Source organism: Sphingomonas yunnanensis, assembly GCF_019898765.1.
Lineage (GTDB): Bacteria > Pseudomonadota > Alphaproteobacteria > Sphingomonadales > Sphingomonadaceae > Sphingomonas > Sphingomonas yunnanensis.
Genome location: NZ_JAIOKB010000002.1, coordinates 170040 through 282982 on the forward strand (window position 1 = coordinate 170040; position 112943 = coordinate 282982).

Annotated in this window: 104 protein-coding genes (2 of these 104 cut by a window edge); 42 read left to right on the plus strand and 62 right to left on the minus strand. The window is 71.2% G+C overall.

The features are described 5' to 3' along the window. On the minus strand, window positions 1-236 hold the 5' end (the start) of the coding sequence (locus K7957_RS06975) for a TauD/TfdA family dioxygenase (RefSeq protein ID WP_223011272.1). Its footprint begins 760 nt before the window's first position; only the first 236 of its 996 coding nucleotides appear in the window; the start codon lies at window positions 234-236; the stop codon falls past the left edge of the window. Between the two features lie 46 nt (window positions 237-282). Between K7957_RS06975 and K7957_RS06980 the strand changes: the two genes are divergently transcribed. Then, window positions 283-1233, plus strand: a complete 951-nt coding sequence (locus K7957_RS06980; RefSeq protein ID WP_223011273.1) for a hypothetical protein — start codon at window positions 283-285, stop codon at window positions 1231-1233. Between the two features lie 140 nt (window positions 1234-1373). Here the strand turns inward: K7957_RS06980 and K7957_RS06985 are convergent, their stop codons facing one another. Further along, window positions 1374-2792: a glutamate ligase domain-containing protein gene (locus tag K7957_RS06985; protein WP_223011274.1), complete on the minus strand. Its 1419-nt coding sequence runs from the start codon at window positions 2790-2792 to the stop codon at window positions 1374-1376. Window positions 2793-2844: 52 nt separating this feature from the next. Between K7957_RS06985 and K7957_RS06990 the strand changes: the two genes are divergently transcribed. Further along, window positions 2845-3660 (plus strand): LD-carboxypeptidase, encoded by an 816-nt coding sequence (locus K7957_RS06990; protein WP_223011275.1) that lies wholly within the window; start codon window positions 2845-2847, stop codon window positions 3658-3660. 288 nt (window positions 3661-3948) lie between these two features. Here K7957_RS06990 and groL read toward each other — a convergent pair whose 3' ends face one another. The 3 genes from groL to K7957_RS07005 all read right to left on the minus strand — a co-directional run bounded on the left by groL (window position 3949) and on the right by K7957_RS07005 (window position 7516). Continuing rightward, the gene (groL, locus tag K7957_RS06995) at window positions 3949-5592 is read right to left on the minus strand and encodes a chaperonin GroEL (RefSeq protein ID WP_223011276.1); all 1644 of its coding nucleotides are present in this window, start codon (window positions 5590-5592) and stop codon (window positions 3949-3951) included. A gap of 55 nt (window positions 5593-5647) precedes the next feature. Next, window positions 5648-5935 carry a co-chaperone GroES gene (gene groES / locus K7957_RS07000; RefSeq protein ID WP_132909544.1) on the minus strand — a complete coding sequence of 96 codons (288 nt, stop codon included), beginning with the start codon at window positions 5933-5935 and terminating at the stop codon, window positions 5648-5650. A 129-nt stretch (window positions 5936-6064) separates the two neighbouring features. Further along, on the minus strand, window positions 6065-7516 hold the full coding sequence (locus tag K7957_RS07005) for an MATE family efflux transporter (protein ID WP_343228334.1): 1452 nt from the start codon (window positions 7514-7516) through the stop codon (window positions 6065-6067). A 346-nt stretch (window positions 7517-7862) separates the two neighbouring features. Here K7957_RS07005 and sppA point away from each other — a divergent pair, with 346 nt between their 5' ends. From sppA to K7957_RS07040, 7 genes are all read left to right on the plus strand, one after another. Further along, complete coding sequence (sppA, locus tag K7957_RS07010; protein WP_223011277.1) at window positions 7863-9740, plus strand: signal peptide peptidase SppA; 1878 nt, start codon at window positions 7863-7865, stop codon at window positions 9738-9740. Continuing rightward, the gene (locus tag K7957_RS07015) at window positions 9740-10321 is read left to right on the plus strand and encodes a GNAT family N-acetyltransferase (RefSeq protein WP_223011278.1); all 582 of its coding nucleotides are present in this window, start codon (window positions 9740-9742) and stop codon (window positions 10319-10321) included. Before sppA ends, K7957_RS07015 begins: the two co-directional genes overlap by 1 nt. Before the next feature lie 482 nt (window positions 10322-10803). Next, window positions 10804-11232: a DUF805 domain-containing protein gene (locus K7957_RS07020; protein WP_223011279.1), complete on the plus strand. Its 429-nt coding sequence runs from the start codon at window positions 10804-10806 to the stop codon at window positions 11230-11232. Between the two features lie 275 nt (window positions 11233-11507). Continuing rightward, entirely contained in the window at window positions 11508-13850 is a 2343-nt protein-coding gene (locus K7957_RS20530; protein WP_223011280.1) for a TonB-dependent receptor, read from the plus strand. Between the two features lie 80 nt (window positions 13851-13930). Continuing rightward, entirely contained in the window at window positions 13931-15979 is a 2049-nt protein-coding gene (locus tag K7957_RS07030; protein WP_223011281.1) for a carbon starvation CstA family protein, read from the plus strand. Then, window positions 15976-16158 carry a YbdD/YjiX family protein gene (locus K7957_RS07035; RefSeq protein ID WP_223011282.1) on the plus strand — a complete coding sequence of 61 codons (183 nt, stop codon included), beginning with the start codon at window positions 15976-15978 and terminating at the stop codon, window positions 16156-16158. Before K7957_RS07030 ends, K7957_RS07035 begins: the two co-directional genes overlap by 4 nt. A 148-nt stretch (window positions 16159-16306) precedes the next feature. After that, window positions 16307-16612 carry a helix-turn-helix domain-containing protein gene (locus tag K7957_RS07040; protein WP_223011283.1) on the plus strand — a complete coding sequence of 102 codons (306 nt, stop codon included), beginning with the start codon at window positions 16307-16309 and terminating at the stop codon, window positions 16610-16612. A gap of 209 nt (window positions 16613-16821) precedes the next feature. Here the strand turns inward: K7957_RS07040 and K7957_RS07045 are convergent, their stop codons facing one another. The 5 genes from K7957_RS07045 to K7957_RS07065 all read right to left on the minus strand — a co-directional run bounded on the left by K7957_RS07045 (window position 16822) and on the right by K7957_RS07065 (window position 23887). Next, a complete protein-coding gene (locus K7957_RS07045; protein WP_223011284.1) occupies window positions 16822-18219 on the minus strand; it encodes a Gfo/Idh/MocA family protein in 1398 nt (465 codons plus the stop codon). A gap of 337 nt (window positions 18220-18556) precedes the next feature. After that, the gene (locus K7957_RS07050; RefSeq protein ID WP_223011285.1) at window positions 18557-21019 is read right to left on the minus strand and encodes a TonB-dependent receptor; all 2463 of its coding nucleotides are present in this window, start codon (window positions 21017-21019) and stop codon (window positions 18557-18559) included. Window positions 21020-21284: 265 nt separating this feature from the next. Further along, entirely contained in the window at window positions 21285-22304 is a 1020-nt protein-coding gene (locus tag K7957_RS07055; protein ID WP_223011286.1) for an SMP-30/gluconolactonase/LRE family protein, read from the minus strand. Then, window positions 22301-23395: a Gfo/Idh/MocA family protein gene (locus K7957_RS07060; protein ID WP_246616829.1), complete on the minus strand. Its 1095-nt coding sequence runs from the start codon at window positions 23393-23395 to the stop codon at window positions 22301-22303. The genes K7957_RS07055 and K7957_RS07060 overlap by 4 nt, the downstream gene beginning before the upstream one ends. Before the next feature lie 57 nt (window positions 23396-23452). Next, window positions 23453-23887: a winged helix-turn-helix transcriptional regulator gene (locus K7957_RS07065; protein WP_223011287.1), complete on the minus strand. Its 435-nt coding sequence runs from the start codon at window positions 23885-23887 to the stop codon at window positions 23453-23455. A gap of 55 nt (window positions 23888-23942) precedes the next feature. Here K7957_RS07065 and K7957_RS07070 point away from each other — a divergent pair, with 55 nt between their 5' ends. Then, complete coding sequence (locus K7957_RS07070) at window positions 23943-24551, plus strand: NAD(P)-dependent oxidoreductase (RefSeq protein ID WP_223011288.1); 609 nt, start codon at window positions 23943-23945, stop codon at window positions 24549-24551. Window positions 24552-24759: 208 nt separating this feature from the next. Here K7957_RS07070 and K7957_RS07075 read toward each other — a convergent pair whose 3' ends face one another. The 4 genes from K7957_RS07075 to K7957_RS07090 all read right to left on the minus strand — a co-directional run bounded on the left by K7957_RS07075 (window position 24760) and on the right by K7957_RS07090 (window position 31064). Further along, on the minus strand, window positions 24760-25065 hold the full coding sequence (locus tag K7957_RS07075; protein WP_223011289.1) for a DUF6496 domain-containing protein: 306 nt from the start codon (window positions 25063-25065) through the stop codon (window positions 24760-24762). 91 nt (window positions 25066-25156) lie between these two features. Then, the gene (locus K7957_RS07080; protein ID WP_223011290.1) at window positions 25157-26341 is read right to left on the minus strand and encodes an acyl-CoA dehydrogenase; all 1185 of its coding nucleotides are present in this window, start codon (window positions 26339-26341) and stop codon (window positions 25157-25159) included. Between the two features lie 7 nt (window positions 26342-26348). Next, window positions 26349-28226 (minus strand): PAS domain-containing sensor histidine kinase, encoded by a 1878-nt coding sequence (locus tag K7957_RS07085; protein WP_223011291.1) that lies wholly within the window; start codon window positions 28224-28226, stop codon window positions 26349-26351. A gap of 291 nt (window positions 28227-28517) precedes the next feature. Further along, window positions 28518-31064 carry a TonB-dependent receptor gene (locus K7957_RS07090; protein ID WP_343228335.1) on the minus strand — a complete coding sequence of 849 codons (2547 nt, stop codon included), beginning with the start codon at window positions 31062-31064 and terminating at the stop codon, window positions 28518-28520. Between the two features lie 432 nt (window positions 31065-31496). Between K7957_RS07090 and K7957_RS07095 the strand changes: the two genes are divergently transcribed. Further along, the gene (locus K7957_RS07095) at window positions 31497-32204 is read left to right on the plus strand and encodes a phosphatase PAP2 family protein (protein ID WP_246616830.1); all 708 of its coding nucleotides are present in this window, start codon (window positions 31497-31499) and stop codon (window positions 32202-32204) included. Window positions 32205-32334: 130 nt separating this feature from the next. Here K7957_RS07095 and K7957_RS07100 read toward each other — a convergent pair whose 3' ends face one another. Continuing rightward, window positions 32335-33168, minus strand: a complete 834-nt coding sequence (locus K7957_RS07100; protein WP_223011292.1) for an HpcH/HpaI aldolase/citrate lyase family protein — start codon at window positions 33166-33168, stop codon at window positions 32335-32337. Beyond that, window positions 33165-34175 (minus strand): UDP-glucose 4-epimerase GalE, encoded by a 1011-nt coding sequence (gene galE / locus K7957_RS07105; RefSeq protein WP_223011293.1) that lies wholly within the window; start codon window positions 34173-34175, stop codon window positions 33165-33167. The genes K7957_RS07100 and galE overlap by 4 nt, the downstream gene beginning before the upstream one ends. A gap of 67 nt (window positions 34176-34242) precedes the next feature. Between galE and msrA the strand changes: the two genes are divergently transcribed. After that, window positions 34243-34788: a peptide-methionine (S)-S-oxide reductase MsrA gene (gene msrA, locus K7957_RS07110; protein WP_223011294.1), complete on the plus strand. Its 546-nt coding sequence runs from the start codon at window positions 34243-34245 to the stop codon at window positions 34786-34788. A 262-nt stretch (window positions 34789-35050) separates the two neighbouring features. On the opposite strand, the gene K7957_RS07115 is transcribed toward msrA, so the two are convergent. After that, window positions 35051-35977, minus strand: a complete 927-nt coding sequence (locus tag K7957_RS07115) for an L-threonylcarbamoyladenylate synthase (RefSeq protein ID WP_223011295.1) — start codon at window positions 35975-35977, stop codon at window positions 35051-35053. Between the two features lie 36 nt (window positions 35978-36013). Between K7957_RS07115 and K7957_RS07120 the strand changes: the two genes are divergently transcribed. After that, window positions 36014-37696, plus strand: coding sequence for an acyl-CoA dehydrogenase family protein (locus tag K7957_RS07120; RefSeq protein ID WP_223011296.1), 1683 nt, complete (start codon window positions 36014-36016; stop codon window positions 37694-37696). Between the two features lie 306 nt (window positions 37697-38002). On the opposite strand, the gene K7957_RS07125 is transcribed toward K7957_RS07120, so the two are convergent. Genes K7957_RS07125 through K7957_RS07140 form a run of 4 tightly spaced genes read right to left on the minus strand, consistent with a single transcriptional unit; the run spans window position 38003 to window position 41195 of the window. Beyond that, entirely contained in the window at window positions 38003-38491 is a 489-nt protein-coding gene (locus K7957_RS07125; protein ID WP_223011297.1) for a hypothetical protein, read from the minus strand. Window positions 38492-38504: 13 nt separating this feature from the next. Then, on the minus strand, window positions 38505-38861 hold the full coding sequence (locus K7957_RS07130) for a GntR family transcriptional regulator (RefSeq protein WP_183921807.1): 357 nt from the start codon (window positions 38859-38861) through the stop codon (window positions 38505-38507). A gap of 49 nt (window positions 38862-38910) precedes the next feature. Beyond that, a complete protein-coding gene (locus K7957_RS07135) occupies window positions 38911-39627 on the minus strand; it encodes a SapC family protein (protein ID WP_223011298.1) in 717 nt (238 codons plus the stop codon). After that, window positions 39624-41195: a tryptophan halogenase family protein gene (locus K7957_RS07140; protein WP_223011299.1), complete on the minus strand. Its 1572-nt coding sequence runs from the start codon at window positions 41193-41195 to the stop codon at window positions 39624-39626. Before K7957_RS07140 ends, K7957_RS07135 begins: the two co-directional genes overlap by 4 nt. Before the next feature lie 141 nt (window positions 41196-41336). On the opposite strand from K7957_RS07140, the gene K7957_RS07145 reads away from it, so the two are divergent. Further along, window positions 41337-44183, plus strand: coding sequence for a TonB-dependent receptor (locus K7957_RS07145; protein WP_223011300.1), 2847 nt, complete (start codon window positions 41337-41339; stop codon window positions 44181-44183). 55 nt (window positions 44184-44238) lie between these two features. Here the strand turns inward: K7957_RS07145 and pgi are convergent, their stop codons facing one another. After that, complete coding sequence (gene pgi, locus K7957_RS07150) at window positions 44239-45732, minus strand: glucose-6-phosphate isomerase (RefSeq protein WP_223011301.1); 1494 nt, start codon at window positions 45730-45732, stop codon at window positions 44239-44241. Window positions 45733-45833: 101 nt separating this feature from the next. Here pgi and lepB point away from each other — a divergent pair, with 101 nt between their 5' ends. The 3 genes from lepB (at window position 45834) to K7957_RS07165 (ending at window position 47955) form a co-directional block, all read left to right on the plus strand. Continuing rightward, window positions 45834-46649, plus strand: coding sequence for a signal peptidase I (gene lepB / locus K7957_RS07155; protein WP_223011302.1), 816 nt, complete (start codon window positions 45834-45836; stop codon window positions 46647-46649). Beyond that, the gene (rnc, locus tag K7957_RS07160; RefSeq protein WP_246616831.1) at window positions 46646-47365 is read left to right on the plus strand and encodes a ribonuclease III; all 720 of its coding nucleotides are present in this window, start codon (window positions 46646-46648) and stop codon (window positions 47363-47365) included. The genes lepB and rnc overlap by 4 nt, the downstream gene beginning before the upstream one ends. Window positions 47366-47628: 263 nt before the next feature. After that, window positions 47629-47955, plus strand: coding sequence for an HNH endonuclease (locus tag K7957_RS07165; protein ID WP_343228336.1), 327 nt, complete (start codon window positions 47629-47631; stop codon window positions 47953-47955). Window positions 47956-47960: 5 nt separating this feature from the next. Here the strand turns inward: K7957_RS07165 and K7957_RS07170 are convergent, their stop codons facing one another. The 3 genes from K7957_RS07170 to K7957_RS07180 all read right to left on the minus strand — a co-directional run bounded on the left by K7957_RS07170 (window position 47961) and on the right by K7957_RS07180 (window position 52256). Beyond that, window positions 47961-49262, minus strand: a complete 1302-nt coding sequence (locus K7957_RS07170; protein ID WP_223011304.1) for an Nramp family divalent metal transporter — start codon at window positions 49260-49262, stop codon at window positions 47961-47963. Window positions 49263-49539: 277 nt separating this feature from the next. Next, window positions 49540-50796: an amidohydrolase family protein gene (locus K7957_RS07175; RefSeq protein WP_223011769.1), complete on the minus strand. Its 1257-nt coding sequence runs from the start codon at window positions 50794-50796 to the stop codon at window positions 49540-49542. A 38-nt stretch (window positions 50797-50834) separates the two neighbouring features. Beyond that, on the minus strand, window positions 50835-52256 hold the full coding sequence (locus K7957_RS07180) for an amidohydrolase (protein WP_223011305.1): 1422 nt from the start codon (window positions 52254-52256) through the stop codon (window positions 50835-50837). A gap of 225 nt (window positions 52257-52481) precedes the next feature. Here K7957_RS07180 and K7957_RS07185 point away from each other — a divergent pair, with 225 nt between their 5' ends. Together K7957_RS07185 and K7957_RS07190 are read left to right on the plus strand one after the other, a co-directional pair. Next, a complete protein-coding gene (locus tag K7957_RS07185; RefSeq protein ID WP_223011306.1) occupies window positions 52482-52991 on the plus strand; it encodes a Ros/MucR family transcriptional regulator in 510 nt (169 codons plus the stop codon). Window positions 52992-53019: 28 nt separating this feature from the next. After that, window positions 53020-53871 carry an oxygenase MpaB family protein gene (locus tag K7957_RS07190; protein ID WP_343228337.1) on the plus strand — a complete coding sequence of 284 codons (852 nt, stop codon included), beginning with the start codon at window positions 53020-53022 and terminating at the stop codon, window positions 53869-53871. A gap of 34 nt (window positions 53872-53905) precedes the next feature. On the opposite strand, the gene K7957_RS07195 is transcribed toward K7957_RS07190, so the two are convergent. The 10 genes from K7957_RS07195 to K7957_RS07240 all read right to left on the minus strand — a co-directional run bounded on the left by K7957_RS07195 (window position 53906) and on the right by K7957_RS07240 (window position 65345). Then, window positions 53906-57706, minus strand: a complete 3801-nt coding sequence (locus tag K7957_RS07195; protein ID WP_223011307.1) for a TonB-dependent receptor — start codon at window positions 57704-57706, stop codon at window positions 53906-53908. A 212-nt stretch (window positions 57707-57918) separates the two neighbouring features. Further along, the gene (pal, locus tag K7957_RS07200) at window positions 57919-58437 is read right to left on the minus strand and encodes a peptidoglycan-associated lipoprotein Pal (RefSeq protein WP_223011308.1); all 519 of its coding nucleotides are present in this window, start codon (window positions 58435-58437) and stop codon (window positions 57919-57921) included. Window positions 58438-58491: 54 nt separating this feature from the next. Further along, the gene (gene tolB, locus K7957_RS07205) at window positions 58492-59898 is read right to left on the minus strand and encodes a Tol-Pal system beta propeller repeat protein TolB (RefSeq protein ID WP_343228363.1); all 1407 of its coding nucleotides are present in this window, start codon (window positions 59896-59898) and stop codon (window positions 58492-58494) included. A 230-nt stretch (window positions 59899-60128) separates the two neighbouring features. Beyond that, entirely contained in the window at window positions 60129-61103 is a 975-nt protein-coding gene (locus K7957_RS07210) for a cell envelope biogenesis protein TolA (RefSeq protein WP_223011309.1), read from the minus strand. Between the two features lie 7 nt (window positions 61104-61110). Then, a complete protein-coding gene (tolR, locus tag K7957_RS07215; RefSeq protein WP_223011310.1) occupies window positions 61111-61551 on the minus strand; it encodes a protein TolR in 441 nt (146 codons plus the stop codon). Window positions 61552-61563: 12 nt separating this feature from the next. Then, window positions 61564-62256 (minus strand): protein TolQ, encoded by a 693-nt coding sequence (tolQ, locus tag K7957_RS07220; RefSeq protein ID WP_223011311.1) that lies wholly within the window; start codon window positions 62254-62256, stop codon window positions 61564-61566. Next, window positions 62253-62753, minus strand: a complete 501-nt coding sequence (locus tag K7957_RS07225) for a YbgC/FadM family acyl-CoA thioesterase (protein ID WP_223011312.1) — start codon at window positions 62751-62753, stop codon at window positions 62253-62255. The genes tolQ and K7957_RS07225 overlap by 4 nt, the downstream gene beginning before the upstream one ends. Window positions 62754-62844: 91 nt before the next feature. After that, the gene (gene fghA, locus K7957_RS07230; RefSeq protein WP_223011313.1) at window positions 62845-63681 is read right to left on the minus strand and encodes an S-formylglutathione hydrolase; all 837 of its coding nucleotides are present in this window, start codon (window positions 63679-63681) and stop codon (window positions 62845-62847) included. Window positions 63682-63696: 15 nt separating this feature from the next. Further along, on the minus strand, window positions 63697-64080 hold the full coding sequence (locus tag K7957_RS07235; protein ID WP_223011314.1) for a VOC family protein: 384 nt from the start codon (window positions 64078-64080) through the stop codon (window positions 63697-63699). 158 nt (window positions 64081-64238) lie between these two features. Continuing rightward, window positions 64239-65345, minus strand: a complete 1107-nt coding sequence (locus K7957_RS07240; protein ID WP_223011315.1) for an S-(hydroxymethyl)glutathione dehydrogenase/class III alcohol dehydrogenase — start codon at window positions 65343-65345, stop codon at window positions 64239-64241. A gap of 111 nt (window positions 65346-65456) precedes the next feature. On the opposite strand from K7957_RS07240, the gene K7957_RS07245 reads away from it, so the two are divergent. Beyond that, complete coding sequence (locus tag K7957_RS07245; RefSeq protein ID WP_223011316.1) at window positions 65457-66602, plus strand: CaiB/BaiF CoA transferase family protein; 1146 nt, start codon at window positions 65457-65459, stop codon at window positions 66600-66602. A gap of 160 nt (window positions 66603-66762) precedes the next feature. Here K7957_RS07245 and K7957_RS07250 read toward each other — a convergent pair whose 3' ends face one another. The 13 genes from K7957_RS07250 to K7957_RS07310 all read right to left on the minus strand — a co-directional run bounded on the left by K7957_RS07250 (window position 66763) and on the right by K7957_RS07310 (window position 76193). Then, window positions 66763-66975, minus strand: a complete 213-nt coding sequence (locus K7957_RS07250) for a hypothetical protein (protein WP_183921815.1) — start codon at window positions 66973-66975, stop codon at window positions 66763-66765. Continuing rightward, on the minus strand, window positions 66972-67184 hold the full coding sequence (locus tag K7957_RS07255; RefSeq protein WP_223011317.1) for a hypothetical protein: 213 nt from the start codon (window positions 67182-67184) through the stop codon (window positions 66972-66974). The genes K7957_RS07250 and K7957_RS07255 overlap by 4 nt, the downstream gene beginning before the upstream one ends. 165 nt (window positions 67185-67349) lie before the next feature. Continuing rightward, complete coding sequence (locus K7957_RS07260) at window positions 67350-68249, minus strand: flagellin N-terminal helical domain-containing protein (protein WP_223011318.1); 900 nt, start codon at window positions 68247-68249, stop codon at window positions 67350-67352. Between the two features lie 6 nt (window positions 68250-68255). Then, window positions 68256-69593: a flagellar hook-associated protein FlgK gene (gene flgK, locus K7957_RS07265; RefSeq protein WP_223011319.1), complete on the minus strand. Its 1338-nt coding sequence runs from the start codon at window positions 69591-69593 to the stop codon at window positions 68256-68258. Continuing rightward, complete coding sequence (locus K7957_RS07270) at window positions 69590-69931, minus strand: rod-binding protein (RefSeq protein WP_223011320.1); 342 nt, start codon at window positions 69929-69931, stop codon at window positions 69590-69592. Before K7957_RS07270 ends, flgK begins: the two co-directional genes overlap by 4 nt. Then, a complete protein-coding gene (locus tag K7957_RS07275; RefSeq protein ID WP_223011321.1) occupies window positions 69931-71031 on the minus strand; it encodes a flagellar basal body P-ring protein FlgI in 1101 nt (366 codons plus the stop codon). The genes K7957_RS07270 and K7957_RS07275 overlap by 1 nt, the downstream gene beginning before the upstream one ends. After that, a complete protein-coding gene (locus tag K7957_RS07280; RefSeq protein ID WP_223011322.1) occupies window positions 71031-71774 on the minus strand; it encodes a flagellar basal body L-ring protein FlgH in 744 nt (247 codons plus the stop codon). Before K7957_RS07280 ends, K7957_RS07275 begins: the two co-directional genes overlap by 1 nt. Window positions 71775-71782: 8 nt before the next feature. Then, window positions 71783-72574, minus strand: a complete 792-nt coding sequence (gene flgG, locus K7957_RS07285; RefSeq protein WP_223011323.1) for a flagellar basal-body rod protein FlgG — start codon at window positions 72572-72574, stop codon at window positions 71783-71785. A 14-nt stretch (window positions 72575-72588) separates the two neighbouring features. Continuing rightward, a complete protein-coding gene (locus tag K7957_RS07290) occupies window positions 72589-73341 on the minus strand; it encodes a flagellar basal body rod protein FlgF (protein WP_219756063.1) in 753 nt (250 codons plus the stop codon). Between the two features lie 32 nt (window positions 73342-73373). Then, window positions 73374-74654, minus strand: coding sequence for a flagellar hook protein FlgE (locus K7957_RS07295; RefSeq protein ID WP_223011324.1), 1281 nt, complete (start codon window positions 74652-74654; stop codon window positions 73374-73376). A 42-nt stretch (window positions 74655-74696) separates the two neighbouring features. Next, window positions 74697-75419: a flagellar hook assembly protein FlgD gene (locus K7957_RS07300; RefSeq protein WP_223011325.1), complete on the minus strand. Its 723-nt coding sequence runs from the start codon at window positions 75417-75419 to the stop codon at window positions 74697-74699. Window positions 75420-75421: 2 nt separating this feature from the next. Beyond that, window positions 75422-75832, minus strand: coding sequence for a flagellar basal body rod protein FlgC (flgC, locus tag K7957_RS07305; RefSeq protein ID WP_223011326.1), 411 nt, complete (start codon window positions 75830-75832; stop codon window positions 75422-75424). Between the two features lie 4 nt (window positions 75833-75836). Next, window positions 75837-76193: a flagellar basal body rod protein FlgB gene (locus tag K7957_RS07310; RefSeq protein WP_223011327.1), complete on the minus strand. Its 357-nt coding sequence runs from the start codon at window positions 76191-76193 to the stop codon at window positions 75837-75839. Between the two features lie 591 nt (window positions 76194-76784). Here K7957_RS07310 and K7957_RS07315 point away from each other — a divergent pair. The 9 genes from K7957_RS07315 to K7957_RS07355 all read left to right on the plus strand — a co-directional run bounded on the left by K7957_RS07315 (window position 76785) and on the right by K7957_RS07355 (window position 83287). Continuing rightward, complete coding sequence (locus K7957_RS07315; protein WP_223011328.1) at window positions 76785-77510, plus strand: motility protein A; 726 nt, start codon at window positions 76785-76787, stop codon at window positions 77508-77510. Beyond that, window positions 77507-78028, plus strand: coding sequence for a flagellar motor protein MotB (locus tag K7957_RS07320; RefSeq protein WP_246616832.1), 522 nt, complete (start codon window positions 77507-77509; stop codon window positions 78026-78028). The genes K7957_RS07315 and K7957_RS07320 overlap by 4 nt, the downstream gene beginning before the upstream one ends. Further along, complete coding sequence (locus K7957_RS07325) at window positions 78025-78540, plus strand: flagella basal body P-ring formation protein FlgA (RefSeq protein ID WP_223011329.1); 516 nt, start codon at window positions 78025-78027, stop codon at window positions 78538-78540. Before K7957_RS07320 ends, K7957_RS07325 begins: the two co-directional genes overlap by 4 nt. A gap of 78 nt (window positions 78541-78618) precedes the next feature. Next, the gene (gene flgM / locus K7957_RS07330) at window positions 78619-78915 is read left to right on the plus strand and encodes a flagellar biosynthesis anti-sigma factor FlgM (protein WP_223011330.1); all 297 of its coding nucleotides are present in this window, start codon (window positions 78619-78621) and stop codon (window positions 78913-78915) included. After that, window positions 78902-79213: a flagellar protein FlgN gene (locus K7957_RS07335; protein WP_223011331.1), complete on the plus strand. Its 312-nt coding sequence runs from the start codon at window positions 78902-78904 to the stop codon at window positions 79211-79213. Before flgM ends, K7957_RS07335 begins: the two co-directional genes overlap by 14 nt. A gap of 149 nt (window positions 79214-79362) precedes the next feature. Then, window positions 79363-80229 (plus strand): lytic transglycosylase domain-containing protein, encoded by an 867-nt coding sequence (locus tag K7957_RS07340; protein WP_223011332.1) that lies wholly within the window; start codon window positions 79363-79365, stop codon window positions 80227-80229. Window positions 80230-80233: 4 nt separating this feature from the next. Further along, entirely contained in the window at window positions 80234-82297 is a 2064-nt protein-coding gene (gene flhA / locus K7957_RS07345) for a flagellar biosynthesis protein FlhA (protein ID WP_223011333.1), read from the plus strand. Continuing rightward, complete coding sequence (locus K7957_RS07350; protein WP_223011334.1) at window positions 82294-83073, plus strand: sigma-70 family RNA polymerase sigma factor; 780 nt, start codon at window positions 82294-82296, stop codon at window positions 83071-83073. Before flhA ends, K7957_RS07350 begins: the two co-directional genes overlap by 4 nt. A 61-nt stretch (window positions 83074-83134) precedes the next feature. Continuing rightward, window positions 83135-83287, plus strand: a complete 153-nt coding sequence (locus K7957_RS07355) for a hypothetical protein (protein WP_223011335.1) — start codon at window positions 83135-83137, stop codon at window positions 83285-83287. Between the two features lie 193 nt (window positions 83288-83480). On the opposite strand, the gene K7957_RS07360 is transcribed toward K7957_RS07355, so the two are convergent. Both K7957_RS07360 and K7957_RS07365 read right to left on the minus strand, forming a co-directional pair. Continuing rightward, window positions 83481-84305 carry a flagellin N-terminal helical domain-containing protein gene (locus tag K7957_RS07360; RefSeq protein WP_223011336.1) on the minus strand — a complete coding sequence of 275 codons (825 nt, stop codon included), beginning with the start codon at window positions 84303-84305 and terminating at the stop codon, window positions 83481-83483. 385 nt (window positions 84306-84690) lie between these two features. Further along, window positions 84691-85518 (minus strand): flagellin N-terminal helical domain-containing protein, encoded by an 828-nt coding sequence (locus K7957_RS07365; protein ID WP_223011337.1) that lies wholly within the window; start codon window positions 85516-85518, stop codon window positions 84691-84693. 279 nt (window positions 85519-85797) lie between these two features. On the opposite strand from K7957_RS07365, the gene K7957_RS07370 reads away from it, so the two are divergent. Genes K7957_RS07370 through K7957_RS07400 form a run of 7 tightly spaced genes read left to right on the plus strand, consistent with a single transcriptional unit; the run spans window position 85798 to window position 92655 of the window. Continuing rightward, window positions 85798-87069, plus strand: a complete 1272-nt coding sequence (locus tag K7957_RS07370; protein ID WP_223011338.1) for a sigma-54 interaction domain-containing protein — start codon at window positions 85798-85800, stop codon at window positions 87067-87069. Continuing rightward, window positions 87066-87419 carry a flagellar hook-basal body complex protein FliE gene (gene fliE, locus K7957_RS07375; RefSeq protein WP_223011339.1) on the plus strand — a complete coding sequence of 118 codons (354 nt, stop codon included), beginning with the start codon at window positions 87066-87068 and terminating at the stop codon, window positions 87417-87419. Before K7957_RS07370 ends, fliE begins: the two co-directional genes overlap by 4 nt. A gap of 1 nt (window position 87420) precedes the next feature. Further along, a complete protein-coding gene (fliF, locus tag K7957_RS07380; protein ID WP_223011340.1) occupies window positions 87421-89163 on the plus strand; it encodes a flagellar basal-body MS-ring/collar protein FliF in 1743 nt (580 codons plus the stop codon). Next, window positions 89160-90188 (plus strand): flagellar motor switch protein FliG, encoded by a 1029-nt coding sequence (fliG, locus tag K7957_RS07385; protein WP_343228338.1) that lies wholly within the window; start codon window positions 89160-89162, stop codon window positions 90186-90188. Before fliF ends, fliG begins: the two co-directional genes overlap by 4 nt. Further along, entirely contained in the window at window positions 90181-90927 is a 747-nt protein-coding gene (locus K7957_RS07390; protein WP_223011341.1) for a FliH/SctL family protein, read from the plus strand. Before fliG ends, K7957_RS07390 begins: the two co-directional genes overlap by 8 nt. Beyond that, window positions 90921-92252, plus strand: coding sequence for a FliI/YscN family ATPase (locus K7957_RS07395; protein ID WP_223011342.1), 1332 nt, complete (start codon window positions 90921-90923; stop codon window positions 92250-92252). Before K7957_RS07390 ends, K7957_RS07395 begins: the two co-directional genes overlap by 7 nt. After that, entirely contained in the window at window positions 92245-92655 is a 411-nt protein-coding gene (locus tag K7957_RS07400) for a hypothetical protein (protein ID WP_223011343.1), read from the plus strand. Before K7957_RS07395 ends, K7957_RS07400 begins: the two co-directional genes overlap by 8 nt. A 145-nt stretch (window positions 92656-92800) precedes the next feature. Here the strand turns inward: K7957_RS07400 and K7957_RS20345 are convergent, their stop codons facing one another. The 4 genes from K7957_RS20345 to K7957_RS07420 form a co-directional block, all read right to left on the minus strand. After that, window positions 92801-93016 carry a hypothetical protein gene (locus K7957_RS20345; RefSeq protein ID WP_246616833.1) on the minus strand — a complete coding sequence of 72 codons (216 nt, stop codon included), beginning with the start codon at window positions 93014-93016 and terminating at the stop codon, window positions 92801-92803. A 327-nt stretch (window positions 93017-93343) separates the two neighbouring features. Continuing rightward, window positions 93344-93748: a hypothetical protein gene (locus tag K7957_RS07410; protein WP_223011344.1), complete on the minus strand. Its 405-nt coding sequence runs from the start codon at window positions 93746-93748 to the stop codon at window positions 93344-93346. Window positions 93749-93759: 11 nt separating this feature from the next. Beyond that, window positions 93760-94824 carry a hypothetical protein gene (locus K7957_RS07415; RefSeq protein ID WP_223011345.1) on the minus strand — a complete coding sequence of 355 codons (1065 nt, stop codon included), beginning with the start codon at window positions 94822-94824 and terminating at the stop codon, window positions 93760-93762. A gap of 310 nt (window positions 94825-95134) precedes the next feature. Further along, a complete protein-coding gene (locus tag K7957_RS07420) occupies window positions 95135-95761 on the minus strand; it encodes a retropepsin-like aspartic protease family protein (protein WP_223011346.1) in 627 nt (208 codons plus the stop codon). Between the two features lie 254 nt (window positions 95762-96015). Here K7957_RS07420 and thrS point away from each other — a divergent pair, with 254 nt between their 5' ends. The 6 genes from thrS (at window position 96016) to K7957_RS07450 (ending at window position 103438) form a co-directional block, all read left to right on the plus strand. Next, entirely contained in the window at window positions 96016-98001 is a 1986-nt protein-coding gene (thrS, locus tag K7957_RS07425) for a threonine--tRNA ligase (protein ID WP_223011774.1), read from the plus strand. 304 nt (window positions 98002-98305) lie between these two features. After that, window positions 98306-98893: a Uma2 family endonuclease gene (locus K7957_RS07430; RefSeq protein ID WP_223011347.1), complete on the plus strand. Its 588-nt coding sequence runs from the start codon at window positions 98306-98308 to the stop codon at window positions 98891-98893. A 107-nt stretch (window positions 98894-99000) separates the two neighbouring features. Beyond that, window positions 99001-99345 carry a hypothetical protein gene (locus K7957_RS07435; protein ID WP_223011348.1) on the plus strand — a complete coding sequence of 115 codons (345 nt, stop codon included), beginning with the start codon at window positions 99001-99003 and terminating at the stop codon, window positions 99343-99345. Between the two features lie 83 nt (window positions 99346-99428). After that, window positions 99429-99962, plus strand: a complete 534-nt coding sequence (infC, locus tag K7957_RS07440; protein WP_183921845.1) for a translation initiation factor IF-3 — start codon at window positions 99429-99431, stop codon at window positions 99960-99962. A gap of 210 nt (window positions 99963-100172) precedes the next feature. After that, window positions 100173-103001 carry a TonB-dependent receptor gene (locus tag K7957_RS07445; RefSeq protein ID WP_223011349.1) on the plus strand — a complete coding sequence of 943 codons (2829 nt, stop codon included), beginning with the start codon at window positions 100173-100175 and terminating at the stop codon, window positions 102999-103001. Window positions 103002-103228: 227 nt separating this feature from the next. Beyond that, window positions 103229-103438, plus strand: a complete 210-nt coding sequence (locus K7957_RS07450) for a hypothetical protein (protein WP_223011350.1) — start codon at window positions 103229-103231, stop codon at window positions 103436-103438. A 557-nt stretch (window positions 103439-103995) separates the two neighbouring features. On the opposite strand, the gene K7957_RS07455 is transcribed toward K7957_RS07450, so the two are convergent. The 8 genes from K7957_RS07455 to K7957_RS07490 all read right to left on the minus strand — a co-directional run. Next, window positions 103996-105117 carry an OmpA family protein gene (locus K7957_RS07455; RefSeq protein WP_223011351.1) on the minus strand — a complete coding sequence of 374 codons (1122 nt, stop codon included), beginning with the start codon at window positions 105115-105117 and terminating at the stop codon, window positions 103996-103998. A gap of 120 nt (window positions 105118-105237) precedes the next feature. Further along, entirely contained in the window at window positions 105238-105738 is a 501-nt protein-coding gene (locus tag K7957_RS07460; RefSeq protein ID WP_223011352.1) for a DUF2793 domain-containing protein, read from the minus strand. A 537-nt stretch (window positions 105739-106275) separates the two neighbouring features. Beyond that, a complete protein-coding gene (locus tag K7957_RS07465; RefSeq protein ID WP_223011353.1) occupies window positions 106276-108369 on the minus strand; it encodes a GTA baseplate fiber-binding domain-containing protein in 2094 nt (697 codons plus the stop codon). Window positions 108370-108655: 286 nt separating this feature from the next. Further along, window positions 108656-109177 (minus strand): peptidoglycan endopeptidase, encoded by a 522-nt coding sequence (locus K7957_RS07470; protein WP_246616834.1) that lies wholly within the window; start codon window positions 109175-109177, stop codon window positions 108656-108658. 119 nt (window positions 109178-109296) lie between these two features. After that, entirely contained in the window at window positions 109297-110100 is an 804-nt protein-coding gene (locus K7957_RS07475) for a DUF2163 domain-containing protein (protein WP_223011354.1), read from the minus strand. Further along, window positions 110097-112376, minus strand: a complete 2280-nt coding sequence (locus K7957_RS07480) for a DUF2460 domain-containing protein (protein WP_223011355.1) — start codon at window positions 112374-112376, stop codon at window positions 110097-110099. The genes K7957_RS07475 and K7957_RS07480 overlap by 4 nt, the downstream gene beginning before the upstream one ends. Next, complete coding sequence (locus K7957_RS07485) at window positions 112376-112924, minus strand: tail tape measure protein (protein ID WP_223011356.1); 549 nt, start codon at window positions 112922-112924, stop codon at window positions 112376-112378. Before K7957_RS07485 ends, K7957_RS07480 begins: the two co-directional genes overlap by 1 nt. Next, a protein-coding gene (locus K7957_RS07490; protein WP_223011357.1) for a phage tail assembly chaperone crosses the window boundary here: on the minus strand, window positions 112917-112943 show its 3' end. It continues 192 nt past the right edge of the window; the window shows 27 of its 219 coding nt (coding positions 193-219); its start codon lies off the right edge, out of view — the gene reads right to left on this strand; it ends in the stop codon at window positions 112917-112919. Before K7957_RS07490 ends, K7957_RS07485 begins: the two co-directional genes overlap by 8 nt.

Here is a 112943-nt window from a genome sequence, read left to right on the forward strand (position 1 = left end):
TCGATCGGCCGCCGCCCCGGGCTCTCGTTGACCACGGCGGTGCGACAGAAGCGTTTGGCGAAGCTGCGGAACGAGTCGACGTCGGCGCCGAAGCCGCGGAACAGCAGCGCGCCGTGCGTGCGATACAGGTCGATCACCTGGGCGCGATCGAGCGCGGCGAGCCGCTCGGCGCCCTCGGCCTCGGCCTCGATCAGGACATGGGGGCGGCCCGGCCCCGGCAGCGTGACATGCGGCATGGCTCCGTGGATTAGCGGGGAGAGCCTGCCCGCGCTATAGCGCGCCATGGCCCTGACGCTCGCCGACCTCTACGCCTCCCCCGACCATTACCTCCAGCGCTTCGAGCGCGACGCGGCGGTGTTCGTGCCGATGGACCGCGCCGCCTATCACCGCTCGATCTTCCTCGACGCGCGGATCGCACCCGCGGCGCCGCAGGAGATGCGGCTGCCGGTGGCGATGCTGCGCGATCCCCCGGCGCCGCGCGGGACCGCCTGGATCTTCCACGTCGCGCATTGCGGCTCGACGCTGCTGGCGCGCGCGCTCGACTCGCTCGAGGGTTCGCTGGTGCTGCGCGAGCCGCAGGCGCTGCGCCAGACCGCGCTCGCGCCCGATGCGGCGCGGCTGGCGCTGGTCGGCGCGATGCTGGGACGGCGCTACCGCGACGACGCGCCGACGCTGGTGAAGGCCAACGTGCCGGTCAATTTCCTGCTGCCCGCGCTGGCGGCGGCGCAGCCCGAGGCGCGCGCCATCCTTCTGTATCTGCCGCTGCGCGACTATGCGCTCGCGATCCTGCGCAGCGAGTCGCACCGCGCCTGGCTGCGTCGCGTGACGACCGATTTGGCGCCGCACCTCGGCGACCTGGCGGGCGCGCCCGACGCGGTCCGCGCGGCGCGGCTGTGGTCGGCGCAGATGACGCGCTTCGCCGCCGCGCTGGTGGCGTGGCCGACCGCGCGCTCGCTCGACGCCGAGCGCTTCTTCGCCGCGCCGACGGCGGTGCTGAGGGCGGCGGCGCGACAGCTGGCGCTGCCGCTGACGGAGGCGTGGCTGGAGGAGGTGGCGGCGGGCGAGCTGTTCGCGACCTATTCGAAGAACCCGGCGCAGGCGTTCGACAATGCGGCGCGGGTGGCGCGTCGGGCGGCGCTGGAGCGCGAGCTGGCGGAGGAGCTGGCGCTGGCGGAGGCGAGCGCGGGCGCCCTGGCGGACGCGCGTGCGGTGGAGGCGGCGGCGCTGGGGTGAGGGTAGATCCTCCCCGGCACGGGGAGGTGGACCAGCCGAAGGCTGGTGGAGGGGGGCTTCCACAGGCGCTGCGCTACGTGGAGAGCCCCCTCCACCACCGTCTTCGCCGGCAGTCCCCCTCCCCGCCATGCGGGGAGGATCTAGGCCTCGCCCCCGCCCAGCATCGCCACCATCTCCGCCGCGAGCAGCGACAGCGTGTCGTCGCGCGCGCCCATGACCACGATCCGGTCATCCGGCCGCGCCACCGCGACGCAGTGCGCCGCCGCGCTCGCGCGATCGGGGATATGGATCGCCTGCCGCCCCGCGACGCCCACGTCGCGCACCACGTCGGCGCTGGTCACCTCGCGCGTCACCGTCCCGCCCTGGTAGACGGGATCGGCCAGCACCAGCAGGTCGTCCGCCGCCAGCCGCCCGGCGAACATCGCCGCCAGCTCGGCACGCATCACCTTGAGCGGGCCGTAGCCGTGCGGCTGGAACAGCACGATCAGCCGGCCGGGGAAGGCGTGGAGCGTGTCGAGCGTCGCGGCGATCTTGTCGGGATTGTGCCCGAAGTCGTCGATCACCGTCACGCCCGCGGCGCTGCCGACGAGGTCGAAGCGGCGGCGCAGGCCCTCGAAGCGCTCGACCCCCGCGACCGCGGCATCGAGCGACACGCCCGCCGCCAGCGCCGCACCGACCGCCGCCAGCGCGTTGGCGACGTTGTGCCGCCCCGGCACCTGAAGCGCCACCGCGCGGCGCTCGCCGCGTTGGTGGAGCGTGAAGCGCGCGGCGAACGGCGCCTCCTCGACCTCGTCGGCGTACAGGTCGGCGCCCGCGTCGTGCAGCGAGAAGCGAGTCACCCGCGCGGGCGGCAGGCGCAGCGCCAGCGTGGCGGCGTCGGCATTGTCGGCGTTGACCACCGCGTGATGCGCCTTGGCGAGGAAGTCGCCGAAGAGCAGGTTGAGCTCGTCGAGCGACTTGTGGTCGAGGCTGACGTTGTTGAGCACCGCCACGCGCGGCGCGTAGAGCGCGATCGAGCCGTCGCTCTCGTCGACCTCGCTGACATAGGCGTCGCCCTGCCCCACCAGCGCGCTGGCGAAGGGCCGATCGGCGCGCGCGACATGCTTCATCACCGCGCCGTTCATCACTGTCGGGTCGCGCCCGGCCGCGCCGAGGATCGCGGCGATCATGCCGGTCACGGTCGACTTGCCGCTCGTCCCCGCCACGCCGATCGGCAGCGCGCTGGCGTTGAACAGCCGCGCGTTGAGCTCGGCGCGCGACAGCCGCTGGCAGCCGAGCCGCGCCGCCGCGACCATGTCCGCCACCGTCTCCTCCACCGCCGCCGAGGCGACCACGATCTGCTCGCGCGCGGTGACCCCGCTGCCGTCCTGCGCGAAGAGGTCGATGCCGAGCGCGCGCAGCGAGTCGAACTTGGCGGGCACGCGGCCCTGGTCGAGCCCGCGGTCGCTGCCGGCGACGGTCGCGCCGCGCCCGCGCAGGATCATCGCGAGCGGCATCATCCCCGATCCGCCGATACCCACCAGGAAGAAACGCTGGTCCGCCACGTTGCCGTCATGCATGGCGCCGGGCTATCCGCCTTCACCGGGCGGGTGGCAAGCGGGAGTGTGCGCGATGCGGATCGGAGTGCTGGCGGCGAGCAGCGTCGCCAACCCGGACGTGATCGCGCCCGTCTCGGCCTTCGCCGCGCTCGCCTTCCCCGAGATCGACCTCGTCTTCCACCCGCAATGCTACGCGCACGAGGGGCATTTCGCGGGATCGGACGCGGTGCGCGCCGCCGCCTTCCTCGAATATGCCAACGATCCCGCCTTCGACGGCATCTGGTTCCTGCGCGGCGGCTATGGCTCGAACCGGCTGCTCGCCACGATCATGCCGCGGCTGGGCGAGGCGGCGCGACGCAAGACCTATCTCGGCTATTCCGACGTCGGCTTCCTGCTCGGCGCGCTCTACGCGCGGCGGATCGGCCACCCGGTGCACGGGCCGATGGCGAGCGACATCCGGCGGACGAACGGCGACGCGACCGTGGCGCGCGCGCTCGGCTGGTTCGCGCGGCGCGACCGCGCCGGGCTCGAGCCGGGGCTCGACGGCCGCCCCGCGGCGGCGTTCAACCTCTCGATCCTCGCCGCGCTGGTGGGCACGCCCTATCTCCCCGACCTCGCCGACCACGTGCTGATCGTCGAGGAGGTGTCCGAGGCGCTGTACGCGATCGACCGGATGCTGTTCACGCTCGGCAACGCCACCCAGCTGCGCAGCCTGGCGGGCGTGCGGCTCGGCGCGGTGACCGCGGTGAAGGAGAACGACCCCGCATGGGGCGAGCCGCTCGACGCGATGATGACGCGCTGGTGCGGCGAGCTGGGGGTGCCGTATCTCGGCCGCGCCGAGGTGGGGCACACGCAGGCGAACCGGGTGGTGCCGTTCGGGGTGGCGTGAGGGGCGGTCATCGTTGATGCACCGCCTTTCCTCTTCCTGTTCCCCGGCGAAGGCCGGGGCCCAGGTGGGGGACGCGAGTGAGTCCCACCACCGCCTTCCCACCTGGACCCCGGCCTTCGCCGGGGAACACGTGATGCGGTGAAGCGCGGCGCCCTCATCCCCCCCGCCATACGACAACACCCGGACAGCGCGTGCTGCCCGGGTGTCGCTCGTCTCGTGCGAGACGGATCGGCGGACCGACCGTGACCGCCCCGCACCGGCCTGCGCCGGCGCGGGACCGTCAGCGGCTTAGAAGTCCATGCCGCCCATACCGCCCATGCCACCGCCGGCGGGCATGGCCGGGGCCTTGTCCTCGGGCAGCTCAGAGACGGTCGCCTCGGTGGTGATCAGCAGGCCCGCCACCGACGCGGCGTTCTGCAGCGCGGTGCGCACCACCTTGGTCGGGTCGATCACGCCGGCCGCCACAAGATTCTCGTAGGTGTCGGTCGCGGCGTTGAAGCCCATCGTGGTGTCGTTGCCGTCGAGCAGCTTGCCCGAGACGACCGCGCCATCATGGCCGGCGTTGCTGGCGATCTGGCGAACCAGCGCAGTCAGCGACTTGCGGACGATGTCCACGCCGCGGGTCTGGTCCTCATTGGCGCCCGTGAGCCCCTCGATCGCCTTGGTCGCGTACAGCAGCGCGGTGCCGCCGCCCGGGACGATGCCCTCTTCCACCGCGGCGCGGGTCGCGTGCAGCGCGTCGTCGACGCGATCCTTGCGCTCCTTCACCTCGACCTCGGTCGAACCGCCGACCTTGATCACCGCGACGCCGCCGGCCAGCTTGGCGAGGCGCTCCTGGAGCTTCTCGCGGTCGTAGTCCGAGGTGGTCACCTCGATCTGCTGGCGGATCGCCTCGGTGCGGCCCTTGATCGAGTCGGCATCACCCGCACCGTCGACGATGGTGGTGTTGTCCTTGTCGATCGACACGCGCTTGGCGGTGCCGAGCATGCCGAGCGTGACGGTCTCGAGCTTGATGCCGAGATCCTCGGAGATCACCTCGCCCTTGGTCAGGACCGCGATGTCCTCGAGCATCGCCTTGCGGCGGTCGCCGAAGCCCGGCGCCTTGACGGCCGCGACCTTCAGGCCGCCGCGCAGCTTGTTCACCACCAGCGTCGCGAGCGCCTCGCCCTCGATGTCCTCGGCGATGATCAGCAGCGGGCGACCCGACTGGACGACCGCTTCCAGGATCGGGAGCATCGCCTGCAGGTTCGACAGCTTCTTCTCGTGGATCAGGATGTACGGATCGGTGAGCTCGACCGACATCTTCTCCGGGTTGGTGATGAAGTAGGGCGACAGATAGCCGCGGTCGAACTGCATGCCCTCGACGACGTCCAGCTCGAACTCGAGGCCCTTGGCCTCCTCGACGGTGATGACGCCTTCCTTGCCGACCTTCTCCATCGCCTCGGCGATCTTCTCGCCGACCTCGCGGTCGCCGTTGGCGGAGATGATGCCGACCTGGGCGACTTCCTGCGAGCCCGAGACGGGCTTGGAGCGCGCCTTGATGTCCTCGACGACCTTGGCGACCGCGAGGTCGATGCCGCGCTTCAGGTCCATCGGGTTCATGCCGGCCGCGACCGACTTCATGCCCTCGCGCACGATCGCCTGGGCGAGCACGGTCGCAGTGGTCGTGCCGTCACCGGCGATGTCGTTGGTCTTCGAGGCCACTTCGCGCACCATCTGCGCGCCCATGTTCTCGAACTTGTCCTTGAGCTCGATCTCCTTGGCGACGGTGACGCCGTCCTTGGTGATGCGCGGTGCGCCGAAGCTCTTGTCGATCACGACGTTGCGGCCCTTCGGCCCCAGCGTGACCTTCACCGCGTCGGCGAGGATGTCGACGCCGCGCAGGATGCGCTCGCGCGCGTCGCGGCCGAATTTCACGTCCTTGGCTGCCATGTGGCTACCCTTTCAGATGAACGAATGTTGATAAGGTTGAGGGTGCGGGACGATCTCAGGCGATGACGCCGAGAATGTCCGACTCCTTCATGATCAGCAGGTCCTCGCCGTTGACCTTGACCTCGGTGCCCGACCACTTGCCGAACAGGATGCGGTCGCCCGCCTTGACGTCGAGCGGGGTGACCTTGCCGTCCTCGGCCTTCACGCCGGTGCCGGCGGCGACGACCTCGCCCTCCTGCGGCTTCTCCTTGGCGGTGTCCGGGATGATGATCCCGCCGGCCGTCTTCTCTTCCGCCTCAACGCGGCGGACGAGAACGCGGTCGTGCAACGGACGAAAGTTCATTGCTCTTACCTCTCTGAAGGCATGTGACAGATTTTTGGCACTCCCCTGGGGCGAGTGCCAGCGCCCCGCATATGTGGGGCGTGCCCGCGGCGGTCAACCGGGGCCGCACGATTTTTCGGGAACCGTGCGTCAGGCCGTGGGTGCGGCCGGGTCGGGCAGCAGGCCGAGCCGCTCGCGCGCGCACCAGCGCCAGATCAACAGCGCCGAGACGACGCCGAGCCCCGCGGCAAGACCCCACCAGATACCGATCGCGCCCCAGCCGACGGTGAAGCCGAGCCAGGCGGCGATGCCGAACCCGATCCCCCAATAGCCGAACAGCTGGATCATCATCGGCACCCGCGTGTCCTGCACCCCGCGCAGCACCCCCGCCGCGACCGCCTGCGCGCCGTCTACCAGCTGGAACACCGCGGCGACGCCGAGCAGCTTCACCGCGAGCGCGGCCACCGCCACCTCGTGCGCAGGGTCGACATAGGCGCGGACCAGCAGCCCAGGTACCGCCCAGAGGATCGAGGCGCTGACGACCATCACCGCGATCCCCGACACGATCGCGACCCCGCCGGCGCGACCGACCCAGCGCGGGTCGGCCGCGCCATAAGCGAGCCCGACGCGGATCGTCGCCGCCTGCGCCAGCCCGAAGGGAACCTGGAAGGCCGCGGCGGCGATGTTGAGCGCGACCGCATGCGCGTCGATCGCGGTGACCGAGATCAGCCCCATCAGCAGCGCGGCGCCGCCGAACAGCCCGCCCTCCGCCATCCACCCGAGCGCGATCGGGGTGCCGAGCTTCGCGATCTCGATCAGGCGCGGCCACTCGGTCCGCCACCACTTGCCGAACAAATGGAAGCGGCGCAGCCGGCGGTCGGTCGACAGGATCACCGCGTAGCTCGCCGCGGTGGCGAGCGAGGTGAGCACGCTCGCGATCGCGGCGCCCTCCAGGCCGAGCGCGGGGAAGCCGGCGTTGCCGAACACGAGGCAATAGTTGGTGGCGACCGCGACGCCGAGCGCGAGCAAGGTCACCACCAGCGCCCAGCCCGGCCGCCCCAGCGCGGCGGCGGTGAGCCGCATCAGCGCCGCCGCCACCGCGAACGGCGCGGCGAGCGACAGCAGCCGGCAGAAACCGCCCGCGCGCGCCGCCACCGCGGCGTCCTGCCCGGCGACGCGCAGGATCGGCTCGGCGAGGTTGAGCAGCGCGATCACCACCAGCGAGCCCGCCGCGGCGAGCCACAGCGCCATGCGGAACGAGCGGCGCACCTGGCGCACCGCACCGATGCGGCGGCCGAGCGCGGCGGCGATCAGCGGCTCGGCGGCGCCGACCAGACCGACCAACGCGAAGGCGAGCAGGTTGAACAGGAACACGCCCAGCGTCGCGGCCGCGAACTCGACTGGACCGAGCCGCGCCACGAACACGACGTCGACCGCGAACACCGCCATCTGGAGCAGGTTGGCTCCCACCAGCGGCCCGGCGAGCGCGGCGAGCGCGCGGAGCTCGCGCTGCCAGGTGGCGGGCGCTCGCTCGGTCAGCGGGTGGAGGGTGGCGGCGCCGTGCATCGCGCGTGCCGTAGAGGAGTTCGCGGCGCGGTGCACGCGGGGTATGGTGGGAGCGGTGCGACAGACGCCGGCGCGGCCCGCTGAGCAGAAGTCGAACGAGCACGCGGCGCCGTCGGAGGAAGTCTCGGCAGCCGATCCTTTTATAGCTGGCGCACGGGCCCGGCCGGGTCGGCGGCGTAGATTTTTCAAGGTGCTTCGGCGTGTCTCCGGCACCATGGGATCGCGGGCGGCGACATCTCGTCGCGGTGGCGCCCGCCCCTGCCCGTGCGCGACAGGCGCGATCGCGCGCCGGGCGTACCCCAAAGCGTATTGCTCACTTCATACACGCCGGGCTAGGCTGGCGGCAGCGGGAGTCCCTCCGCGAAGAAGATGGAACATCACGATGAAACTGGTGCGCGGCGCCTGGAAGCTGCTGGTGGGCATCAAGGACGCACTGGTCCTCGCGGCGATGCTGCTGTTCTTCGCTCTGCTGTTCGCGGCGCTCAACGCGCGCTCGCGCCCCGGCGCGATCAAGGACGGCGCGCTGCTGCTCGCGCTCGACGGTCCGATCGTCGAGCAGCCCGAGGAGATCCAGCCCACCGCGCTGCTCAGCGGCCAGCAGATCGGCAAGCAATATCGCCTGCGCGACCTGCTGCGCGCGATCGACTCGGCGGCCCAGGACGACCGCGTCAAGGCGATCGTGCTCGATCTCGACAAGTTCGGCGGCGGCTATCCCGCCTCGCTCGGCGAGGTGCAGGACGCGCTGCTGCGCGCGCGCAAGGCGGGCAAGCCGGTGCTGGCCTATGCCACCGCTTATACCGACGCGGGCTATCGCCTCGCCTCGGCGGCGAGCGAGATCTGGATGAACCCGCTGGGCGGCACGATCTTCGCCGGGCCGGGTGGCAGCCAGCTCTATTACAAGGGACTGCTCGACAAGATCGGGGTCAACGCGCACGTCTATCGCGTCGGCAAGTTCAAGTCGGCGGTGGAGCCCTATACCCGTACCGACCAGAGCCCGGAGGCCCGCGCCGCGAGCCAGGAGCTGTACGGCACGCTCTTCCAGCAGTGGCGCGAGTCGATCGCGACCGCGCGGCCCAAGGCGCAGGTGGCACCGTGGCTGGCGCAGCCGGCGCAGCTCGTCCAGCAGGCGCAGGGTGACGTGGCGCAGGCCAATGTCGCCACCGGGCTGGTCGACAAGCTGGGCGACCGCGTCGCCTTCGGCCGCCGCGTCGCGCAGCTCGCCGGCGGCGACGACGGCAAGCCCGCGGGCTGGTTCCGCACGATCAGATACCAGCCCTATGTCGATGCCGCACCGCTGCCCAAGACCGGGCAGATCGGCGTGCTCACCGTCGCGGGCGAGATCGTCGACGGCGAGGCGCAGCCCGGCCGGGCCGGCGGCGACACGATCGCCAAGCTGCTCTACCAGGGCATGATCGACAACAAGCTCAAGGCGCTGGTGCTGCGTGTCGATTCGCCGGGCGGCTCGGTGCTGGCGTCGGAGAAGATCCGGCTGGCGGTGATGGAGGCCAAGCGCCGCGGGTTGCCAATCGTGGTGTCGATGGGCGGGCTCGCCGCCTCTGGCGGCTATTGGGTGTCGACCCCGGGCGACGTGATCTTCGCCGAGCCCGGCACGATCACCGGCTCGATCGGCATCTTCGGTATCATTCCCACGTTCGAGAACACGCTGAGCAAGATCGGGCTCTCGGCCGACGGGGTGAAGACCACGCCGCTGTCGGGCCAGCCCGACCTGCTCGCGGGCACCACGCCGCAGCTCGACGCGGTGGTGCAATCGGGCATCGAGCACGGCTATCGCGAGTTCCTGACGCGCGTGTCGCAGTCGCGCAAACTGCCGGTCGAGCGCGTCAACGAGATCGGCCAGGGCCGCGTCTGGGTCGGCGGCATCGCGCACCAGCTCAGGCTGGTCGACCGCTTCGGTGGGCTCGACGCCGCGGTGCGCGAGGCCGCGCGCCGCGCCAAGCTCGACCAGGACACGCCGCCGGTCGTGTATCTCGACAAGAAGCCGGGCTTCGCCGCGCAGATCGCGCAGCAGCTCGCCAGCCAGGAGGACGACGATGACGCGGGCGCCCCCGCCGACGCGATCGGCCAGCTGGCGTGGCAGCGCCAGCAGGGCTTCGCGGTCGCGCTCGGCGACGCGCAGCGGATGCTGACCGGCGCGACCGTGCGCGCGCAGTGCCTCGAGTGCGCCGGGCTCGGCCCGGTGCGCGCCAGCTCGGCGGACCGGACGTTGCTCCAGCTCGTGCTCGCCAAGGTGGGGCTCTGATGCCCCCCGGCCCGATCGCGATCCGCGCCGCCACCGCCGACGACGCCGCCGCGATCGCCGCGATCTACGCGCCCTATGTGCTGCAGGGCACGGTCTCGTTCGAGAGCGAGGCGCCCGACGCCGCGGCGATGCGCGAGCGGATCGAGGGGTCGGCGGGCTATTACCCCTGGCTGGTCGCGGTCTCGCGCGGCGAGGACGGCGGGGAGCGCGGGGTGCTCGCCTACGCTTATGCCACGCGCTTCCGCGACCGGCCGGCCTATCGCTACGTCGTCGAGACATCGATCTACGCCACCGGCGCGACCCAGCGCCAGGGTGTCGGCCGGCTATTGTACGAGGCGCTGGTCGACACGCTGCGCGCGCAGGGCTTCACCCAGGCGATCGGCGTGATCGCGCTGCCCAACGACGCCTCGATCACGCTGCACGAGGCGGTCGGCTTCCGCCGCGCCGGTGTGTACCGCGAGGTAGGCTACAAGCAGGGGCGCTGGATCGACGTCGGCCTGTGGCAATGCGCGCTCAACGAGTCGGCGATCCCGCCGGTCGAGCCGCGCGCCTTCCGCGACGTGGGCGTGCGGCGCGACTGAGCGGCGGCGCGGCTGGCAGCGTGCGTGAGGTGCCTCACGCGACGACTCCAGGTTGCGAGGAAGGTTGGTTCACGCGGCGGCGCCGTGACGCGGAGGTGTAGCGCGCGCGGCAGCGCACGCTCATCGTCCCAACGCTTGATAAGAGGCGCCGCCTCCGCGGCGGGGCGCAACCTCGCCGCGCCTCCGCGTGAACCAACCTTCCTCGCGTCCTCGCGTCCTCGCGTCACCTCACTTCTCAGAGGCTGATCCACCTCCTCTGCATCGTCGGCCTGCTCCGGCGAACGCCGGAGCCTAGGGTCACCAACATCACCGCCTGCCGCTCTGGGATCCCGCGTGCGCGGGAGCACGGTTCCGCTCTGATTGGATCAGCACTCGCCTGGCCGCCCGCCATAACGGGCCACTGCCCGGCTCGACTCCGCCACCCCGCTCCGCCCTCGCGCTACGATCCCCCTACGGCGCAGGCGCGTCGAGGGAGGCGAGCGATGGAGCATCTCACGCGGCCATGGCGGCTCTACGGCGAGCTCGCCGGGCGAGCGACGCGGCGCGAGCTCGCCGGCTTCGACCTCACCCTCCTGGCCGCGCTCGCGCTTGCCTGGCACGCGCCCGATCTCACGGCCCCCTGGCTCGGCGCGCTGAAGCTGCGCCCCGAGGCGGCGAGCGGCGGCGTGCTGCTCGCGGCGCTGGGCTTCGTGCTGTTGTTCGGCACCGCGCCGTGCGTCGCGGTCCACGCGCGCCGGCTGCACGATGCCGGCCATTCGGCTTGGTGGCTGCTTTTCCCGATCACCGCCCCGTTGCTGCTGCTGCCGGGCACGCGCGGTGCCAATCGCTACGGCGCCGACCCGCGCGGGCGGGAACGCCTCTCCGCTCCCTCGGAGGAGAGCGCGCCCGCGCCGCTACGCGCGGCGTGCTGAGCGAGAGGTCGCGGGCCGACTCGCGTGAGAACGACGATCAGACGTAAGAACATCATCCGAGTGCCCCGGCGGAGGCCCGGGCTCAGTACCGGAAGGGGTCGCGGTCAAGTCGCTGCAATTACCACCGGGGCCCCCGCCCCCGCCGGTGCACGAGATGTTCAAGGCCAGCGCTCGCCCGAGCAGAACGGGTTACCCAGACCGACGATCCGCCCGGCGCGGTCACCCGTGAGTCGCTGAGCCGACCTAGCTCTGCCCCCGCAACTGGGGTGTGGACCATGACCATCTTCTACCGTGACGAGGCCTTCCTCCTCTCGATCGTCGGCGCGCTGCTATGCGCCCCCGCCGCCGCACAGACGCAGCCGCCCGCGGGGGCTGTCGCGGGAGAGGCGGCCGACGCGACCGCCGCGCCCGCGCTCGGCGACGTCATCGTCACCGCGCAGCGCCGCCGCACCGACCTGCAGGAGACGCCGGTCGCGGTGTCGGTGCTCGACTCGACCGGGCTGCGCGACCGTCACGTCCAGTCGCTCGGCGACCTGCGCGACGGTGCGATCCCGTCGCTGCGGGTGGCGCCCTTCTACTCGCGCAACTCGGCGCTGATCGTGAACATCCGCGGCGTCGGCGTGCTGGGTGACAGCAACCAGCCCGCGCGCGACCAGGGCGTCGGCGTCTATGTCGACGGCGTCTATCTCGGCCGCGCGCAGGGGCTCGGCGCGGCGCTGTACGACGTCGCCAGCCTGGAGGTGCTCAAGGGGCCGCAGGGGACGCTGTTCGGCCGCAACACCGAGGGCGGCGCGGTCAACATCGTCACGCGCGCGCCGAGCGGCCAGCTCGGACTGCGCGCCGCCGCGGGGGTGGGCAGCGCCGGCGCCTACGGTGGCGAGGTGCACTTCGACTTGCCCTCGCTCGCCGGCGTGGCGGTGAAGCTCGACGGCATCGTCACCGCGCGCGGCGGGCTGGTGCGCGACCCGCTGACCGGCCAGACACCGTTCGACTTCTACGAGCGGCGCGGCGCGCACCTCGCGGCGCTGTGGCACCCGGCCGAAGGAGTGAGCGCCGATTACGCCTTCGACACCGCCCACGACGGTTCGTCGCCGCTCTATTACCAGACGGTCGCGGCGGGCTCGCTGCCGCGCGCGCCGGCGCAGCCCGTGGAGCAGCGGCGGGTCCGCGTCGCCAGCGTCGGCGTGCCCCAGCAGGACAGCGTCGGGCGCACCCACGGCCATCGCCTCACGCTCGGCTGGCAGGCGGCGCCGGGGCTGGAGCTCAAGTCGATCTCCGCACTGCGCATCATGGCCCAGTCGCAATATGATAACGGTTCGGCCAACAACTCGGCCTTCCACCCCGGCGGCGCCTTCGCGCGCTACAGCCTCGCCGATTTCGACCAGCGCCAGTGGAGCCAGGAGGTTCAGCTGATCGGCGAGGCGCCGCGGCTGCATTATCTCGCCGGCGCGCTCTATTATCGCGAGCGCGTCGCCGATCGGGCGCAGGCGTTCAACACGATGCGGTGGAACACGGCGGGCACCGCCGCCAGCGTGATCCCGCTGACGCTCGCGGCGCAGCCGATCGACCGTGCCAGCCGGATCACCACCGACAGCCTCGGCGCCTTCGGCCAGGCGACCTGGTCACCCGCGGTGGAGGACGACTGGCTCCACCTCACCGGCGGTCTGCGCTGGTCGCGCGACAGCAAGCGGGGCAACCTGTACCTCGTCAACAACAAGACGCCGAGCGTCAACGGCGTGGTCGCGCCGCGCGGGCTCGACGCGCGCTGGTCGCGGGTCGATCCGATGGTGACGATCGCCGCCGACGCCGGAACCGACCTCCACGCCTACGCCAGATGGAGCACCGGTTATCGCTCGGGCGGCGCCAACTCGCGCTCGCTCACCTACGCGCCGTTCGCGCCGGAGAGCGTCTCGGTCTGGGAGCTCGGCACCAAGAGCGAGTGGCTGGATCGCCGCGCCCGTCTCAACCTCGCGGTCTATGCCGGCGGCTACGCCGCGATCCAGATCGACTTCACCGCCAACTACCTGCAGCGCGACCAGGGCGGCCGGCTGCTGGAATCGACGCGCACCACCACCGAGACCTTCAACGCTCCCGGCCGGGGGCGGCTGCGCGGCGCCGAGGCCGAGCTGGCGGTGCTGCCGGCGGAGGGGCTGACGCTCAGCGGCGCCTATGCCCGCACCGACCTGCGTATCCCGCCCACCGCCAACCCCTTCCCGCAGACCAACGGCACGGTGGTGACCGCGCCGGTGCGGATCTACCCGGTGTACACGCCGCGCGACGCGATCAGCGGCGCGATCGACTATCATGCCGCGGTGCCCGGCGGCACACTGCGCGCGCACGTCGATGCCAGCGCCGACTCGGGCTTCTACGCCAATTACAACGACCCGGAGCGCGGGATGCGCCAGCCGCGCGGCGCGGCGGGCGTGGTGGTCAACGGCCGCGTCGCACTGACCGACGTCGCGGTCTCGCCCGGCGCCACGATCGAGCTGGCGCTGTGGAGCCGCAACCTGCTCGACGAGCAGCACCTGTTCTTCCGCCAGTACACCACCCTGCTGGGTACCGCGGGCTTCTTCAACGAGCGCCGCACGCTCGGGCTGGAACTGGGGCTGCGCTTCTGACGCGATGCCGCGCGATGCCCGTTGATCGGGCCCGCGGTCAGCGCGCATAGCGGCGGAAGAAGGACGAGGAGCGCGCGACGATGACCAGGCACCTACCGTGGATCCTGCTCGCGCTCGCCGGCGCCGCCTGCCTCGGCGTGGTCGCGTCGGTGCGCGGCGAGCCGGTCAACGCTTTGTGGATCGTCGCCGCGGCGCTCTGCGTGTACCTCGTCGCCTACCGTTACTACGCGCGCTACATCGCGCGCGTCGTCGTCGCGGTCGACCCGGCGCGCGCCACGCCCGCGGTGCGGCGCGCCGACGGGCTCGACTATGTCGCGACGGACCGGCGCGTGCTGTTCGGCCACCATTTCGCGGCGATCGCCGGCGCGGGGCCGCTGGTCGGCCCGGTGCTCGCCGCGCAGATGGGCTATCTGCCCGGCACCTTGTGGATTCTCGCCGGCGTGGTGCTCGCCGGCGCGGTGCAGGACTTCATGGTGCTGTTCATCTCGATGCGCCGCGACGGGCGCTCGCTCGGCGAGCTGATCCGGATGGAGATGGGCGCGGTGCCGGGCACGATCGCGCTGGTCGGCGCCTTCATGATCATGGTGATCATCCTCGCCGTGCTCGCGCTGATCGTGGTGCGCGCGCTGGCGGAAAGCCCCTGGGGGCTGTTCACCGTGGTCGCCACCGTGCCGCTGGCGATGGTGATGGGCGGCTACACGCGCTGGCTGCGACCGGGCGCGATCGGCGAGGTATCGGTGATCGGCGTCGTCGGGCTGGTCGCCGCGATCCTGCTCGGCCAGTCGGTCGCGGCGAGCGCGAGCCTCGCGCCGTGGTTCACGCTCACGCCGGTGGCGCTCTGCGTCGGGCTGATCGGCTATGGCGCGGTGGCGTCGCTGCTGCCGGTGTGGCTGCTGCTGGCGCCGCGCGACTATCTCTCCACCTTCCTCAAGATCGGCGCGATCGCGGCGCTGGCGATCGGCATCGTGCTGCTCGCGCCGCCGCTGCGCATGCCCGCGCTCACCGACTTCGCCGCAACCGGGCGCGGGCCGGTCTGGGCGGGGCCGCTGTTCCCCTTCCTGTTCATCACCATCGCCTGCGGCGCGGTGTCGGGCTTCCACGCGCTGATCGCGAGCGGCACCACGCCCAAGCTGATCGCGAGCGAGAGCGACGCCGCCTTCATCGGCTATGGCGCGATGCTGATGGAGAGCGCGGTGGCGATCATGGCGCTGGTGGCGGCGTGCATCCTCGATCCCGGCATCTATCTCGCGATGAACGCCCCCGCCGCGATCACCGCGGGCGATCCCGTCACCGCCGCCGCGGCGGTGAGCGCGATGGGCTTCCCCGTGGCGCCCGCGACACTGACCGAGACCGCGCGTCAGGTCGGCGAGACCACGATCATCAGCCGCGCCGGCGGCGCGCCGACGCTGGCGGTGGCGATGGCCGAGATCTTCTCGCACGCGATCGGCGGCCCCGCGATGAAGGCCTTCTGGTACCATTTCGCGATCCTGTTCGAGGCGCTGTTCATCCTCACCGCGGTGGACGCCGGAACGCGCGCGGGGCGCTTCATGCTGCACGACCTGCTCGCGCTGGCGGTGCCGCGCTTCAGGGACACACGCGGCTTCGCGCCCGGGCTGGTCGCCACGCTGCTGTGCGTCGGCGCCTGGGGCTTCTTCCTCTACCAGGGCGTGACCGACCCGCTCGGCGGGGTGAACACCTTGTGGCCGTTGTTCGGCATCTCCAACCAGATGCTCGCCGCGGTGGCGCTGCTGCTCGCGACGGTGGTGCTGTTCCGCATGAAGCGCGCGCGCTACGCCGCGGTGACGGTGGTGCCCGCGGCGTGGCTGGTGCTGTGCACCGGCACCGCGGGCGTGATGAAGCTGGCGCATCCCGATCCAGCGATCGGCTTCCTCGCGCACGCGCGCCGCTTCGCCGAGGCCGCGGCGCGCGGCGAGGTGCTCAAGCCCGCCAAGACGCTCGCCGAGATGCATCGGATCGTGCTCAACGACCGGATCGACGCGGGCCTGTGCGCGCTGTTCCTCGCGGTGGTGGCGGCGATCCTCGTCTATGCGGTGCGCGCCTGCCTCGCGGTGCGGCGGCTCGACCGGCCGAGCGTCAGCGAGATCCCGCCGTCCGGAGCGACCGCGTGAGCGCGCTCTGGCGGCGGCTGGCGCAGACGGCGCGGCTGATGGTCGGCCAGCCCGACTATGATGCCTATCGCCGCCATCTCGCCGAGCATCATCCCGAGCGCGAGGCGATGACTCGCGCGCAATTCTTCCGCGAGCGCGAGGCGGCGCGCTACCGCGGCGGCAGCGGGCGCTGCTGCTGAGCTGCGGCTCACCTGCCCTTCCCCCACCTGAACTTCACGTGAAATGGTGATTAATACCGCGTTGATCTGACCTATGGCACGGCTTAACTTGATGGCCGGCAATAGACGCGCCCCGAGGGGCCGTTCCGGTGCGGTGACAGGTGCTCGAATGAGTGTTCCGGACTGGCAGATCAGCGGCACGATGGCCGCGGCACAGCGCGACGCCATATTGGCGGCGCTGCTCGCCGCCGACAACAACCTGACCCATGCGGCGCAGCGGCTGCGCATCGGGCGGACGACGCTGTACCGCCTGATCAAGTCGTACGACATCATCATGACCGAGCGGCCGCCGCGCCGTCGCGTCGCCGCGACGGGGGCGCCGCGCGCGGTGAACGAGCATGATGGCGCGGCCCCGCGCGTCATCCTGGTGGACGGGGCCTGGTATCTCGTCCCTGGCGCGGCGCGGGCGTCGTGAAGGGGGCGAAGGGTCCTTCTTCCTGGACGATTGGCGCGGGGTTCCTCTCTGGGCTCCTGCGCAGGCAGGAGCCCAGAGCCTCGTGCACCATCACCTCTTGTTCTGCTCGGCTCTGGGTTCCGGCTTTCGCCGGAACACGATCACCTAACATGCCATCGGCCGCTGGCTGAGACCGCGAGGCCCGCTACACGGACCTCAGCGCATCCCCGTCAGATCGTCCACCCGCTCCGATAGTCGCGCGTCAGCAGCGTGTTCGCCTCGGCCGCGTCGGTGATCCGCGCGGCGGTGCCGTCGTAGCTGATCGGCCGCCCCGCGCGCAGCGCGACCATGCCGAGCAGCATCGTCTCGTTCAGCGTGGTGGCATAAGCGAACGGGCACGAGGCCTGCGTCTCGCCGCGGATCGCGGCGAGCCAGTTGCGCTCATGCCCCTGCAGCCCGCCCTCGATGCGCGGCAGCGTGCGCGGCACCGCCGCGGCGCGCTCGGCCGCGCCGGCGCCGAACACCACCGGCTTCTCGCCGTAGGTCTCGTGCATCAGCATGCCCTGGTCGCCGACGTAGAGCACGCCGCCCTCGGGCGACATCACCGCCTCGGCGGGCAGGTCGCGCGGGCTCGGCGGCATCAGCCCGCCGTCGTACCAGGTGAGCTTGACCGGCCCGCCCTTGGCGTTGCCGAACTCGAAGAAGGTCAGCCCCGCCAGCGGCCAGCTGCCCGGCTGCGCGGGCTGGTCGCGCGACGCCCAGCGCGAGTGGCGCGTCTCGACCCGCGTCGGCAGGCCGGGCTCGAGCGCCCAGACCGGGAAGTCGAGCAGGTGCGCGCCCATGTCGCCCAGCGCGCCGGTGCCGAACGGGGTCCAGCCGCGCCAGTTGAAGTGCGCGTAATCGGGATGGTAGCCCCAGTCGACCGAGGCCGGTCCGAGCCACAGGTCCCAGTCGAGGCTGGCGGGCTTGGCCACCGGCTCGGGGCGCGCGATGCCCTGCGGCCAGATCGGGCGGTTGGTCCAGGCATGGACCTCGCGGACGGTACCGATCGCGCCGCCGCGCAGGAGCTCGACCACGCGGCGGCCGTCGTCGCCCGAGTGGCCCTGGTTGCCCATCTGCGTGACGAGCTTGGGGTTCTTGCGCGCCAGCTCGGCCAGCATGCGGCTCTCCGCGACCGTATAGGTCAGCGGCTTCTGAACGTAGACGTGGAGCCCGCGCTCCATCGCCATCTTGGCCGCGACCGCGTGATGGTGGTCGGGGGTGGCGATCAGGACCGCCTCGATGTCCTTCCGCTTGTCGAACAGCTTGCGGTAATCGCTGAAATGCTCGGCCTTGTCATAGGCGGCGCGCAGCGCGACGCGGTCGGGGTTGGTGTTGCCGTCGCGGCCCAGCAGCGACTTGGCGACATGGTCGAAATCGACGTCGCAGGCGGCGACGATATTCTCGCCGGTCAGCCGCGAGGCGTTGGCGGCGCCCATGCCGCCCGCGCCAATCACCGCGATGTTGATCTTGTCGCCCGCCTTGCGCCGCCGCGCCGCCCGCGCCGCGCTTGGCAGCGCCCCCGCCATCGCCGTTGCCGCCGCGCCTGCCAGCCACGTGCGGCGGCTGATCCCCTCGCTGATCGTCATCGTCTCTCCTTCGCGTGCGTCGTTGCAGAGGCTTGCGCGCTCACCGCCCCCGTGTCGCGCGCCCTGCTAAGCTCCGGGGAGTCGCGCCATTCGAAAGCAATTATCTTATTGTATGCGTCACGTCAGGGAGCGGAGCAAGCCGATACGTTAGCGTCGCTGCCGTAAGCTGGGGGCGACGGATCAGTCCTCGCGGCAGACGGCTGCATCACCTCCCACCGTCATCCCGGACTTGTTCCGGGATCCACTCATCCGCAAGCACAGCGACGTCGGGATGAGCGGCACAGTGGATCCCGGAACAAGTCCGGCATGACGGAAGGAAGAAGGGTACCCGCCCCCCTCAGAAGCTCAGCGCCGCGCTGAAGCGCAGCGAGCGGCCGAGGATCGGGCGCGCCAGCACCGGCCCGGTGCCCTGCGAGCCGATGATGCGCGGGTTGCCCTCGGTCAGCCCGATCTCATTGGTGAGGTTGTTGCCCGTCACCTGGAGCCGGATCCGCTCCGCCACCTCCACCGACACGCCCGCGTCGAGCTGGTAGAAGCGCGGCAGCAGCTGCTGGTTCTCGGGGTCGGAGAAGCGGTCGCCGGTATATTGCAGCGTCGCGAACAGCGACGGGCGCAGGCTTCCCACCGGCAGCTCGTAGGACGGCGTCACGCGCCACATCCAGCGGGGCTGGCGCTGGACGCGGTTCCCGGTATTGTCGATCGCGCCGCCGCCGGTGAAGAAGTCCTGGTAGGTGCCGTCGAGGAAGGTCCCCGCCGCCGCCAGGCTGAAGCCCGCGAACGGCCGCAGCGCGCCCTCCAGCTCGACGCCGGTCGCCTTGGCGCCGCCGACCTGGCTCAGCGCGACATTGTTGATCAGCTGCGTCGTCGCCAGCCCGTCGAACTTGTTGTGGAACACGGTGGCGTAGAGGTTGAGCCACGGCATCGAGACCTTGAGCCCGCCCTCATAGGTGTCGACCTTGGCGACGATCGTCAGCCCCTCGCGCAGGTTGTCGAACTGCGGGAAGCTGTGGCCGCGGCTGTAGCGCGCGAACACGCCGACCTGCGAGGTGAAGTCGAAGTTGGCGCCCGCGGTCCACGACCAGCGCCCCTCGCGGAACGGGTCGAGCGCGCGGCGCTCACCGAACACGTTGACGGCATTGTCGTAGAGCGTGTTCGGATTGCCATCGAGGTTGACCTGGGTCGCCGCCGGGGTGCGCAGGTTACCGTCGACGATGTGCTTCTGATAGCGCAGGCCGCCGTCGACGCGCAGCTGTGAGGTGATCTGCAGCTCGTCGACCGCGTAGAAGGCGAGGTCCGATCCCTTGTAATAAGCGTCGACGAGGAAGCCGTCGCCGCTGGTGAAGCCGTTCTGCGTCGCGGTGCGCCCGCCGTTGAGCGTCAGGTTGAGCAGCCGCGCGCGCGGCTCGGCGGTGAGCAGCACCTGGTTGCCCAGCGCCCATTGGTCGCGCGTGGTGTAATCGGCGTAGTAGAAGCCGCCGGTCAGCTTGTTGCCGCCGACCTTCCACTCCAGCGCGGTGTCGGCGACGAAGGAGGTGATCTTCTTCTGCACGCTCCAGATGCCCGCGCGCATCACCTGCGTGTCCGCGCCCGAGGCGACCGCGCCCCCGCCGTTGACGTAGCTGAGCGCGGCGACCGTCGAGCCGGCGCCGCCGAGCGCGGTCGCGATGGCCGAGGCGGCGGTGGGCGGTCCGTCGGGGACGAGCCCGACCGTGTCGGCGCGACCGCCGAGATAGCTCATCCGCTCGCGCACGCGCAGGCCGTCCGCCACCTCATAGTCGAAGGTGATGCCGGTGTTGATCACGTCGGCGCCGCGGCCGTTCTCGAGGTTGACGGTGTTGCCCTGGACGTTGCGCGTCAGCCGCGTCTCGGGCCCGAGCAGGGTGCCGGTGCCCGCGTCGAAGCCCGGATAGGCGCTGATCTTGCGCCCGTCCTGGATCACCGGGATCGGCAGCAGCCACTGACCGCGATCGTTGAGGTAGCGCGCGTAGACCTCGACCGAGCCGCGCCCCTCGAAATCATGGTGGACGTTGGCGGTGACCTGGCCGCCCTTCTCGGCGCGGAAGCCGGGGTCGCGGATGCCGTTGCCCTGCGCGTAGAAGCCGCCGATCATGAAGCCGGTATTCTCGCCGAGCGGGCCCGACACCCAGGCGTCGCCGCGCGCCTCATCATAGTCGGTATAGGAGAATTTCGCGAGGCCGTGGAGCGCGCTGCCGCCCGTACGCGGCACGACGTTGACGGTCAGGCCGGGCTGGCCGTTGGAGAAGAGCGAGCCGGTGCCGCCGCGCACCGCCTCGACCCGCTGCACCGTCTCGTCGAGCCGGATCAGCTGCGAGTTCTCGAGGAACGACAGCGTCGAGGGCGGGAAGATCGGCACGCCGCCGAGCTGGAAGGTGACGAACTGCGCGTCGCCGCCGGAGGGATAGCCGCGCACGAAGATGTTGGCGCCGTTCTGCCCACCCGAGCTCTCCGCCATCACGCCGGGGACGGTGCGGAGCAGATCGGCGGTGCTGTTCGGCGCGGCGCGCTCGATCGCGTCGTCGCTGAGCGTGGTGACCGCGAAGGCGGCGTCCTGACGCCGCGTGCCGCCGCCCGCGGTGCCGACGACGATGATGTCGTCGCCGGTCGGCGCGGTCGTGTCGACGATGCCGGTGTCGGGCTGCGAGCGCTGCGCGGTGTCCTGGGCAGTGGTCTGGCTGGTGTCGGGCGCGATGTCGGACTGGGCGAGCGCGGGCGCGGCGAGCAGCGTCAGCGCGACGGTGGCGGCGCCGCTGAGCAGCCGCGTGGCGTGGGTGGACCGCATGCTTCTTCTCCCTCTGGTGCGGCGCTCGGGTGGCGCCGTTAACCGTAAATGTAAGGTGCGCACGGACTCGTGTCGACACGCGGCGGGCTGCGATGGATCGTTGATGTGGGATGGTTGCTTCTGCGCCACAGTGCGGAGGGCAAGCCCCTCGCCTTCAGGGGAGGGGTTGGGGTGGGGCGCTTCCGCGAGCGCCGCATGTGCGGCGAGGCCCCGCGCCGGCCCCCCTCCTCCGGAACCAGAGCGTGGGCAACCCGCGCGTGCCTTCTTACCCCACCAGCGCCACGCGGCAGATCCGGTCCGAAGCGGTGAGGAACAGGCTGCGGCCACCCTCGCCCACGCAAGCGTTGGCGATCGGCCTGCCGTTGCCGATGATACCGAGCGGCTCGCCCGCCGGGCTGAGCACGTGCATGCCGCCCGGCCCGCTGACGAACAGATGCCCCGCCGCGGCCACGTCCATGCCGTCGGGCGCGCCCGCCCAGCCCTTCGCCTTGTCCGCGCGCATGTCGCTGAACACGCGCGAGCCGGTCGGCGAGCCGCGCGCGTCGAGCGTATAGGCCCACACCAGCGGCGCGGCGTCGTCCGAGCAGGACAGGTACAGCGTCCGCTCATCGGGCGAGAGGCCGACGCCATTGGGAAAGCGCCGCGCACCGTCGAGCAGCGTGACCGTGCCGTCGGGATCGAGCCGGTAGAGCCCCATCACATCGAGCTCGCGCAGCCGCGAGTCGGGGCCGGCCGCGAAGCCGTAGGTCGGGTCGGTGAAATAGATCGCGCCCGAGCGCGCCACCACCACGTCGTTGGGGCTGTTGAAGCGCTTGCCGCGATAGCGGTCGGCCAGCACGGTCCGCTTCCTGGTGGCGAGATCGACGCGGACGATCGCGCGCGTGCCGCTGTCGGCGACGATCAGCCGGCCGCGGTGATCGAGCGCGAGCCCGTTGGCGCCGGCCTCGCGGATCGCGGGCGGGATCGGCGTCTGCAGGCCCGAGGGATCGAGGAACGGCCGCGCGCCGTCGCGGCGCGACCAGCGATGGACGACGTTGGCGGGCACGTCGGAGAAGAGCAGATACTCGCCCTTGGCGACCCACACCGGCCCCTCGGCCCAGCGATAGCCGGTGGCGAGCGTCTCGATCGTCGCGCCGCGCGGGATGATCCAGTCGAGCCGCGGGTCGAGCCGCAGCACCCCCATCGGCGGCGGCTCGGCCGCGCGCGCGGCGCCGGCGAGCAGCGCCCCCGCGCCCAGCCCGGCGCCCAGTCCCGCCAGCGCCGCGCGCCGGGTGAGCGCCGTCATACCAGCCGCACGCGCTGCCCTTCGCGCGCCGAGCGGTAGATCGCCTCGATCACGCGCAGGTCGGCCAGCCCCTCCTCGCCGCCGGTCAGCGGCTCCTTGTCGTCGAGGATGCACTCGGCGAGATGGTCGAGCTGTCCGGCGTGCTGCGCCTTGCCCGCGGGCGGGTCGCGCGGCTCGGTGCGGCCGTCGCGGTTGATGCGCATCTTCTGCCCCTCGTAGGAGGTGGCGGGCTCGAGCTCGATCCAGCCCTTGGTGCCGGTGACCCGATAGGCGTTGTGGTTCGAATTGTAGCTCGACACGCAGGTCGCCTCGATCCCCGAGGGGAAGCGCAGCAGGAAGGAGATCTTGTCCTCCACCGTGCGGAAGCGCGGGTCGGAGCGGTCGGTCGACTCGATCGCGCTGACCTCGATCGGGTTCTCGCCGGAGAGATAGCGCGCCGCGTTGAGGCTGTAGATGCCGATGTCCATCAGCGAGCCGCCGCCCGACAGCGGGCGGTCGAGCCGCCACTGGTTGGGCTGGATGGTGAAGCCGTGCTCCGAGGTGATGATCTGCGTCTTGCCGACGAAGCCGCTCTGCGCGAGCTGGATCGCCAGCACGTTGTGCGGCTGGAAGCGCGAGCGATAGCCGATCATCAGCTTGCGCTTGGCGGCGCGGCAGGCGTCGATCATCGTCTGGCATTCCGCCACCGAGACCGCCATCGGCTTCTCGCACATCACGTGCTTGCCCGCCTTGGCGGCGCGCACGACGTACTCGGCGTGCATCGCGTTGGGCAGGATGACGTAGACCACGTCGACGTCGGGATTGTCGCGGATCGTGTCGAAATTGGCGTAGCTGTAGCGGTGCGTCTTGGGAATGTTGTACTGCGCGCCGAACTTCTCGAGCTTGGCGGGCGTGCCGCTGACCAGTGCGACCAGGCGCGAGTGGTCGCACTCGGCGAACTTGGACATGATCAGCTCGGCGTAGCGGCCCAGCCCGACCACGGCATAGCCGATCTTGCGGTCGCGCGGGGGCGCGGCGCAGGCGCCGCTCGCGGCGACGGCGAGCCCCATCCCGAGCCCGGCGATGATGGTGCGACGGTCGGCCTCGCGCATGTCCCTCTCCCTGTCCCGTCGACGCTCTCGGCGTCGCGGATCAGAGGGGTAACAGCATCATTCGGGGAGCGCTACCATCTCGGCCGCGGCCTCGCCGCGCGCGTCGTAGCGCGCCTGCGCGGCGGCGACCGCGCCCATCCGCGTCTCCGCCCAGTCGATCATCTCGCGCAGCGCGCCGAGCAGCTCGCGCCCGAGCGGCGTGACCCGGTAGACCACCTTGATCGGCACGCTCGCCTCGACCTCCCGCGTCACCAGTCCGTCGCGCTCGAGTGAGCGCAGCGTCTGGCTCAGCATCTTCTGCGACACGCCCGCGATGCGGCGCTTGAGCTCGCTGAAGCGCCGCGACGAGTCGCCGAGCAGCAGCAGGATCAGCACGCTCCATTTGTCGCCGACGCGGTCGAGCAGGCGCCGCGTCGGGCAGTCGGCGGCATAGACGTCACCGCGCGCGGTATCGCCGAAGTAACCAGGTGAGATGGAAGTGCCGTCTTGCATGACGCCTCGTCCTAGCCAAGTAGGTCACCGTTGGAAACCACCCTCGGAGGGCGAGATGAAGGTAGCGGTGCTGGGTGCGAGCGGTCGCGCGGGCAAGGAGATCACGCGGGAGCTGGCGCGGCGCGGCCACGCGGTCACCGCGGTCGCGCGCCATCCGGAAACGATCCCCGCGGGCGACGGCGTCACCGAGGTGGCGGGTGACGCGCACGACGCCGACGCGCTGGCCGGGCTGATCCGCGGCCACGACGCGGTGATCAGCGCGCTCCACTTCGACGTCACCGCCGAGACGCTGCTGGGCGCGCTGCGCGCCGCCGGCGTGCCGCGGCTGCTCGTCACCGGGGGCGCGGCGAGCCTGCGCACCGCCGACGGCGGCCGGCTGATCGACTCGCCCGACTTCCCGGCGGCGTGGCGCGACATGGCGATGGGCGGCGTCCGCTTCCTCGACGCGCTGCGCGGGGTGGAGGACGTCGACTGGACCTTCTTCTCGCCCGCCGCGCTGATCGAGGAGGGACCGCGCACCGGGCAGTTCCGGCTCGGCACCGACGAGCTGGTGGTCGACGCGGAGGGGCAGAGCCGGATCAGCTTCGCCGACTATGCGATCGCGATGGTCGACGAGCTTGAACAGCACCGCCACCCGCGCGCGCGCTTCACCGCGGCCTATTGAGGGGCGGGCGGCGGGGTCACGGCTGTGGTGCCGGTAGGCGGTAACACCGCCGCACCCGCCCCCTTCCGTCATCCCGGACTCGTTCCGGGATCCACCGTCCCGCACATCCTCGCGCCGATGTTCTCACGGAAGGGTGGATCCCGGAACAAGTCCGGGATGACGGCGGTGGCAAGGGAGCGGGGAGAAAGCTCACGGCATCGCAGCCCTCTCAGCCCAGCGCCTTCTCCAGCTCCGCCTTGCTCATCCTTGAGCGGCCCGGCACGTCCGCCTTCTTCGCGCGCTCATACAATTCGGCCCTGCTCGGCCCGCGCTCGCGCCGCTCCGCCTCGCCCTTGCGGCGCTTGTTCTGCGCGGGGCTCTGCTGGTTCGACGCGCCCGCCTCGCTCAGGCCGATGGCGATCGCCTGCCGGCGGCTGGTGACCTTGTCCCCCGCGCTGGTCTCGAGCTCGCCCTCGGCGAACTCGTGCATCACCCGCTCCACCGTCTCCTGCTGCGCCTTGCTCTGCTTCGCCATCTCACACGCTCCTGCAGCGACGCGAGCGAGAACCGGGGCGAAGCGCGCGAGGTTCCCAATCCTCCCCGCCGTGCGAGGAGGAGCTGTTGGCTCAGAACGCCGCGATGCCGGTGATGGCGCGGCCGAGGATCAGCGCGTGGACGTCGTGCGCGCCCTCGTAGGTGTTGACCGTCTCGAGGTTCATCAGGTGGCGCATCACCTGATACTCGCCCGAGATGCCGTTGCCGCCGTGCATGTCGCGCGCCGCGCGCGCCACGTCGAGCGCCTTGCCGACGTTGTTGCGCTTGACCAGCGAGACCATCTCGGGCGCGAACCGGCCCTCGTCCATCAGCCGCCCCACGCGCAGGCTCGCCTGCAGCCCGAGCGCGATCTCGGTCTCCATGTCGGCCAGCTTCTTCTGGAACAGCTGGCGCCCGGCGAGCGGCGTGCCGAACTGCCTGCGGTCGAGCCCGTATTGCCGCGCCGCGTGGAAGCAATATTCCGCCGCGCCCAGCGCACCCCAGCTGATCCCGTAGCGCGCGCGGTTGAGACAGCCGAACGGTCCCTTCAGCCCCGCCACGTTGGGCAGCAAGGCGTCCTCGCCGACCTCGACCTCGTCCATCATCACCATGCCGGTGATCGAGGCGCGCAACGAGAGCTTGCCCTCGATCTTGGGCGTGGCGAGCCCCTTGGCGCCCTTCTCCAGCACGAAGCCGCGGATCGCGCCGTCGTGCGCGTCGCTCTTGGCCCAGATCACGAAGACATCCGCGATCGGGCTGTTCGAGATCCAGGTCTTGGCGCCCGAGAGGACGTAGCCGCCGTCGCTCTTGCGCGCGCGCGTCGTCATCCCGCCCGGGTCCGAGCCGGCGTCGGGCTCGGTCAGCCCGAAACAGCCGATCAGCTCGCCGCGCGCCAGCCCCGGCAGCCAGCGGTGGCGCTGCTCCTCCGAGCCGTACGCGTAGATCGGATACATCACGAGGCTCGACTGCACGCTCATCATCGAGCGATAGCCCGAGTCGATCCGCTCCACCTCGCGCGCCACCAGCCCGTAGGCGACGTAGGAGGCGCCGACGCCGCCATATTCCTCCGGGATGGTCGGGCCGAGCAGCCCCAGCGCGCCCATCTCGCGGAAGATCGCGGGATCGGTGTGCTCGTGCGCGAACGCCTCGACGATGCGCGGCGCGAGCTTGTCCTCGGCATAGGCGCGCGCGGTGTCGCGCACCATCCGCTCGTCCTCGCTCAGCTGATCGTCGAGCAGGAACGGGTCTGCCCAGTCGAACCGGCCCATCTGGGTCATAAGGTGATCAATCCTCTCCGACGTCGTGCCCGGCGCGGCCGGAATCTGCGCCAGCGTCTAGCGCAGCGCGGGGGTTTTCGCTCGCACTTTCGGCGTCGCGCCAGGCGGGCAGCGCGATCTCGCAGAAGACTCCGTCGTCGCGCAGCTCGAAGCGGGTCCGCGCGCCGAGCTGATAGGGCAGCGCCTGCTCGATCAGCTCGCGGCCATAGCCGCCGCCCGGCGCGGGTCTGTCGGCCACCGGATCGCGCCGGACGCCGGTCTCGTGCCAGCAGACGTGGAGCATCGGCACGCCGCCGCTCGGCGCCACCTGCCAGCTCAGCGCCAGCCGCCCGCCGCGTGACGACAGCGCGCCGTATTTCAGCGCGTTGGTGGCGAGTTCGTGGAGCGCGAGCGCGAAGGTCTGCACCGTGCTGGAGCGCAGCCGCACCCCCAGCGGCCCCGCCATGGTGACCTGTCCCGTGGCGAGCCAGTCGGTCCCGCCGAGCGAGTCGAGCTCGCTCAGTGCGAGCTCGTCGAAGGTGATGCGATCGCCCTCGCTGAGCCGCGCGAGCAGGCCGTTGACGCGTGCCAGCGCGCTCAGCCGATCGTCGAACCGAGCGGCGAAATCGTCGAGCGAGCCGCTGCGCGCGATCAGCTGGTTCGACAGGCCGCGCACCACGCCGAGCAGGTTGCGCGTGCGGTGCTGCAGCTCGGCGACGAGCACCTCGAGACGGTCCGAGCTCGCCTTGGCCGCGGTGGCATCCTCGCTGATGCCGCCGATGCGGTGGACCCGCCCGGCCGAGTCGGGGATCGGGAAGGCGGTGTCGCGGACCCAGCGCACCGCCCCATCGGCGCGGCGGACGCGGAACTCGGCGGTGACGGTCGTCCCGGCGCGCACTTGGCGCAGCGCGTCGAGCGCGCGGTGCCGGTCGACCGGGAGGATCAGCCGCACCAGCCGCCGCAGATCGTCATGGCCGTCGGCGCTGGCGAGCGTCAGGCCGTACAGCCGCTCGAAGGCCGGGCTGGCATATTCGGCCCGCAGGTCACGCGTGTCGCGCACCCACAGAGCGTCCGCCGACGCAGTGCCGAATTGGCGGAAGCGCGCCTCGCTCTCGCGCAGCGCCGCCTCCGCCCGCTTGCGCGCGGTGAGGTCGATCGTGACCACCAGCATGGTGCGCGCCCGGTCGCCGTAGCCGTCGAGCGGCGTGACGCTGCTGTTCGCCCAGACGGTGCTGCCGTCGGGGCGGCGGTAGAGCTTGTCGAGCGCGGCGGTGCGCCCGGTCGCCACCGCGGTCGCCACCACCGCGAGCGACGGCGCGAGATATTCCGGCTCGGTGACGTCGGCGATGCCGTGTTCTAGCAGATCGGCCTCGTCGCGGCCGAGCAGGCGACACAATTCCTGATTGACGCGCACGAAGCGCCCGTCCTGATCGACCTCGGAGAGGCCGACCGAGGCGGCCGAGAAGATCGCCCGCAGCCGCGCGTCGGTCGCCGCGCGTTGCGCGTCGCGGTGCCGCTCCGCCGTCACGTCGCGCTGCACGCCGATCCAGCCCTCGATCGCGCCGTCGGGGGCGCGGATCGGGTCGATCGTCCAGGCGACGACGTAGCGGACGCCGTCCTTGCGGTAGTTGACTGTCTCCCCGGCATAGCCGCGCCCGGCCAGCAGGGCCTCCTTGAGCGCCGCGAGCACCGCGCGGTCGGTCTCGGGGCCCTGGACGACCCGCGGGGTCGCTCCCAGCAGCTCGTGCTCGGCATAGCCGGTGAGCGCACACATCGCTCCGTTGACGAAGCGGATCACCGGCCCTGGGCGCTCGACCTCGGGCCCGGTGATGACGATCGCGTGCCCCGCCGCCGCGGCCGCGCGGCGGAACCAGCGTGCGTCCTCGTCGTGCGGCGATCCGGTCATGCCCCCGCTTACCGGGGCTTAGACCGCGCCGCCAGCGAGTTAACGGGCGTCGCGGTCTGCGGTACGCGGCGACATCTGCCTCGTCCGCATGACCGCACGCCTGACCGAGCGCGGCGCGCGGCCGCCCCCGTTACTGACGTCATCCAGGTTTCGTCTCAGGATCCACCGTGCCCCGTTCTCGCGCGGACGGCATGTCCGGCACCGTGGATCCCGAGACGAGTTCAGGATGACGGCAAGGGGAAAGGCGGGACGGGGGGATGACCGAGCGAGCGCAACGAACCGCGACGACACTCAGAACTTGGCGCCGAGCCGCAGCCCGATCGTGCGCGGGGTGATCGGCACGATATAGGGCCGCTGGTCGCACGCGCCGCACTGCTGGAAGCGTGAGATCTGCCCGCGCTCGTCCCACAGGTTCCGCACGAACAGCTCGAGCGTGTAGCGCGTCCACTCCGCCCCCGCCGCCAGGTTGCCGGTGGTGTAGCCCTCGATCCGCCCCAGTGCCGCGGCCTTGGCGAGCCGCAGGTCCGATGCCGCCGAACTCTGGTGCGACACCAGCGCCTGGAGGTACGCCTTCGCCGCGCCGATCGGCACGGTGTAGCGCGCGGTGCCGCCGATCTTGAAGCGCGGCGTCACCGGCAGGCGCGTGCCGCTCGGCGCGAGCACGTCGCTGCCGTCGCCGAGGCAGGTCACGGTCGCGCACAGGTCAGTCCGGGTCTTGGCGTCGCTATAGGCGCCCGAGGCGGTGAGCGAGAGCGGCCCGGCGTTGACGTTGGCATCCATCTCGATCCCGCGGATGCGCGCGTCCGGCCCGTTCTGGATCACGGTGAAGCTGTTCTCGCCCAGGAACGAGAATTGGAACTGGTCCCAATCCTGCTGGTACACCGCGCCGTTGATCCGCAGCCGCCCGTCGAGCCAGGTCGTCTTCCAGCCGAGCTCATAGTTGGTGAGGAAGTCGGCCGCATAATCGCCGACGTCGCCGCGCCGGTTGATCCCGCCCGGGCGGAAGCCCTTGGACCAGGTGGCGTAGAACAGCAGCAGGTCGGTCGGTTTCCAGGTCGCGTTGAAGCGGTAGGTCACGCCCTGGCCGTCGGCGCGCTTCGGCACCACCTTGCCGTTGTCCACCACGCCGAGGTTGGCACAGGGGATCCCGCCGACGTCCGCGGCGGTGAGGAAGGCGCTGGTGTCGCCGCCGTTGAGGTAAGCGTCGCGCAGCGTGCCGCCGCCCGCGAGATAGCAGCTCGCCACGCCGGTGCGCGAGCTGCCCGCGGCGTTGAACGGCGTCGCGGTATAGGGCCGGCCGTCGGCGGGATCGACGCCGGGGTTGCGGCCGAAGCCGAAGAAACCGACCAGCGAGTTGTCGTAGATGAAGGCGCGCCCACCCGCGGTCAGCGTCAGCCGCGGCGTGAGATCGTAGCTCGCCTCGCCGAACACCGCATAATCCTTGTCGACGCGGTGCTGGCGGGTGAGCCACAGCGTGCCCGTATAGCCGTTGACCGACACGTCCAGTCCCAGGTTGGGGATCTGATAGTCCTGGAAGATCAGGTTGCTCTGCCGCTGGTAGAAGCCGCCGGCGACGATCCGGAAGGGCTGGTCGGCGGGCGAGGCGACGCGCAGTTCCTGGCTGGTCTTCTTGAAATGGTCGCGCCCGACGACGCGCTGGCGCGGGTCGATCGTGTTCCCGGCGGCGTCCTGATAGTAGAAATAGCCCGCCAGCCCGCCGACCGACGAGTAGAGCGAGTCATAGGCCTCGGAATAGTCGGTATAGTCGGTCGACTGCTCGGCGCGGCGGTCGAGATAGGCGCCGGCATAGGTCACGTCCCAGTTGCCGAGCTGGCCCTCGATCGTCAGCGCCGCCTGGGCGAATCGGTCCTTGCGATATTCGGGGTAGAAATGCTGCACCTCGAGGTCGCCGACCTGGGGATCATAGGCGTAGCTGCCGTGGCTGCGCTGCTCCTGGTAGAGCAGGGTCGGCGTCGCGGTCCAATTGTCGTCGAGGTCGATCTTGAGCGCGGCGCGGCCGCCGTAGGTCTCGGTGTCGTTATAGTCCTTCTCGACGAATGCGTCGTTGGTGACGGTGATGCCGCCGGGCTGGGGCAGGAAGCTGCGGGTGCCCGGCACGTTGTCGATGAAACCGGCGTCGCGCTGGTAGAAGCCGACGACGCGCAGCGCCATGCGCTCGCTGAACGGGATGTTGAGCATCCCCTCGGTGGTGTAGCCGATCCCGCCCGAGCGGACGCTGTTCACCTCGCCGTCGACGCGACCGTAGAAGCCCGCGGTGTCGGGCTTGTTGGTGATGATGCGGATCGTCCCCGCCTCGCTCGACGCGCCGTAGAGCGTGCCCTGCGGACCGGCGAGGCTCTCGATGCGGGCGACGTCGTAGATATGGATGTCGAGCGTGCCGCCGATCGTGGTGACGGGCTGCTCGTCGAGATAGGTGCCGACCGAGGGCAGCGAGCCCGAGTGGTTGCCGTCGCCGCCCGAGGCGACGCCGCGCATGTAGACCGTGGTGACGCCGGGCTGCGACGACTGGAACGCCACCGACGGCAGCAGCTGGGTATATTCGTTGAAGTTCGAGACGTTGAGCTGATCCAGCCGGCGCGTGCCGATGGCCTGGATGCTGATCGGCACGTCCTGGATATTCTCGTCGCGCTTCTGCGCGGTGACGATGATGTCGCCGTCCGTCGTGCTGCTGTTCTGCGGCACGTCGGCCTGGGTGGTCTGGCCCGGGCTGGTCGGCGCGGCGGCGACCTGATCCGCCGCCGTAGCCTGCGCCATCGCCGGGGACGCGATCGCTGCCGACGCGAGAAGCTGCACCAGCATGCGACGCTTGAAGCTCACCACCACAATGCCCCCATTGTTTCTTATGTGTGACCGCCATGCTGCGCTGCGGTGGGGGGCCGCGTCAATCACGGCTGCGACGAGGTTCGACATTTTGTTGCCGCCCTCGAGGCGCAACGGCCGCATGGCGCGCGGTGTGCCCGGACGGAGCGACAGGAACGGTGGCGGCGTACAGGCGAGCAGACGTGCGCGCCCCGTCCCTTCCGTCATCCCTGCGGAGGCAGGGATCCAGACGCACGGACCGTCGAAAGGGCCGCTACGTCAGCGACTATGGATCCCCACCCCCGCGGGGATGACGGGCGGAGAGGGGTGACCGGTGACGGGCGCTCAACGGCACCCAGCCCCGCCCAGTCGCCGGACTCGGCGCGGTGCCCCCGGCGAATCTCCTCACCCAGACGCAGCGCCGACGCCGCTCGCTCGTTGTCGCCGACCATGCAGACGATGATCGACCGCGCCGTCCCCACCGAGGAACCGCGCGAGGCCCCGCCCGCCCCGCCCGTCCTGTGGATCGCGCTCGGCCTCGCCGGACTGGTCGGCGTGGCGCTGCTGGCGCTGCTGGTCTGGGGCGGCGCGCCGCTCGCCTGGGACCGCGCGATCATGCTCGCGCTGCGCGTCCCCGGCGACCCGGCGCAGCCGATCGGGCCGCGCTGGCTCCATGCCGCGCTGGTCGACGTCACCGCGCTGGGCAGCGGCACGGTGCTGACCCTGGTCGTGGCGGGGACGATCGGCCTGTTGCTGGTGCGGCGGCTGTGGCTCACCGCGGCGCTGGTCGCGGCGGCGACGATCAGCGGCTCGATCGTCGCGGCGCAGGCGAAGCACTGGGTCGGGCGGCCGCGACCCGAGCTGGTCGACCATCTCGTCCAGGTCACCGGGCTGAGCTTCCCTAGCGGTCACGCGACCAACAGCGCCCTGGTCTATCTCACGCTCGCCGGGCTGGTGGCGCAGGTCGCGGACGGGCGCGCGGTGCGCAGCTACATCTTCGCGGTCGCGATCCTGCTGACCGGGACGATCGGGGTGAGCCGCGTGTATCTCGGCGTGCACTGGCCGTCGGACGTGCTGGCGGGCTGGTGCGCCGGCACCGGCTGGGCGGCGCTGTGGTGGTGGCTCGGCGCGACGCTGCGGCGCTCGCTGGCGCACTAGCCGCTGATCCACCGACGCGCGCCCGTGCTCCGGCGAACGCCGGAGCCCAGGGCCACGAGCGGGACGAACGCGGCTCTAGGCCTCCTGCGTCCGCGGGAGCATCGCGACCCCAGGCGACAGGGACAGCGCGCTAGTCCCCTGGCGCCGCCGCGAGCAGCCGCCGCGCCGCCGCCAGATGCGGCGCGTCGACCATGCGGCCGTCGAGCTGGAGTGCGCCCGCGCCCGGGTTCGCCTCGAACAATGCGACGAGGCGCCGCGCCGCCGCCAGCTCGGTCTCGTCGGGCGTGAAGGCCGCGTTGATCACCGCCACCTGCGCGGGATGGATCGCCATCATGCCGGTGAAGCCGTCGCGCCGCCCGCGCGCGGCGTAAGCGGCGAGCCCGTCGAGGTCGCGGAAGTCGGGATAGACCGTCTCGATCGCGGGCACCCCTGCGGCGTGTGCGGCGAACAGCGCCAGCGCGCGCACCACCTTGTACGGGTCGGTATAGCCGCCGTCCGCCTCGCGCGCGCCGAGCGCGCCGATCGCGGCGGGCAGGTCCTCCGCGCCCCAGGTCAGTCCTGCCAGCCCGACGCCGTCATAGTCGCCCAGCGCGAAGACCGCGCGCGGCGTCTCGGTCGCGATCGGCAGCAAAGCATAGTCGCCCGGCAGCTTGTCGCGCAGCGCTGCCACGGTGGCGCGTCCCTCTGCCTTGGGGAGCACCACGCCGGTCAGCGGCGCGCCCGCCAGCGCGGCGGCGTCGGCGACGAACGCCTCCGTCCCGACCGGGTTGACCCGCACCAGCAGCGCCGGCCCACCCGACGCCCGCTCCACCATCGCGCGCACCGCGTCTCGCGCTGCCGGCTTGGCGGCGGGCGCGACCGAATCCTCCAGGTCGAGGATCAGCGCGTCGGCGCCGAGCCCGAGCGCTTTCTCCATCCGCTCGGGCCGGTCGCCCGGCACGAACAGGAGCGAGCGCCACGTCACCGCGCGCGTTCGGCGAGCCGGCGCTCCCACGCCAGCGCGTCGCGGACGATCCCTTCCAGGTCGTCGCGCTTCGGCGCCCAGTCGATCGTGCGCAGGATGGCGGCATTGTCCGCGACCAGCTCGGCCGGATCGCCCGCGCGGCGGCCTTCGAGGCGTCGCTCGATCGGGTGGTTGGTGACGCGGTCGACCGCGTCGAGCACCTCGAGCACCGAGAAGCCGCGGCCGTAGCCGCAGTTGAGCGTGTGGCTCTCGCCCGGCCGCTCGATCAGCAGCCCGAGCGCGGCGACATGCGCCTCGGCGAGGTCGCTGACGTGGATATAGTCGCGCACCCCGGTGCCGTCGCTGGTCGGGAAGTCGGTGCCGTAGACCGACACCGCCGCGCGCTTGCCCGTCGCCGCCTCGACCGCGATCTTGATCAGGTGGGTCGCGCCCACCGTCGACTGGCCGCTGCGCCCCTGCGGGTCCGCGCCGGCGACGTTGAAATAGCGCAGGCAGCAGTGGTTCATCGGGTGCGCCGCCGAGACGTCCTTGAGCATATGCTCGGTCATCAGCTTGGACATGCCGTAGGGATTGATCGGCACCTTCGGGTCGCCCTCGGCGACGGGGACCCGCTCGGGCGTGCCATAGGTCGCCGCGGTCGAGGAGAAGATGAAGTGCGGCACGCCCTCGGCCACCGCGCTCTCGATCAGGCTGCGCGTCGCCGCGGTGTTGTTACGATAATATTTGAGCGGATCGCTGACCGACTCGGGCACCACGACCGAGCCCGCGAAATGCATGATCGCGCGGACCTCGTGCTCGCGGATCACGTCCCGGACGCGCGCGTCCTCGACCGCGACGTTGACGAAGGCGGCGCGCGGGTCGACCGCCCAGTCGAAGCCGGTGACGAGATTGTCGACGACGACGACGTCATAGCCGGCGTCGAGCAGCGCGAGCACGGCGTGGCTGCCGATATAGCCGGCACCGCCGGTCACCATCACCTTGCCGTCGAGCGTCGCGTCCTGCGTCATGCCTGTCTCCTGTGCCGTTGCCGCGGCCTAGCGGCTTCCTACATGACACGTAAAGGAGACGCTTTTCATGACGGACTATGCGACGCTGGCGGGTGGCTGTTTCTGGTGCACCGAGGCGGTGTTCAAGGACGTGATCGGGGTCGAGAGTGTCGAGAGCGGCTATATCGGCGGCCACGTCCCCAACCCGACCTACAAGCAGGTGTGCGGCGGCGACACCGGCCACGCCGAGGCGATCCGGGTCGGCTTCGACCCCGCCCAGGTGAGCTACGCCGACCTGCTCGATATCTTCTTCGCGACGCACGACCCGACGCAGCTCAATCGCCAGGGCAACGACGTCGGCACGCAATATCGCTCCGCGATCTTCCCCGAGACGGTGATGCAGGAGGAACAGGCCAACCAGGCGATCGCGCGCGCGCAGGAGAATGTCCCGGGCAAGATCGTGACCACGATCGAGGAGTTCGGCGACTGGTACCCGGCCGAGGGCTACCACCAGGATTACTGGGAGACCTCGGGCCGCTCGAACCCCTATTGCATGGCGGTGATCCCGCCCAAGCTGCAGAAGCTGCGGAAGAGCTTCGCCGCGCGCAGCAGGGCGAGCGCGCCGGCGGCTTAGGGTAGCGGCGGCCTGGCGCTGACAGCGTGGCCGCGCGGCGACGTCTCCGGGATGGGACGGTCGTCGCGGGCGCCTGTCACCGATCCGATGGCCGAGCCCCTTCCGTCATCCCGGACTTGTTCCGGGATCCAGCCTTCCGCGTGAGCAACACCGTCTGAGTACGCGGAGCGCTGGATCCCGGACCAAGTCCGGGATGACGAACGAGGTGTGATAGCCGCTGTGCGCGAGGGCGCCGCGTCCGCAGGGACACGGCAGGTACCGCCTACCGCCGCGCCGCCCGCCGCAGCCGGTCGTTGATCGCCACGCCCACGCCCGCCTCGGGCACCGGCGCCACCGCGATCCGCGCCCGCGCGCTCGCGTCGGCGCGGTGGAGTGAGTCGAACAGCCGCGCCGCCGCCTCGACCGGGTCGCCCGCCGCGGAGAGCGTATCGTCGCCCGCCACCGCGCCGTAGCCGATCAGCCACTCGTCCACCTCCGGGGCAACCGCCTCCAGCCGCAGCGGCTTGCGCGGCGCGTAGTGGGTCGCGAGCTGGCCCGGCGCGCTGACGTGCGCGGTCGTGCCCGGCGCGACTGGCAGCACCTCGCCTAGCATCTCCGCGGTCACCGGGCCGGGGCGCAGGATCGTCCGCCCCGCCACGATCGTCGACTCTACTCCCGCGTGGGTCGCGCCGTCGTCGAGGATCAGTGGCACCGCCGCGCCGAGGCTCGCCGCGACATGCTCGGCGCGGGTCGGGCTGATCGCGTTGCTCGCATTCGCCGAGGGCGCCGCCAGCGGCGCACCGCTCGCTGCCAGCAATGAGCGAATCGCGCGGTGCGCCGGCACGCGGAGCGCGATCGTGTCGAGCCCCGCCGTGACCAGCGACGCCACCCCCGCTCCCGCGCGCAGCGGCAGCACCAGCGTCAGCGGCCCCGGCCAGAACCGCCCCGCCAGCGCCCGCGCGTCGCCGTCAAACACCGCCAGCGCCTCCGCCGCGTCGAGGTCGAGCACGTGGACGATCAGCGGGTTGAAGCTGGGCCGCCCTTTCGCGGCGTAGATCCGCGCCACCGCGCGCGAATCACGCGCGTCGGCGGCGAGGCCATAGACCGTCTCGGTCGGCACCGCGACGATCCCGCCGGCGCGGATCGCCGCCGCCGCCGCCGCGATCGCGGCCGTGCCGTAGCGTCGGATCTCGGGGAGTTGAGCGCTCATCGCGGCGGGTATAGCGAGGGCACACAGGAGAGAGAAATGACCTTCGCGCCCGCCATCGCCGACCAGCGCTTCGTGCTCGACCATGTCGTCAAACTCGACGAGATCGCGGCGCACGAGCGCTTCGCCGCCGCCAGCGCGGACACGGTCGAGGCGGTGCTCGAGGGCATCGGTGCGTTCGCGGAGGGCGAATGGGCGCCGCTCGCCACCGCGGGCGATCGGATCGGCGCGCGCTGGACCTCCGATGGCGTGGTGATGCCCGCGGGCTATCGCGCCGCCTACCAGGCCTATGTCGAGGGTGGCTGGGGCACGATCGGGGTCGACGAGCGCTGGGGCGGCCAGGGGCTGCCCTTCGTGATCCAGGCCGCGGTGCTGGAGACGCTCGGCACCGCCAACATGGGTTTCGCGCTCGCGCCGATCCTCACCGTCGGCGCGATCGAGGCACTGGCGCATCACGGCACGCCCGAGCAGCAGGCGACCTACCTGCCCCAGCTCGCCAGCGGCGCCTGGACCGGCACGATGAACCTGACCGAGCCGCAGGCGGGCAGCGACGTCGGCGCGCTGCGCACCACCGCCACGCCCATTGAGAAGGAGGGGGGCGACGGGACGTACCTGATCAGCGGCACCAAGATCTTCATCAGCTTCGGCGACCACGACCTCACCGACAATATCGTCCATCTCGTGCTCGCGCGCACCCCCGACGCGCCCGCGGGGACGCGGGGCATCTCGCTGTTCCTCGTGCCCAAGGTGCGGCTCGACGGCACGCCCAACGACGTGCGCGCGGTGTCGATCGAGCACAAGCTCGGGCTCCACGCCTCGCCCACCTGCGTGCTGTCGTTCGGCGACCATGGCGACTGCGTCGGCGAGCTGATCGGCCCGGAATATGGCGGGATGCGCGCGATGTTCACGATGATGAACAACGCGCGGCTCAACGTCGGCGTCCAGGGCGTGCAGGTGGCCGAGGGCGCGACGCAGAAGGCCGCGGCCTATGCGCGCGACCGCGTCCAGGGCGCGCGCGACGGCGCCCCCGCGGCGATCGTCGAGCATGCCGACGTGCGCCGCATGCTGCTGCGGATGAAGGCGCAGACCATGGCGGCGCGCGCGCTCGTCTATTACGCCTGCGGCCAGGTCGATCGCGCCACGCTCGGCGACGCCAAGGCGCGCGAGCGGCTCGAGATCATGACCCCGCTCGCCAAGGCGCACGCCACCGATCTCGGCAACGAGGTGGCGAGCCTGGGCGTGCAGGTCCACGGCGGGATGGGTTACGTCGAGGAGACCGGCGCGGCGCAGTTCTTCCGCGACGCGCGGATCACGCCGATCTACGAGGGGACGAACGGGATCCAGGCGGCCGACCTGGTCGGGCGCAAGCTCTCGCTCGCCAACGGCGGCGCCTTCGCCGACCTGATCGCGGACCTGCGCCGCGAAGCGCGCCACCCCGCGCTGGCGCGGCTGGTCGACGCCTGCGAGGCGGTCGGGCGGCGGCTCCAGGGGGCGAGCGCGGACGATCGCCAGGCGGCGAGCTATCCCTTCCTGACGATGCTGTCGGTCGCGTCGTGCGGCTGGCTGATGGAGCGCCAGGCGGCGGTTCCCGCGGCCGACGCGGTGAAGCGCGCGGCCTGCGCCTTCTACCTCGACCAGATCGTGCCCGAGGCGCTGGGGCTGGAAGCGGCCGCGAGCGCGAGCGCGGAGGTGCTGTACGCGCTGCCCGCGGGGGCGTTCTAGGCGAGAGGATGGTGGACGAGGGGCGGAGAGAATGAGCTCCGCCTCCTCCTGGCGTCACCCCGGCCACGCCGGGGTCCAGGTGGGACGGCCGTCGTGTGTCTCAATGACGTCCCCCGCCTGGGCCCCGGCGTCCGCCGGGCCGGCATGAGGAGAGCGTACCCAACGACCTCCTCCGCGTGCCCCGGCGAAGGCCGGGGGTCAGTTGGGGGCGCCGGTGAGACTCACCCGGCCTTCGCACCCTGGGCCACGACCTGTCCCGGGGAACGGACGTCGCCGCGCGGAGCACCTAGGCCCCAGGCAGCCCGCTCACTCCCCCGACGGGCACCCGCTCGCCGGGTTCGGCCCCGCGCCCTCGGGGTACCAGCGCGCCACCTTGCGGTCCTCGTCGTAGTAGCAGACCGCGCCCGAGCCGCCGTCGGGCGTCAGCGCGATCGTCCAATTGTGCGGCCCGCAATTGTGCGGCTCGCAGCCGTAGGAGAGCACGCGCCCGTCGACCTCAGCGATGGGCGTCGCGGTGACGTCGCTGTCGAGCACGCGCGCGCGCACTGCCGCGTCGGGCACCGCCGCCGCGGTCGCCGCGCGCACCGCGGGATCGGCGAGGAAGCTGCTGCCACCCTCCACCGCGTCGGTCGGATAGTGGCCGACGTAGCGCACCAGCGCCGCGACCGGCGTGGCGGCGACGCTGGGCGACGCGCTGGGCGCGGAGACAGGCGCCGTGTTGCCGGGCTGGTCGGGCTGCTGTTGGCAGGCGGCGAGCGCGGCGCAGGCCGCGAGGGAGATCAGGCGTCGCATCATGCGCGACAACGCCTCAGCCGGCGACTCGTTCGAGCAGGTCGGTCGCGTCGAGCCCGAGCAGGTCGATCCGCTCGCGGATGCGCGGCCATTGGTGCGCGACGAAATCCTCGCGCTCGGCGCGCCGCAGCCGCTCCGCCGCCCCCGCCAGCACGAACATACCGACGCCGCGGCGCACCTCGACATAGCCGTCGTCCTGGAAGCTCTGATAGGCCTTGGCGACGGTGAGCGGGTTGGCACCGTGCTCGGCCGCGAGCGCGCGCACCGAAGGAAGCTGGTCGCCCGCGGCATAGTCGCCGCGCAGGATCGCCGCGGCGATCGTGCCGCGTAGCCGGAGGTAGACCGGCGAGTCGTCGCTGCTGAGCGCTGCCATGCTGCGTTAATACACTATAGGACGTGGTTGTCGAGCCGCGGCGCGCGGGTCAGTCGCCCGGCGGCAGCTCGCCCGCGGCGATCCGGTCGCCCGGATGCGCCGCGTCGTGGAGCTGGCGCAGTCGTTCGAGCTGGTGGCGCGAGGCGGCGATCACCGCCGCCGCGGCGAGCGCCCGGTCACGGTGGAGCGCCACCACCGCCGCCTCGTCGAGTGCGGCGAGCGCCGCCTCGTCGATCGTGTAGAGCCCGTCGAGCGCGTGCTCGCGCGCGTTGGCGCGGCGCAGCACCAGTCGCCACGGCCGCAGCAGCCGGTGCCGCGCGAGCGCCCCCGCCAACGCGTGCGCCGCGGCGACGTCCGCGACTAGTCGCCGCAAGGCGTCGCGCAGCTCGCTCACCAACGACGTCGCCGCGCCGCGCTCGATCAGCGCCGCGCCGCGCGCGCCGAGCGACGCGTCGGCGGGATCGATCGCGAGCCCGGTGCCGCCCTCGGCGAGGCGGAAGGCGCCGAGCAGCACCGCCTGGGGCATGTAGGTGGCGTGGAAGCCGTCCCCGCCGGCGAAGAGGTTGTCGCCGCCCAGCGCCATCAGCGCGACGAGGTTGAAGCGGCCGGTGCCGGCGTCCTTGGCGAAGCACAGCGGCATGTCGCACGCCGCCAGCGCGATCTCGCCGCGCCCGAGCTGCGCGATCGCGCGCCCCCGCCCCGCCGCCGCCGCGTCGAAGCGCAGCGCACCGTGGCGCGCGGGATCGAGCGCGACCAGGCCGCTCACACCGCCTGCAACCCGTGCTCGCGCACCGCGCGGATCAGGTCGCGGTGGCGCGGCAGCCGCTGCATGGCATCGGCGCGCGCGCGCTCGGCGCGGGCGAGATGGCGTCGTGCCAGCGCGCTCTCGGGCGCGCCCGGGTCGATCGCGGCGTAATGCGCGTCGAACCGCATGCCGTGGAGCACATATTGGTAGCTCGGCCAGGAGAAGACCTCGCGCGCATGCTCGAAGTCCTGCGGCGCGGGAGGCTGCGTGCGCCACAGCTCGAGCCGCTCGGCCAGCCCGTCGGGCCAGGTCGCGGGCGAGGCATTGTCGCGCCAGAAGTCGGTGTCGGTGCGCTTGGTGATCGCATAGTGGAGCTTGAGGAACTCGATGATGCGCGCCCAATGGTGCGTGAAGGCGGCGTTGAACTGGCGCGCGGCGACGTGCATCGCGCCGCGCGTGCGCGGCAGCCGGTCGGCGATCGCGTCCATCGACGCCTCGATCAGCATCAGCGCCGAGGCCTCGAGCGGCTCGATGAACCCCGCCGACAGCCCGACCGCGACGACGTTGTTCTGCCAGAAGCGCTCGCGATGCCCGCCGTCGATGGTGATGCGGCGCGCGGTGAGCGAGTCGGCGGCGGGGCCGACATAGCGGCGCAGCGCGGCCTCGGCCTCGTCGTCGCCGATATGCGCGCTGCTGTAGACATGGCCGACGCCGCGGCGGGTCCACAGCCCGATGTCCCAGATCCACCCCGCCGCCTGCGCGGTGGAGACGGTGTGGCAGGTGATCGGCGCGTCCTCGCTGTCGTACGGCACCTGGAGCGCGATGGCGCGGTCGGCGAACAGCACGTCGCCGCAGCGGCGGAACGGGACCTCGTAGACCCCGCCGATCAGCAGAGCGGCGAAGCCGGTGCAGTCGACGAACAGGTCGCCCGCGATCGCGGCGCCGTCGGCGAGCACCAGCGCGGTGACGTCCCCGCCCTCGGCCTGCTCGACCCGCGCGACGTCGCCGAGGACGTGGCGTACGCCGAGCCGCTCGACCGCGTGCTCGCGCAGCAGCGTCGCGAACTTGCCCGCGTCGAGATGATAGGCGTAGTTCGCCTGGCCGACCCACTCGGGCGTGGTGATCGACTTGGGCGCGAGCCCGGCGTCGCACAGCGTCGCCTGGAAATCGACCCAGGTGGCGAAGTCCGCCGCCGCGGGCGCGTCCGACTGGGCGAGCCAGTGCGGCGCCAGGTCGAGCTCGGTCGCGCCCGCGGGCGGGTTGAGCGGGTGGTAATAGCCCTCGCCCGGCGAATCATCGGTCCAGCCGGCGAATCGCGCGCCCTGCTTGAACGCCGCGTCGCAGCCACGGACGAAGTCGGTCTCGGAGATGCCGATCTTCGCCAACGTGTTACGCATCGTCGGCCAGGTGCCCTCGCCGACCCCGACCGTCGGGATGCGCGCCGATTCCACCAGTGTCACCGCGACGCCGCTGCGCGTGCGCTGCGCCTGCGCGGCGAGTCGACAGGCCGCGATCCATCCCGCCGAGCCGCCGCCGACGACCACGACTTGGGTCACGGGCGCGTCATCATGTCGTTGATTCGCCGACATTATCCTTCTCACACCTCTCCGCTGCGACGTCTTGGCGCCGTTTATGTAATCGATCCCACTTGTATTTGTCCGATATATCCGTGAGACTGTTTTTCGGCAGCACACGCATAACAAGTGTGGCTGCGATAGGGGAGGATGACGGTGGCGACCAGCTTTCGGCAAGTGACGGCGCGTGCTTTTCTTTTCTCGGGCGGCATGGGAAGCGCGATCGGCGCGCTGATCGCCGCCACCCCGGTGCTGGCGCAGGCGGCGGCGCCCGCGGTCTCCGCTCCGCCCAGCCAGGCCGACGCCGACGGCACGTCGGGCGACATCGTCGTCACCGGCATCCGCGGCAGCATCGCTTCCTCCGCCGCGCAGAAGCGCGACGCGGTCGGCATCCTCGACGCGATCTCCTCGGAAGACCTCGGCAAGTTCCCCGACGCCAACGTGGCGGAGTCGCTCCAGCGCATCCCCGGTGTCGCGATCGACCGTACCAACGGCGAGGGTGCGCAGGTCAGCGTCCGCGGGCTCGGACCGGCGTTCAACACCGTGCTGTTCAACGGCCGCAGCTTCGCCAGCGACAATTACAACCGCGCCTTCTCGTTCGACCTGATCCCGGCCGAGCTGATCAGCGGCGCGCAGGTGTACAAGACCGCGCAGGCGCCGCTGCAGGGCGGCGGCATCGGCGCGACGATCAACGTGCAGACGCCGCGCCCGCTCGCGCTCAAGGGCTTCAAGGTCATCGCCACCGGCAAGGCCTTATACGAGAAGAACAGCGACAAGTTCACCCCGCAGGGCTTCGGGCTGATCAGCGACACCTTCGCCGACGGCAAGATCGGCCTGCTCGCCTCGGTGTCGTACCAGCGCCGCATCGCGCAGATCGCCTCGGTCAGCAACGACGGCTACCTGCCCAACAGCTCGGTCGGCCCGAACAGCAACCCGATCGCGACGGGCGTCTACGCGCCGCGCAACTTCGACGTGAACACCGCGCGCGACGACCGTACCCGCCTCGGCGCGACGGTGGTGGCACAATATCAGCCGACCGACGAGCTGACCTTCACGCTCGACGGCCTGTACAACAAGTTCAAGAGCGACTCGAAGACGCGCGCGCTCGGCGCCTGGTTCGAGCCCACCAGTTACACCGCCGCCACCGTCGACGAGAACCGCACGGTGACCTCGCTCACCACCAACGGCAACGCCGACTTCATCTCCTCGGGCGCACTGCGCGAGACGACGACCTGGGAGGGTGGCTTCAACGCCGAGTGGAACCCGGCCAACAACTTCAAGATGGTGATCGACGCGGCTTACTCGCGCGCCAAGAACGCGGGCGGCGGCGGTTCCTATTTCACCGTGATCGGCACGGCGACGCCCTATTCCTTCACCCAGGCCGAGGGGAACGGCATCCCCACGGTCAACGGCTTCGCGGACGGCGTGCTGACCAACCCGGCGCTCGGCCGCACCCATATCGCCGGGATCAACGGCAACGACGTCACCGAGAAGGTGCAGGAATATCGCTGGAACAACGAGTGGAAGCCGGCGTGGGGCGTGCTTCAGACGGTGCGCTTCGGCCTGATGAGCACGACGCGCGACAAGACCAACGTCGCGGTCACCTCGGGCGACGACGTCGGCTGCGTCTACTGCGGCTATCCGACGCTGGCGGACTCGTCGCTGCTGTCGCCCTTCACGGTGAAGGGGCTGGGCGCGCCGAGCGGCTCGGTGCCGACCACCTTCCTCACCTACGACGCGTTCAGATACCTCAACTTCCTCGCCAGCCCCGCGGCCACCTCGGCGCTGGACGCCAAGTACAATCTGGCGCCGGGCACGACGGCGGCGCGCTACGCCGCGACCAACGGCTATGCCGTCGCGCCGCAGCCGGGCACGCGCGTCAAGGAGACGGTGTGGGCGAGCTACGCCGACGTCGACTTCTCGGGCGAGCTCGGCAGCCTGCCGTGGCTGGTCAACGTCGGCGCGCGCTACGAATATACCGAGCTGACCTCGTCGGGCAGCCAGCGCCAGCTGGTCGATTTGACGCCGACCCAGGGCAACCCGCCGACCGACCCGACGATCTACGTCGGCGTGTTCGCCAGCCCGACCGGCACGCCGATCTCGCAGAAGTCGTCGTACAGCAACTTCCTGCCGGCGCTGAACGCGCGGCTCAACTTCACGCAGGAGCTGCAGGTCCGCTTCGCCGCCTACAAGACGCTGACTCGGCCCGCGATCGGTGACCTGGCGCCGAGCCTCGACATCGGTACGCTGCGCCCGGCGACGCTGACCGCGAGCGGCGGCAACCCGAGCCTCCGGCCTTACCAGGCGAAGAACCTCGATGTGTCGCTCGAATGGTATCCGACCCGCACGACCACGCTGTCGGCCGCGGTGTTCTACAAGAAGGTGGACGATTTCATCATCCAGCTGTTCGGCGACGAACTGTTCCCGATCCGCAACGCGGGCAACGCGCAGGGCGTCGGGCTGCCGGTCGGCGGGCTGATCGTCGACCAGAACACCGCGCGCTTCAGCGTGCGGCGCCCGCGCAACGCTACCTCGCTCGACATCAAGGGGCTCGAGCTCAACCTGGTGCACACGTTCGACTGGCTGCCGGGCGTGCTGAGCGGCTTCGGCCTCCAGGCCAACGCCACCTTCGTCAGCACCAACCGCGACTTCGACACCAGCCAGGTCGGCCAGTCGTTCGCCGCGGAGGGCATCGGCAACTCGCAGAATGCCACGGTCTTCTATGAGAAATATGGCGTCTCGGCGCGCATCGCCTACAACCGGCGCGAGCGCTTCCTGCGTGAGCTCGCCGGCGGCGCGGGCAACGAGCCGATCTTCGTGCGCGACTATGGCCAGTTCGACGGCAGCGTCGCGGTGAACGTCACGCCCTACGCCCAGGTGTTCCTGGAGGGCACCAACCTCTTCAACGCCAAATATTACACCACCGGCCGGTTCGACAACCAGCTGCTGCAATACCAGAACTTCGGCCCGCGCTACGACGCCGGCGTGCGCTTCTCGTTCTGATCACCGCGGTTCCGCGCCGGTCCTCGCGAGAGGGCCGGCGCGGGCCGCCTGGGGCTCACTCCCCGAAGGCGCGCTTGATCAGGTCAGCGGTGGAGGCGTCGAAGTCGCCGCCGCCCTTGGCCGCCGCCTTGGCCATCTCCTTGCCCAGCTCGACGCCGAACTGGTCGAACGAGTTGATCCCCAGCAGCACGCCGTTCACGAACACGCGATGCTCGTAGAAGGCGATCAGCGCGCCGAGCGTCCGCGCGTCGAGCCGCTCCAGCAGCAGGGTCGACGACGGACGGTCGCCGGGATAGCTGCGCGCCGGGTCGGCCGCGTTGGCGCGCCCGGTCATCAGCGCCGCTCCCTGCGCGAAGGCGTTGAGCAGCAGCTGGCGGTGGTGCTCGGGCGGCAAGGTGTCGCCCGCCTCGATCACCGCGAGGAACTCCACGGGTACGAGGTGCGTGCCCTGGTGGAGCAGCTGGAACACCGCGTGCTGCGCGTCGGTGCCCACCCCGCCCCAGGTGATCGGCGCGGTCGGGCGGCCGACCGGCTGACCCTCGACCGTCACGCCCTTGCCGTTCGATTCCATCTCGAGCTGCTGAAGATAGCTCGGCAGCAGCCGCAGCCGCTCGTCATAGGCGAAGGGCGCGCGCGTCTCGGCGTGCCGCACCTGGGTGTAATAGAGGTCGGCGAAAGCGGCGAGCGCGGGGGCGTTCTCGTGCAGCGCGGCGAGGCGGAAATGGCGGTCCATCTCGGCCGCGCCCTCGAGAAGCTCCTCGAACTGGTCCCAGCCGAGCGCGATCGCCGCGGGGAAGCCGATCGACGACCAGAGCGAGTAGCGCCCGCCGACCCCCTCGGAGAAGGGCAGGATGCGAGTCTCGTCGACACCCCACTCGACCGCCTTCTCGGGCGAGGCGGTCAGCGCGATCACGCGGCCGTACGGGTCCTCGACGCCGGCGCCGGTCATCCACTGGACGACGCTCTCGGCGTTCATCATCGTCTCGGTGGTGGTGAAGGTCTTGGAGGCGACCACCAGCAGCGTCGTCTCGGGGTCGAAGTCGTCGAACACGTCGTCCAGCGCCATGCCGTCGACGTTGGAGACGATCGCGACGTCGTAGCGGTCGCTGCCGCGGCCGAGCGCGTCGACCAGCAGGTGCGGCCCCAGCGCCGAGCCGCCGATGCCGACGTGGAGGATCGAGCGCACCGGGCCGAACGCCTCGGCCTCGATCGCGTCGATCAGCCCGCGCATCCGCGCGTGGTACGAGGCCGCGCGCGCGACGCTCTCGGCCTTGCCCTCGCCGCGCTCGGCGGTGTGCTCGACCGGGCGATCCTCGGTGACGTTGACGTTGGCGCCCGCGAACATCGCCTCGCGCTTGCCCGCGAGATCGACCGACTTGGCCAATGCCTCGAAGGCGGTGAGCGCCTCGGCGGTGAGGTGCGTCTTGGACCAGTCGAAGTGGATGCCGGCGACGTCGAGCGACAGCCGCTTCAATCGATCCGGGTCATTGGCGAAGAGCGTCTCGAGCCGCTCCTGCGGCAGCGCCTCGATGGTCGACCAGTCCGCCATGTCATCTGTCCTTCCGGCTGTCTCGTGTCGCGGCGCACAACGGGTCGGCGGCGCCAAGGCTCCGCTTGACGCGACGCGACGGTTGCGCGACGCGGTGCTTCATGGCCACCCCCATTGCCGCCGGCAAGCCCGCGCGTTCGGAAACCGCCGAGACGATCCGCTTCCTGCTGAAGCTGGCGCTGTTCGTCTTCGTGCTGCGCAGCTTCATCTTCTCGCCTTTCTCGATCCCGAGCGAGTCGATGCTGCCGCGGCTGCTGATCGGCGACTATCTGTTCGTCTCCAAGTGGAACTATGGCTACTCGCGCTGGTCGCTGCCGTGGGGCGTGCCGCTGATCCCGGGGCGGATCTTCGCGCACGATCCGACCCGCGGCGACACGGTGGTGTTCCGCTCGATGGGGCCGGACGACCATGACGTGATCAAGCGCGTGATCGGCCTGCCCGGCGACACCGTGCAGATGCGGAACGGCCAGCTGTTCCTCAACGGTCAGGCGATCCCGAAGCAGCGGGTCGCCGACTTCATCGTGCCGCTCTCCCCCAACTTCCCCGCCGAGAAGTGCGGCGCGCGCTTCCAGGACAGCGACGCGCAGGGCCAGCCGATCTGCCGCTACCCGCGCTTCCGCGAGACGCTGCCGGGCGGGCGCAGCTACACGGTGCTCGACCAGGAGAACATCCCCGTCGCCGACGACACCGACGTGTACAAGGTGCCCGCGGGCAACGTGTTCCTGATGGGCGACAATCGCGACGATTCGGCGGACAGCCGCTTCGCCCCGCCGGTCGGCATGGGCTATATCCCGATGGAGCGGATCGAGGGCAAGGCGGTGGTCACCTTCTGGTCGACCGACGGCTCGTCCGAGTGGATCAAGCCCTGGACCTGGGTCTCGGCGGCGCGGTTCCGCCGCATCGGGGAGGGTTTTTGAGCGACGCCGGCGAGGATCTCGCCGGCTGGGTCGAGGCGCGGTTCGGCGTCCGCCCCGACGACACTGCCCCCTTCGTGCGCGCGCTGACCCACAGCAGCCACGCCGAGGGCCAGGCCGGCGGCAGCTACGAGCGGCTCGAATTCCTCGGCGACCGCGTGCTGGGGCTGTCGATGGCGGAGTGGTTGGTGGAATTGTTCCCGGCCGAGCCCGAGGGGCAATTGTCCAAGCGGTTCAACGCGCTCGTCACCGGCGCGGTGTGCGCGGAGGTGGCGCGCGCGATCGGCGCGGACGTGCGCGTGCGGCTCGGCAAGCAGGCGCGCGACGACGGCGCGCAGCACAGCGACAACGTGCTGGGCGACGTGGTCGAGGCTTTGCTCGGCGCGGTCTATCTCACCGCCGGGCTGGCGCCCGCGCGCGCGGCGGTGCGACGGCTGTGGCGGGACAAGGTCCAGACCGAGGCGCGCGCGCCGCAGCATCCCAAGTCGGCGCTGCAGGAATGGGCCGCGGCGAATCGCCGCGCGGTGCCGTCCTACGCGATCGTCGAGCGCGCCGGGCCGGGCCACGCGCCGCGCTTCACCGTTCGCGCGTCGGTGGGCAAGGACGAGGTGCTCGCGGAAGGGACCAGCAAGCAGGAGGCGGAGACCGAGGCGGCCAAGGCGCTGCTCGCCGCGCTGGCGGCACAGGCGGCACCCGCGCGGGGACGGCGGCGGCGCTGACGTGGTGTGCTCCTGCCTGCATAGGAGCGCGGCTGTAGTTGAAGGAGCGCCACGCCCTCCCCTTCTCCCGCCGTCATCCTGAACTCGTTTCAGGATCCACTGTGCCGCGGGCTCCGCGGCGGCTGGACACGCGGCCCCGTGGATCCTGAGACAAGCTCAGGATGACGCCAGCGGGTAGGTCGGTGGCCGACCCTACGCTCCGCCACCGCCCCCGCCGGAACACCCCGCCCACCCCGCACATTCCGCGCCGCATGGCGGGACGCGTGCGGCGCAAGCAGGGACTGGCGGAGGCCGAGCGGCGCGCCGCGACCGAGGCCGCGCCGCTGGAACGCTGCGCGCTCTGCGGCCGCCCGCTCGGCCGCCGCGTCGAGTGGCACCATGTCGTACCGCGCAGCGAGGGCGGGCGCGACACCGTGCCGCTCCACCCGATCTGCCACCGCGCGATCCACGCCGCGGCGGACAATGCTGCCCTCGCGCGCGCGGGCACGCTCGACTCGATCCGCGACTGGCCCGCGATCGCGCGCTTCCTCGGCTGGATCGCGGACAAGCCCCCCGACTTCCACGCGCCGACGCGACGCGGCGTCGGGTAACGGGCTCAACCCGCCACCATCCCCCACAGCAGATAGCCGTTGAGCCCGACGATCACCGCCGCGATCGCCCAGGCCGTCACGCCGAGCCAGCGCGGCGCGGCGAACTCGCCCATCAGCCGCCGGCTGCCGGTATAGGCCACCAGCGGGATCACCGCGAAGGGCAGCTGCAGGCTCAGCACCACCTGGCTCAGCACCAGCAGCTCGGTCGCGCCGCGATCGCCCATCGCCGCCACCACCAGCACCGCGGGCACGATCGCGATCGCGCGCGTCACCAGCCGGCGCAGCCACACCGGCAGCCGCACGTCGAGGAAGCCCTCCATCACGATCTGCCCGGCCAGCGTGCCGGTCACGGTCGAGTTCTGCCCGCTCGCCAGCAGCGCCACCGCGAACACCGCGCTCGCCGCGCCGACGCCGAGCATCGGCGACAGCAGCTCGTGCGCCTGCTCGATCTCGGCCACCGCGGTGCGCCCCGCGGTGTGGAAAGCGGCCGCCGCCAGGATCAGGATCGCGGCGTTGATGAAGAAGGCCAGCCCCAGCGCGACGGTCGAGTCGATCGTCGCCAGCTTGAGCGCCTCGTGCCGGTCACGCGCGCCGCTGCCATAAGCGCGCGTCTGCACGATCGAGGAATGGAGGTAGAGGTTGTGCGGCATCACCGTCGCGCCCAAGATGCCGATCGCGATGTAGAGCATCGCCGGGTTGGCCACCACCTCGCGCGAGGGAACCAGCCCGCGCGCCGCCTGCGCCCAATCGGGGTTTGCCCAGAACAGCTCGAAGGCGAAACAGCCCGCGATGATGATCAGCAGGCTGGCGATGAACGCCTCGAGCCGGCGGAAGCCGTAGCGCTGCAGCGCGAGGATCAGGAACACGTCGAGCGCGGTGACCACCACGCCGTAGACCAGCGGCAGGCCGAACAGCAGCTTGAGCGCGATCGCGGTGCCGAGCACCTCGGCCAGGTCGCAGGCGATGATCGCGATCTCGGCCAGCCCCCACAGCAGCCAGGCGAGCGGGCGCGACGAGTGCTGGCGACACGCCTGGGCGAGGTCGAGTCCGGCGCCTATGCCGAGCCGCGCCGAGAGCGCCTGGAGCACGATCGCCATCAGGTTCGACAGCAGCACGACCGAGAGGAGCGTGTAGCCGAACGCCGAGCCGCCGGCGATGTCGGTCGCCCAATTGCCCGGGTCCATATAGCCGACCGCGACGAGCCAGCCCGGCCCGACGAAGGCCATCAACTTGCGCCAGAACCCCGCCCCCTCGGGCACGGGGACGGTGGCGAAGCTGTCGCCGAGCGAGCGTGCGGGGGAAGTCATGTGGCGCGTTGAATGCGGGAGACGCGCCGCGGTTTCAATGGGGAGGGTGGGATAGCGCTAGGAGCACCTCGAATCCTCGCCGCTCGCGGGGAGGCGGACCGCTCGCCCTAGGCGAGTGGTGGAGGGGGATCTCCGCGCGCGAGCCGGCGCGCTCGAGGCGATCCCCTCCACCAGCCTGCTGCTGTCGCGCGGGTAGAGTTGCCCCCGGCAACTTCAGCCATGTCCGGGGGACATAGCGACCTGCACGACCCTCCCCGTGCCGGGGAGGATTCGCCCCTCACCGCCGCTCGTACGCCTTGGGCAGCGCGCCCTCGGTCGGCGTCAGGTAGCGGTCGCGCAGCTCGGTCTGGCGCGAGCGCATCGGCTGCGCGCGGCCGTCGATCCAGGTCGCCACCGGGACCGACGACAGCTCGAGCGGGTCGCCGTCCCACAGCACCACGTCGGCGCGACGGCCGGGGCGCAGCGACCCGATCTCGCCGCCCAGCCCGATCGCCTCGGCGGGGCCGCTGGTGATCGAGGCCCAGGCCTGGCCCCAGTCGAGCCCGGTCGCGCCCGGCACGCGCGTGATCGCCACCAGGTTGCCCGCGAACTGGCGCAGCACGTGGTCGCCGCCGGACGCGCCGGTCGCGGCCAACGCGACCTGCACCCCCGCCGCGCGCATCCGCCCCACGTTCGACTCGGTCGCGGCGAGGCTCTCGAAGCTGGCGGGCAGATCGGCGAGCGCGTGCGCGATCACCGGCACGCGCGCGGCGGCGATCTCGCGCGCCACCAGCCAGCCCTCGGCGACGCCGACCAGCACCAGCCTCACTTTGGGATAGTCGCGCGCCATCCCGAGCACCTGGCGGATGTCCGCGGCGCGCTCGACATGGACCAGCAGCGGCAGCTGTCCGTCGAGCACGCGCCCCAGCGTCTCGGCGTCGCCGCGGGTCACCAGAGAGTCGCGCGAGCGACCGTCGAACGCCTTGGGATCGCGGCGATAGTCCTGCGCCTGCTGGAAGGCGTCACGCAGCAGCGCCCAGGCCGCGGGGCGACTGCCGCCGGCGAGCTTGCCGCCGTCCTCGCCCAGCTCGACATATTCGAAGGCGCGCGCGCGGGTGAGCGCGTCGGGGTCGCTGCCGAGATCGATCACCGCGCCCTGCCCCGCGAAGATCGACCCGCCCGCCTCGGGCGCGACGATCGCGCGGGTCACGCCGCCGAGGCGCTCGTTGGCGATCTTCACCCCCGCCGGATTGACCGCGAACGAGACGTCGAGCGACGCCTTGAACGGCGAGGTGCGCGCGCCCGCGTCGTTGCTCTCGGACACGCCGTCGGCGTCGACCAGCGACAGGTCGGTCATCGCCGAGACCACGCCCGGCGTGACCCATTTGCCCGTGGCGTCGACCACCTCGGCGCCCGCGGGCACCGCGACGCCCGCGCCCGCCGCGACGACGCGGCCGTTCGCGATCACGACCGTACCGCGCTCGATCGGCGCCGAGCCGTCGCCGATCGCGACGGTACCGCCGGTGATCGCGATCGTCTGCGCCGCGGCGGGCATCGCCAATACGCTGGCGGCGAGGAGAAGCAGCGCGCGCGTCACTTGACGTCTCCCGAACCGGGCTGGCCGAGCTCGAAGTCGCTCACCGGGCGGCGCTTCGGGTCGCTCGAATCATAGAGCAAGGCGCCGTCGACCCAGACCTTCTCGGGCCGGGTGTAGACGCTGAAGGGATTGCCGTTCCACAGCACTGCGTCGGCCATCTTGCCGGCGCGCAGGCTGCCGGTCTGCGCGTCGATGCCGAGCGCCTTGGCCGGCCCGAGCGAGAGCCACTTCCACGCCGCTTCGTCGCTCACCTGAATGCCCGCGTGGCGCGCCGAGGAGAGCACCTTGGCGACTTCCTGGTTGAGCCGCTGGATGCCGTTCTCGTCGTCGGAGTGGATCATCGCGCACGCGCCCGACCGGTCGAGGATCGCGAGGTTCTCGCCGATCCCGTCGTAGCTCTCCATCTTGAAGCCGTACCAGTCGGCCCAGACCGCGGCGCAGGTGCCGCTGGCTCTGAGCAGGTCCGCGATCTTGTACGCCTCGACCGCGTGGTGGAAGGCGGTGACATGGTAGCCGAACTCCTTGGCCATATCGAGCACGATGGCCATCTCGTCGGCGCGGTAGCAGTGGTTCTGCACCATGATCTCGCCCGAGAGCACGCCGCGCAGCGTGTCCATCGCGATGTCGCGGTCGGGCGGATCGCCGCCCTCCTTCTCGTACTTGTCCCACTTGCGCTTGTACGCCACCGCCTTGGCCCAGGTCTGGCGATCGACCGCGACATTGCCCATCCGCGTCGACGGCTCGCGCCCCTTGCTGCCGTAGACGCGCTTGGGGTTCTCGCCGCACGCCATCTTGAGGCCGTAGGGCGCGCCGGGGAACTTCATCGCCTGCATCGTGCGCGCGTAGACGTTCTTGAGCACCACGCTGCGCCCGCCCATCAGATTGGCCGAGCCGGGCAGGATCTGCAGCGTCGTCACCCCGCCGTTGGCGAGCGCGCGGCCGAAGCCCGGGTCCTGCGGCCACACGCTGTGCTCGGCCCAGACGTCCGCGGTGATCGGCGCGGTCGCCTCGTTGCCGTCGGACAGCGCCTGCACCTGCGGGCTGGGATAGTCGCCGAGGTGGCTGTGGATGTCGACGATACCGGGGGTGATATACTTGCCCGCGCCGTCGATCACCGTCGCGCCCGCGGGCGCGTCGAGCGACTGACCCACCGCGGCGATCTTGCCGTCCGCCAGCAACACCGCGCCGCCGTCGATCCGCCCGCCCTCGCCGTCGAACACGGTGACGTTGCGCACCAGCGTCGGCACGCCGGGATAGGCGTGGTAGGTCGAAGGATAAGGATCGCGCGCGTACTTGACCGGCGGCGCCTTGGCGGCGGCGCTCTTCGGGCGATCCTTGCCGTCACTCGCGCAGGCGGCGAGTGGCAGCGCGATCGCGACCGCGCCCCACAGCGCGCGGCGCCCTCGACCGAGCTTCATGCATTAACCCCTTTTCTTATGCTCTACCCTCTCCGGGACCATGGAACGGGGGGAGCGCGGCGGTCAAGCTTCGTGCGAATATGGGACGGCTGGCCCCGACATCTGGTGGGATAAGAGTTCTACTGTCTCTTCTGTGGGACACATGTTAGAACTATTAGCTCGGGCGCGTTGACGGCCTCTCGGCCGCTGTATAGACGCCACGCTATCATTTCGAGGAGTGTTACAATGAACGACGAGACCGCCAGCACCAATGTGGTCGAGCTCGCGACCGAACTGACGATCGCCTGGCTGTCCAATCCCAACACGCGCGCCTCGGGCGAGGACGTCCCGGCGTTTCTGCGCACGATGCACGACGCGGTGTCGAACCTGTCGTCGAGCACTTCGGTGACCACGTCGGAGGAGCCGGCGAGCGACTATACCCCCGCGGTCTCTGTGCGTAAGTCGCTGGCGTCGAAGGATCATCTGATCTCGCTGATCGACGGCAAGCCGTACAAGACGCTGCGCCGCCACCTCGCCGGCCACGGCCTGACCCCCGACGACTATCGCCAGCGCTTCGGCCTGAAGCCCGACTATCCGATGGTCGCCGAGAATTACTCGCAGGCGCGCCGCGACATGGCGAAGAAGATCGGCCTCGGCCGCAAGCCCGGCGCGCGCCGCGGCGGTGGCGAGGAAGCCGCGCCGACGCCGGCCCCCGCGCCGCGCGGTCGCCGCAAGTCGGCCCCGGCCGAGGCCTGAGCCTGACGCCGGCCGCGGGGTTCGGGGCGTGACCGACGCCCCCGCGGCCGGACTGGTCGAGCGCGCGCGCGGTGCGCTCGGCGATCGGCTGCGCGCGCTGGTGGCGAGCGAGCAGCTCGACCTGGCGCGCGCGCCCCACGATCCCGGTCTGATCGCGCGCGACTCGCCCGCCTGGGCGGTCCACGCCGACTTCTCCGCGATGATGATCGGCGGCATCTCCGCGCTGCTGCTCCAGATGCTCCACCCGCGCGCGCTCGCCGGTGTGTGGGACCATAGCGGCTTCCGCGACGACCGGCTCGGCCGGCTGCGCCGTACCGCCAGTTTCATCGCCGTCACCACCTTCGGCGCCACCGACACCGCCGAGCGCGCGATCGCGCAGGTGCGCCGCGTCCACGACCATGTCACCGGCACGTTGCCCGACGGCACGCCCTATCGCGCCGACGATCCCGCGCTGCTCACCTGGATCCACGTCGCCGAGGTGGACAGCTTCCTGCGCGCGTACCTGCGCTATCGCGACTCGTCGCTGAGCGCGGCCGAGCAGGACCGCTATCTCGCCGACACCGCGGTGGTGGCGGAGAGGCTCGGCGCCGCCGACGTACCAAGCTCGCGCGCCGCGGTGGCGGACTATTACGCCCGGATCCTGCCCGAGCTGCGCGCCGACCATCGCACGCGCGAGGTGGCGGCGGCGCTACTCGCGCCCGGCGACGACCCCGCCGCCGCCGCGGCGTTGGCGATGGCGAGCGCGGCGGCGGTGGACCTGCTGCCGGGCTGGGCGGCGGCGCTGCACGGCCGCCTCCAGCCCGCCGCCGCGCGCCCCGCGATCCGCGCCGGCGCGGACGGGCTGAGCCGCGTGATGCGCTGGGCGCTGAAGGCGCGGTGACGGTGCGCTCCCGCTGCGGCGGGAGCGCGGGCGGTCACCATCTCACGTCGACGCTCAAGGTGAAGCGGCGGCCGAAGTCGTCGATGATGCCGCTTCTGAACGCGTAGGATTGCGGCACGCTACCCAGGGTCAGCTTGTCGAAGACGTTGCTGACGTTGAAGGTGAGCCCGAACCGTCGCTGCTCGCCGAAGCTGTAGCCGATCGTCGCGTCGTGCAAGCTGTAGCCTGGGAGGCGGATGAAGTCGCGCACCTCGTTCGCCGCGTCGGTCCCCCCCACCGGCGCGCCCGCGGAGAAGTAACGCGTGGCATTGTTCCAATTCCACACCCATTGCGCGAAGAAGCCGCCACGCTCGAAGCCCGGCCGCAGCTGCGCACGCCATGTGCTGTCGCCGATACTGCCGGCGGCTTCCTCCGCCGCCGCCAGGTTGTTATCCGGCGCCGAGAGATAGTGGAACAGGTGGTAGACGTTGGCATATAACGTCAGCTTCGCGGCCGCACCGAGTGGCAGCGAGTAGTCGAGCGCGGCGTTGGCCGCCTCCACCTTCAGCTTGCCGAGGTTGACGAAGCTGTCGGTGAAGCCGTCACCCAGTTCGAACGCGCGCTGGTGGCTGCTCGGCAGGCGCTTGTAGAAGCGGCACGTGTTCACGCCCAAGCTTCGCGTGGTGTCGGGATAGGTGGGGCTATCGTAGCAGAGCTGGAGCTCGGTGTCGGAATCGACCAGGCTGATCTGGTCGTCGACGAGCACGTGGACATAGTCGCCGCTCAGCTTGAGGCGCGGCACGAACGCCGGGGTCAGGACGACGCCCGCGGTCCAGCTTCTCCCGCGCTCCGGTCGCAGACCGGGCGCGCCATCGACGACGCCGGTGATCGCGGCGCCCGAGGGGACGTAGGCGTTGAGGAACTGGTCCGCGCCCGCCGTGTCGCTCGCCAGCCCGGCGTCGACCACCGCGCGGCGGCAGTTGGCGAGGCGGGTCTGCGGGCGCAGCCCCTGCCCGATCTCGCTCGACGCGCAGGGATCGGTCGGCGCGGTGAAGGCGGACTGACCGCCGAGGAACAGCTCGGTGATGCTCGGCTGGCGGATCGAGCGGGTGACGTTGCCCCGCACCTGCAACGCGTGGATCGGTCGCCACGTGCCGGCCAGCGACCAGATGCGGTTCCACCTGCCCTGCTCGCGCTGCGTGATCTCGCTGCCGTCGAGCAGCCGCACGTCGGGTGCGGCGCCGCTCTGGCGGACGAAGCGGATGCCGGGCTGGAAATGCAGCTCGCGCAACAGCGGCGCGGAGAAGTCCTCGCCGAGCAGCGGCACGATCGCCTCGCCGCCGAACTCGGCCGACTCGATATGGCCCTGCGTGTCGGCGAGCGCGACCGAGCGCGTGCCGCCGGTGCGCGACAGCTCGTCGTTGCGATAGTCGATCTGCTCGCGACGATACTCGCCGAACAGCGCGTAGCGCGCGGTGCCGCCGGGCAGATCGATCAGCGCGCCGCTCAGCGACGCCTGGCCGAACAGCAGACGCGAACGATTGGTCAGGCGCGTCGGCGTCATCACATAGTCGCGCGCCTCCGCCGACATCTGGCCGTAGCCGAACAGGTTGAGCGGTCGGCAGGCGGCGATCTGCGCGGCGGACACGGTGCGGCGCAGATAATGTTCGGTGAGGTGGCCGGCGCGGTCGCGGTCACGCACGATCTCCTGGCCGGTGACGCCGTACGGTGTCGTGCCGAGCACACCCGCGCCGCCGGGCGTCTGTGCGCGGCAGACGATGTTCCCCGCGGCGTCGCGGACCGCGTCGGCGGCGAGCGCATATTCGATGTCGCGGATCTGATAGGCGCGGTGCGACAGGTCGTTGGCGGCATAGCTGAGCGAGGCGTCATAATGCGTCGTCTTGCCGAACGCCGCGAACTCACCCCGCGCGCCGATGACGGTGCGATAGGTGTCGCTGGTCGCTACGGTGGGATGGCCGTCGTAGAGGTCCTGGTTGGTGCGCGACAGCAGGAAGCGATCGGTCACGCCCGCCTGGCCGAGCAGCTCCCGCGCCCGCTGGCTCAGATACGGGTTACTCAGCTGGATCGCCAGCGCGCTATATTCGGCGCTCGCGTAGGAGATCGCGTTACCCCACCCGCCGACGCGCGGCACCACGCTGCGCACGCGCGCGTAGTGGTTCTCGGTATAGAGCGTCAGTGCGTCGCTGATGCTGAGATGCGCGAGCACGTCGGCGATGGCGCGGTCCTGCTGGGCGCGCAACAGGTTGCGCCGCGCGCCGTCGTCGAGGTCGGCGGCCTCGCCGCCCACCGCGCCGCCCGTCGTCCCGGGCGACACGTCCGGGTCGGCGATCACCGCAGGGACGATCGCGCGCAGCCTACCCGTCGCGTCGAAGTGCAGCGGCACCGCGACCCGCGGCAGCGCGCCCCTGCTCGCCGCGTCGCGGTTGGGCACGGTGAGGAAGCCTCTGACGAAGCTGCCGATGAAGGCGTTGATATCGGTACCCGGATGCGCCTTCAGATAGTCGCGCGGCGTCGGCAGATGCGCCTGGAGCAGGTTGAGCGCGAGCGCGTCGCGCTGCGTCGCGGTACCGCCCGCGCCGGACAGCGCCGAGGCGTAGCGCGCGATCACCGCGGCGTCGAAGGCGTCGCGCGCGGCCGCGCCGGTCGCGTTGGCGCGCGTGCCGGGCAGCGCCGCGGGCGCGAAGGCGCAGAAGCCCGTGAGATCGGTCACCCGGCAGCCGCTGCCGCGTGACACCGGCCGGCCGGGGACGAGGTTGGTGTTGCGCGGCATCGTCCACAAAGTCTCGGGGCGATAGCCGGGCGAGGCGTCGAGGTCGTTCGGATCGGTGGTGATCAGCCCCTGGAAGTCGCGCGGCAGGGCATCGGCGAGACCGCCCGGCGCGTCGAAGCTGAAGACCGCACCCGCGTTCGATACCAGCAGCGACCCGCCGCGATAGCCCGCGCCGGCGATGTTGCGCGGCACCTTGTCGGAGGCCGCCGGCAGGAAGGCGCCGCCGCCGCTGCCATCGAGCGTGGGCACATAGGCCGGGTTGCGCACGCCGCCGTCGTGGAAGGAGGTCGGCGCCACCCAGTTGGCGCGATAGCCCGCGCGCGCGTCACCGTAGAGCGCGTCGTCGCGATCATGTTCCAGCGCGACGGTGACGTTGCCGCGCCCACCCGCGAAGCTGGTGCCACCGAGCGCGCTCAGCCGGTAGCGCGCGCCGTCGCCGCGCGCGGTCAGCCCGCTCAGCGCGCCGAGCGACAGGCCCTGAACATCGTCCTTGAGCACGATGTTGACCACGCCCGCGATCGCGTCCGAGCCATAGGCCACCGCGCCGCCGACCGTCACCGCGTCGGTGCGCGCGATCAGCGCCGCGGGGATCGTGCTGAGATCGACCTGTGACCCCGGCGAGTTGTTGGCGACGAACAGCGACGCCGCATTGCCGGAGACGTAGCGGCGGCCGTTGACCAGCGTGAGCGTCCGCGCCGAGCCGAGGTCGAACAGGTCGACATAGGCCTGCCCGAGGCTGGCGGGCTGGCCGCCGTTGGTGCCGTAGGGCGAGGCGCCGCTACCGATGAACGGCACGTCGGTCAGCGCGTCCAGCATGTTGGTGAAGGTGCGGCGCTGGATCTGCTCGCCGCTGACCTGCGCGCCGGGGATCACCCCGTCATAGGCGGGCTGGACGATGCGCGAGCCGGTGACCACCACCTCGCGCAGCCCCTCCTCATCACCGGTCGACGATGTGCTGGCGGTCGGCGGGCCCTGTTCGCCCACCGCCGTCTGCGCGCGCGCCGCGCTTGGCGCGATCATGCCGCCGACCAATGCGGTCGCGGCGAGTAACGTCACCCTGGTCATGTCCCACCCCTTGTCCCGGCCGCCGGTGGCCGAGACGAGAGGGTGGTCCCTGCAACAAAAGAGTCGCAACTCTGTTGCTTCGAAGCAACAAAGTCACGACCCATCTCTTGTCAGGCACTTGTGAACGGCGCCTTGGCTCCGCTCGCCGTCTTGGGTAACGCTATACGGCGGTTACCGCGCCCGATCGCCGATACGGGTCGGGCGCGGTGCGATCACTGCACCACCACCGTCACCGCACGACGGTTCTGCGCCCAGCTCTCCTCGTCCGAGCCGAGCGCGACCGGGCGTTCCTTGCCGTAGCTGATCGTCGTGATCCGGCCCGGCGCGATGCCGCGCGCGACCAGATAGTTCTTCGCGGCGTTGGCGCGACGATCGCCCAGCGCAAGATTATACTCACGGGTGCCGCGCTCGTCGGCGTGGCCTTCCACGGTGATGCGCACGTTGGGATAGCGCGTCAGCCATGCCGACTGGCTGTCGAGGATGCCGCGAGCGGTGCCGTCGATGTCATACATGTCGAGCCCGAACAGCACGGTGTCGCTCTGCGCCGAGCGCTTGAAGTCGGCCGCCGAGCCCGGCGTGATCCCGGCGTTGGGGTCGGTCGCGCCGGTCGCCGGCGGCGCCTCGGGCGCGCCGCCAGGGGCGGGCGGCAGCACGTCGGGGCGCTTCTTCGAGCAGGCCGCGGTGGCCACCAGAGCGGTCGCCATCAACAAGGTGGTCGTCAGTCGTGCCATCGCATGTTCTCCCGTGTTCGTCTTGGTCTTGTGGTGAAGTGTCGCCGCTTAGCGCTACGGGCGCAATGGTCCCCAGGCCGGGTCCGAGCCGTCGAGCGGGGTCGGCACGCGGCGCTCGTTGACGCCCGTCAGGTCGACCGACCACAGGTCGGCCTTGCCGGCGTTGCCGCGACCCTGGCGGAAGAACATCAGCACGCGGCCGTTGGGGCTCCACGACGGCCCCTCGTCCTGCCAGCTGTTGGTCAGCAGCTTCTCGCCCGAACCGCTCGGGCTCATGATGCCGATGCGGAACGCGCCCTGGATCTTGGTGAAGGCGATCAGGTCGCCGCGCGGGCTCCACACCGGCGTGGCGTAGCGGCCACCGCCGAAGCTGATGCGCTGCTGGTTCGAGCCGTCCGCGTTCATCACGTAGATCTGCTGCCCGCCCGAGCGGTCGCTCTCGAACACGATCCTGGAGCCGTCGGGCGAGTAGCTGCCGCCGGTGTCGATGCCCGGCGAGTTGGTCAGTCGCTGCGGCGTGCCCCCCGCGGCGGAGACGCGGTACAGATCGGTGTTGCCCGCCTGCGCCATCGAGAAGAGGATGTAGCGCCCGTCCGGCGAGAAGCGCGGCGCGAAGGTGGTGGCGACATTCTGCACCACCAGCCGCTGCCGCCCCGAGCCGAGCTCGTAGACATAGATCGCGGGCGTTCTCCCCACGTAGCTCATATAGACGATCGACTGCTGGTTGGGCGCGAAGCGCGGCGTCAGCACGATCGACGAGCCCGCGGTGAGGAACCGGCTGTTGGCGCCGTCCTGGTCCATGATCGCGAGCCGCTTGATGCGGTTGGCCTTGGGCCCGGTCTCGCTGACATAGACGACGCGGCTGTCGAAATAGGCGCCCTCACCGGTCAGGCGGGTATAGACCATGTCGGCGCATTTGTGCGCGGCGCGGCGCCAGTCCGACGGCGGCACCACGAAGCCCTGGCGCGTCAGCTCGGTGCGCGCCGAGACGTCGTAGAGGTAGCAGCCCACCGTCAGCGTGCCGTCACCGTTGGCGCGGATATAGCCCTGCACCAGCGCCTGCGCGCCCGAGCCGCCCCAGTAATCATAGGCGGGCGCGGTCACCTCGGGGAAAGCGATCGCGCGCGTCGCGGCCGCCGCCACCGGGTTGAACAGCCCGGAGTTGCGCAGGTCGTTGGCGACGATCTCGCTGAGCTGGCGGCCGAGCCGGTCGGTCGGGCCCGCGGGGGTCTGCACCACCGACTGGGTCGGCATCGGCGGGATCGCGATCGGCATCGGCGCCGAGATGCCGCCGGTGACGTCCACCTCGAGCGGCGGCGGGGTCTGGCCCGCGGGCCCGCCGGGCTGCTGCGCGGGCGCGGGCGCGGCGGGGGTGCCGGCGGGCGGGACGAGCTGCGCCGCGGCAGGGGTGGCGAGGAGCGCGGCGGCGGCGAGGAGCGCGGTGGGCGCCAGCCTCCCGATGACGGTACCGCGCCTGCGCCCCGCCCCTCTTCCGTCATCCCGGACTTGGTCCGGGATCCACCGGCCCGCAGGCGCCGCGGTCGACGAGTTCGCGGCACCGTGGATCCCGGACCAAGTCCGGGATGACGGAGTAAAGGAGGCGAACGACAGTCGTCCCCCCGCCGGCCAGCCACCGACGGCACAAGAAGAAGCCCGGCGGAAGGGCGTAGAACCGCAGAGTCGGAGTCGCATCACCGCAGTTTCCAATTGTAGTTAATGTTGCTCCACCCCCCGTTGGCGGTGGCGTAATATTCGGCCGGCAGCTTGAGCGGCGAGCAGCCTTTGAACGCGGCGATGCCGAGATCGACCACGCGCCGCGCGTAGCGCTGGTTGTCGTCGTTCACCCCCGACTGGCGCACGACGGTCGGCACCGCCGCCAGCGTGCCGTCGCGGTTGAGCCGCAGGTTGAGCGCGGTGACGATCTGGTTGGCGCCCGGGCCGGGATCGACCTGGCGGTCCGCGCAGGGCTGGATCTGGCGCGCGATCGCCTGCTGGATCCCCGCCAGCGCGCGCGCGTCGACCCGCGCGGCGGACGGCGGCGCGTCGCTCTCCTTGGCGCTGCTCTTCTCCGCGGTGAGACCCTTGAGGAAGTCGCTGCCGAGCCGGCCGCCCTTGGCGCGCTCGGCCGTGGCGGTCTCGGTCTTGCCGTTGCCCTTGGCCGCGGCGGCGGGCGCCTTCGCCTTGCTCGGCGCGCTCGCGGCGCTCTGCTGCTTGGTCGGCGCGGGCTTGCTCGGGGCTTTCTCCGCCGCCGGCGCCGGCTTGGGTTTGGGCTGCGGCTTGGGCTCGGGTCTCGGCGCGGGCGCCGGCTTGGGCGGCGCCGGCTTCGGCGGCGCCGGCTTGGGCGGCGCGGGCTTCGGCTCGGGCCTGGGCTCCGGGCGCGGCTCGGGCACGGGCGCAGGGGCGGGCACCGGCGCGGGCGGCGCCGCGGCGGGCGGCGGCGAGTCGACCGGCTCACCCGCCTCGGGCGACACGCGCTGCGACGGCGGCTCGGTCGCGGCGGGCGCGGCGGCCTCGAGCGCGACGTCCTGCACCAGGCTGACCTCGACCGGGTTCTGCTTCAGCTTGATCGGATTGGGCGTGTCGAGGAAGCCGACCGACAGCAGGCCGAAGAGCACGATATGCCCGGCCGCCGCGACTCCCAGCCCGATCTTCTCGGCGCGTTCCACGTCCGCGTCAGTCCTCGCCGACCGTGACCAGCGCGACGCGGTTGAGCCCGGCGCGATTGAGCTCGCCCATCACGCGCATCACGCGGCCATAGTCGAGCCCGCGGTCGGCGCGCAGGAACACCTGCGGCGGCTGGCCGTCCCCTGCCTTGGCACCGGTCGCGGCGATCGCGGCGAGCCGCGACGGCAACGCATCGGCGGGCACTTCCTCCTTGGCGACGAAGATGCGGCCCTGCTCGTCGAGCGAGATCTCGGTCGGCTGCTGGTCCTGGTCGAGCGGCTTGGCGCGGCTGTCGGGCAGGTTCACCGGCACGCCCTGGGTCAGCAGCGGCGCGGTGACCATGAAGATGATCAGCAGCACCAGCATGACGTCGACCAGCGGCGTCACGTTGATCTCCGCCATCGGCGCCTTGCGGCCCTTGCCGCGGCTGGACGGGAGGTTCATCGCCATGCGCGTTGGCCCTCAGCGCTCGCCGTCGAGCTGGCGCGACAGTGTGGCGTGGAAGCCGTCGGCGAAGCGGTTGAGCCGCGCCTCGATGCGGTTGATCGCGTGGCCGAAGCGATTGTACGCGATCACCGCGGGGATCGCCGCGAACAGCCCGATCGCGGTGGCGAACAGCGCCTCGGCGATGCCCGGCGCCACCACCGAGAGGCTGGTGTTCTGCTGGCTGGCGATCGCGGTGAAGCTGCGCATGATGCCCCAGACGGTGCCGAACAGCCCGACGAACGGCGCCACCGAGCCGACCGTGGCGAGCACGTTGAGCCGGTCCGAGATGTCGTCGATCTCCTTGGCCACCGCGGCGCCCATCACCGTGCCGAGCCGCTCGCGCGTGCCGTCGCGGTCGATCACGTTGCCGTGGGTGGAGCGGCGCCACTCGGTGACCCCGGCGGCGAGCACGCGCGCGGACGGCAGGTCGCTCTGCCCGTTGCTCTTGTAGAAGGCGTCGATGTCGTCCGCCTTCCAGAAGTCGCGCTCGAACTGAGCGCTCTTCCTCTGGGTGCGGCCGAGCTTGAGCCAGAAGCCGATGATGATCGCCCAGGTCCAGATGCTGGCGAGCAGCAGCCCGAGCATCACGCCCTTCACCACCCAATCGGCCTGGAGGAACAGCGCGATCGGCGACAGCGTCGCGGCGTCGGTCTGCAAGATCGGATTCACGGCGTCTCTTCCCCTGTGGTGTCGGCCGTCGCGGTATCCGCCGCGGCGGTGGCGGCGAGGCGGCGGAACTGCGCGAGCCAGGCCGCGGGCTGGCGACGGGGCCGACCGTCGGCGCCGACCAGCGCCGCGGTGACCTCTGCCCGCGCCAGCATTTCCGCGCCGCGCCTGACTGTCTGATGAATGACCACGCTGGCGGCGCGCGCTCGCGCGACCTCGCTTTCCACCAGCAGCGCGTCGCCGAGCCGGGCTGGCGCGGCGTAGCGGATGTGCAGGTCGGCGATGGCATAGGCGCCGCCGCCCGCCTCGTGATGCGCGCGCTGGTCGATGCCGGCGACGTGGAGCATGTCGGAGCGGGCGCGCTCCATGTAGCGCAGATAGTTGGCGTGATAGACCACGCCGGAGAGATCGGTGTCCTCGAAATAGACCCGCAGCGGGAAGAGATGCACTCTCCCCGCGAACCGCCCCTCCGCTGGCTGATCTCGCGCGCCCGCCGTCATGGCTAGGGCTGGTAACCGATGCGCCGAAGGGTGGGAACCCCGCATGACGGCGACGGGGTCATGCCGGGTAGCGCACGCGCGGCGCGCGGGCTTACGCCTCCCGCTTCAGCCGCGCCGCATGCCAGTCGAGCTGCTCGCCCATGAAGCTCGACACGAAGAGATAGGAATGGTCGTAGCCCGCGCGCATCCGCAGTTCGAGCGGGATGCCCGCGGCGGCGCAGGCGCGCGTGAGCAGCTCGGGGCGGAGCTGCTCGGCGAGGAAGGCGTCGGCCTCGCCCTGGTCGACCAGCAGCTCGGGCACGCGCGCGCCGTCCTCGATCAGCGCGACCGCGTCGTGGCGGCGCTTGGCCGCCTCGTCCTCGCCGAGATAAAGGTCGAGCGCCTCGCCCCAGGGCACCTGCGTCGGCGCGACGATCGGCGCGAAGGCGGAGACCGCGCGGTAGCGGCCCGGGTGGCGCAGCGCCGCGGTCAGCGCGCCGTGCCCGCCCATCGAATGGCCCATGATCGACTGGCGCGCCATGTCCGCGGGGAACGCCGCCGCGACCAGCGCGGGCAGATCCGCGGTGACGTAGGACCACATCTTATAGTGAGTCGACCAGGGCGGCTCGGTGGCGTCGACGTAGAAGCCGGCACCCTTGGCGAAGTCCCAGCGGTCCTCGTCGGGCACGTCGTCGCCGCGCGGGCTGGTGTCGGGCGCGACGAAGATCAGGCCGTGGCGCGCGCAGTGCGCGCGATACTCGCCCTTGTCGGTCACGTTGGCGTGGGTGCAGGTCAGCCCGGAGAGGTACCAGACGACCGGCAGCCTCGCGCCGGGCGCGTGGTCGGGGACGTAGACCGAGAAGGTCATGTCGGTGCCGGTCGCGTCGCTGCGGTGGCGGTAGACGCCCTGCGTGCCGCCGTGCGCGCGCGCGGTCGAGACGGTCTCCATGCTTGCTCCTTCCGCTCAGGCGACGCGATACATCGCGCAGACCTTGTTGCCCGCGGGGTCGCGCAGATAGGCGAGGTACAGCTCGCGCCCGCCGGTGGCGTGACGCACGCCCGGGGGCGCCTCGATCGCGGTGCCGCCGCTCGCCACGCCCGCGGCGTGCCACGCCTCGACCTGGCCGGGCGAGGTCGCGCGGAAGCCGAGCGTGCCGCCGTTGGCGCGGCTGGCGGGCTGGCCGTCGATCGGGCGCGTGATCAGGAAGCGGCCGCCGTCGTGCGCGTAGACCAGCCGCCCCCATTCATCGATCACACCCGGCGCCGCGCCGAGCGCGCCGAGGGTCGCGTCGTAGAAGGTCCGGGCGGCGGCGATGTCGTCGGTGCCGAGCATGACGTGGCTGAACATGGTCTCTCTCCCAAGATCCTCCCCGCTCGCGGGGAGGGGACCGCCGGCCGCAGGCCGGTGGTGGAGGGGGCTCGCCACGCAGCGCAGCGCTCGCGGAAAACCCCCTCCACCAGCCTGCGGCTGGTCCCCCTCCCCGTGCCGGGGAGGATCTTCGTCCGTCAATACACCACCACGCTGCGGATGCTCTCGCCGGCGTGCATCAGGTCGAAGCCCTTGTTGATCTCGTCGAGGCTCAGCCGGTGCGTGATCATCGGGTCGATCTGGATCATCCCGTCCATGTACCAGTCGACGATCTTGGGCACGTCGGTGCGCCCGCGCGCGCCGCCGAACGCGGTGCCCTTCCATACTCGACCGGTGACGAGCTGGAACGGGCGCGTCGCGATCTCCTTGCCCGCCTCGGCGACGCCGATGACGATCGACTCGCCCCAGCCGCGGTGCGCGCTCTCCAGCGCCTGGCGCATGACGACGGTGTTGCCGGTGCAGTCGAAGGTATAGTCGCCGCCGCCGTCGGTCAGCGCGACCAGGTGCGGGACGATCTCGCCGACGTCCCGCGGGTTGACGAAGTCGGTCATGCCGAAGCGACGCCCCCAGTCCTCCCGGTCGGGGTTGATGTCGACGCCGATGATACGGTGCGCGCCCGCCAGCTTGGCGCCCTGGATCACGTTGAGCCCGATCCCGCCGAGCCCGAACACGATCACGGTCGCGCCCGGCTCGACCTTGGCGGTGTTGACCACCGCGCCCACCCCGGTGGTGACGCCGCAGCCGATGTAGCAGCTCGTGTCGAACGGTGCGTCAGGGCGGATCTTGGCGACCGCGATCTCGGGCAGGACGGTGAAGTTCGAGAAGGTCGAGCAGCCCATGTAATGGTAGATCGGCTGGCCCTTGTAGCTGAAGCGCGTGGTGCCGTCGGGCATCAGCCCCTTGCCCTGGGTCGCGCGGATCGCGGTGCACAGGTTGGTCTTGCCCGACAGGCACGACTTACACTGGCGGCACTCGGGCGTGTACAGCGGGATGACATGGTCGCCCGGTACCACGCTGGTGACGCCGGCGCCCACCTCGCGCACCACGCCGCAACCCTCGTGGCCGAGCACGCTGGGGAACAGCCCCTCGCTGTCGAGCCCGTCGAGCGTGTAGGCGTCGGTGTGGCAGATGCCGGTGGCCATGATCTCGACCAGCACCTCGCCGGCCTTCGGCCCCTCGAGGTCGAGCTCGACGATCTCGAGCGGCCGCTTGGCCTCGAACGCGACGGCGGCGCGGGTCTTCATGGGGTGGCCTCTCTGTCTTAAAGATCGGCTGCGTCTCTATGCCGCGGGCGCGGCGGCTTCAACCGTCGTGGCACCCTTCTGCCCCGCGCCGCGCGCCGCTACACCGCTGTCATGACTGACACCCCCCGCCCCCTCGCCGGCCTGCGCGTGCTCGAGCTGGCGCGCATCCTCGCCGGCCCCTGGGCGGGGCAGCTGCTCGCCGATCTCGGCGCCGACGTGATCAAGGTCGAGCGCCCCGGCGAGGGCGACGATACGCGTCACTGGGGGCCGCCCTTCGTCCGCGGGGAGGACGGCAGCGACCTGTCGGCGGCCTATTACCACGCCTGCAACCGCGGCAAGCGCTCGGTCGCGGTCGATATCGCCACGCCCGCGGGCCAGGCGCGCGTCGCCGCGCTCGCCGCGGGCGCCGACGTGGTGATCGAGAATTACAAGCTCGGCGGGCTGGTCAAATACGGGCTCGACGCGGCGACGCTGCGCGCGCGTCACCCGCGGCTGATCGTCTGCTCGATCACCGGCTTCGGCCAGACCGGGCCGTACGCGGCGCGCGCCGGCTATGACTTCATCGTCCAGGGGATGGGCGGGATGATGTCGATCACCGGCGAGCCCGACGGCCCGCCGCAGAAGACCGGGGTGGCCACCGCCGACCTGTTCACCGGCGTCTATGCCACCGTCGCGATCCTCGCCGCGCTGCACGCGCGCGCCAGCACAGGCGCGGGCACGCACATCGACATGGCGCTGCTCGACACGCAGGTGGGGGTGCTCGCCAACCAGGCGCTCAACTGGATGGTCGGCGGCGCGGTGCCGCGCCGCATGGGCAACGGCCACGCCAATCTCGCGCCCTACCAGAGCTTCCCGACGAGCGACGGCGACCTGATCGTGGCGGTGGGCAACGACCGCCAGTTCGCGCGGCTGTGCGCGGTACTCGCGGTCCCGGCGCTGGCGGCGGACGCGCGCTTCGCGACCAACCCGGCGCGCGTGGCGAACCGCGCCGCGCTGCTGCCGGTGCTGATCGGGCGCACGCTGACGTGGACGAGCGCCGCGCTGCTTACCGCGCTAAAGGCGGCGGGGGTGCCGGTCGGTCCGGTCAACCGCATCGACGAGGTGTTCGCCGACCCGCAGGTGGTCGCGCGCGGGATGCGCCTGCTGGTGGAGGGGCTGCCCGGCCTCGCGACGCCGATCGTCTACGATGGCGCGCGGGTGGTCGCCGAACGCGCGAGCCCGCGGCTGGGCGAGCATGAGGAGGCGGAGTGGCGGTAAGCCTGCATTCCTCCCCGCTCGTGGGGAGGCGGACCTCGCCTAAGGGGCGTGGCGGCGGGGGGGGGGGGGGGGGCACACACGATGTCGCCTGGGGAGAGCTCCCTCCACTACCAACCTACGTCCGGCGATACCCCTCCCCGCCAAGCGGGGAGGACTTACTTCAGGCCCGCGGCGGCACACCCGCGCGAGTCGCGCGATGGCGGTCATAAGCCTTCTTGGCCACATAGGCGCCGCCCAGCGCCATGCCGAGCGGTCCCATCCTGGTGACCGCACGGGTCGCGAGTGCGCCGACCATCGCGCCGCCGACGCCGCCGCGGCCGTCGCGCCGGTCGAGTTCGCGCCCGAGCAGCGCGCCAATGATGGTCCTGATCATGACTTTACCTTTTCCGAGATGGCGTCGCCGAGCGTCTCCACCCCCTTCAGCACGCCCCAGCCGATCACGTAGGTGAACGCGACGGGCAGGACGAGCTTGAGGACATTGGCGGTAATCGCGCCGTAGAGCGCCCCATCCGCCGCGCTGTCGTCGCCCGACATGGCGTCGATCGCGCCGCCGATCAGCGCGCCGATGGTGGTGGCACCCATGTGGATAAACCCTCGTCGTTGCGCTGCATCAATGCTGCGCGGCGACGGCGGTTCCTTGTGTCGCACACGAGCGCGCGCGCAGGCGGGAGCCCAGGGCCGCAAGCGGCGGCTCACGCGGGTCTCGGCCCCTGCGTCCGCAGGAGCACGAGGGCCGCGACCGCGCGATCAGCGCAGGTAGGTGAACAGCGACAGCTGCGATAGCTTGGAGAAGCTCGCCTGGGTCGCCGACAGGATCGTCATCGTCTTGGACAGCTCGGTGTACGCCTGGGTGACGTCGGTGTCCTCCAGCGTCGAGCGCAGCTCGGCGCGGTCCACGCTGGCGTTGGTCAGCAGGTTCTGCTGCAGGTCGACCCGCGCCGCGCGCGCGCCGACGGAGGCCTGCACGGTCGAGACCTGGTCGCTCGCGGTCTTGAGCGAGTCGATCGCGGCGCGCGCCTTCTCGCCGGTCGGCTCGCCCGCCTGCAACGCGGTGGCGAGCGCCGACAGCATCGCCAGCGTGTCGCCCTTGCCGGAATTGAAGATGCGCGCCGAGGTCTCGGTCGGCTGGATCGACAGGCCGTTCTCGCCGATCGGCACCTCCGACAGGCTGGGCGCGGTATTGTAGGTGAAGGTGCCGTCCTTGTTGTCGATCACCGCGGGCGTGCCCGCCGCGCTGCCGAACAGGGGCTGGCCGCGCAGGTCGTTGGTGTTGCCGAGCGAGACCAACGTGGCGATCACCGACTGGAGCTGATCGCCGATCACCTTGCGGTCGGACGCGCCGAGTGTGTCGGTGGCGGCGTTGTTCACCAGCTCGGTGGCGCGCTGCATCTGCTCGGTGATCGAGCCCATCGTGCCGTCGGCCTGCTTGAGCAGCGAGCCCGCGAGGTCGAGGTTGGTCTTGAACGCGCCCGCGTCGGCGTCCTTGCGGTCGAACTCGGCGAGCTGCTGCGCCACCGCGACATTCTCGGACGGCGAGCTGATCTTCTTGCCGGTGGCGATCTGGGTCTGCAGCTTGGTCGCGGTCGCCATCAGCGCGCCCATCCGGGCGGCGGAGCGATCGTAGAGGAGGTTGCTGGAGATCTGCATGACGGCTTACCTGATCTCGAGGATCGACTGGAAGGTCTCGCGCGCGACCTGGATCACGCGGCTGGACGCCTGATAGGCCTGCTGGAAGCGGACGAGGTCGACCGCCTCCGAGTCGAGGTTGACCCCCGAGGCCTCGGACCGCGCGGTCACCGCGCCGTCGTAGATCGCGGTCTGCGCGTCGCCCACCAGCCGGCGCTGCTTGAGCGTCGCGGCATTGTCGGTGGTGAGCGCCTGGACCTTGCTCTCGAACTGGTTGCCGGTGCGCAGCGACGCGAGCGCGGCGAGGTTGGACGAGTCGCGCGCGCCGCCGCCGGTCTTGGCCGCGGCGATCTGGCTGCCGTCGGTCAGCGCCACCTTGAAGTCGGCGGGGTCGCTGGTGTTGGCGAAGAAGGGCTGGCCCTGCGCGCCGGTGAGATCCTGCCCCTGCTTCTGCAGGTCGTTGACGCCGGTGGTCAGGTCGGTGGCGATCGCGCCGAGCTGGTCGCGCGTGGCGGCGATCCGCTGCGCGCCCTCGATCATGCCCGCCAGCGCCCCGCCCTCGGGGTTGGCCTGGATCGCGACACCGCTCGGCTTGAGCACGTTGAGCACCGCGTTGCCGCCGGTGCGCGCGTAGCTCATCTCGCTGGCCTCGCGCGGATCGACCAGCACGGGGCCGTTGCTGGCGCCGGCGCGGACGGTGGCACGGCCGAAGTCGTCGATCTGGACGTCGACCTCGGTCAGCGCGCTCATCTGCGTGAGCAGGTCGTCGCGCTGGTCCGCCAGCCCCGCCGCGGCGGACGAGCCCGGCTGCGACTTGACGATGCCCTGGTTGACCTTGAGCAGCGCCTGGCCCAGCCGGTTGAGCTCGCCGACGGTCTGCTGCGCCTTGGTGTCGAGCTCGGCCATGCCGTCGTCGAGCGCCTTGGCGGTGACCTTGAACGAATCAGCCAGCGTCGCCGCGCTGCCCAGCATGCCGGCGCGCAACGCGCTCGAGGTCGGCTCGGCCTGGAGCGCGGTGCTCGCCGCGAAGAAGCCGGTGAGGTTGGTCGACAGCGCGCCGCCCGTCATCGCGCCCTCGATCCGCTCGAGCCACACGGTGCTCGCCTCGGTCTTCTTCGCGTCCGAGCTGGCGCTGCGCACCGAGGCTTCGAGATAGGGGCTGCCGTTGCGCGCGATCCCGTCGACCACCGCGCCCATGCCGTTGAGCGACGAGTTGAAGCCGTTGCTCGCCTGCACCTCGCGGATCGTCGCGCTGCGCCGCACGTAGGACGCGTTGCCGGCGTTGGCGATGTTCTCCGACGTCGTCGTCAGCGCGGTCTGGTACGCGCGGACGCCCGAAGCGCCGATGGAGAGCAGATCACTCATTCCACCGGCGTGCCATGATTCCCGTTAAGATCCGGTTGAGATTGCGCGAGAAACTTGCTCATCGCGGCGCCGATGCCGATCGGTTTGTGCGTCGCCATCTCCTGCACCACCTTCTGGTCCGACATGTCTTGGAAGGTGGTGAGCGCCTTGCTGTCGAACAGAGGGTCGGCGAGCTTCGCCTGGCGCATCGACTTCAGCATCATGCCGGTGAAGACCGATTCGAACTGCTGCGCGGCCTTGTCGAGGTTGGTCTTGGTCGCGGCGCGGCTGAGGCCGGTGTCGAGCCCGGTCTTGCCGGTGATCGCGACGCCCACGTTGTTGACGGGTGAGTCGCCCATCAGAGCACCACCAGCTCGGCCTTGAGCGCGCCGGCCTCCTTGAGCGCCTCCAGGATCGCCACGAGATCGGCCGGGCTCGCGCCGATCGCATTCACCGCCTTGACCACGTCGGCCAGCTTGGGCCCCGGATTGAGCAGGAACATCGGCTTCTTCTCCTCCGAGACCTGGACATTGGAGCGGTTCTCCAGCGCGGTCTGGCCCTGGCTGAGCGGCGCGGGCTGGCTGACGCGCTGGCTCTCGTCGATGCGGACGGTCAGCTTGCCGTGGGTCACCGCCGCCGCGCCGACTCGCACCGCCGAGTTGATCACCACCGTGCCGGTGCGCGCGTTGACGATCACCTTGGCGGGCGGCTCGGCCGAGGCGACGTCGAGATTCTCGATCTCGCTCATCAGCGTGGCACGGACGTCCGCGCCGGTCGGCGCGCGCACCGCGACCGACACCGCGTCGATCGCCTGCGCCACGCCCGCGCCGAACTTGCGGTTGATCGAGGCGGCGACGTTCTGCGCGGTGGTGAAGTCGGCGCGCTGGAGATTGTAGGTGACGAAGGGCGTGTCGGCGAAGCCGGTCGCGACCGCGCGCTCCACCGTCGCGCCCTCCGGGATGCGGCCGGTCGAGGGAATGTTGACGACGATCTTGGAGCCGTCCGCGCCCTCGGCGCCGAGCCCGCCGACCGCGAGATTGCCCTGCGCCATCGCGTAGACCTGGCCGTCGGCGCCGAGCAACGGAGTCAGCACCAGGCTGCCGCCGCGCAGGGACTTGGCCTTGCCCATCGAGGCGACGGTGATGTCGATCCGCTGGCCGGGCTTGGCGAAGGCGGGCAGCTCGGCGGTGATCAGCACCACCGCGGCGTTCTTGAGCCCCGGGTTGACGCCCGCGGGCAGCTGGAGGCCGAAGCGCGACGCCACCGCCTTCACCGACTGGACGGTATAGTCGAGATTGTCGTCGCCGGTGCCGGGCAGGCCGACCACCACGCCATAGCCGGTCAGCTGGTTGGCGCGGATGCCCTGGAAGCCGCCGAGATCCTTGATCCGGTCGGCGTGGGCGGGGCCGGCGATGGCGGCGGCGAGCGCGGCGAGCGCGAGGAGCAGCTGGCGGATCATCAGAACGGGCTCACGACCTGGAAGAAGCGGGACAGCCAGCCCTGCCGGCTGGAACGCGCGACGTCGCCCTTGCCGGTATAGGCGATCTGCGCGTCGGCGACGCGGGTGGAGGGCACGCGATTGTCGCGGTCGACGTCGGCGGTGCGGACGATACCCTTGATCTGGACGAACTCGTCGCCGCGGTTGAGCGTCACCCGCTTCTGCCCGCGCACCAGCATCGTGCCGTTGGGATAGACCTCGGCGACGGTGACCGAGACCTCGCCGGAGAGCGAGTTGGCCTGGTCCGCGGTGCCGGTGCCGTTGAAGCCGCGCTTGCCGCTCGAGCCGACGTCGGTGCCGCTGACGATCCCGCCGAGCGGGCCGGTCGACGGCGGGGTGAGCGAGAAGCTGCCGTCCGAGGCGAGCTTGGACGAGGACGACTTGGAGGCGGCGGTCCGCTCCACCAGCACGATCGTCAGCGGGTCGCCGACGCGGCGCGCGCGCCAGCCCTCGTAGAGCGCGGCATAGCCGTCCGAGACCTGGAAGATCGCGCCGTTGGCGGCGGGCGGCGCGGGCGGCTGCGCCGGCGCGTGCACCGCGGAGAAATCCTCCGCCGGCTTCTTCTTGAGCACCTTGCCGAGCAGCCCGGCGTGCGCGGGCGCGGGCACCAGCGCGGCGGCGGCGAGCGCGCCCAGCGCGGCGCACAGGGCGGCACTGCGGGCGACGCGCGCGCGGTGGCGGCGGAGGAGGGAGCGTCGAATCATGTGCGATTCTATGACATGTTCTGGTTAACGTATTTCAGCATGTCGTCGGTCGCCGAGATCATCTTGGAGTTGACCTCATAGGCGCGCTGGGTCTCGATCATGTCGACCAGCTCCTCCACGACGTTGACGTTGCTCGCCTCCAGCGTGCCCTGACGGACGCGGCCGCGACCGTCCTCGCCCGGCACGCCGAGGTTGGCGGCGCCGCTGGCGGCGCTCTCGGTGAGAAAGTTGTCGCCGGTCGCGGTGAGGCCCGCCGGGTTGGGGAAGCTGGCGACCTGGATCTGGCCGAGGTTCTGCGCCTGGTCCTGCCCCGGCACGGTGGCCGAGACGGTGCCGTCGAGCCCGATCGTGATCTGCGTGGCGTTGGCGGGCACGGTGATGCCCGGCATCACCTGATAGCCCTGGCTGGTGATCAGCAGGCCCTCGGGCGAGCGCGAGAAATTGCCCGCGCGCGTGTAGCCGAGCTGGCCGCCGGGCATCTGCACCTGGAAATAGCCGTCGCCGTCGAGCGCGAGGTCGAGGCTGTTGCCGGTCTGGTTCATCGAGCCCTGCGTCTCGGTGCGCGACGTGCCCTGCACGCGCACGCCGGTGCCGAGGTTGAGCCCGGTGGCGTATTTGCTCTCCGCGGTCGACTGCGCGCCCGCGGCAGTGACGACCTGGTAGGACAAGGTCTCGAACGAGGCGCGGTCGCGCTTGAAGCCCGTGGTGCTGACGTTGGCGAGATTGTTCGAGATGACGCGCATGCGCGTGTCCTGGGCGTCGAGCCCGGTACGCGCGATGTGCATGGCGGACGTGGTCATGGTCTAATCCTTCCTCAGCCCGGCAGGCGCATCACCGATGCGCTCGACTCGTCCATGGATTTGGCCTCCTTGAGCAGGTTGGCCTGGAGCTCGTAGCTGCGCTGGTTCTCGATCATGTCGACCAGCGCCTCGGTCATGTTGACGTTCGATCCCTCGAGCGCGCCCGCGGTGACCTTGCCATCGAGATTCTCGGGCAGCGTCCCGCCGCCGCGGACGTGGAGCAGGTTGTCGAGCCCCTTCACCGTGTCGGAACCGGCGGAGGAGACCAGCTTGAGCCGGTCGATCACCTGCGGCTGGCCGCTCTTGTCGCCCTGCGGCACGATCGAGACCGAGCCGTCCGAGCCGATCGCGACCGACTCGTACGGCGGCAGCGTGATCGGGCCGCTCGAGCCCATCACCAGGAAGCCGTCGCCGGTCTGGAGCGTGCCCGATTCAGAGACGGTGAAGTCGCCGCGGCGGCTGTACGCCTCGCTGCCGTCGGCGCCCTGGACGGTGAGCCAGGTGTCGCGGTCGCCGAGCGCGACGTCGAGCGGGCGACCGGTCTGCTGCATCGCGCCCGGCGCGCGGTCGGCGTCGCGCACCTCTTCCGAGGTGGGCGCGCGCGCCGACAGCTGGGACGAGCCGTCGGAGAGGATGATGCGGTCGAACGAGACGCGGTCGGCGCGGAAGCCGGTGGTCGACGCGTTCGCCATATTGTTGGCGATCGCGGCCTGCGCCTGCATGTGCGCGCGCAGTCCGGTCGCCGCGGTGTAGACCAGCTTGTCCACTTACATCCTCTCCTAGAACCCCAAGCCCGCGCTTACGCGCGGATGTTGAGGATCGACTGCGAGACCTGAGTCGCCGTATCGAGCGCCTTGGCGTTCGCCTGGAAGTTGCGCTGTGCCGCAATAAGGTTAACAAGCTCTTCGGTGATATCGACGTTGGAGCCCTCGAGCTGGCCCGACTTCAGGCTGCCGAAGCCCTCCGCCGCGGCGAAGCCGAGCGTCGCCTTCCCCGAGATGCCGGTCGCCTGCCAGTAGTTGCTGCCGGCCTGGCGCAGACCGGTCGGCGCCGAGAACTTGGCGATCGCCACCTTGCCCAGCGGCACGATGTCCGAGTTGGAGTAGCTCGCCTTGATGATGCCCGCGTCGTCGACGGTGATGCCGACCAGCTGGCCGACCGCGACGCCGTCCTGCGTGCGCGCGCTCACCGCGGCCGCCGCCGCGGTCTGGGTCGAGCCGGTGAGGTCGAGCGTGATCGACTGCGCCGCGGCGCCCGAGGCCGGGATGAAGTCCTCGAACTGGATGCTCTGCGCGCCGGTCAGCGCGCCCTTGGTGTCGTAGACCTGCGTGATCGGCCCGGCCTGGGTCGCGCCCTTGGGGGTCAGCATCTGGTCGCCGACATAGGTGAAGACCTGCCATGTGCCGGTATTCGGCGTCGCGGCGTTGGGCTGCCCCTCGGCGGTGCGGACGTAATAGCTCGTCATCGTCATCGGGTTGCCGTTGGCGTCGTAGATGCGCGTGGCGACCGAGTTGTTGTACGTCGTCGTGTCGGTGCGCTTGAACGCGGCCGGGTCCTTGACGGTCGCGGTCGACGGGATCTGCACCTTGGTGGCGACGTTGTTGGTCATCTTCGGCGTGCCGCTGGTCGGCTGGATCTGCAGGTTGGTCAGCGACTTGTCACCGGTCGCCGTGACGTTGCCGTCATTGTCGACCGGGTAGACCATCAGGTAGCTGCCCTGCGCGTCGATCACGTTGCGGCTCTCGTCCACGGTGAAGGCGCCGGTGCGGGTGTAGTTGACCTGGTCCGACAGGCCGGTCGACTTCACCACGAAGAAGCCCTCGCCCAGGATCTGCATGTCGAGCGCGCTCTTGGTCTGGTTCGACGAGCCGTCGCTGAACTGCTGCACCGTGCCCTTCACCGACACGCCCGAGCCGACCATCTTGCGCGGGTCGGTCGAGACGTTCGACGAGATCACGTCGGCGAACGCGGTGCGGCTCTTCTTGAAGCCGTTGGTGGAGACGTTGGCCAGGTTGTGGCTGATGACCGACATGTCGGTCTGCATGGCCTGGAGACCGGAGAGCGAGGTGAAGAAGGACATGGGGTTGCTCCTGGGGTAAGCGGGGGATCAGGGAAGAAGAGGTCAGGCGACCTTGCGGATCGCGGCGGGATCGACCGTGCCGAGCCCGGTGACGTTGAGGACAGGCGAGCCGCCCGGAGGCAGGCTGGCGCTCTCGACCGGCGCCCACACCAGCGAGGCGGCGTCGACGATCACCGAGCCCTTCGCCGCCTCGACCGTGACGGTGTACGGGCCGTTCTCGATCTTGTTGCCGGCGTCGTCCTTGCCGTCCCAGCTGTAGCTGGCCTCGCCCGCGGGCTGCGCGCCGAGCTGGATGTTCTTGACGGGGCGACCGTCCTTGTCGGCGATCGAGACGTTGACGTCGGTCGCGTCGCCGGTCAGCTCGACCGCGCCGGCGATCCCGCCCGAGGTGCGCTCGTACGCGGTCTTGCCCTCGGTCAGCACGGTGCGGCCGACGAAGCCCATCGCGTCGGTGGCGGTGGTGGAATTGAGCCGCCCGCTGATGCCCGACAGCGTCTGGTTCATCTCGCTGATGCCGGCGACCGACGAGAACTGCGCCATCTGCGCGACCATCTGGGTGTTGTCGACCGGGTTGAAGGGGTCCTGATAGGCCAGCTGCGCGGTCATCAGCGCGATGAAGTCCTTCTGCCCCAGCGTCGACTTGCCGGTGGTGGCGCTGACGCCGCTCGCGGTGGTGGTGTTCGAGCGCGCCACGCCGGCGGAGGCGAAGATCGCGTCCTGCGCGGACTTGTCGATGCTTGAGGTATTGGCGGTGATGCTGGTCATGATCAGCGGCCCATCTTGAGGGTGTCGAGGATCAGCGTCTTGGCGGTCTGCATGACCTCGACGTTGTTCTGGTAGGTGCGCGCGGTCTCCATCATGTCGACCAGCTCGCGCGATTCATCGACCGCGGCGTCGAAGACGTAGCCGTCCTTGTTCGCCATCGGGCTGCCGGGGTCGTAGCGTTTGGTCGGCGCCTCGCCCGCGGTGACGATCTGCTGCACGTCGGTGGTGGAGAGCCCGCTGGCCTCGTCGAAGCTGGTGCGGAACACCGGCTTCATCGTCTTGTAGGCGGCCTCCTCCGAGCCCGCGACGCCGCCGGCGTTGGCGAGGTTCGACGCGGTGGTGTTCATCCGCGTCAGCTGCGCCGACATGGCGCGGCCAGCGACCTGGAAGATGGTGAGCGGCGAGCCGGACATCGTCTTACTCCCCCTTCAGCGCGCGCGTGATCTGGCCGATGCGCCCGTTGAGGAACGAGAGCGTCGTCTGGTACTGGACCGCATTCTCGGCGAAGGCGGTCTGCTCGGTGGAGAGCTCCACCGTGTTGCCGTCCATCGAGGGCTGGGTCGGCACGCGATACTTCAGCGCGTCGCCGACGCCGCTCGCGCCCTGCTGCTCGACCGCGCCGAGCGCGGCCGTGAAGTCGATGTCGCGGGCCTTGAAATTGGGCGTGGACGCGTTGGCGATGTTCGACGCGAGCACGCCCATGCGCTGGCTGCGCACCTCCAGGGCTGCTCCGTGAACGCCGAACAAACTCTCAGCCACTGGCCGAACCTCCATGCGAGACGGGGATCGCCCGTCGCCTTCGCGGAGAGTGGAGCAAGCGGCGTGCCAAATGCTGTCACGACGGTGATGGAGCGCAAGGGAAGCGTGAGGCGGCAAAGGCTTGCCGGTTGCCGGCCGGGTTTGCCGGCAAGCGCGGCAGCCGGGCGGTTGCCGGTTGCCTGCCGGTTGCCGGCTGCCGCGACCACGAACGCTATCGTGCTCCGGCGAAGGGCCGGAGCCCAGGTGGGATGGCCGTAGCGGTCGTCACAGAGGCCAACCCAACTCGGCGCCGGGAGGGGTGGCGGCTACCCCCCCTTCTCTCTTCGTCATCCTGAGCTTGTCTCAGGATCCACCGTGCCGCGACCTCCGATGCCGAGGCGCTCGTGGGCCAGTGGATCCTGAAACGAGTTCAGGATAACGCTTTGGAGAGCGGTAGCCCCGCTTCGCTCCACCCCGGCGGACGCCGGGATCCAGTTGGGGGACGTACACGAGAGCGACCACCGCCGTCCCGCCTAGACCCCCGCGTACGTCGGGGTGGACCCGGAAAAGCGGCGACGATCCAAGCGCCGATCAGCATCTGGCCCGCCGTTTGCAACACAGGCGGGCATGACCCCCGGCATGTTCCTCGACCCCGCCGCGCTCGCCATCGTGTTCGGCGGCACCGCGCTCGCCGCGGCGCTGCGCACGCCCGCGCGCGACCTCGGGCGCGCGCTGCTCGCATTGCGCGTGCTGCCGCGCCGCCGCTTCCGCGCGGATGACCGGCTCGACCAGATCGCCGCGCTCGGCCGCATCGCCGCCCGCCACGGCGTCCACGCGCTCGACCGCAGCGTGATCCACGACACCGACGTCGCCGCCGCGGTGGCGCTGATCGTCGACGGCGCGCAGCCGCAGGCGGTGATCGACTCGCTCGACACCGCGCGCCGCGCCCGCATCGAGCGCCACCGCCTCGTCTCCGACTGCTGGGCCGGCGTCGCCGAGGCCGCGCCTGCGCTCGGCATGGTCGGCACGTTGGTCGGCCTGGTCGCGATGTTCACCCGGATGAGCGACCCCGGCGCGATCGGCGCCGCCATGGCGGTGGCGCTGCTCGCTACCTTATATGGCGCGCTGCTCGCCAACCTCGTCGCCGCGCCGATCGCCACCCGGCTGCGCGCCGCCGCGCGCGCCGAGGCGATCGAACGCGCCCGCCTCGTCGCCCCGCTCGCCGAGCTCGCCGCGCGCGAGGCGCCGCGCGTGCGCGCCGGCGCGCGGGTCCAGCCCGCGCCCGAGCCGGTCGCCGTCGCGGACGACGAGGCCGAGGACAACGAGGCCATGCCGCGCGAGCGGGCGGCATGAGCGACGAGGATCTCCTCGCCGACGACGCCCCCGCGCGCGCGCTGTGGCTGATGACGCTGGCCGATCTCGCGCTGCTGCTCGTCGGCTTCTTCGTGCTGCTTCAGGCCAACCGGCAGCTCGACCCGCGCGCGCTCGCGGCCGGCCTGGCCCAGGGCTTCGGCGTCGAGGCGCCCGCGGCGATGCCGGTGGCGAGCTACGGCGTCGACGGCTTCGTGCCCGGCAGCGCGACGCCCCCGGGCACCCCCGCCGGCCTCGCCGCCTGGGCACGCGCCGAGCTGCGCGACCCGCGCGTGAGCCTCACCGTCACCGGAGCGACCGACGGCACCGTCGCGGATGTCGACCCGCACTCACGCAGCGCCACCCTCCTCGCCGCCGATCGCGCGCGCGCGGTCGCCGCGGCGCTCGCCGCCGCGGGCGTGCCCGACACGCGGCTCGGCCTCGCCACCGCGGTGCGCCCCGGCCGCCGCCAGGTACTCGTCACGCTCGCCTTCGCGGGCGAACAAGGAAAGAAGCCATGATCGCCGCCCTCCTCCTCACCGCCGCCGCGACCGGCGCCGGCTTCCAGGACACCGCCGCACTCGACCGCGCCGTTGCCGCCTTCACCGCACGCCCGATCGGTAGCGAGGGCGGCGCGCGCGCGCCGGTCGACGCGCGGCTGCGCCTCGCCGCCTGCCCGATGGTGGCGATGTCGTGGCGCACCGAGGTGCATGACGCGGTCGTGATCGCCTGCGCCGGTCCGGCGTGGCGCCTGTTCGTCCCCGTGATCGCGCCGCCGCGACCCAGCGGCGTGGTGGCCTCGCGCGCCGCCGCCGCCGCGGTGCCGGTGCGCGCCGACCCGGTGATCCGCCGCGGCGACGCGGTGACGATCGAGGCGGGCAGCGACGGCTTCGCGATCACGCGCGAGGGCGTGGCGATCGCCGACGCCGCTCCCGGCGCGCGCGTGATGATCAAGGTCGACGACGCGCCGCGCCCGGTGCAGGCAGTGGCGGTCGAGGCGGGGCGCGCGACGCTGCCCGGCTGGCCCGAATGAGCGGCGATAAAAAAGTCCTAAAGTTGCGCCACGGCCCGTCGTTTTTCCCGATGTCCACGGGGACCGACAGGTGCAGAGATGGTGGAAGCGGTAGGAACATCGACGATCAAGGCGAACGACCTGCGGGTCGCCAGCGTGTCGCGCGTCAGCGCGCCGACGCCGGCCGCCCCGCTGGCCGCGAGCAATGCGACGACCGCGACCGCGGCGCCGCAGACGCTCGCCAAGTCGCTCGCGGCCGAGCCGCCGGTCGACGGGGATCGGGTGCAGCAGATCAAGACCGCGATCGCCAACGGCACCTTCCCGCTCTCGCCCGCGACCATCGCGGACCAGTTCATCGCACTTCGTTTCGACTGGATGGCCAATGAACAGGCGTGACGCGCTGGTGCGCGTGATCGACATGCTCCACGCCGAGATCGCGGCGCTCAAGGCGAACGACATGACCGGGCTGGAGCGCGCCACCGGCAACAAGCTGCGCGCGATCGAGACGCTCAAGGCGCTCGGCGACGGCCCGGCGGATGCGGAGCTGCGCGGGCTGGTCGAGGAGGCCGACCGGCTCAACGACACGTGCCGGATCTACGTCAACCTGATGGCGGCAAATGTCCGCCGCCGCCTGCAACTTCTTTCCGGCCAGAACGGCGGCGCCTATGGCCGCGCGGGCCTCGCCTACGCCTGAAGGGCGCGCCTTCATCTCACACGCTGTTCCCCGGCGCAGGCCGGGGCCCAGTTGGGGGACGTCTAGCAGGTACTCCCCCTCCCCTTCAGGGGAGGGACCAGAGCACAACTCGCGCCCCCATCTGGCACGCCTCTTGCTCCACGCAGGGCATGACCGTTTCCGCGCTCACCCCGGCCACCGGCCGCGTCACCTCCGCGATCCAGCGCGCGGCGCAGCGCACCGGCGTCGACTTCAACTATCTCCTCGGCCAGGCCAAGATCGAGAGCGGGCTCAACGCCAGCGCGCGCGCCAGCACCTCCTCCGCCTCGGGCCTGTACCAGTTCGTCGAGCAGAGCTGGCTGGCGGTGGTGAAGAAGCACGGCAGCGAGCACGGGCTCGGCTGGGCGGCGGACAGCATCCAGCAGTCGGGCGGGCGCTTCACCGTCACCGGCGGCAACCGCGCCGCGGTGCTCGGGCTGCGCAACGATCCCGAGGTCGCCTCGCTGATGGCGGCCGAGCATGCCAGCGACAACAAGGACGCGATCGAGGCGTCGACCGGGCGCGCGGCGACCGGCACCGACCTCTATATGGCGCACTTCCTCGGGCTGGGCGGCGCGCGCACCTTCCTCTCGGCGATGCAGAGCAACCCGGAGCGCAGCGCCGCCTCGCTCTTCCCCGCCGCCGCGCGCGCCAACCGCGGCGTCTTCTTCGACGGCGACGGCGGCGCGCGCTCGCTCGGCGAGGTGTACCAGCGCTTCGCCGGCAAGCTGGGCGACGGCGCCGCCTCGGTCGGCACGGCCACGCCGTCCGACCGGCTGCAGTTCGCCGCGCAGGCGCTGGCGATGGGGGACGAGAACACTGTCGTCACCGGCGCGGGCGAGAGCGCGACCGACGCGCTCGCCTGGGCCCGGTCGACGCTGGGCCAGTCGACGCTCGGCCAGATCAAGGGCAGCCAGGCGCAGCAGGCCAGCCTGCTCCGCCCGACCCCCGCCAACGCGCGGCTCGCCTACATGATGCTCGCGCGGATGGGGAGCTGATCCGATGAAGATGCTCAGCCATGCGCGCCAGGCGGCGCTGCCCTTCGCGATCCTGCTGCTCGTTGTCCTCATGGTGGTGCCGATCCCGGCCTTCATGCTCGACGTGTTCTTCATCATGAACATCACGATCAGCCTCGCGGTGCTGATGGTCGCGCTCAACGCCGAGAAGCCGCTCGACTTCTCGTCCTTCCCGACGGTGCTGCTGTTCGCGACCCTGTTCCGGCTCGGCCTCAACGTCGCCTCGACGCGCATCGTGCTGGTCCACGGCCATACCGGCTCGGCCGCGGCGGGGCATGTGATCGAGGCGTTCGGCTCGTTCGTGATCGGCGGCGACTATGTCGTCGGCCTGTTCGTCTTCGCGATCATCGTCATCATCAACCTGATCGTGGTCACCAAGGGCGCGGGCCGCGTCTCCGAGGTGTCGGCGCGCTTCACGCTCGACGCGCTGCCCGGCAAGCAGATGGCGATCGACGCCGACCTCAACGCCGGCCTGATCACCCCCGACGACGCCAAGAAGCGCCGCGTCGAGGTCGCCACCGAGGCCGACTTCTACGGCTCGATGGACGGTTCGTCCAAGTTCGTGAAGGGCGACGCGGTCGCCGGCCTGCTGATCCTCGCCGCCAACATCGTCGGCGGGCTGATCCTGGGGCCGGTGAGCCACGGGCTGACGATCGCCAAGGCGGCGCAGAGCTACACCATGCTGGCGATCGGCGACGCGCTGGTGGCGCAGGTGCCCGCGCTGCTGCTGTCGATCGCCGCCGCCTCGATCGTCACCCGCGTCAGCTCGGACAAGGACCTCGCCGGCCAGATCGGCGGCCAGTTCGGCTCGGCGCGCACCTGGGCGCCGGTGGCGGTGATCCTGACGCTGCTGGGGCTGCTGCCGGGGATGCCGCACTTCGTCATCCTGCCGCTCGCCGCCCTCGCCGGCTTCGCCGCCTGGAAGCTGCACCAGATCGCCAAGCGCCCCAAGTTCGTCGAGGCTCCCGCCGCGGTCGAGCAGCCCGATCCGTCCAAGATCGGCTGGGACGAGGTGACCGAGGCGATGATGGTGAACCTCGACGTCGGCTACGGCCTCGTGCCGCTGGTCGACGAGCGCCGCGGCGCGCCGCTGATGAGCCGCCTCACCGGCGTGCGCCGCCAGCTGAGCAAGGAGCTGGGCTTCGTGGTGCCGCAGGTGCGCGTGCGCGACGACATCAACCTGGCGCCCTACACCTATCGCGTGATGCTGGGCGGCGTGTGCGTCGGCGAGGACCAGGTCTCGCCCGACGAGATGCTGGCGCTCGACACCGGCCAGGGCTTCGGCGAGCTGATCGGGAAGAAGGCCAAGGACCCGACCTTCGGGCTCGACGCGACCTGGATCTCGCCGGGCGACGCCGATGCCGCGACCGGCCAGGGCTATCTGGTCGTCGACGCCGGCACCGTCATGGCGACCCACCTCAACCACGCGCTCGGCGCCAACGCCGCCGACCTGCTCGGCGCCGACGAGGTGCAGTCGTTGCTCGACGGGCTCAAGGAGCGCGCCCCGCAGCTGGTCGCCGCGCTCGCCCCGCTGCCGCAGACCGCGCTGGTGGCGGTGCTCAAGGGGCTGCTGTCCGAGGGCATCCAGCTGCGCGAGTTCCGCCGCATCGCCGCCGCCATCTCGATGGCCGCGCAGAAGACGCACGACCCGGTCGAGCTGATCGAGCTGATCCGCCCCGAGCTCGGCCCGCTGATCATCGCCAAGCTGGCCGGCGTGCGCGAGCCGCTGCGCGTCATGACGCTGGAGGGCGGGCTGGAGCAATTGCTCGGCCAGGGGCTGCGCAGCGATCCCAGCCGCCAGGTGATCGAGCCCGAGCTCGGCCGCCGCATCGTCGACGCGCTCCAGGCCGCGGCGCAGCCGCTGATGGCCGAGGCCAAGCCGTTCGCGCTCGTCGTGCAGCCCGCGATCCGAGTCGCGGTCCGCAAACTCATCCGCACCGTTCTCCCGGATACCCCTGTCATGAGCTTCTTCGAAGTGCCCGAGGACAAGGCCGTCGAGGTCGTCGCGATCATCGGTGGCCAGCACCAGCCGCAGGCGCTGGCGGCATGAGCGCCGAGCCGATGCGCGGCGCCTTCGCCGCCGCCCAGCCCGCTCCCGCCGCGGCCCCCGCCGCGATGGCGGCGCCGCTGACCTACTCGCGCCCGCGCAAGCGCGACGAGAACGCGCTGGTGCAGCAGCACCTGCCGCTGGTCCGCCGGCTGGCGTGGCATGTCCACGGCTCGGTCTCGACCGCGATCGAGGTGGAGGACCTCGTCCAGGTCGGGCTGGTCGCGCTGGTCGAGGCGGTCGCCGCCTTCGAGGACCGCGGCCAGGTGACGCTCAAGCAATATCTCGTGACGCGGCTGCGCGGCGCGATGATCGACGAGCTGCGCCGCCACGCCGCGATGACGCGCGGCGCGATCCGCCGCAAGCGCGAGTACGCCCGCGCGGTCAACCAGCTCAGCCACGAATACGGCCGCGCGCCGACCGACCGCGAGCTCGCCGCCAAGCTGGAGGTGACGCCCGAGAAGCTGCGCACCGATTATGCCGCCGCGGAGGCGGTGCGCTACGAGTCGATCGACGAGGTCTACGCCGACGACCAGCCGTGGTTCGCCAGCGACACGCCCGACGCCTTCGAGCAGCTCTCCGAGGCGCAGACGCGCGACCGGCTGATCGCCGCGATCGCCTCGCTGCCCGAGCGCGAGCAGATGGTGATCCAGCTCTACCACGTCGAGGAGCTCAACCTGGAGGAGATCGGCCAGGTGCTCGGCGTCGGCGCCGCGCGCGTATGCCAGATCAAGTCGAGCGCGCACACGCGGTTGAAGAAGGCGATGACGCGCGGCTGAGGCGGGATCGCGGTGCGGCTCGCGGGCGTTGCCCCCGCGACCTGTCCGAGAGGAGCCGCCGATGACCGACTCACGCCAGCCCGACCCCGCCGCCACGCCGCTCACCGAGCCCGAGCGCGAGCGCGACGCCCCCGCCGACCCGAGCGTCGACCAACTCCCCGACGGCGAGCCCGAGGACAATCCCGACGACCTCACCGTGCAGGGCGGGGAATAGGCCGGGCGCGCCAACACCTTCCGCAGAGCTAAGATCCCCCCCGCTCGCGGGAGGGATTTACGGCGCCCCCGGCCTTCGCCTTCGTACGTCGAAACGCGAGAACCCCCGCCAGCGTCGCTGACGGGGGTCCCGCGTTCTTCAACTGTCCCCCCACCACGCTCGGTGGCGAGGGACCGGCGACGGGCGTCGGCGCTTAGCCGAGCAGCTTCATCACGCCCTGCTGCGACTGGTTGGCCTGGGCCAGCATCGCGGTCGAGGCCTGGTTGAGGATCTGCGACTTGGCGAGCGCGGTCGTCTCGGTCGAGAAGTCGGCGTCCTCGATGCGGCTGCGCGCGTCGCTCAGGTTGGTGACGTTGGCGGTGGCGTTGTTCACCGCCGACTCGAGGCGGTTCTGCGACGAACCCAGCGAGGCGCGCGCGCCCGAGACCTCGGCGATCGCCGCGTCATAGTCGCCGAGCGAGGCGGAGTTCGCCGCGTCAGCGAAGGTCTTGGTAGTGACGATGTTGAGCTTCGAGGCCGCGTCGCCGAAATCGACCGACTTCAGCGTGACGGTGTCGCCGCTGTTGGCGCCGGTCTGGATCGAGAAGCCCGTCGCCGCGGCCGTGTCGAACAGCTTCTTGCCGTTGAACGAGGTGGTGGTGACGATCGAGCTGATCTGGGCCTTCAGCGCGGCCTGCTCGGCGCGGATCGAATCGGTGTCGGTCGACGCATAGGTGCCGTTGGCGGCCTGCACCGTCAGCTCGCGCATGCGCTGCAGCATGTTCGAGACCTCGCCGAGCGCGCCTTCCGCGGTCTGCGCCATCGAGATGCCGTCGTTGGCGTTGCGGATGCCCTGGCTCATGCCGCGGATCTGCGAGGTCATCGAGTTGCTGATCGCGAGACCGGCGGCGTCGTCCTTCGCCGAGTTGATGCGCTTGCCGGTCGACAGGCGCTCCATCGAGACCGACAGCGCCTTGTTCGCCATGTTCGAGGCGGCGGTGGCGCGCAGCGCCGAGGTGTTCGAGTTGATCACGGTCATGGGACTATCTCCATCTGCCCGGCCCGCTCGCCGCCCCCGATCGCGTAGGTGGCCGTGCCGTCTCCCCCACAAACGACCGATCTGGCGGGAGATTTAGCGGTTTTCGTGGGGAGCATCGCAGATCCTCCCCGCTCGCGGGGAGGGGGACCATGCGCACCATGGTGGAGGGGGGCTTCCGCATACGAGCCGCTGCGTGAGGGGCGAGCCCCCTCCACCACGCCCTTCGGGCGCGGTCCCCCTGCCCGTGCCGGGGAGGATGTTGCTGTCTCGCTCTCGCAACGAAAACCCCCGCCAGCGTCGCTGACGGGGGTCCCGCATCCTCACTCATCCCCCCGATCGCCGGCCCCGCCGTGTTCGGGGGCGAGGGACCGGCGGCCGTTCGCGCTTAGCCGAGCAGCTTCATCACGCCCTGCTGCGACTGGTTGGCCTGGGCCAGCATCGCGGTCGAGGCCTGGTTGAGGATCTGCGACTTGGCGAGCGCGGTCGTCTCGGTCGAGAAGTCGGCGTCCTCGATGCGGCTGCGCGCGTCGCTCAGGTTGGTGACGTTGGCGGTGGCGTTGTTCACCGCCGACTCGAGGCGGTTCTGCGACGAACCCAGCGAGGCGCGGGCGCCCGAGACCTCGGCGATCGCGTCGTCATAGTTGGCGAGCGTGGCGCTGGTGCCGGCGGCATCGAACGCCAGCGCGGTGACGACCGCGAGCTTGGAGCTGCCGGTGGCCGAGAAGTCGACCGACTTGAGCGTGACGGTGTCGCCGCTGTTGGCGCCGGTCTGGATCGAGAAGCCCGTCGCCGCGGTCGCGTCGAACAGCTTCTTGCCGTTGAACGAGGTGGTGGTGACGATCGAGCTGATCTGGTCCTTCAGCGCGGCCTGCTCCGAGCGGATCGAGGACGTGTCGGTCGCCGAATAGGTGCCGTTGGCGGCCTGCACCGTCAACTCGCGCATGCGCTGCAGCATGTTGGAGACCTCGCCGAGCGCGCCTTCCGCGGTCTGCGCCATCGAGATGCCGTCGTTCGAGTTGCGGATGCCCTGGCTCATGCCGCGGATCTGCGAGGTCATCGAGTTGCTGATCGCGAGACCGGCGGCGTCGTCCTTCGCCGAGTTGATGCGCTTGCCGGTCGAGAGGCGCTCCATCGAGACCGACAGCGCCTTGTTGGCGCTGTTCGAGGCGGCGGTGGCGCGCAGCGCCGAGGTGTTCGAGTTGATCACGGTCATGGTGTGTCTCCGTCTGCTCGGCCGGTCCCGCCGCCCCCGAATGAGCAGGTGGCCGCGCCGTCACCGCCTCAAACGACCGCGCCGCGCAGACATTTAGCGAAAAGCTTCGTCCCGGATCGGCGAACCTGCAGCCCCGGCCCCGATCCCCTCCCCTCCGTACGCGCGCGCGTGGCGCGGACGCTCGCGCCCCCGGAAAAAACCTGCCGCCCCCCGGCAATTATACTCCGCGTTAACCACCGGCGGCGCATTCAAGCCTTCGAGATTCGAGGGGTATTTCCGATGCGTTCGATCATGCCGTCAGCCAGTGTGGAGCGCGAGCACCTGACGCTCGTCTCCTCGCTGCGCGCGCAGGGCTTCGCGATCCAGCCCGCCGCGGCCCGCCCGCAGGCGGGGGTGAGCTACCTCGTCGCCGCGGGCGAGCCGATCCCGGCGCCGGCGCGCACGCTGATCGTCGGCAGCGGCGAGCGCGAAGTACTCCCCTTCCGCGACGGCCAGCCGGCGCGGATCGCCTACGGCCACGACGACGCGACCGTCGGCAACGCCTTCGCCCGCGCCATGATCGGCGGCCCCGAGCTGCCGACCGCCGCCGACCCCGAGTCGCTCGCGCTGCTGGCGCTGGCGGAGCGCGTCGCCCAGGCCGACATCACCGTGCTGATCAACGGCCCGACCGGCACCGGCAAGGAAGTGCTGGCGCGCACGATCCACCTCCAGTCGGAGCGGCGCGACGGCCCGTTCATCGCGATCAACTGCGCCGCGCTGCCCGAGACGATGCTCGAGGCGATGCTGTTCGGCCACCAGAAGGGCAGCTTCACCGGCGCGTCCTCGGGCGGCGAGGGCTTCTTCCGCGCCGCCAACGGCGGCACGCTGCTGCTCGACGAGGTCGCCGAGATGCCGCTCAACCTCCAGGCCAAGCTGCTGCGCGTGCTGCAGGAGCGCGAGGTGGTGCCGATCGGCGCGACGATGCCGCAGGCGGTGGACGTCCGCGTCATCGCCTGCGCCAACCGCGACCTCCAGGAGGAGGTGGCGGCGGGCCGCTTCCGCGCCGACCTCTACTACCGCCTGTCGGTCTTCCCGCTCACCACCAAGGCGCTGGCCGAGCGCACGCAGGACATCCCCGCGCTCGCCGCGACGATGATCCTGCGCCATGCCGGCAACCGTCCGGTGGTGCCATGGCCGAGCGACGAGGCGATCGCCGCCCTGGTCGCGCATGACTGGCCCGGCAACGTCCGCGAGCTCGAGAACGTGATCCAGCGCGCGCTGCTGTTCTGCGGCGGCGCCACGATCGAGGCGGCGCACATCGTGTTCGACCGCCCGAGCGCGCCGCGCCTCGCGCCGGTCGCGCAGCAGGTCGACGACGCGACGCTGGGCCAGGTGGTCCAGCTCTCCGAGTTCGCCGCGATCCGCGAGACGCTGGCGGCGTGCGGCGGCAGCCGGATCGAGACCGCCAGGCGGCTCGGCATCTCCGAGCGGACGCTGCGCTACCGCCTCGCCAAGGCGCGCGAGCAGGGTGACGATCTCGCCTCCGCCACGCAGCGGGCGATCTCGGCATGAGCGCGGTGGGAGGTGTCGGCGGCATCGACCGCGTGATGGCGCTGCGCGCGCAGATCCTCGAGCGCAATGCCGCGCTGAGCCGCGCCGGCGCCGCGCCGGCCGCCGGGCCGCAGAGCGCGTCGGCCAACGCGACCAGCTTCGCCGACACGATGCAGACCGCGCTCGCCAAGGTGAACGACGGCCAGCAGAAGGCCTCGGCGCTGGCCGAGTCCTACGAGCGCGGCGAGACCGTCGACATCGCCAAGGTCATGCTGGCGCGCCAGGAGGCCTCGGTCGGCTTCGAGGCGACGCTGCAGGTCCGCAACAAGATCCTGTCTGCGTACAAGGATATCATGAGCATGCCGGTCTGATATGAGCAACGCTCTCACTCCCTCGCCGCAGAACCCCGCGCCGATCACCCTGGTGCCGGAGAAGTTCGCCAACCCGCTGCGCCAGATCCAGGGCGTGTTCGCGCAGCCCGCCGTGCGCCGCGCCGGTCCGATGGCGCTGATGGTCGGCCTGATCGGCGCCGCGGGCCTGGCCTGGTCGGCGCTGTCGACCCCGCCGCAGAAGGTGCTGTTCTCGGGGCTTCCCGACTCGGACAAGGCGGCGGTGACCAGTGCGCTCAGCGCCGCCAACATCACCAGCCACATCGACTCCTCGTCCGACGCGCTGACCGTCAACGAGGAGGATGTCAGCAAGGCGAAGATGCTGCTCGCCGGCCAGGGGCTGCCCAAGGCGGCGCCGGGCGGCTATGCCATCCTCGACCAGCTGCCGATGGGTGTCAGCCGCGCGGTCGAGGGCGAGCGGCTGCGCCAGGCGCGCGAGACCGAGCTGGCGCGCTCGATCCAGGAGATCGACGCGGTCGCGGAGGCGCGCGTCCACCTCGCCATGCCCGAGGCCAGCGTGTTCGTGCGCGACAATGCCGCACCCTCCGCTTCGGTGGTACTCAAGCTGCAGGGCGGGCGCTCGCTGAGCGACGCGCAGGTCAGCTCGATCGTCAATCTGGTCGCCTCCTCGGTGCCGGGGATGAAGCCCGATTCGGTCACTGTGGTCGATCAGCTCGGCGGCCTGCTCACCAAGTCGGGCGACGGCCCCGACGCCGCCAACGACAAGCGCATCGAGTTCCAGCGCCGCGTCGAGGACAAGTACCGCCAGCAGCTGATCCAGCTGCTCACCCCGCTGGTCGGCGCGGGCAATTTCACCGCCGAGGTGCAGGCCGACGTCAACCTCGACGAGACCAGCGCGACGCGCGAGAGCTATGACAAGGACGGCCGCCTGCGCGCCGAGACCGGCAACTGGACCGGCAACATGGCGACCGGCCAGGCGCCCGCGGGCATCCCCGGCGCGCTGAGCAACACGCCGCCGCCCGCCTCGCAGCTGTCGACGCCGCAGCCCGCCACGGGCGCGCCCGGCACGCCCCAGGCGCAGCCCGTCGCCGGCGGTCCCGCGCCCGATCCGGCCAAGCAGACCGACTCGTTCCAGCGCGCCTATGACCTCAACAAGGAGGTCTCGGTCACCCGGGCGGCGCCCGGCAACATCAAGCGGCTGTCGGTCGCGGTGCTGCTGCGCGACCCCGAGAAGGGCAAGCGGAACGCCATGGAGATCAACCAGATCAACGATCTGGTGAAGAGCGCGGTCGGCTTCGACCAGACCCGCAACGACAATGTCACGGTGATCAGCCGCAAGTTCGCCGACGCCACCGACGCGGGCGACGCGCCGAAGTGGTACGACAATGCCTGGCTGCCGGTGCTGGCGCGCAACGTCACCGCGCTGATCATCGCTTTGCTGGTGCTGCTGCTCGGCGTGCGCCCGATCGCCAAGGCGCTGATGAAGAAGCGCGAGGACGCCAGCCCCGCGACGCTCGCGGCGCAGGCGGCGACGCCGGGCACCCCGCTGCTCGGCGAGGACGGCCAGCCGCTGGTCGGCGCGGACGGGCAGCCGCTGATGGGCGAGGCCGGCATCGCGGTGGCGCCGCCGGTCAGCCTCGACCAGATCGAGACCAGCCGCAGCTACGAGGAGCGGATCGGCGCGGTGCGCGGCTTCACCCGCGACAATCCCGCGCGCGCGGCGCTGGCGGTGCGTGACATGATCACCGCCGAGGCCAAATCGTGAGCGCGGTCGCCGCCACCCCGCGCACCTTCACCGGCGTCGAGCGCGCCGCGGTGCTGATGATGCTCGTCGGCGAGGAGGAAGCCGCCGCGATCCTGCAGAAGCTCGATCCCGAGGAGGTCCGCAAGCTGGGCAGCGCGATGTTCGCGGTGGCCGACGTGAGCGAGCAGGAGGTGGAGCTGGTGCTCGACGATTTCGTCGGGCGCGCGCGCGAGCGCACCGGCATCACCTTCAACCCCGGCCCCAAGGTGGAGGCGGTGATGACGCGCGCGCTCGGCCGCGAGAAAGCGGAGAGCGTGCTGGCGCAGATCACGCCCGCCGAGGCGGTGTGCGAGATCGACCTGCTCGACTGGCTCGACGCCAGCGAGATCGCGACGATGCTCGACAAGGAGCACCCGCAGATCGCCGCGGTGCTGATCGCCAACCTCGATCCCGCGGTCGGCGGCCAGGTGCTCGAGCTGCTGCCCGAGGCGGTCCAGCCCGACATCCTCCACCGCATCGCCAAGCTCGGCCCGATCACCCCCGAGGCGGTCGAGACGCTGCGCACGCTGATCGCGTCGCGCAGCGGCGGCGGCGCCAGCGGCGGCGGCCCGGTCGGCGGCCTCCAGCTCGGCGGCGCGCGCGAGGCGGCCAAGATCCTGCAGGGCGCGCGCAAGGCGACCGAGCAGCGTGTCATGCCCAAGCTGCTCAAGATGGACCGCGACATCGCGCGCCAGATCGAGGAGGCGATGTTCGTCTTCGACAATCTGCTGGAGCTCGACGACAAGTCGCTGGGCACGCTGATCCGCAACGTCGACGGCGACACGCTGACCCGCGCGCTCAAGGGCGTGGACGAGGCGGCGCGCAACCGCATCCTCGGCTGCATGTCGGCGCGCGCCGCGGACGGCATCCGCGACGACATGGAAGCGCGCGGCCCGATGAAGCTGAGCGAGGTGCTCGAGGCGCAGAAGATGATCATCCAGATCGCGCGCAACCTCGCCAAGGACGGCACGATCAACATGGGGGCAGGTGACGACGATTATGTCTGAGGCGACGTTCGTCATCGGGCTGCCGGCACGTGCCGACGCGGCCGCCACCACGCGCGCGCGCGCGCAATCGGAAGCGCTCGCCGGCTTCACCCCCGGCGAGCTGATCGCGCGGATCGAGCAGGCGTTCGGCGCGCGCCCGCCCGAGACCGGCGCCAGCGCGGAGGAGCCGCGCCACTTCGCGCCGGCCGATCCGGGCAGCGACCCCACCGCCGGCTGGGACATGCTCGACCCCGAGGCCCAGCCGCTGCCGTGCCTGGAGCAGGTCGAGGCCGCGCGCGCGGAAGGCTATGAGGAAGGCTTCGCCGCCGCGACGCACGCCGCGCAGGCGGAGGCGACGCGTGACCGCGCCTTGCTCGACGGCGTCGCCGCGCAGCTGCGCGGCGGCGGCGCGATCGACCGCGCCGCGCTGGCCGAGACGTTGCGCCGCACCGTGCTGACGCTCGTCACCGCGGTGGTGGGCGAGACCGGCGTCTCCGGCCCGCTGCTCGCCGCGCGCGTCGAGGCCGCGGTCGATCTGCTCGCCGACGCGAGCGAGTCGGCGATGCTGCGCGTCAACCCAGCGGACGTCGCGCTGCTCGCGGGGCTTCTGCCCGACACGATCTTCCCGATCGGCGACAACGAGGTGGCGCGCGGCAGCTTCGTGCTCGAGGCGGCCTCGACGATCGTCGAGGACGGACCCGAATCGTGGATGGAGCAGCTGACGGCGGCGATCGAGCGCGCGGCGGTGCCCGCGTGCTGAACCGCTTCGCCGACGATTATCTCGCCACGCTGGCGGAGGCCGCGCCGCGCTTCGCCGCCAAGGTCTCGGGCCGGCTGTCGTCCTATGACGGGCTGCTGATGGAGGCGGTGGGGCTGTCGCTGCCGGTCGGCACCGTCTGCCGCATCGGCGCCGCGGGCACCGCGCAGGTCGAGGCCGAGGTGATCGGCTTCCGCAACGGCCGCACTTTGATGATGAACCTCGGCGGCCCGGCGGCGCTGCTGCCCAACGCGCCGGTGCGCCCGCTCGGCGCGCCGGGCGAGGCCGAGGTCGGCGCGGCGCTGCTCGGGCGCGTCGTCGACGGCTCGGGCGCGCCGATCGACGGGCTCGGCCCGATCCGCGGCGCGGGGCGCTGGCCGCTCGCCGGGCACATGCAGTCGCCGCTCGACCGCGGCCGCGTGCTCGCCCCGCTCGACGTCGGCGTGCGCGCGATCAACGGGCTGCTCACCGTCGGCCAGGGCCAGCGCGTCGGCATCATGGCGGGCTCGGGCGTCGGCAAGTCGGTGCTGCTCGGCATGATGGTGCGCGCGGCGCAGGCCGACGTGATCGTGATCGGGCTGATCGGCGAGCGCTCGCGCGAGGTCGCCGACTTCCTCGAGACCAAGGTGGCGGGCGAGGCGCGGAAGCGCGCGGTGGTCGTCGCGGTCCCCGCCAACCACTCGCCGGTGCTGCGCATCCGCGGCGCGCTGCGCGCCACCGCGATCGCCGAGGCGTTCCGCGCCGAGGGCAAGAAGGTGCTGCTGATCATCGACTCGCTCACCCGCGTCGCGCACGCCGGGCGCGAGATCGGGCTGGCGCTGGGCGAGCCCGCCTCGGCGCGCGGCTATCCGCCCTCTGCGATCGCGATGCTGCCCAACCTGATCGAACGCGCCGGCTCGGACGTGAACACCGGCGGCTCGATCACCGCGATCTACACCGTGCTGGCCGACGGCGACGACGGCAACGACCCGGTGGTCGACTCGGCGCGCTCGATCCTCGACGGCCATATCGTGCTGAGCCGCGCGATGGCGGAGCGCGCGGTCTATCCCGCGATCGACGTCTCCAAGTCGGTCAGCCGCGTGATGAACGACATCGTGCCGGTCGAGCACCAGCAGGCCGCGCGCGCGCTGCGCCGTCATCTCGCCACCTATGAGGAAAACCGCGACCTCGTGCTGATGGGCGCCTATCGCTCGGGCAGCGACGCCGCGATCGACAACGCCATCGCCTATCATCCCGCGATCACCGAGTTCATCCGCCAGGAGACGTCGCAGGTAGTACCGCTGGCGGACGCCGCGGCCGAGCTGGTCGGCGTGTTCGGCGATGGCTGACGCCGCGCGGCTCAGGCGGCTCCACCGCGTGCGCACGCTCCAGCTCGGGCTGGCACGCGCGGACGAGGCGCGCGCGCGGGCGCAGCTGACGAGCGAGACCCAGCTGGCGCACCGCATCGGCCAGCTGGTCGACGCGGTGGCGCCGGTGCCGACCGCGGCGACGTGCGCGGTCAACCTCGCTGCCGCGGCGCATTTCCGCGAGCGGCTGCAGCGCTCGGCCGAGGCGGCGGTGAACCGCGTGCGCATGGCCGAGCAGCAGGCCGAGCGCAGCGGCGCGGCGACCCAGTCGGCCAAGCGCGACCAGAATGCGGTGGAGAAGCTGATCGACCGCCAGCGCGCCGAGGACATGCGCGCCGAGATGAAGGCGCTGGAGGACGCCCCCGCGCCGGTGCCGCGGCGGTAGGGGGCGGAGCGCGGCGTGGCGCCTCCTGTGCCCCGGCGCAGGCCGGGGCTCAGGTGGGGAGGTGTCGGTGGGAGGCACCGCGGCCCGCCCAACTCGCCCCTCCCCCACCGGCCGGCCTCGACCGATCGCCGGCGCTCGTCGAGCGTCAGTCGCCGCTCACCTCGCCCTCATCGTCCTTGAGACCGCTCTCGTAGCGGTGGCGTCGCACCGCGTTGATCAGCTGATCGATCTCGTCGAGCAGCCAGTTTCCTTCCCTCAATTTCTCGCTGGTAATATCTGGTGCCTGTAGAAACAACGCCTTCGCGCGGCCTGACAGCTCGATTGCCTTGGCGTAGACATCCTCCCCGAGCTTCTCGCACATACGGTCTAGGCCACTATTGAGCTGAAGAAGTTTGACTCAAGGCTCGTGTCCGGAAAATACCCGGTTATGTCTTTGAAGTGAGGCGATTTGAGCATCATCGAGCCAAGCTGATCCTCGATCTCGCTCAGCGCTTGCGGCACATAAGGCTGAGGATTGGTGATGGAACTTCACTTTGCCCTCCTTATGATTTATGACCCACCTTCCTGCGACGGCCTGACAATGACGATTGTAGATGGCTAGGTTCTATTAATGCAGGATATTACAACCTGCCGCTCAGACGTTGCGGTCTACGTGGCATCCCGGCCGGCCACCCGCCACGGCTGATCTTCAGTCGCCGGTCACCTCGCCCTCATCGTCCCTCAGCTTGGCCTTGACCCGGCGGCGCCGCGCGTCGGTGATAAGCTGGCTGATCTCGTCGAGCAGCCAAACGCCCTCCTTGGTCTTCCCGTTCGTCATATCGGGATCGCTTAGAAACAGTGCCTTGGCTCGCGCAGAAAGTTCGACCGCTTTAGCGTAGCTCTCAGCGCCCAGCTTCGGCTTCACTCGGCTCAGCGCGGTGTCGAGCTGATGGAAGCGCGAATCGATCGTCTGGTCGGGCAAGAAGCCTAGCCGATCGACAAAGGTCGGGGCCTCGAGCATCATCGATGCGAGCTGATCATCCAGCTCTCCCAAGTTAGCAGGGATGAAGGGCGCGCCGCTTGCCAGCGGGCTTCTGAATACATAGTCGTTCATAAGGCTGCCCTCTATCGCCGAAGAATGTAGCTTGTGCTTCTACCCAGCTCGCTGGGCCGGATGATGACAACCATAGACGGCTTGAAGTTAGCGTTGAAGAAACCCCGTATCTGCGCCTGCCCTCTAGTTTTTGCCGAGAGCGAGACATCGAAGGCAACGTCACCGACCCTGATATCGGGGCGACGAAATCGCCCGTTCTCGCCGACAGCCTCGTTCCGATTGAGCCTGACCGGCCCAGCGCCGGAACAATCAACTCCAGCCAAGAAGAACCGCTGCCGCAACTGCTCGCGAACGCGTTGGTCAACGAAATTTCCAAGTGCCTCTCGTTCACTCAGTCGGATCGGAAGCATTGTCAGCTTAAGACGCCTCAAACCTTCTTGGTAGGCGTCATTCGTGGCTCCTTGCGCGAACCGGTAAGTCTCAAGCTGCAGCGGCTCAAGATCGCCCTTCACCCGCATGGTCAAAACCGCGCGGTCGAAGCGGAGTCCGTCGATGAGCCGCCGCTGCCCATCTTCGCTATAAGGAAATTGAAAGGACTGAAAGACATAAGTCGGATCTAATTGATGGATGTCGCTGAGGATCTTCTCCGCCTGCACCCGCATCAGCGCGGTTCGGACTTCTGCCCCCGGCCCAGTTATATCGAAGATCTGGTCTGCCAGCCTGAGCGGTGGCCCGAGCGCTGAATGCTCGTCGACCTGCCACTCATCCAGCGTCATCGGATCCTCGAAGGCGCGCATGTTGCCGCCGCGCGTCTCGGGCGGTTCCGGCGCGCCGATCGGGATCAGCGTCGGGCCCGGCTCGCCCGGCCGGTAGACGCCGTCCGAGCGGACGACACCGCCCTCTCCTACGCCACCGCCCTCACCTCCTCGCTCCGGCGGTCCGTCGCGCGCCGCCGCCTCGCCGCCCGGACCGGACGTGAAGCGACCGTCGCGCGGGTCGTGCCAGGGGTTGAACTTCAGCTCGACGCCGTCGTCGCGGCGCGTCGGGATCCGCCCCGTCCGGACCCAGATCGAGAATAAGCGCCGTCGTTCGGCGGGGCTCGCCCCCGCCGGTATCCATGCCCGCTCCATGTTCATCGTGTCGCCCCGCCCTGCTGACGCGGCGAGAACATCTGAGCAACATTCTCCAACAAGGCAATTGCGGATGACGCGTGATCGCCGTGGTGGGTCAGCGTGGGGAAGGGGACGGCGCGATCGGTGTGTCGAAAGGCGTTTGCCCCCACGCTGCCGCGGCGGGGAAGGCCGGGGCCCAGTCGGGTAGGCCGTGGTGGGACTTACCAACGTCCCCCAACTGGACCCCGGCTTTTGCCGGGGTGACGGTTAGTGTTGGGCGAAAGGGAGCATCCTAGCGGTCAAGATGACAGCCCGCTGGCCCCTCCCCCGCCCCCTACGCCTCCTGCGGGTGGTGCGGCGTGAGGATCAGCGTGCGCCCCTCGACCCGCCACGAGCTCAGCCGCGACAGGAAGTTCATCCCCACCACGTCGACGTCGCCGAACGCGGGCGACACCACCACCGCGAGGTCGCGCGCCACCACGTTGCCGAAGCGCAGCTCCGCCAGCGCGCCCGTGTCGGCGCGGATCGTGCCGTTGGCGGTCTTGAGCAGCAGCGGGAAGGTGGCGGGCTTCACCTCGACCCCCGCCGCCGCCGCGGTGGCGGGCGACAGCGCGGTGATCGTGGCGCCGCTGTCGACCAGCAGCCGCCGCTCCACCGTCGCCCCCGGCGGGCCGAGCTTCGCGCGCACGTAGAAGTGGCCGTCGGGGCTCATCGTCACGCGCGTCTCGGTGCCGGCGACCTGCTGGCTCTCGACGTCGAGCGCGGCGGCGACGCGGCCGAGCCAGGGGTCGAAGCGCTCGCGCTCCACCAGCAAGGTGTACAGCAGCACCGCCAGCCCGCCCCACACCGCCAGGCTCACCAAGGTGCGCAGCAGCGGCACGCGCCGCGCCACGATCGCGGCCACCAGCAGGGCGCCGAGCAGCAGGTAGAAATGCGGGTTGGCCGAGACGTCGACGGGCATGCAGAGGATATAGGGAGGCGACCGCCGCGGATAAGCCTACGCTGGCGCCGCGGCACTCGCGCGGCTATATCGGCGCGACCATGCGCACGGCCCTGCTCACTACTAGCATCCCGGCGCGGCCCACGGCCGGCGCGCGCGTCACCCGCTGACGCGCCCCGCCGCCCGCGCCACGCCGGGCAGCCTCCCTCTTTTCGTCGCGTCACGCGCGCCTTAGGGCGTGCCCCACGGTTCTCGCAGGAAGATACTCCATGGACATGCTCTCGATCACGCTGCCCGACGGTTCGGTCCGCGAGGTGGAGCCGGGCACCACGCCCGCGGCGATCGCCGCCGCGATCGGTCCCGGGCTGGCCAAGGCCGCGATCGCGGCGCGCGTCGACGGCGAGCTGCGCGACCTCTCGCGCCCGCTGACGCAGGACTCGACGCTGGCGCTGGTGACGCAGCGCGACGAGGCCGAGGCGCTCGGGCTGGCGCGGCACGATCTCGCGCACGTGCTCGCCGAGGCGGTGCAGCATCTCTTCCCGGGCACGCAGATCACCTTCGGCCCCGCCACCGACGACGGCTTCTATTACGACTTCGCGCCGAAGGAGCGTCCTTTCACCGACGAGGACCTGCCCGCGATCGAGGAGGAGATGCGCCGCATCATCGCGCGCAACGAGCCGTTCACGCGCGAGGTATGGACGCGCGAGCAGCTGATCGAGACGTGGCAGCGGCAGGGCGAGACCTTCAAGGCGGAATGGGCGGCCGAACTGCCCGACCATGAGGAGCTGACGATCTATCGCCAAGGCCAGTGGCTCGACATGTGCCGCGGCCCGCACATGCCGACGACGGGACGGCTCGATCCGCAGGCCTTCAAGCTGACGCGCGTCTCGGGCGCTTATTGGCGCGGCGACCAGAAGAACGCGATGCTCAGCCGCATCTACGGCACCGGCTGGCTCAACAAGAAGCAGCTCGACGCGCACCTCCACATGCTGGAGGAAGCGGCCAAGCGCGACCATCGCCGCATCGGCGCGGACATGGACCTGTTCCACCTCCAGGCCGAGGCGCAGGGCTCGGTGTTCTGGCATCCCAAGGGCTTCGTGCTGTGGCGCCAGCTCGAGGCCTATATGCGCCGCCGGCTCGACGCCGCCGATTACGCTGAGGTGAAGACGCCGCAGCTGATGGACGCGCGCCAGTGGGAGCAGTCGGGCCACTGGGGCAAGTATCGCGAGAACATGTTCGTCGTCCCCGACGAGATTCCCAATACCGCGGACGAGGGCGCGATCTTCACCGGCGAGGGCGACCTGATGGCGCTCAAGCCGATGAACTGCCCCGCGCACGTGCTGATCTTCAAGCAGGGCATCAAGAGCTATCGCGACCTGCCGATCCGCATGGCCGAGTTCGGCTGCTGCCACCGTAACGAGCCGCACGGCGCGCTCCACGGCATCATGCGCGTCCGCCAGTTCACCCAGGACGACGCGCATATCTTCGTGCGCGAGGACCAGCTCGTCGAGGAGGTGCGGAAGTTCTGCGAATTGCTCGACAGCGTCTACCGCGACCTCGGCTTCGAGGATTATGCGGTGAAGCTGGCGCTGCGCCCCGACAAGCGCTTCGGCGACGACGCGATGTGGGACAAGTCCGAGCAGGAGCTGCGCGACGCCGTGCACGCCTCGGGGCTGTCGGACGCGATCAAGGCGAAGTTCGAGGAGCTGCCCGGCGAGGGCGCCTTCTACGCCCCCAAGCTGGAGTTCCACCTCACCGACGCGATCGGGCGGACCTGGCAGGTCGGCACGATTCAGTCGGACCGCGTGCTGCCCGAGCGGCTCGACGCCAGCTATGTCGGCGAGGACGGGCAGCGCCACCGCCCGGTGATGCTCCACCGCGCGATCCTCGGCACGTTCGAGCGCTTCATCGGCATCCTGATCGAGCATCACGCCGGACGCTTCCCTTTGTGGCTCGCGCCGGTGCAGGCGGTGGTGGCGACGATCGTCTCCGACGCGGACGATTATGCCGCCGAGGTCGCGGCGGCGCTGCGCGCGGCCGGGATCCGGGTGGAGACCGACACGCGCAACGAGAAGATCAACTACAAGGTGCGCGAGCATTCGGTGGCGAAGGTGCCGGTGCTGCTGGTGGTCGGCAAGCGCGAGGCGGAGGAGCGCAAGGTCGCGCTGCGCCGGCTCGGCAGCCAGGCGCAGGAGGTGGTCACGCTCGACGCGGCGGTGGCGATGCTGCGCGGGGAGGCGACCCCGCCCGACCTGCGCTGAGGCGGGTGGGCGCGGGCTGACCCGTGTGGTCGCCGGCGGGCGCATGTCGGTCCGAGTCGCACGCCTCCCTCGTGGCCCAGAGCGGCCGATGTCGGCTGTACCAAGGCCCGTCCCGTCATGCCGGGCTTGACCCGGCAGCCATGGTGCCGCGTACACTGCGACCGTCGCTCTCGCGGCGGCATCGATCCCAGCTTACGCCTGTCCCGGGCGACACCGCGGGCGGCCTCGAATAAGCCGGGACGGCGTGTGGTCGCGCGACAGCGCGTGCCGAGCGGGCGCACGTGCCTGACGCAAGGAGGCGAAGGTGACGATCTGGCAGGAGATCAAGGCCGGCACGATCCCGCCCCGGCTCACCGTGGCGGAGATCTACGCGCTCACCGAGGCGGGGCTGCTGGCCGAGAACGAGCATTTCGACCTGATCGACGGAGAGATCGTGCCGATGGCGGCGGCCAAGTCGAGCGACCACGAGCGGGTCAAGCGAGCGCTCAACTGGGCACTGACCACAAGTTTACCCCGCGCCCTTGGCGTGTTCATTGAAGCTGAGGTGGCGTTCACGCCAACGAACCTGCACGAGCCCGACCTCGCCGTCTGGCCCGCCGAGATCGGCTCGCAGGAGGTGCGCGGGCCGGACCTGTTGCTCGTCATCGAGGTGGCGGTCTCCTCGATCGGCTATGACCTGCGCGTCAAGGCGCCGCGCTACGCCACCTTCGGCGTGCGCGATTACTGGGTGGTGGACGCGATCCGCAAGACGACCCGCGTGCACCGCGCCCCGGTGCAGGGCGCCTACACCGATGTCGAGGAATATGAGGCCCATGACCGGGTGTCGGCGCTGCTCCTCCCCGTGAGCGTCTGCCTGGAGGAGATCGACGGCCCGCCCGTGCGGCGCTGGTGACGTGCCGTGTTCCCGCGCATGCGGGAACCCGGGGCAACAGGGTTGGACGCGTGCGGCCCTGGGGTCCCGCTTGCGCGAGAGCACCGTAGATGAGGGACAGTTCGGTGATGCGACCCACGACCTCGCCCCTTCTGCTCCTCCCGCTTCTCCTCCCCGCCCCGGCGACGGCACAGCGCACCGGGCCGATCGCGCCGACGCCGCGTACCGACTCGGGCGAGACACCCGATCTCCCCACCACGCGCGACAGCATCGCGCGCGAGCGCCGCGCCGGCCGCCTGTCCCGCCGCGACGCGCGCCGTGCCAGGGCCGAGACCGACGTCAACGCCGCCATCGCCGCGCGCTACGCCAGCGGCGGGGGCCTTTCCGACTCGGTGCGCACGGAGATCGACGGGCGCGATCACGCCACCCGCAGCCTCCTCGACGGCCCCGCCCAGCGACAGCCGCGGCACTGACTCACCGCCCCTTCTAAAATCGCGCATTCTCCCTTATATTGGCGGGCAGAACAGCCAACGGAGATTTACCTATACCTCCCCCCATGATGCGCCGGCCGATGCAGGCGCCTCCGATGAACGGGCCCCGCTTCAACGAGTGGATCCAGAGCCCCAAGGTCCGCGTGATCGACCACGAGGGCGAGAATCTCGGCGTGATGTACACGCGCGAGGCGATGGAACAGGCGCGCGAGGTCGGCCTCGACCTGGTCGAGGTGTCACCCAACGCCGATCCGCCCGTCGCCAAGTTCCTCGACGTCGGCAAATTCAAGTACGAGGCGCAGAAAAAGGCAAACCTCGCACGCAAGTCGCAGAAGACGCAGGAGATCAAAGAGATCAAGATGCGTCCCAACATCGACGACCACGATTACGACACCAAGATGAAGAAGGTGGCGGAATTCATCGGCGAGGGCGACAAGGTCAAGGTGACGATGCGCTTCCGCGGCCGCGAGCTGAGCCACGGCCAGCTCGGCATGAACGTGCTCCAGCGCGTCGCCGAGCAGGTCGCCGAAGTCGCCAAGGTCGAGGCCTATCCGCGCATGGAAGGCCGTCAGATGCTGATGGTGCTCGCGCCCAAGTGAGCCGCTGGGCCGTGGCCGAGCGCCGCGGCCCGGTTGCTTTCCGTAGCGTCACGCCGCCGCGGCGTTGCGCGCGCTCCACACCCGATATTGAAAATCACCACGTCGGGCACGAAAGCGCTAGACGAACCTTAGGCGTGCGCTAATCTCTCCCCAATACCGAACCTTCGAAAACGAGGGTCGGGAGAACAGGACCTTGGGAGAGGGACCGCCATGCGACTGAGCCACATCCTCTTGTCGTCCGCCGCGATGATCGTCGCGGCACCCGCTCTGGCGCAACAGCAGGCCAGTCCGGTGACCAGCAACGCCGCGGTCGACGGCCAGAGCGACACCGCCCCGAATCAGGCGGGCTCGAACCAGGCCGGCGACACGCGCGAGCTCAACGCCAACGACATCGTCGTCACCGCCACCCGTCGCTCCGAGCGACTCGCCGACGTCCCGATCTCGATCAACGCGGTGAGCCAGCAGGCGCTGCAGAACTCGGGCGCGACCGACATCCGCCAGATGGCGCAGCTCGCCCCCTCGCTCAACGTCTCCTCGACCGGCTCGGAGGCCAATGCCTCGGCGCGCGTCCGCGGCGTCGGCACGGTCGGCGACAATCCCGGGCTGGAGAGCTCGGTCGCGGTGTTCATCGACGGCGTCTATCGCAGCCGCACCGGCTCGGGCCTCAACGACCTCGGCGAGGTCGACCGGATCGAGGTGCTGCGCGGGCCGCAGGGCACCCTGTCGGGGCGCAACTCCTCGGCCGGCGCGATCAACATCTACACCAGGGCGCCGTCGTTCGACTTCGGCGGCTATGCCGAGGGCACCTACGGCAATTACGACTTCTACCGCGCCGCGGGCGCGCTGACCGGTCCGATCGTCAAGGACGTGCTCGCTTTCCGCGTCGACGGCGTGTGGCAGAAGCGCGACGGCTTCTACGAGGATGTCGCCAACGACACCGACTTCAACAACCGCGACCGCTATTTCGTCCGCGGCCAGCTGCTGCTCGAGCCCTCGTCCGATTTCTCGCTGCGGCTGATCGGCGACTACACCCGCCGCAACGAGAAATGCTGCGGCGCGGTCTATGTCGATACGCGCGAGAAGATCGATCCCACGCCGGGCGTGCCCGGCGACTATGCGATCAACCCCGCGGGCAACCGCATCGTCAGCGTGATGACCGCGCTGGCCGCGCTGCGCGGCTATCCCGCGGATTCGGTCTTCCCGAGCGGCAGCGACCCGTACAGCCGCCGCATCGCCAACACGCCGGGGCGCGCCTATTCCAACGTCACCAAGGATTACGGCGGCTCGGGCCAGATCGACTGGAACCTGGGCGGCGCCTCGCTGACCTCGATCACCGCCTATCGCGAGTATAAGTCGGACGGCGCGAGCGACATCGACTATAACGTGCTCGACATCGGCTACCGCCCGAACGACGGCAACAACTACCGCCAGTTCCACACCTTCACCCAGGAGCTGCGGCTCAACGGCGAGGCCTTCGGCGACCGGCTCAACTGGCTCATCGGCGGCTTCTACAGCAAGGAAGACCTGCAGGTCGTCGACAACCTCAAGTTCGGCCGCGACTACGGCGCCTTCGCCGCGTGCCGCATCGTGGCGACGATCAACGCCAATGCCGCGCTGCGCAATCCCGCCAACCCGGGCTGTCTCAGCGCCGCGGGCAGCGCGGTCCTCTCGGGCCAGGTGCCGGGAACGACCCCGGCGTTCGGCGCGGCGACCCCGCTGCTGCTCGCCAACATCCGCCTGTTGTCGACGCTCAACGACCTCGGCACGACGCGCGACGTCTACAACCAGGACAGCCAGAGCTTCGCGGTCTTCACGCACAACATCTTCAAGCTGACCGACACGCTCTCGCTCACCGGCGGCCTGCGCTGGACGCACGAGCGCAAGAAGTTCGACGCCAGCTTCGGCAACAACAACACCGTCTGCCCGCAGATCCAGACCCTGCTCGGCGCGGGCCCGGCGGGCAACCTGTTCAACAACGCGCAGCTCGCCGCGCTCACCCGCGGCATCGCCACGCTCGCCTGCACCGGCAACAGCTCGGCCGCGCTCAACGGCAAGCAGATCGCGGACGATTTCAGCGAGAGCCAGTTCACCGGCACCGCGGTGCTGAGCTGGAAGCCGAGCGACCGGCTGATGACCTATGCCAGCTACTCGCGCGGCTACAAGGCGGGCGGCTACAACCTCGACCGCTCCGACCTGGGCGACGCCTATAATCCCGCGACGATCGCGAACATCGACGCGGGGCGGCTGCGCTTCGATCCCGAGACAGTCAACGCCTATGAGATCGGCTTCAAATATTCGAGCCGCTCGTTCACCTTCAACGCCGCGGCGTTCCGCTCGGAGTTCAAGAACTTTCAGCTCAACACCTTCAACGGCACCAACTATGTCGTGGAGAATATCGGCTCCTGCTCGGAGAGCCTCAACGGCGCCGACCGCGACGCCAGCGGTGCGACCGGCGTCTGCACCGGCGACGTCAAGTACGGCGTCCGCAGCCAGGGCATCGAGCTCGAGGCGGGGATCTACCCGGTCGAGCATCTCGCCTTCGCGATGGGCTATACGCTGGCCGACACCAAATACCGCCGCAACCTGGTCGGCTCGGACGCCGGCGCGGCGCTCGATCCGGCGCTGTTCCTGCTCTCGGGCGCGCAGATCTCGAACGCGCCGCGCAACGTGATCACGACCTCGCTGAGCTGGACGCCGCCGATCGGCGACAGTGGGATGAGCGCTTTGTTCTACGTCGATCAGCGCACGTCGTCGGATTATAACACCGGCTCGGATCTGTTCGCCGAGAAGATCCAGGATGGCTTCACGCTGGTCAACGCGCGCGTCGGCCTGCGCGGGCGCGACGAGCGCTGGGCGGTCGAGGTCTGGGCGCAGAATCTGCTCAACACCGATTATCAGCAGGTCGCGTTCAACACGCCGTTCCAGGGCGCGGGCAGCCTCGAGCAGGTGCGCAGCTTCGGCGGCGTCGGCAATCAACTGTTCTCGTCGTTCCTCGCCGAGCCGCGCACCTATGGCGTGACGCTGCGGACCCGCTTCTGATCGACCCTCGACTTGGCGCCACCGCCCCGGGCGGTGGCGTCCGCGGCTCGATCCGTCGCTCGACTCACTCGTCCCACGGCGTTCCTGTCGAATACATTAACCTTATCTTCGTCAAATTGGGTTAATGATCTGCGGTCAGCACCGGCGAATCGGTTCTGACTAGGAGCTTCTTGCGTTAGAATAAAATAGCAGGTCGCCCGAGCGCCCGTGGGGGTGAAGTGATGAACGTGGACGTTCTCGGCCAGTCCATGGCCGAGCAGCTCGAACAGATCCTCTGGACCGCGCGCAGCGCGGGCAGCAGCCTCATCGTATCGCGGAGCCAGCACCCCGACGCGATCGGCATGATGATGCGCGAGGGGCTCGTGCGCGAACGTCTCGGTCATCTCGTGCTCACGCCCAAGGGCCACGCGCGCCGCCGCGAGTGCGCGCGCTACTGAGGCGAGACGAGACGTCGCGGCTGCCGTGTCAGGCGGCACCGACGCCCTCTCGTCGTGCTACAGACCGACACCCTCGCCCAGCGACATCATCGCGAGCCAGCGCGATCCGCGCACTATGTCAGTGGGCTCCGGCGAATGCCCGAACCCAGGGCCGAGCAGAACGACGCTTGATCGTGCGCGAGCGTCTGGGCTCCCGCGTGCGGAGGAGCACGGAACATCGAGAGCGGGATCGCGCGGTTCGTTCGGGCAGAAGGGACCGATGGACCTGTGCGTCGGTGCGGGTCAAGCATCACGCCGGACGGCGCCGCGGAGCCGCCTTTCGGCGCCAGATCGCCCGAGAAATGCTAGTATCCGCGAGCCGCGCCCCTCGCCATGCAGGGCGTGATGGCCCCTCGCGCTCGGCGGCCCGCTCAAGGAAGCGTGACGCCGGTCCACTACACCGCCACGAACAGTTGGATCGATAAATGTCGCAGATCGACGTCTGACCTCGCCCCCCAACGAAAAAGGGAGGCCGGCTCGCGCCGACCTCCCCTTCTCGTTCGCCGTAGCGATCGACCTTACTGGCCCGCACCCGGACCGTAGGTGATCTCCACGCGGCGGTTCTGCACCTCGCGGACACCGTCGGCGGTGTCGACGCGCGGGCGGCTCTCGCCGAACGCCTCGGTGCTGATCACGTTCTCCGGGATCGCCTTCGAGGTCAGGTACGCCTTGACCGAGTCGGCGCGGCGCTGCGACAGCCCCACGTTGTACTTGGCCGAACCCGAGCGGTCCGCGTGACCCGCCAGCATGACCTGCGCGTTCTGGCAGTTCTGATACTGGGTGACGGCACTGTCGAGGATCGACGCGGCCTCCGGGGTGATGTCCGACTTGTCCCACTCGAAGAACACGATGAACGGACCCGGCGAGCAGACCACCTCGGGCGGCGGCGGCGGCGGCGGGGGCGGAGGCGGCGGCGGCGGCGGCGGCGGCGGCGGCGGAGCGGCCTCCTCCGGTGCGCCGAAGTTGTAGGTCACGCCGCCGAGCAGGCTGTGCGACCGGAAGCGACCGTCGTACGAGCTGCCGCGCGCATCGAACAGCTTGACGTTGTCGGCGTTGAAGAAGCGATACTTCAGCGAGACATCGACGTGGTCGGTCAGCGGCGCGCGGATACCCGCGAGCGCCTGCCAGGCGAACACCGTGTCCGAATCGTCGAGCAGCGTGTACGAGCTGGACGGCTCCAGGCGCGCCTGGACCCGTGCCACGCCGGCGCCGCCGCCGACGAAGCCCTGCAGGCCGTCGTCCTCGCCGAAGTCGAGCAGGCCGTTGACCATGAAGCTCAGCGCCGAGGTACGGCCGCCCATGTTGTCGAACGTGCCCGCCGGCACCGTCGCGGTGCCGCTGATCGGCACGGCCGCGGTGGTCCGGAAGCTGTCGACCGACGCGCGACGATAGCCGACCTCGGTCTCGAGGCGGAACGCGCCGAAGTCGTAACCGATGATCCCGTCGACGTCCCAGCCGTACTTGGAGTCGGTGGTGCCGGTGCCGCTCAGCGCGGTGGTGGTGCCGGCGATATCCCAATCGATATCCTCGACGATCATCGCGCCGCCTTCCACGCCTACGTACCACGCCTTGTCGCGCGCGAGCGCGGGCGTGGCGAGGGCGGTGGAGGCAAGCGCCATGATCATGGCAAGCTTACGCATCATAATCCCCTTTCCATGGTGTCACTACGGACAGCGCAAACTCACTATCGGCTAGTTGGTTTCCGAACAAGCTGACAAATCCTGGGTGCTGTTGCTTGAATACAACACCGGCACGCGCCTTTAGGATGCGATAAGTCCGTGCGCGCGCAGCACTGCCAAGATATTGGCGAGGCAGGCCCGCGCCACCGCGTCGCCTTCGCCCTGCCCCGGATCGGCGATCGCGGCGGCGCGGGCGCCGACCACCTGGTGACCGTCCACCATCACGCGCATCGCGCGGACGACGCCGCTCTCCCAGCCCGCCGCGGTATAGGCGACGACGCACTGGCGCGCGCGATCCCAGGCGCGCAGCCCCTCGCGCGGCGCGACGAACTGCCACCCCGCGCCGCTCCAGCCGGCGAGCGCCCCCGCCTGCCCCGCCCAGGCGCCGCGCGGCGCGGCGCCGACGATCCAGCACTGGCCCGGCAGCGGCGCGTCGGGCGGGGCGTCGACTCCGCTCGCCTCCACCGCGCCGCACAGCGTGAGATCGATCAGCGCGAGCGCCTCATTGTGCGTCTCCTCCTTGTGCGCCTGGCCGCTCACCAGCAGCGGCAGCGCCAGGCGGGCGGTGGTGTCGTCGCTCATCGATGGACTCCTGTTTGCTTCGGTGGAGACGGAGAAGCGCCGCTGCCGCACCGTCGCGATCGACACCGGTGGCGCGCTGCGGTCCGAGACGCCGTCCCGTTTTCGCGTCACCGAACATCAGAGTGTGCGCCGGCACGTCGCGGAGGATGGTTCGCGCAGAGACGCGGAGACCCGGAGAGGTGCGCGCGTGGCAGCCTATCCAAGCTCACGCGACGGCGCGAAGACGCGAAGAGCAAGCGACCGCGCGCCAGCGCCGCCTCATCGAGGTCGTGACGTGCGCGGACGGACGACCCGGGCGCGATCTCTCCGCGCCTCCGCGCGACCGCGTGAACCGATCTCTTCGCGGCTTCGCGGCTTCGCGTGAGTCATCAAGCTTCTGAGCGGCGGCCTCGCGCGATGGTTCGCGCGGAAACGCGGAGACGCGGAGGTGTCGCGCCCGCGGTACCGTCCCGCGCCGACGCGCACCTCATCGTGAGAGCCGCTACCGCGGCGAGGCACACCCTCTCCACGCCTCAGCGCCGACAGATCGATCGGCCGTCACAGCATCAGCTCCGCCGCGCGCGAGAGCGCCAGCGTGCCCTGTTGCCGAACCGCCACGCGGCGCACGCCGTGACCCGCCGGCAGCAGCAGCCGCGGCTGCACGACCGTCACCCGGCGCGAGTCGTCGAGCGTCACCACGTACAGCTCGCGCTCCTCGCCGAGCGGCACCGGCGCCTCGTCCCAGCGCCAGCCGTGGCGGCTGCGGCGGACCCAGGTCAGCAGCGTCGCGCCATCCGCCAGCGCCCGCGCGCGCAGGTGCACCGGTGACGGCGGCGCCAGCGCGCGGCCGTCGAGCGCCACGTCGGCGCGCACCGGCGCGACGTCGCCCACCCCGGCGGCGAGGACACGCAGCGTATCGCCCGCGCGCGCGCCGGGCGGCGCCACCGTCACCGCGGTCGCGCGCTCCACCAGCACGAAGCGAGCGCCAGCGGGCCAGGCCGCCGCCGCGCTGCCACGGCGCGCGCGCAGCAGCGTCGACAGGCGCCAGCGTCGCGGTGCGAGCTGAAGCGCCGCGGCGAACTGCATCAGCTCGTCGCCGACCAACGCGAGGTTGGCGCCGCGGTCGAGCGCGCGCGGGGCGCAGGACTCAAGCACCATCTCGTCGTGCGCGAGCAGCAGCTCGATCGTCCCGGCGCGGTCCACCAAGGTCCCCGGTCCGCGCGCGAGCGGCGCCGCCAGCGCGCCGATCACCGCCGCGGGCGCGCTGTCGCCCGCCGCGGTCCAGCTCGCCCCGGCGTCGTCGCTCGCCAGCAGCGCGACGCGGCGCCAGCCCGGCGCGGTGCCCGCGGCGAACACCGTCACGCCCTCGACCGTGGGCACGGCGTCGTCGAGCGGCGGCAGCTCGGCGAGCTGGAGCAAGGTCGCGCCGACCGCGACGTCGGGCGCGCGGCGCGCCGCCCCCGAATCGGCCGGCGCGGTCTCGCTCGGCGCGTCGTCGAGCGCGGCGAGTTCGAGCGTCACCGCGTGCTGCTCGTAGCGCGCGCGCGTGACCCGCCACGCCGCCGCCTCCTCGTCGAGCCGCACCGCGGCGCCGGGCCGTGCCGCCAGCGCGCGCGCGTCGAGCGTCACCGTGCGCGACACGCGCGCGCGCCCGGCGCGGCGCAGCGTGTCGCGCGCCAGCGCGGCGGCGCGCGCGGCGCTCAGCGTCGCGGGCAGCTCCACCGTCTCCTCGCGCCAGCCCGCGCCGCCGCGCCGCGCGTGCTGCGCGCCGACCTGATAGTCGCGCGCGGCGTCGTAATGCGCCACCGTCACCGTGCGCGGCGCGGTCTCGATCGGGCGGCGCAGCGTCTCGCGCGCGATCGGGTCGTCGAGCACGAGCGTCGTGTCGCACCGGTCGGCGAGCGCGACCCCGCCGGGCACCGCGACGAACCAGCCGCCGGTGAGGCTCGCCAGCGGCGCCACCGCGCCCGCCACGCTGTCGCCGCTCGCGGCATAGCCGTCGACGGTGGCGTCGGGGCCGGCGCCGACGATCGCGCCCGCGCCGATCGCGCGCGCGACGTCGCCGACCCGCACCGGCGCGGCGTCGGCGATCACCTCGAACGACAGCATCGGCACGCGCCCGCCGAAGTCGGCGAGCTGGAGCTGCTCGAACACGGCATAGGCGATGCCGCGGAACGCCGGCGCGTCCGCCTCGTGCGCGGCGATCAGCGGATCGGGCAGCTGGTCCTCGGTACCATGGTGGAGGCGGAAGCCGGTGGCGCTCTTCCAGTCGCCCGCGGCGCCGCGCAGCAGCTGGCCGTCGGCCCAGATGCGCCGCACGTCGACGATCGCGCGCGCCGACAGCGCCACCGCGAAGGAGGCGGTGTAGCCGGCGCCGCCGCCGCGCCCGCCCTTGCCGTGCGCGGCGAGCGCGGCGGGGGCGGGCTCGGTCGACCACAGCAGGGTGCCGCTCACCCGCGTCACGCCGAACAGCAGCGGCAGCGGCGTGGCATAGGCGGCGGTGGTGACGCGCGGCTCGGCCAGCCGCGGGCCGACGCGAGGGCGCGGCGCGAACAGCGCGCGGTCGAGCTGGCGACCGAGCAGCCCGCCGATCGCGCCGCCGACCGGCCCACCGACCGCGCGGCCGAGCGTGGAGAGGACGAGCGTGGCCATGCGGGTGGGTCTCCGTGATGGTGTGGTCGGCGTGCGAGGGTGGGGACGCCATCGACCCCCGGCGCACGCCGGGGCCCAGGTGGGAGGACCGGCGTGGGACTCATGAACGTTCCCCAACTGGCCCCCGGCGTCCGCCGGGGTGGTCGGCCGAGGCATACGGACGGTGCGACCTCGCCTTCGCGAGCCGATCGCGGACGCGGCGCCGCGCTCCTCACGCTCCGCCCCGGCCGCCGCGGGGGTGGGTCGATGGTGGCGAAGCGCCTCGCACCCCGGCATCGTCCCCCACTCACCCGCACCAGCGCCACGCCGCCACGAGCGGCCACGGCGCCTCGCCCGGGCGCTCCACCACCCGGCCGGCGGCGGCGTCGGCGTGGAGCAGACCGCGCTCGGTGCGCAGCGCGAGGTGGAGCTGTGCCGGCGAGACGCGCAGCAGCAGCACGTCGCCCGGCGCCGCGCCGTCGCACGCGACTAGCCCCGGCGGCAGCGCGAGCGCGGGCAGCGTGCCGCGGCGCAGGCGATAGTCGCGCGGCAGCGTCACCTCGGCCCCGGCGCGCGCGAGCGCCACCGCGACCACCCCGACACAGTCGAGCCCGAGCCCCGGGTCACGTCCCTGCGCGCGGAAGCGCACGCCGAGCAGCGACCGGGCGGCGGCGAGGACGCCAGATCCTCCCCGCTCGCGGGGAGGTGGCAGCGCGAAGCGATGACGGAGGAAGGCTTCCGCGAGCGGGCCGGTCCGTGTGCGGAAGCCCCCCTCCACCACCGCGCTGCGCGCGGCGGTTCCCAGCATCGGGTTGACCATGCCCTGCATGGTCAAGGATCGTCCGGGGGACGATCCGACCCGACGCTCCGTCCCGGGGAGGATGGAGGAAATCTTGATCCCGCGAGGATCTCCTTCTGCGCCGGACTCCTCCGTGCCAGACACCCCCTTCACCCCACCGGGTAGCGCGTCAGCAGGTCGTTGCCCGGCACATAGGGCTCGCCGCGGAAGTTGACCGCGTTGCCGAACCGCGCCGCGCAGGTGGCGAGCCGTTTGTCGCAGCCCTCGACCAGCTCCACCAGCGTCTCTGCCGCCACCGCATGAACCGGCACTTCCTCCAGCGTCACGCCAGCACCCGCCGAGCCCGTCACCGCGCTGACCAGCCCCGCGTTGCCGCCGCCGAACCAGCGCAGCGCGCCGCCCGCATAGGCCCCCGCCACCGGCTCCGCCGCGTCGAGCGTCAGCACCGCGCCGTCCGCCGCAACCACGCGCGCGAAGCGCCGCCGCGCCGCCATCATCACGCGGCAGCGGCGGTCGCCGAGCTCGGCGCGGCAGGTCGGCGCGGTCAGCTCCACCGCGGGGCGGTCGAGCCGCGCCTGCGCGCCGCTCAGCTCGGCGGTGAAGTCGCGGTCGCGCGCGGTCACCGCGCCGATCCGCCCCTCGCCGAGCGGCAGCGGCGCCGCGCTCGCGTCGCTCCAGTCTACCGCCAGGCAGACCACGCGCGCGCCGTCCCAGCGCCCGTCGGCGAGGTCGCGCGCGGTGATCGCCGCGGCGGTGAAGGCGCCCTCCGCCGCCATCGTGTCGGCGTCGAGCCCGCTGCCGAGCGCCACCGCCGAGGGCGTCATCCCCGGCGCGGCGCGATAGACCAGCCCGTCGATGACGAGGTCGCGGTCGTGCGCGGTCAGCGCCAGGGTGACGCCGTCGCGCCGCTCCAGCCGCCAGCACAAGGCCAGCGCCAGCACCCGGTCGCTCATGCCTCGCGCAGCTCCACCAGCGGCACGCTGTGCGCGCTGCCCGCCAGATAGGTCGCGCGCGCGACGCTCAGCCGGTCCTCGGCGAAGCGCACCGGCACGTCGAAGTCGAACGACGCGGTCACCGCCGCGCGCGCCGCGGGCGCGTCGTCGAGCACGATCACGCCGAGCGGCTCGAGCGTGAAGGCCGCGGTCGCCGCCCCCGCCACCGCGACGCGTAGGCTCCCCGCCACTGGCCGCGTGATCCGCCGCGTCGCGTCGCCGTAGCGCGTCACCAGCGCGAAGCGCCGCGTCGCGCCGTCGCCGTGCCCGAGCAGCACCTCGCGCGCCTGCCAGTCGAACGGGTCGCGCAGCCGGAAGCCGCGTGCCGGCCCCCGGCGCGCGCGGTAGAAAGCGAGCAGCAGCGCGATATCCGCCTCGCCGCGCACGCCCGGCCCGACGTCGTAGCGCGTGCGCGCCTCGGCCCAGGCGACGGTGCGGGTCTCGTGCCCGCCCGCGCTGGTCGTCACCGCGGTGGAGAAGCCCGGCGCCACCTCGGCCTCGCGCCCCAGAGCGAGCGGGAACAGCACGTCGTCGAACGCGTCCATCTCGTCCTCCCCCTGCCAATAGACCAATCCATCACGCAGCACCTGCGGCAGCGCCCAGAGATAGCGCGCGGCCACGCCGCGCCGCCGCGCCGCCGCGGCCGCGGCGAGGATCGCTGCCCACGCGCCGCGATCGTCGGCGCGCAGCACGAAGCCGGAGAGATACTCCTGCCGCTCCGCCGGATAGCCGAGCGTCGCGCCGACCAACGCCGCGCCGCGCTCGCTCGCGCCGGTCGCGCCCGCGGTGACCCAGTCGTAATCCTCGAGCTGGAGACCATCGAAGGCGGGCGACGCCCAGCCGTCCGGCAGGTTGAGCCGCCGCGCGCCCGGCATCGCGGGGTCGAGCAATGTCGGCAGGTAGATCAGCAGGTAGCTCACGCACCCCGGCCAGTCGCCGCGCACCGCCGCCACCAGCGCCGACGTGGAGCGCGCCAGCGCCGTCGCCGCGCGATCCAGCGTCGCCAGCTGCGCATCGTCGAGCGCGCCGCGCAGCGAGGGAACCGTGACCGGCTGGAGCGCGGCGCGCGCGCTCTCGTCGTAGAGGCACGGCCGCGCGTCGGCGGCGATCCACCACCACGGCTCGCCGACCTGGAAGCGCGGCGCCAGCCCCGCGTCCGCGCCGATCGCGACGAAGGCGCGCGCCACCGCGTGGAGATAGTCCATCGCGCCCGCGTGGGTCGGTGATAGCAGGGTCGAGGGCGGGTCCCACCCGGTCAGCGCGGGGGTGCCGTCGGCGTCGCGCTGCTTCCAATCGTCCCAGCAATGCCGGTCGAGCAGCTCGTAGGAGAGCGACCAGATCAGCTCATAGCCGAGCTGCGCCGCGCGCCGCGCGAGATCGGCGTGCCAGGCGGCGCAGGGCGCGTTGAGCGTGCCGCCGCGGCGGCTCACCAGCCAGCGCGTGTCCGCGCCCGCACCTACCGCCTCGAGGCGGAAATAGTGGCTCATCCCGACATAATGGTCGATCGCGCCGCGATAGCCGAGCTGGAGCGCGTTGCGCAGCAGCCGCGCCGGGGTGAGGTGGTAATGGTCGTCGTAGCCGCTCGCCACGCGCAGGTCGTGCGCGGGCACCATGACGTCGCCGATCGCGAGCACCGCGCCCGCGCCGTCGACGGTGATGCCGCTGAGCTCGGCCCAGCCTTCCGCCGGCGCGTCGAGCGGCGCGGCGCTCCGGTCGTAGCCGGGCGCGACCAGCGAGACGAACAGCCGGTCGATGTCGCCGGCCCAGACCGGGTCGCGGTCGGCGGGCAGCGCGAAGCCGGCGTCGAGCGCGGCGAAGTCGAGCGCCACCTCGGCGTCCTCGGGCGAGCCCTGCGCATAGTTCCACAGCCGCACGTACCAGGCGCGCGCCTGGCCGGCGGCGTCGCGGCCCTCGATCGTCAGCGTCGGCCCGTCGACCTGGTCGAGCGCGCGCACGCCCGACGAGCGCCAGCGGAAGCGCAGCCGGCAGGCGCGATAGTCGCGTTCGGTGTCATAGCCGAGCAGCGGATGGTCGTACCGGTCGACGCTCTCCCAGATGATGCCGGCGAGATCGTCGCGACGGTAGAAGACCGCGTCGACGCGCAGCACGTCGGGCGCTGGGTTGGTCGCCGCCGCCATCATCGGGCGCGGGAAGTTGACCGTCCAGTAGCGCGGGTCGAAGCGCGTGAGCCAGTCGGTCGCCTGCTCGGCGCGCTGGGTGGCGAGCCAATAGGGCATCACTCCGCCTCCTCGAGCGCGGCGCGCACCGCGCGCGCCACCTGCCGCGCCGATCGCTCCAGCGCGCGCGGCGCCTCGCCGGCGTGCGCGTTGACGGTGATGGCGAGCCGCAGGTCGCCGCGGCGCGACGGCGCCGCGGTCTGGCGCAGCAGGTCGATCGCCCCACCGGGCCGCTGCATCGGAAAGGACGGGGTCGGCGCGCCCCGCTCGCGCCCGCCGCCGCCGTGGCCCAGCCCGAACAGCCCGCCGAGCAGGCCGGTGAGCAGCCCGGTCGCGCCGCCGCCGCCGGTGACGCTGGCGACGCCGTCGCGCAGCGCCGCGCGCGCGACCGCGTCCATCGCGCCCATCGCGACGCCGCGCAGCTCGTCCAGCCCGAGCTTGCCCTTGCGCACCGCGTCGAGCAGCGCGTGCTCCAGCCCGCGGCCGGCGCGCGCCGCGCCGAGCGCGAACGGGCCCTCGACCTGGCCGCGCATCGCGTCCAGGTCGCGCGCGAAACCGGCGGTGTCGGCGCGCACGCCGATCACCAGCCGCTCGATCTCCTCATCCATCGGGGAACATCTCCTGCAA

What these genes read in the sequence shown, in the direction of transcription:
- K7957_RS06980 (WP_223011273.1), top strand. Translation starts at nt 283, where the DNA reads ATGGCCCTGACGCTCGCCGACCTCTACGCCTCCCCCGACCATTACCTC.
- K7957_RS06985 (WP_223011274.1), bottom strand. Translation starts at nt 2,792, where the DNA reads ATGCATGACGGCAACGTGGCGGACCAGCGTTTCTTCCTGGTGGGTATC.
- K7957_RS06990 (WP_223011275.1), top strand. Translation starts at nt 2,845, where the DNA reads ATGCGGATCGGAGTGCTGGCGGCGAGCAGCGTCGCCAACCCGGACGTG.
- groL (WP_223011276.1), bottom strand. Translation starts at nt 5,592, where the DNA reads ATGGCAGCCAAGGACGTGAAATTCGGCCGCGACGCGCGCGAGCGCATC.
- groES (WP_132909544.1), bottom strand. Translation starts at nt 5,935, where the DNA reads ATGAACTTTCGTCCGTTGCACGACCGCGTTCTCGTCCGCCGCGTTGAG.
- sppA (WP_223011277.1), top strand. Translation starts at nt 7,863, where the DNA reads ATGAAACTGGTGCGCGGCGCCTGGAAGCTGCTGGTGGGCATCAAGGAC.
- K7957_RS07015 (WP_223011278.1), top strand. Translation starts at nt 9,740, where the DNA reads ATGCCCCCCGGCCCGATCGCGATCCGCGCCGCCACCGCCGACGACGCC.
- K7957_RS07020 (WP_223011279.1), top strand. Translation starts at nt 10,804, where the DNA reads ATGGAGCATCTCACGCGGCCATGGCGGCTCTACGGCGAGCTCGCCGGG.
- K7957_RS20530 (WP_223011280.1), top strand. Translation starts at nt 11,508, where the DNA reads ATGACCATCTTCTACCGTGACGAGGCCTTCCTCCTCTCGATCGTCGGC.
- K7957_RS07030 (WP_223011281.1), top strand. Translation starts at nt 13,931, where the DNA reads ATGACCAGGCACCTACCGTGGATCCTGCTCGCGCTCGCCGGCGCCGCC.
- K7957_RS07040 (WP_223011283.1), top strand. Translation starts at nt 16,307, where the DNA reads ATGAGTGTTCCGGACTGGCAGATCAGCGGCACGATGGCCGCGGCACAG.
- K7957_RS07045 (WP_223011284.1), bottom strand. Translation starts at nt 18,219, where the DNA reads ATGACGATCAGCGAGGGGATCAGCCGCCGCACGTGGCTGGCAGGCGCG.
- K7957_RS07050 (WP_223011285.1), bottom strand. Translation starts at nt 21,019, where the DNA reads ATGCGGTCCACCCACGCCACGCGGCTGCTCAGCGGCGCCGCCACCGTC.
- K7957_RS07055 (WP_223011286.1), bottom strand. Translation starts at nt 22,304, where the DNA reads ATGACGGCGCTCACCCGGCGCGCGGCGCTGGCGGGACTGGGCGCCGGG.
- K7957_RS07060 (WP_246616829.1), bottom strand. Translation starts at nt 23,395, where the DNA reads ATGCGCGAGGCCGACCGTCGCACCATCATCGCCGGGCTCGGGATGGGG.
- K7957_RS07065 (WP_223011287.1), bottom strand. Translation starts at nt 23,887, where the DNA reads ATGCAAGACGGCACTTCCATCTCACCTGGTTACTTCGGCGATACCGCG.
- K7957_RS07070 (WP_223011288.1), top strand. Translation starts at nt 23,943, where the DNA reads ATGAAGGTAGCGGTGCTGGGTGCGAGCGGTCGCGCGGGCAAGGAGATC.
- K7957_RS07075 (WP_223011289.1), bottom strand. Translation starts at nt 25,065, where the DNA reads ATGGCGAAGCAGAGCAAGGCGCAGCAGGAGACGGTGGAGCGGGTGATG.
- K7957_RS07080 (WP_223011290.1), bottom strand. Translation starts at nt 26,341, where the DNA reads ATGACCCAGATGGGCCGGTTCGACTGGGCAGACCCGTTCCTGCTCGAC.
- K7957_RS07085 (WP_223011291.1), bottom strand. Translation starts at nt 28,226, where the DNA reads ATGACCGGATCGCCGCACGACGAGGACGCACGCTGGTTCCGCCGCGCG.
- K7957_RS07095 (WP_246616830.1), top strand. Translation starts at nt 31,497, where the DNA reads ATGCAGACGATGATCGACCGCGCCGTCCCCACCGAGGAACCGCGCGAG.
- galE (WP_223011293.1), bottom strand. Translation starts at nt 34,175, where the DNA reads ATGACGCAGGACGCGACGCTCGACGGCAAGGTGATGGTGACCGGCGGT.
- msrA (WP_223011294.1), top strand. Translation starts at nt 34,243, where the DNA reads ATGACGGACTATGCGACGCTGGCGGGTGGCTGTTTCTGGTGCACCGAG.
- K7957_RS07115 (WP_223011295.1), bottom strand. Translation starts at nt 35,977, where the DNA reads ATGAGCGCTCAACTCCCCGAGATCCGACGCTACGGCACGGCCGCGATC.
- K7957_RS07120 (WP_223011296.1), top strand. Translation starts at nt 36,014, where the DNA reads ATGACCTTCGCGCCCGCCATCGCCGACCAGCGCTTCGTGCTCGACCAT.
- K7957_RS07125 (WP_223011297.1), bottom strand. Translation starts at nt 38,491, where the DNA reads ATGATGCGACGCCTGATCTCCCTCGCGGCCTGCGCCGCGCTCGCCGCC.
- K7957_RS07130 (WP_183921807.1), bottom strand. Translation starts at nt 38,861, where the DNA reads ATGGCAGCGCTCAGCAGCGACGACTCGCCGGTCTACCTCCGGCTACGC.
- K7957_RS07140 (WP_223011299.1), bottom strand. Translation starts at nt 41,195, where the DNA reads ATGTCGGCGAATCAACGACATGATGACGCGCCCGTGACCCAAGTCGTG.
- pgi (WP_223011301.1), bottom strand. Translation starts at nt 45,732, where the DNA reads ATGGCGGACTGGTCGACCATCGAGGCGCTGCCGCAGGAGCGGCTCGAG.
- lepB (WP_223011302.1), top strand. Translation starts at nt 45,834, where the DNA reads ATGGCCACCCCCATTGCCGCCGGCAAGCCCGCGCGTTCGGAAACCGCC.
- K7957_RS07170 (WP_223011304.1), bottom strand. Translation starts at nt 49,262, where the DNA reads ATGACTTCCCCCGCACGCTCGCTCGGCGACAGCTTCGCCACCGTCCCC.
- K7957_RS07175 (WP_223011769.1), bottom strand. Translation starts at nt 50,796, where the DNA reads ATGCCCGCCGCGGCGCAGACGATCGCGATCACCGGCGGTACCGTCGCG.
- K7957_RS07180 (WP_223011305.1), bottom strand. Translation starts at nt 52,256, where the DNA reads ATGAAGCTCGGTCGAGGGCGCCGCGCGCTGTGGGGCGCGGTCGCGATC.
- K7957_RS07185 (WP_223011306.1), top strand. Translation starts at nt 52,482, where the DNA reads ATGAACGACGAGACCGCCAGCACCAATGTGGTCGAGCTCGCGACCGAA.
- K7957_RS07195 (WP_223011307.1), bottom strand. Translation starts at nt 57,706, where the DNA reads ATGACCAGGGTGACGTTACTCGCCGCGACCGCATTGGTCGGCGGCATG.
- pal (WP_223011308.1), bottom strand. Translation starts at nt 58,437, where the DNA reads ATGGCACGACTGACGACCACCTTGTTGATGGCGACCGCTCTGGTGGCC.
- tolR (WP_223011310.1), bottom strand. Translation starts at nt 61,551, where the DNA reads ATGGCGATGAACCTCCCGTCCAGCCGCGGCAAGGGCCGCAAGGCGCCG.
- K7957_RS07225 (WP_223011312.1), bottom strand. Translation starts at nt 62,753, where the DNA reads ATGACGGCGGGCGCGCGAGATCAGCCAGCGGAGGGGCGGTTCGCGGGG.
- fghA (WP_223011313.1), bottom strand. Translation starts at nt 63,681, where the DNA reads ATGGAGACCGTCTCGACCGCGCGCGCGCACGGCGGCACGCAGGGCGTC.
- K7957_RS07235 (WP_223011314.1), bottom strand. Translation starts at nt 64,080, where the DNA reads ATGTTCAGCCACGTCATGCTCGGCACCGACGACATCGCCGCCGCCCGG.
- K7957_RS07240 (WP_223011315.1), bottom strand. Translation starts at nt 65,345, where the DNA reads ATGAAGACCCGCGCCGCCGTCGCGTTCGAGGCCAAGCGGCCGCTCGAG.
- K7957_RS07245 (WP_223011316.1), top strand. Translation starts at nt 65,457, where the DNA reads ATGACTGACACCCCCCGCCCCCTCGCCGGCCTGCGCGTGCTCGAGCTG.
- K7957_RS07250 (WP_183921815.1), bottom strand. Translation starts at nt 66,975, where the DNA reads ATGATCAGGACCATCATTGGCGCGCTGCTCGGGCGCGAACTCGACCGG.
- K7957_RS07255 (WP_223011317.1), bottom strand. Translation starts at nt 67,184, where the DNA reads ATGGGTGCCACCACCATCGGCGCGCTGATCGGCGGCGCGATCGACGCC.
- K7957_RS07260 (WP_223011318.1), bottom strand. Translation starts at nt 68,249, where the DNA reads ATGCAGATCTCCAGCAACCTCCTCTACGATCGCTCCGCCGCCCGGATG.
- flgK (WP_223011319.1), bottom strand. Translation starts at nt 69,593, where the DNA reads ATGAGTGATCTGCTCTCCATCGGCGCTTCGGGCGTCCGCGCGTACCAG.
- K7957_RS07270 (WP_223011320.1), bottom strand. Translation starts at nt 69,931, where the DNA reads ATGGGCGACTCACCCGTCAACAACGTGGGCGTCGCGATCACCGGCAAG.
- K7957_RS07275 (WP_223011321.1), bottom strand. Translation starts at nt 71,031, where the DNA reads ATGATCCGCCAGCTGCTCCTCGCGCTCGCCGCGCTCGCCGCCGCCATC.
- K7957_RS07280 (WP_223011322.1), bottom strand. Translation starts at nt 71,774, where the DNA reads ATGATTCGACGCTCCCTCCTCCGCCGCCACCGCGCGCGCGTCGCCCGC.
- flgG (WP_223011323.1), bottom strand. Translation starts at nt 72,574, where the DNA reads ATGACCACGTCCGCCATGCACATCGCGCGTACCGGGCTCGACGCCCAG.
- K7957_RS07295 (WP_223011324.1), bottom strand. Translation starts at nt 74,654, where the DNA reads ATGTCCTTCTTCACCTCGCTCTCCGGTCTCCAGGCCATGCAGACCGAC.
- K7957_RS07300 (WP_223011325.1), bottom strand. Translation starts at nt 75,419, where the DNA reads ATGACCAGCATCACCGCCAATACCTCAAGCATCGACAAGTCCGCGCAG.
- flgC (WP_223011326.1), bottom strand. Translation starts at nt 75,832, where the DNA reads ATGTCCGGCTCGCCGCTCACCATCTTCCAGGTCGCTGGCCGCGCCATG.
- K7957_RS07310 (WP_223011327.1), bottom strand. Translation starts at nt 76,193, where the DNA reads ATGGAGGTTCGGCCAGTGGCTGAGAGTTTGTTCGGCGTTCACGGAGCA.
- K7957_RS07315 (WP_223011328.1), top strand. Translation starts at nt 76,785, where the DNA reads ATGACCCCCGGCATGTTCCTCGACCCCGCCGCGCTCGCCATCGTGTTC.
- K7957_RS07320 (WP_246616832.1), top strand. Translation starts at nt 77,507, where the DNA reads ATGAGCGACGAGGATCTCCTCGCCGACGACGCCCCCGCGCGCGCGCTG.
- K7957_RS07325 (WP_223011329.1), top strand. Translation starts at nt 78,025, where the DNA reads ATGATCGCCGCCCTCCTCCTCACCGCCGCCGCGACCGGCGCCGGCTTC.
- flgM (WP_223011330.1), top strand. Translation starts at nt 78,619, where the DNA reads ATGGTGGAAGCGGTAGGAACATCGACGATCAAGGCGAACGACCTGCGG.
- K7957_RS07335 (WP_223011331.1), top strand. Translation starts at nt 78,902, where the DNA reads ATGAACAGGCGTGACGCGCTGGTGCGCGTGATCGACATGCTCCACGCC.
- K7957_RS07340 (WP_223011332.1), top strand. Translation starts at nt 79,363, where the DNA reads ATGACCGTTTCCGCGCTCACCCCGGCCACCGGCCGCGTCACCTCCGCG.
- flhA (WP_223011333.1), top strand. Translation starts at nt 80,234, where the DNA reads ATGAAGATGCTCAGCCATGCGCGCCAGGCGGCGCTGCCCTTCGCGATC.
- K7957_RS07350 (WP_223011334.1), top strand. Translation starts at nt 82,294, where the DNA reads ATGAGCGCCGAGCCGATGCGCGGCGCCTTCGCCGCCGCCCAGCCCGCT.
- K7957_RS07355 (WP_223011335.1), top strand. Translation starts at nt 83,135, where the DNA reads ATGACCGACTCACGCCAGCCCGACCCCGCCGCCACGCCGCTCACCGAG.
- K7957_RS07360 (WP_223011336.1), bottom strand. Translation starts at nt 84,305, where the DNA reads ATGACCGTGATCAACTCGAACACCTCGGCGCTGCGCGCCACCGCCGCC.
- K7957_RS07365 (WP_223011337.1), bottom strand. Translation starts at nt 85,518, where the DNA reads ATGACCGTGATCAACTCGAACACCTCGGCGCTGCGCGCCACCGCCGCC.
- K7957_RS07370 (WP_223011338.1), top strand. Translation starts at nt 85,798, where the DNA reads ATGCGTTCGATCATGCCGTCAGCCAGTGTGGAGCGCGAGCACCTGACG.
- fliE (WP_223011339.1), top strand. Translation starts at nt 87,066, where the DNA reads ATGAGCGCGGTGGGAGGTGTCGGCGGCATCGACCGCGTGATGGCGCTG.
- fliF (WP_223011340.1), top strand. Translation starts at nt 87,421, where the DNA reads ATGAGCAACGCTCTCACTCCCTCGCCGCAGAACCCCGCGCCGATCACC.
- K7957_RS07390 (WP_223011341.1), top strand. Translation starts at nt 90,181, where the DNA reads ATGTCTGAGGCGACGTTCGTCATCGGGCTGCCGGCACGTGCCGACGCG.
- K7957_RS07400 (WP_223011343.1), top strand. Translation starts at nt 92,245, where the DNA reads ATGGCTGACGCCGCGCGGCTCAGGCGGCTCCACCGCGTGCGCACGCTC.
- K7957_RS20345 (WP_246616833.1), bottom strand. Translation starts at nt 93,016, where the DNA reads ATGTGCGAGAAGCTCGGGGAGGATGTCTACGCCAAGGCAATCGAGCTG.
- K7957_RS07410 (WP_223011344.1), bottom strand. Translation starts at nt 93,748, where the DNA reads ATGAACGACTATGTATTCAGAAGCCCGCTGGCAAGCGGCGCGCCCTTC.
- K7957_RS07415 (WP_223011345.1), bottom strand. Translation starts at nt 94,824, where the DNA reads ATGAACATGGAGCGGGCATGGATACCGGCGGGGGCGAGCCCCGCCGAA.
- K7957_RS07420 (WP_223011346.1), bottom strand. Translation starts at nt 95,761, where the DNA reads ATGCCCGTCGACGTCTCGGCCAACCCGCATTTCTACCTGCTGCTCGGC.
- thrS (WP_223011774.1), top strand. Translation starts at nt 96,016, where the DNA reads ATGCTCTCGATCACGCTGCCCGACGGTTCGGTCCGCGAGGTGGAGCCG.
- K7957_RS07435 (WP_223011348.1), top strand. Translation starts at nt 99,001, where the DNA reads ATGCGACCCACGACCTCGCCCCTTCTGCTCCTCCCGCTTCTCCTCCCC.
- infC (WP_183921845.1), top strand. Translation starts at nt 99,429, where the DNA reads ATGATGCGCCGGCCGATGCAGGCGCCTCCGATGAACGGGCCCCGCTTC.
- K7957_RS07445 (WP_223011349.1), top strand. Translation starts at nt 100,173, where the DNA reads ATGCGACTGAGCCACATCCTCTTGTCGTCCGCCGCGATGATCGTCGCG.
- K7957_RS07455 (WP_223011351.1), bottom strand. Translation starts at nt 105,117, where the DNA reads ATGCGTAAGCTTGCCATGATCATGGCGCTTGCCTCCACCGCCCTCGCC.
- K7957_RS07460 (WP_223011352.1), bottom strand. Translation starts at nt 105,738, where the DNA reads ATGAGCGACGACACCACCGCCCGCCTGGCGCTGCCGCTGCTGGTGAGC.
- K7957_RS07465 (WP_223011353.1), bottom strand. Translation starts at nt 108,369, where the DNA reads ATGGCCACGCTCGTCCTCTCCACGCTCGGCCGCGCGGTCGGTGGGCCG.
- K7957_RS07470 (WP_246616834.1), bottom strand. Translation starts at nt 109,177, where the DNA reads ATGCAGGGCATGGTCAACCCGATGCTGGGAACCGCCGCGCGCAGCGCG.
- K7957_RS07475 (WP_223011354.1), bottom strand. Translation starts at nt 110,100, where the DNA reads ATGAGCGACCGGGTGCTGGCGCTGGCCTTGTGCTGGCGGCTGGAGCGG.
- K7957_RS07480 (WP_223011355.1), bottom strand. Translation starts at nt 112,376, where the DNA reads ATGCCCTATTGGCTCGCCACCCAGCGCGCCGAGCAGGCGACCGACTGG.
- K7957_RS07485 (WP_223011356.1), bottom strand. Translation starts at nt 112,924, where the DNA reads ATGGATGAGGAGATCGAGCGGCTGGTGATCGGCGTGCGCGCCGACACC.